This window comes from Mesorhizobium sp. BHbdii, from assembly GCF_053848045.1.
Window position 1 is genome coordinate 229,674 of the sequence record NZ_JBSPKX010000003.1, and the last position, 113,500, is coordinate 343,173.

Here is a 113,500-nt window from a genome sequence, read left to right on the forward strand (position 1 = left end):
TCGCCCCAGTTTAGGATAGAGGTAAGCGCGCTCTTGGCGATGACCATCCGGGTTGTAGAAGCACGGGTCAAGTGCCGTGCCAGCAAGTGAGAAAGGAACCTTTTCTGAAACAGGCCGTTTGCCAGCAGGTCGTTGCATTAGCGATCAGTAACAATGGAAGGATCTTGTCATGAGCTACAAGATGATCTGTCTAGGCGCGATGGCGCTTTCTATGGTAAGCGGCGTTTCTCTCGCGGCAGGCCCCGACACAGGCACGTCTGCCTTGGATGACCCCGCAAAGATGGAGCCGTTCTACACCGACTCTAGCATGACGACTATGCGGTCCGACGACGAGTTCACGGCAGCTTGGAAAGCGCTGACGGACGAGGATCGTACGGCAATGACAAAAGTCTGCGATGACGAGGCGGCAAACGCCAACGCCGCCAACACCCACCCTGAATTCTGCAGCAATGTCAAAAAGCTCGGCGGCGAGAGTGACTGAACCATGGAAGGCGGGCAACGGCCCGCCGTTTGATTACCGACTGTGAGGCCGGGGCGAGCCGCATGGCGTGGGCTACTTAACCGGTCGCTCCGCCACTCACGGCCATGCGAATGACCAGACCAATGATAAAACAGCCGGCGATCCGCTGCTGCCAGAGCCGTATCTTTGGTTGCTCCAAGATCCACCGCCAACCGCACTGGACGCCAGCGCGTTGTGCTCTAGCACTAATAGGCCGGTGATCTTTCGCGTGCCACCCAGTAACAGCAATTGCAGGGTCACCGATCCTCAAGCCGGGTCAACGAATTTTGGAAGGAACGTCCGGGCCGGGGGAGTCTGCACCAAGATAACTGTCCCTAGGAAAGCTATCCACAACACGGGATCCATCGTCCTGCTCTTTCCCATATATCTGCACAGCGCCTTGAAGCCATTAGCGCCCTTTATGGTCGAATTCCAGCCAATCAAGTCCCAGCGTTGCGCCTGAATTGTCAACGAACCTGGCAGTTGCAGGCGAATTCCTGCAACGCCTGTCAGTCAGGCGCGTCAAGAATCTCGGAGGGTAAGCACGGTACCTGCATCTTCGGAGCGGAGCCGCCGGCGATCCCTTGCCGGGGCTCCGCCAGCCGGTGCCCTAGAATTAGGCGGCCGCTTGAAGGGCACGTTCGTTGACCCCACCCTCGCCCAGACCCGTCAGCGCTTCGTCTGTCGCGACCTCTTCCTTGAGCGTCGCTTTGAGAAGAGCGACGACATCGGCCTTTCCCATCTGTTCTGCCCAGGCGATAAGAGTACCGTACCGGGCGATCTCGTAATGCTCGACGGCTTGCGCAGCTGCGACCAGTCCGGCATCGAGCGCAGGAGCACCTTCATATTCTTCGAGGATTTCCGAGCCTTCTTCAATGATGCCGTCGATCGCCGGACAGGTCTTGCCGCGTGCTGCCTTGCCAAATTTCTCGAACACCTCCTCGAGGCGATCGACGTGAGCTTCCGTTTCCATACGATGCTTTTCGAAGGCAGCAGTCACTTTGTCCGACTCCGCACCTTTCGCCATTTTCGGCAGGGCCCTCAGGATTTTCTTTTCGGCGTAGTAAAGATCTTTGAGCCCGTCGAGGAACAGGTCCTCAAGACCCTTGGTTGTCGCTTTCGTGGCTTTCTTCGCAGTTGGCATGGTCTTCTCCCGCTGGGGTTGGAGCTAGCCTCCCTAACTAGGAAGGCGTCCGATAACCCCGCCGACCGGCAACAAGTTCCCTGATGATTCGAGCCGCTGGAAATTTTCCGAGGCCCCGAGTTCGCATAGTCAGGCGCTGCAAAGGGTTACGCTGGCGAGCGGAGGCGCAGCGCCGGCCTTTCGGGCCCGCCCCCGATCGGCCCGCGCCGGGCAATCGGCTCAATCGATCCGTCTGATACGGCCCCTGTCGAGACGGAACACTCCATCCTGTCCGCCCTGCTTCTCAAAATCGGTAAGCAGATCATCCCATGAACCCAGGAATTCGCCACAGTCGTCGCAAACGATCCTGTCATCGGGACCGGCGTCGGCCGGAATCCTCAGCCTTATTGTCAGGCAATAAGGGCACTCCAACTGGTGGTTAAGATACTGGTTGGTCATTGACGACAGCGAGAATGCACTGGAAATGTCGCCCCTGCAACCTGGCTCGCGCTGATCCGACGGGGCTTGGTCCGAAATGTACAGTGATCGGGATCACGGATTGTCGCGATCCTCCAGGGATACGAGCGCGTCTTGGCTGGGGCCGAATGTTCAAAGCCGATGATCAGCAGGGTTTAGCGCAGTTACCGCTGCTGCCAGTGCGTTCTGAACACCGGATCTTGAAACTCTGAAACAGTCCGCTCTCGGTTCGAGTCAAGACAGCTTGAGCCATCATAGCCCGTCTTTGGTCGGAGGCCACCCAGACTGAGCCGTCGGCGGAATGTTGTCGGAGGTCACCTCGCCCCGCTTGAGTTTTCTAATGGCTTCGTCGGCTTCGATTTCATCCAGGCCGGAGAGCGGCAAACCGTCAACTACGACGGCTTCCTCGCTCTCGTCGTCATAGACTTCCCACAAGCCCTGCGAATCCTGTCGTTTGTTGTAGATGGTTGGCATGGCCGCTCCTTAGATACTCGCTATTGGACGCCGGCTACCCACTCCAACGCCTGGGTCTTTTCGTCCGCCGGGAACACCCGCGCCTCGATCTGCGGGAAAAGCGCGCCCGTCATCTCCGTAGCCGCCTTGACCCACTGTTTTTCGGACACCACCGCGGCACGCTGGAAGGGGGTGGAATTCGCCAAGTTTGCTCAAACCGGACTGCAGATCGCGGCGCAAGGCGTCGCCCGTCATGTCCTCCAAACCCGCAAGGTCGGCCAGGATGCCGATCTCTTGATGTTCGCTCAGTTTCTCTTCGATGACCGGGATGACTTTATCGCAGTCCTTCGCGGTCAGGGTTCCGGCAACGCGAAAAGCGGCGACGTTCTCAGGAGCAGAAATAACCTCGATCACTTTTTCGTCCTTCGAATTGGGTTTCAGGTTATGCCGAACAACTCAGGCCGCTCACGGATGTTCCCTGGTCCTTAAGCGTTTTGCGATCCTAGAATTGACGCTCATTGGCCGGCGCAAATGGCACAGAGTTGTGCAGCGACCATCGCCGGCGCAGGCAAGTCTACGATGCTAATCGGCCGCTTTCCTTGGCGGCTCCCGGGTCGCATGGGTGACCACGGTATAGCGCGTAATCGGCCCGTCATCGGGGTCTTCTCCTTGAAAGTGAATGTCCGCGTTCACCGGTAGCCGGCTGGGATTGCCAAACTCCTTAACTGCGTGTGCACGGACGAGTTGGATGTCCGGGTCCTGCTTCATAATTTTTATTGCCGCAAGCTCGGCAGTACTGCTGCCGCCAATGCGCCAGCTGGCTTCGAGCACACCGGATCGCCAGATGCCCGACGAATCGACACCCTGGCCGATATCGTAGTTGCGCCGCGAGGCGAAAAATCCAGGATACTCAGCCATAGCCGCGTCATAGGCCCTCGCCTGAACAATTGCCAAAGCTAGTGTGCGAGGAAGCTGAAGGTCATCGAGAGCTTCCCACCCACCGCGCACTGCAATGATTTCGGTTCCCCCATAAACGGATTGTCCCGCATTATCGGTCGTCGTCCTTTGAGTGCCGTAGTAGGCCACCATGATTTCATCGATCTCCGTTCTGCCAACGCTCAGCGTGACGATGTCACGAAGGTCCGCTTCGAGCACCAGGCCGCACTCGTCCAGGTCGAGGGAGCGGTATCGCGCGAGCAGTCTCTCGACGTCAGCGACCGTGCGAACAATGTGCTGGTCCTGGCCTCGCGAGGAAAGCGGTGGCTTAAGTCGCGCCGGCCCGAGCCTCAACAGGCGTTCCGCTGCTCGCAGCGCATCGTGCCGCGAAAATACCGTGTAGCCAGGCAATACTGCTGCGCTGACAGTTCTGCCGAAGTCGGTTGACCATTCTTTCGGTCGCTTGGCCAAGCCGTCGACCACTTCATGGGTTATCGCCTTGGTCATTGCGAAGCGCCAAGGCACCACGCCGCCGAAGAGATCCTGCGGCCCGTTGATACCTAGCCGTGCCGCAACGGGAGCAAGCAAGCTGTCGTCCGGCACGAAATACAAGCCGTTGCCGCCGCTGTTGCCTAGACCCTGCTGGAAGGCAAATCCCTTGAGACTCGCAATCGTGCGGGCAACGGCAGCCATAGCTTCCCGTTCGTGAGCGTAGAGGGGCTCGCAGCCCGGCGCGGAGAATGCGATTACGGTGCCTTTTGCCTCGCTCGGCTGAGTGCCTCTGTGCTCGGTCATCTCGTTCGTTCCGGTGCTAGCTCATTGTGGCCGCGGCTTGCCGATGTTTCGGCCCGCGATTCGCTCCGACCCAAGAGAACGCGCAAGATGGCAGAAACGTTCAGCCTGGTTCGGCCGGCTCGCCGCCTTCTGCGTCCTTTCGAACGATATAAGTCGGGAACCGCTACCCGGAGCGCGTGATTAGAGGGGTAGACGTGAGGTCCAGATCGTGTCTGAAGGTGAGCGCCTGGTGGCGAAATTCGAAAACAGGATCGGGTGAATTCGGTGACGTTGCTGGCTCAGCCGCGCCTGGTCAACGACCCCTTCTCGGATGCGGGGCTCCTTCTGGATTTCCGATTTGGCAACCGGGCGATGCTCTTCGACATTGGTGATCTGTCGCCACTTTCGCCGCGCGAAATCCTGCGCGTCAGCCATGTATTCGTATCACATATGCATATGGACCATTTCGCCGGCTTCGATCGGCTCCTGCGGTTATTTCTATACAGGAATAGAACAGTGCATTTCTTCGGCCCGCCTGGGTTGACCGCGGCCGTGCAAGCCAAGCTCAACGCATACACGTGGAATCTCCTCGACGAACAGTCCCACGATTTCATGATAGCGGCCTGCGACTGGACGCCGGGCGGATTTCATCATTGCCGCCTCTTTCGGGCGCGATCGGGCTTCGCTCGAGAGGATACTGCCTCGACCTCAGCCGAAGGAAATGTCCTGCTCGATGATCCCGATTTCCGTGTCGAAGCAGCAATGCTTGACCACGGCGTTCCATGCCTTGCATTCGCGTTTCAGGAAAAGATCCGGGTCAATGTGCAAAAACCGCAACTGGAAGCACTGGGTTTGCGCGTCGGACCTTGGTTGAGCGAAGCCAAGCGTGCGGTCCGGCGCGGGGCTGATCCGAAAACGGCGCTGGCGCCAACCGCGGATCGGCATATCTCGGTCGGCGAACTGCTCGGTGCCGGAGCCCTGAGAACCGGTCCCGGGCAGAGGATTGTCTATGCGACCGATCTCGCCTTCAATGAGGCAAATCTTGCGCGTGTCGTTGCGCTTGCGCACGGCGCGAACCAGTTGTTTATCGAGGCGGGCTTCCTGCAGGAAGATCGCGAGCTGGCCGCAGCGAAGCGGCATCTCACGGCAGCCGAAGCCGGCACTATCGCCAGGCTTGCAGGTGTTGAACATGCCGTGCCGATGCACTTTTCGCCCCGTTATCTCGGACACGAGGATGAACTGCGTGCAGAGTTCATGGCAAATCTGGTCGCCGTAAGCGCTTCTCAACCGCGCGACGAAGAATACCAGCCATTAGGCAACAGCGGGTATGATCTGCGTTTTGATCACTTGCGTTGAATATACCGGCCCACGGTTCGCCGCCGTCGGCTTGCAAGGATGCCGGAAAGGGTGACCGGGCGAAAATCCCAGCTGTCAACGCCCGCGTCGTACTGGCGTGTAACCGGGCTCAGTCTGCCGTGGGAATGGCCATGCAGATCGATCGATTTCTTGCCGATCTGATTCCAGGTGCGAAAAGGATAGTGGCAAAGGATCAGCAACCGGCCGTCTATCGTCAGCTCCTTATAATGTTGAGTGCTGGCCCAACCTGCGGCGCCGATGGTCGCTGCGCCATCGTTGTTGCCGATAATCAAATGTTTCTGGCCATGAAGAGAAGACAGTAGCGATGAAACGAATTCGGCCGATCCCCTCGCAAAATCGCCGAGATGCCAGATCTCGTCGTCCGGGCTGACGGTTTCGTTCCAGAGCGAAATCAGCGCTCGATCGTGTTCTGCCAGCGAGCCAAACGGGCGACGATCGATGCGCAGAATGCGCGGATCGCTGAAATGTGTGTCGGCCGTGAAATAGATCATGGTCGTTCACAGCCTTTGCGGACAATGTCCGAACCTCGCCATACATTCGTCGAGCCTGTCGAGCGCGATGAGATAGTGCGCCACCGCGCTCTGGCCACCTCTGCTTGTGTTGGCAGAAGCCGGAGGCTTCCATCAAGGACCTTCGTGGCATTACCTTGAGATCGCAAGAACCTAGGCCGTGAACTCATCGACTCGTGGGAGCTGTGGTGGCTAACGGAGTCCGCTTTGGTTGAACTCCGGAAGCCGGGTTTGAGCCATCTCCGGAACGCGCCAGAAGCAGAAACTCCGGAGAGGCGCCGCCCAAACGTCGATGACGAGTGCGCCGAGTAACGCCCCTCGCCATGGCTATCTCGCCGCCGATGGGATAGGGTCTCGCTACGAGATGATCAGCAGTCCAGAGGCAACTGACACGCAACCACGCCGGCCGGCAATCGGTTCGTCATCCCCTCGCCGATCTCAGCTCATAAGAGCCAGTCATCGGCGACATCATCCGTTGCTGTTATTGCCGGTCACAGACAGAGGCTAGGGTTTCCGAAGGGGTTCATCTCGTCGACCTGGCCAGTGAGTGAGACAATGATAGCGAGAACAGTGGGCGCTGTGGTTATTGCGGTGTGCGCAACGGGCAGCGCCATGGGCGCGTCTACACCGGCTCTCAAGCCGATCGACCCGGTCGCGCTTCAGGCAATGGTGGAAGGTGCGGCTAAGGAACTCCTGCTGCCCGGCGCCATGGTTCTTCTGCAGACTCCGCAAGGCAATTTTGGCTTCGGCTACGGAACAACCGAGCTAGGGGTCACGAACCCGCCGCGCGCCGACACCCATTTCCGGCCCGCATCGAACACCAAGACGATGACGGCCGCCGTGATCGTGCAACTGGTCCAGGAAGGGAAGCTGGGCTTCGACGATCTGATCTCGAAATACGTTCCGGGCGTCCCGAACGGTGACAAGATCACCATTCGCCAGCTCATCAAGATGCGGAGTGGCCTCAATAACTTCACCAACGCGCCGGAACTTGCCCAAAGCCTTGACCATGATCCGGACAAGGTGTGGACGACGAAGGAGGTACTCGCCCTGGCCTTCGATCGGCCGACACAGTTCGAACCGGGCGCCCAATTCGAATACAACAATACGAACTATTACTTGCTCGGCATCGTCGCCGAAAAGATCGAAGGGCAGCCTTTGGCCAGCATCTTCCAGGATCGCTTGTTCGGACCGCTCGGCATGAAGAATACGGCGCTGCCGGTGAGCACGTCGAACGCCATCCCCGAGCCTTATGCGCACGGCTACCTCTACGGCGGCACCTCATACGCTCTGGTTGATGCGCCCTATCCGGACGATCTCCAGGCGGCGGCCAAGGCAGGAACGCTCAAGCCGAACGATGACACGTGGCAAAACCCTTCGCCGTATTTTGCCGCAGGCGGCGTCGTCTCGACCGCGGACGACCTTGCGACCTGGATACGCGCGCTCGTCGGCGGCAAGGTTCTCAATGCCGACTATCAGCGCCAGTGGCTGGACAGTCCCGAGCCAGAGGACCCAAGCAAGCCTGAAGGCCAGAAGTACGGATACGGCATCTCCGCGATCACCTTCGGGCCGAACAAGGTCTATTTCCATGGCGGCGAGATGCCCGGCTACAACTCCTTCATGGGCCATGACCCGGTCAACGATGTCACGCTGATCATATGGACAAACCTGACGCTGTCGCCCGATGGCAAGGCAACCGCGAATACCCTGATGGTGAAGATACTGGATCAGATCTACACGGTGTCACCGCTTCAAAAGGCGAAATAACGAACCTGGCGGAAGTTTGTCAGGCCCCAGGCTTGTCTTGCCGGCGCGGATGGCGTCGACCACTTCGCGGATCGAGTCGCGATTGATCCTTGTGGATCTCGTGACCGCTGTCGGTGTTGAGCACGTGTTTCGAGCCGCGCACCAGTGCATTTGAGGTGGCGAAAACGATAGACACGGCTAGCATATCCTCGCTTTGGAGAGTGTCGTGCGTACGAGACGTTTCAGAAAGCCGATAGTCGTTCAACCCGGCCGGATCGATCGCGACAGGGTTGTTTTGTCTGTCTCCGACGCGGCTGAAGTGCTGCTGAGGGACTGGCCGACGCCAGCGTCCAAGACGCGGCTCGCTGCAATCGAAGCCTGCCTTGCTGTTATCCGCGGCGAAAAGCCGCCAAGGGTCGCGCGCCAAGCGTTCATCGTCGCGGCCAAGGATGCGAGGATCCTGCTCGGCGAACAAATCTAGCCGGCTGGTCAGGCCGAGCCTCGTTCAGGGAACTCGATCTCTTCCTTGACCTGCCCTTGCAGATCGTCACGCGCGCGCTCGCTATGAGTTACTCAGACAATCGCCCGATCCCAACCGCCATAATGTTGGTTGCTGCGCGTGCCGCGCGGCAGGGTGAGCACGATCAGCGCCAGACCGATCGCAACGTTCGCCACGATCGCGGTGGTCCCACCGCCGGAAAGCACGAAGGGTGACACCGCGATCCATGCACCAAAAACTACATTGAAGAAGCGCACCGGCCGGACAACTTCGGCCATGGCTGTGACTGCGACCATGACAATGAGACAGCCGACTACGTGATCGCTGAAGTAGAGCGGTGGTTCTGTGCCAAAGATCAATGGCGTCGTCATCAACAAGGCACCAAGTAGCGTGCTGGCTACCAGCGTCCATGGGAAATTAACGCCGCCGGTGACGAATTCCTTCAGCAACTCGGACACAGGGCGGTCGAGGTCGGTGTCAGGTATCTGGTTCTCCGACAGCGCCGGTCCGCCCATCCAGAAGGTACGCCAAAACGGCTCGCCCGCCCTCGTGGCGCCCCAGAGATATTGGATGGTCGCCAGCACCTCATCGACCGAGTAAGGGATCAGCACCACCGTGACCGCGGCCTGGTGGATGCAGAGTGTGCACAGCGCGCCAATCAGCGGTGGCTGGATGATGATGAAGGACACACTGACCACGCCGAGCGGAACGATCAGCAAACCGAAGAGGAGCACCATCCACGGCATGGTGCGCCAGCGCCGGCGATCGCCGATCGCGCCGGCGAGGATGTCGAGGCTATAGGCAAAAGCGCCGAGCCCGGCATCGGCGATTGGAAAACCCTTCGAGACCCATGACGTCACCACCGCCTCGCTGCCATTGCGCACCGGCGCGCCGCCGGGGCCGAAGAAGGGATCCCACAGCCCATCTATGTGGCCCATCTGGTAGGCGGCGAGATAGCGTGAAACGAATAGGCCGACAAAGGCCAGCGCCACGATGGGGATCCGCTGCGTGAAGGTGGATGGCGAATAGGTCCAGCCCAGCGGGCGGTCGTCGTCGGCCGCCAGCGCACGGCGGCTGACGCCGGGGGTCGGCGGGATCATTACAGCAAAGGCGACGATCAGCATGCCGACGAGCGTGTCGATGGCATAGGCCGCGGCGCTGGTCGTCCAGAACAGCAACGGCGCAAGCATCACCCAAAGACCGAGCGACGCCGCGACCCACTGCACCCAGCGCCAGCGCCGGAACATCCCCATCAACGCAAAGACCGTCACGAGCAGGCCGGAAACGATCTCGCTGACACCGAGACCGGCGTTGCGGAATTGTGGCTCCCCAATAGCGTGCCCCAGAGCGGGGGGTATTGCGGCTGCGACGGGGTCGAACAGGCCAACTGTCATCGGCGATGTGGCCAGCCACAGTCCGAGCGCAGCGTTGGTCATCGGCGCCCAGAGCGTCCTCGACCGATGCCGCTTTATCGCCGCTTCGACGTCTTCCTTGCTTCGTTCGAGCGTTCCCTTAAGTCGCCTTTCGGCCTGCTCGATCTCAGGATCCGAAGCCGCGACAACGGGCGGATCAAGTTTGTTGGCCGCGTACCAGTCTGTGGGGTCCTGGTTCAGCCGGCGGATCATCTCCGGCAATGTGTCCAACAGGCTGTGTCTAGGCGCCCAGCCCAGCAGAGTTTTGGCTCGCGAGATGTCGATCTCGTAATGATCGTCCGAATTCTCGATCATCCACGGTTTGATGTCGGTGTCCTGGTCGAGTACCTCCGTCTGCACCCACGCGCCGAGCTTCGTCAGCTGCTTCGGCAACACTAAGGTGCGCCAGTCCTCGCCATGAATGAGCCGGCCGATGCGCTTCTGCATCTCCTCGTATGACGGTGTGTCTTCTTCGCCGATCAGAAGCACGGTCTCGGCCGGAAGTTCGGCGCGCCGGTCGACGGTACGCACCACCGCATCGACGAGATCGTCCTTGTGCAGATAGGGCTGACCGGCGGTGATATCGCCGGCGAACAAATAGGCGGTCGGCAAGCGCTCGAAGATGCGAGCGATCTGCTGGGCAATAAAGGCCGCCCGGCAATCTTCGTCATAGACGCCGGCGAGCCGCAGGATCACCGTCTTGATTCCGCCGCGCTCCCTCGAAATCAGCGCCTCGGTTTCGGCTTTCGATTTTGGGTAGGCCCAGGCCGGGTCGAGCGGCGAGTCCTCATTGATTTTCGTGCCACTCCGCGGGCTTGGGGCATGGACGAGAAGCGTGCTGGAAAACACGAATTGCTCGGTCTCGATCGCCGTTAGCGCATTCAGGAGCCGGCGCGTGCCCTGCACGGTGACGGCGTCATATTTCGGATTGTCCTTGCCGGTCGTGTCGTAATAGGCGGCAAGGTGGATGACCGAGGCGATGCGACCGCCGCTGGGCTCGCGTGCCGCCTCCACAGCCCTACTCACGCTCTCATCGGAGGTGAGATCGATCCCGATCGTCTCCATGCCGGCGGGGGGATGCTTCGGTTTTGCAACATCGAGGCCGATAACCCGGTAGCGGTCAATCAAACCTCGCGCAATCGCCTGCCCCAGGAAGCCGCTGCTGCCGGTGATAAGAACCGTCGGAAGGGTCATGCCGTGATTTGCCATTAGTCAGGCCCGTTCGCGTTGGAAGAGAGGCCCGATGGCGCGATGCGCTTTGGCCTTCCTCGGCTCGCTAGGCACCTTAGAACTGGATTGATCCTGACCTCCTCAAGCTCTGTCGTGGCGGTACCGTTACACTTCAAAGGAGGATCGCCTGAACGACAAGGAACTGCGCCTCGCGCCCACTCAGTGCGTTAAACACTGGCATGCCGGAAATGTTTCCGAGTCAGGCCAGAAAAATATGGCTCCCTCCGCGCAACGCTCTCCGCGGCGGCCGAGGCTCAAGGCGTGACTGGCATCAATTGATTGTCGCCAAGCACGATGCAGCGTTCGATTGGCCGCTCAGCAGCGAAGCGAATTTGGTGCAGCGTCGCACTCGCCAGGCTCGCGATTTCAGCTAGCGCCTCTTATGGGTGGCTTGTCTGTGTCGTTCCATTCCGCCTTGCGTGCCCGCGCTTCCTCGACGATCAGCTTGAACTCCCGCATCATCGCACTCTCAATGGCGAACGCACTGCTTGGCAGGACGCCGGGGTCTTCCTGATTATTCTGAAATTGAAAACGGGCCTCCAGTTCGGCCCATATTCGCTCGGAAGTCGCGTCGAGGCCGGCAAGCAGCGCGACGATCAGCGCCAGAGTCTCTCGCTGGGCGTTCAGCCGCCCCTCGATCTCTTCATTCGTCAACTCGGACATGTGGGATCGCTTCCAATTTCCGGCGAAACGGCAAAATCGCGTCCTAGTTCCGGAATTCAGCTCGTGGGGTCGTCCAGAGACGCAGCTACTCTTCCCTGAATGCCCGTTGGATTTGGTCCGCCAAAGGTTTCACGAGATAGGAAAGCATGGTGCGGCTGCCGGTCGAAAAGAATACCTCGACAGGCATGCCTGGCGCCAAGGTCAGGCCCTTGAGGCTGGTAAGCTCTGTGCGCGGCAAAACAACATGCACGGTATAAAAGCCGGCGCCTGTTTTCTCATCGAAATTGAGGTCGGCGGAAATCTTGCTGACGGCACCACTCAGTTCCGGCGTTGTTTGCTGATTGAATGCCGACAGCCGCAGGGTCGCGCTTTGCCCTGGCGTCAATTGATCGATGTCTTGCGGAGCCACGCGCGCCTCGACGGTCAGGTCGTCTGTCACCGGGACAATCAGCATGATGAGCTCTCCCGGAGAAATAACGCCACCGACCGTGTGCACGCCGAGCTGATGAACGACGCCGTTCTGCGGACTGCGTATATCGATTCGCTTGAGCTGATCTTCGGCCGAAACCTTGCGCTCGACGAATTCAGAGATCTTTGCCTGGACGTCGCGCAGCTCGCTCGCCACCTCGCTGCGCAAATCCTGGTCGACCTGAATGATCTGCAACCGGGTTTCCGCGATACGACCCTTCGCCTGCGCAATCGATGCAGTCAGTTGCCCGTGCTCACCTTTAAGCCGCACGGCATCGCGTTCGAGCGCAGTTATGCGATCGATTGAAACCAGCTTGCGTTGCCAAAGTATGCGCATGCCTTCGAGCTCAAACCCGATCAACTTGATTTCCTGGCTCTTGGCATCTCTTTGCTCGGTCAAGCCGGCAACTTCTTCGGCAAGCTGCGCAATGCGCTCTTCCAACTGAGCCTTCTGACCGGCGCGTGCCTGTCGGCGAAATTCGAACAGAGATTGCTCTCCGGCCATCGCCCGACCAACCTCGGGGGCATCCTGCCGTGACACAAGCGAAGCTGGAAAGATGATGCTTCCTTTGCCGTCGCGCTCGGTCTCAAGGCGAGCCAGGCGCGCCTCGAATTCGTCCAAGCTCTTGGTGACGATCGCCAAATTGGCCCGGGTGATCGTCTCATCGAGGCGGATCAAAACGTTGCCCGATTGCACGGCATCGCCTTCCCGGACGAAGATTTGGCCGACCACTCCACCGGTTGGATGCTGTACTTTCTTGACACTGGAATCGACGACCAATTTTCCCGAAGCGATAACGGCTCCGGAAAGCTCGGTGACGGCGGCCAAACTCCCCGCCCCGCCAACCAGCAGGATGCAGGTTGCGACACCGCCAAGCAGATAGCGTCGAATGGTGCGATCCGCCGCGAATATCGTGCGTTGCACCATCAGGACGCCGTCTCTTCAAGTCCGGAAACGACCTTCAAGGGCACGCCTGCTGGGCGAGTTATCTTGTTCAAGATCTCATTCTTCGGACCAAAGGCCTGGATACGGCCGTTCGCCATCACAAGAACCTGATCCAGGCTCGCCAGCGCGCTCGGCCGGTGCGCGACCACGATGGCAACGCCGCCTCGCGCGCGGACCCTTTGAATTGCTTCTGTCAACGCGGCCTCGCCTTCCGCATCGAGGTTGGAGTTAGGCTCGTCGAGAATAACAAGAAACGGGTCGCCGTAGAGAGCCCGTGCAAGCGCCACCCGCTGTCTCTGGCCCGCCGAAAGCGCCGATCCGGCCTCGCCGATCCGCGTCTCGTAGCCTTCCGGCAGGTGGATGACGAGATCATGAACGCCGGCCGCGCGCGCAGCCGCCAGTATCTTGTCCGAGGGCGCTTGCGGTTCGAAGCGCGCGATATTCTCGGCAATGGTGCCATCGAACAGTTGCACATCCTGCGGCAGATAGCCGACATGGTTGCCCAGCTCTTCCGGCGACCACTGGTCGAGCGTTGCGCCATCCAGCCTGACGGTTCCGCGAACTGGGAGCCATATGCCGGCAATAGCGCGCACGAGTGATGACTTGCCAGAAGCGCTCGGCCCGACAATGCCGAGCCCGACGCCCTTTTCCAATGCAAAGGTGGCGTCTTGCACGACCATACGACGCTCCCCCGGCGGCGTCACACTGATGCTTTCGACCGAAAGAGCAGATACCGGCGCAGGCAGCGAGACACTTATCGCAGTTTCGGGAAGCAGGACCAAAAGCTGGGTCAACCGCGCCCAGGCCTGGCGGGCGGTGACGAAACCCCTCCAGTGGGCGATAGCCAGTTCGACCGGTGCGAGCGCCCGGCTCGTCATGATCGAACTGGCGATCATGATGCCGCCGGTCGCTTCCTGATGGATGACGAGATAAGCGCCGATCGCCAGGATGCCCGATTGCAGCATCATGCGCAGGATCTTCGAGATCGTTCCGAGCGTCCCAGCAAGGTCGCTGGCCGTTGCATTGGTGTCGAGATAGTCAGCATTGATCCCTGACCAGCGCTCGGCGATGCGTGATCCAAAGCCCATGGCCTGCAGAACCTCGACATTGCGACGTGTCGCTTCGGCAAGTGTATTGCGCGCCGCCGCTTGACTGTTTGCCTTTCTGGCGGGCTCTCTCGTGCGAATTTCGGCGAGCAATGTCAGGCTGAAGAGAATGACCACGCCGGCCAGTGCCGTCATGCCGATCCAGAAATGGAACATGAAGCAGATTGCGAGATAGAGCGGCATCCAGGGCAGGTCGAAAAGCGCGGTCGGACCGGCGCTCGACATAAACGAACGCACCTGATCAAGATCGCGCAACGATTGAAGGCCGTCGCCGGCGAGCTTGGTGCGCAACGGCAAACGCATGAGGGCGGCGTAGACCTGTCGGCTCAAGCGCGCGTCCAGCGCCATCCCGATGCGCACCAGCAAACGCGACCGGATGAGCTCAAGAGCGCCCTGAAAGACGAAAAGCGTGCCGGCAAACACGGCGAGCCCGACGAGCGTCGGCACGCTGCGGCCGGGTATGACGCGATCATAGACCTGCAGCATGAAGAACGAGCCGGTCAGCGCCAGAACATTGACGACGCCGCTCATCAACGCAATTCCGGCCATGGCTCGCCGGAAGGAAGCCAGAACCGCTGCGAGGGTCGTTCGCGGCTCGGATGGATGGGGATGCGACATCGCCTTCACATCAGTCACGGTTCAGTCTCAGGCGGCAATGACCACGCCCGAAATCAGGCCTGATGACGAACGTGTCCGTGCCGAGCCCCCCGTCAGGTGTTACGCCTAGATAACCCAATCGTTCAACGCATAGGCATGGATGTAGTCGATCTGCATTTCTGCAGGCGTGGCAAGCCCGTCGGCAGGCGTTCCCGCGATGCCGCCAACCGCCAGATCGACCAGCATATACATTGGCTCGTGCATGTCGGCAGGCGTTGCGGCACGGGCAACTTCGACGTCGTCGAAATACCAGACGAGTTCGTCTTCTGTCCACAGCACGCCGTATGTGTGGAACCCTGCGGTATCCGCGACATAGGCGGTAGAGGACACTTTTGTATGAGTCCCCGTCGCGTTCGAGTGGCCTGTCAAAATGAGCTTGTTCGGATCCTGCCCGACCATCTCGACGACGTCCAGTTCCGGCGGCCAGGAACCGTCCGCCGGGAGAAGCCAGAAGGCAGGCCATACCCCTTGTTTTTCGGGCATGTCGGCCCGAATTTCGAAATAGCCGTAGGTCTGCGCGAACGATTCGTAGGTCGTCAGCAAACCTGACGTGTATTGGTAATTGTTTATGTTGGGCCGGATCGCCTCAGGAGCCCGGGCGGCGGTAATCGTGAGAACACCGTCCTCAACGCTGAACGGATTGACGGAACTTGTCGGGGCGTAGTTGGTATCGATATACCATTGAAGCTCTTTGTTGCTCGTGAGCGAGCTGCCGTTTGCGGCCCCCCACCAGAAATTCGAGTCCCAGGTGCCGCTCGAACCATTTCTCAGGTCCAGCGTGTCGAACTCGTCCGAAAAGGTGAGTTCCAGAGCCGACCTGTCCACGGCCAGCTTGAACTGGCTTGCGGTGAACTCGCCGATGGTCTTGTTGGCGAAGACGAGAAGCTCGCTGTCGGACAGATTAAGTCGGACGTTCGCTCCCGACTGCACCATGTTGGCGCGCACCTCCTCGAAGGAGGTGAAGCCGTAGCTCCCGACGCGAACGGTATCCGTCGCGCCAAAGTCCAGGATCAGATCACTGCCGTTGCCGGGGTTTACGACGAAAATATCCGCCCCCGATCCGCCCTTCAAAACGTCATCGCCCCGTAAGCCGTCGAGCGTCTGTTGGCCGGAGCCGCCGGTAATGATGTTGTTCAGCTCGTTTCCGAAAGCATATCGTTTGTCGCCCGTGACCGTCAGGTTCTCGAAATTGGCTGGGAGCTTATAGCTCATCCAGGTCGAGATGGTGTCGACACCCTCGCCGGGCCGCTCGACCGCTTTGTTTTTCGAGTCATACAGATAATAGATGTCATCGCCCTTGCCGCCATACATTGTGACGGTGACGCTGCCGTCCCCATACATCGAGTCGTTGGACGTGCTGCCATAAAGTGTTGGGCCGGAATTCGTCGCCGAATACCACTTTACGGAGGATCCGCTGTAGGGAAGTGGAACGCCCTTGGCGTTCGGTACCGTGGCCATCCCGGTCTTTTCTCCTTTGTCTCGCCTCGATAGCAGCCCTAACATTTATCGTGGGCAAAAGGAGCCAGTACGTTTTGGCTTTCGACTCAGGAGAGTTACCAAAAGCTTAACACGTCGTGGGACCTGTGGGGAAAATCCGGACCGCAGTCCCAAAGCATCAGGTTGCAATTCTCCGTGTCGACACCAGGAGCAAAACTCGGAACCAGAATACCAGCAATGCCTTGAGGTCGGGGGGCAAGGACCGTACAGCCCCGGGCGGCAATCGCGCCAACGCGGAGGTCGCGAAGACGCTCGGCAACTACCCAAAACTCGGACGCGCCGCAGCCGCGGCCATTCCGAGCGCGACGCTCTTAGAATTCCCAGAGCTTGGCCATTCACCACAGATAGGAAGCGATAAAGTAGCGGCCTCCAGACTTTAGCTGGATATTTAGGAACTCCGATTGTGTAGGTGAGTGAGGAACCTCCCGAACCGCCCGTCCCACGGCAGTGAGCGGTGTCCCGTTACCTACGAAGGCGCACATGTCCGGTGCGGCGAGACGACGCCGACGTAAGGACTTTACCGAGCGATCCGAGCACGACCTGCACCACTTCCGGTTCATTACTTCCCGGAGAATGGCGTGGAGATGCCCGAGCACACAGGAAAGGCATCATTGAACGGTCAAACGCGAGTAGCCAAGAGCAACAGACTCTAATGCGGTGCGATTGAGAATTGTCAGCGAGCCGTGGTGGTATTGGGTCAGATACCGGCGTTCCCATTCTCTCAGGCAACGATTCACTTTCGCGCGAGACGCCGGGATCATTGCCGCGAGGTCGGTCTGCGAAATGTGGATGCTCAGAGCTCCATTCACGGTAGCCGTGCTGTGCGGGGTCTCAGTCAATCGCAAGAGCGTGCTCGCCAATCGAATGGATAGTGCACTGGACGCACTGTGGATCACTCGCTCTTGCGCGTCGTGCGTTGCTTGGCATAAGTACGGGATCACCTTCAGTGCGAGATCTGGGTGCTTGTCGAAGACACTAGCCATGAAAGCTGCTTCGATTTGGAGCAAGTCGCTGTCCACGACTGACGCAGCGTTCATGTTACTGTGTCGCGCGATGAACAATCTAGTCAAGTCGAAAGTGTCACCGGGACCAAGATCGGAAAAGATGAACTCTCGGCCGTCTGAGAGGGGAACACTAAGACGAACTTTTCCGTGAATTACGTAGTAAATATAACGCGGTATGTCCCCAAGGCGAGTTAAGACTTTATTCTTTGGAACCCTCCTTAGGATGGCTGCTTTCGCCATTTCACTAAGAGTATCTTGCCCAAATTGCCGAAATAAGCGTATTTTGTTCAGCTGTTTGACCCGAACCTCAGCGCCATTTTCTGCCATGGCTCTCTCTCCCTGATAGGGTAAGCGCCCCGGTCCCCCAAAAGCGTTGCCTTGACCACCTCTTTGAACGAGTCCGATTTCCGGTCCGTTCTCGCGCAGACGCGTTAAGGTAGAAAATATTAACACATTAGGATACGATAAAATAGCGACTCGTCTGTGCCCGGGGTAACAGCGGCATTTCTCTGAGACATTTAAATCAAATCTAACCGACTGGAAGCCGTTGGGATAACTCCCCTCCTTATGGGATGGCGTGTGCCATGAGCCAGGAAGGAGAAGGGATGCAACAGGATTCGGGGGGTTCGTCTCTATGCGGCATGCACCAACCGAGACGTCGCGTGCGCTCTGGAATCGAAGGGTAGAGCCGCTACGGCTTCCTGTGGGAGCAGTTTGCGTGTTTCTCGCAACTGCTGATTTCCTCCTTGGACAGACAATACTTCTTGCGTCAATTGAGCTCTACCATAGGGCCTTCGGCGTGAGGCCGCCAGATATCTGGGATTCGATCTGCCTAAGTGTTACCGCCGGTCTGTTGCTGGTCGCATTCATGACCGCCAGGGGCGCCTACACGGTTAGTGGCATCCTGGACGATCACTGCAGGATCAAAACACTCATAAGCGGCTGGCTGTTTGTTTTCTTTTCAATTCTCTGGCTCGCCTTTCTCACGAAGACGACGTCGACGTTCTCGCGCGGCTCTTTGACGCTGGCGTTTGCGGTCGGCTTCCCAACCCTGCTGCCTGGCCACGCGGTTCTAGCGCGTGGGCTGAAACGGCTTCTGGCGGCTGAGAAACTCGTGTTGCGCACAGTTTATCTGTTTTACTCTGGCGTTCCTGGAAAGGAACAGGGGATAATCAACAAGCTTGGGCAACAGGGCATCGCGGTTTGTGGTGTTTCGAACATCGAGAACGATGATGGCACGATCGCAGCACGATCGGTGCATGCCGCCGTCGCAGCTGCACAGGCTGCGTTCCGTAATGGCTCGTATGGGGCAGTTTATCTCTTTTGCTCTTGGGACCAGCGGAAGTTGATCGACCGCATCCTGGAGGAAATGTCGCGCCTCCCGCTGCCGATCTATCTTTTCGCCGACGCCTATATAGATAGAATTCTGGCTGGAAGCCCGCTGCACACCGGCTGGCAGCGGGCCTTCGAAGTCCAGCGTATCCCGTTGAGGCCTGCCGAACGCCTGCTCAAGCGTTTGTTCGACATTGCTGTTGCATCCCTGCTCCTGTTGTTCCTGTGTCCGTTGATGGCCTTGGTCGCATGTGCCATAGCGCTCGAGAACGGTCGCCCTGTGCTGTTCCGGCAGATGCGACGAGGTTTTGGTGGTAAGCCGTTCAATATTTACAAATTCCGATCGATGACGGTGCAGGAGAACGGTACACAAATTCGCCAGGCTCAGCGTAATGATGCGCGGGTTACCCGACTTGGCCGAATATTGCGCCGGTCAAGCATCGACGAGCTGCCGCAGTTATTCAACGTGCTTCGGGGGGAGATGTCCCTGGTGGGGCCACGGCCTCACGCCGTCGCTCACGACGATACCTATACTTTGGCCATTGCGAGCTATGCTTATCGTCATCATGTAAAGCCCGGTTTGACAGGCTGGGCTCAGATCAATGGCTTTCGAGGGGAAACGAAGGAACTCTGGAGGATGGAAAAACGCGTTGAGCACGACCTCTGGTATATAAAATCCTGGAGCATGCTTCTCGACATTAAGATAATTTGGAAAACTGCTCTACTGATCTTTTCGGATCGTAATGTCTATTGATGTATATAGCAGCTTCTCAGGAAGCTAGATGGATACATTAAGTCCATCCTCCGACCGATTGAACGGATAATTTTGATTCTGATGCTTCGGGCGATCCCACCGCCAGCGAGTACATCGAGCCTCACAATCGGGTTCGCGCCGGTTCAATCGCCGGACAGTGGTACATCTCGCAGGCTAAATTTAGCTCAATGCGAAAATCAACGCGACGCGGGGAGATGGTCGGAGCAAGGCATGACGGAACCTCAGCAAAAAGCCGGGGGCAGTCGGATCTTGCCATTCAACGGTTCAGGACGGACCACGGCTCATTGCGGCGAACGGAAAGCAGGCTTGCTGGCGGCGCTGCCGCCTCAACAAGAAAAATTGTGCAGTCCTATGAGCTTCCGCTCGACGGCATCCGGCTCTTGATTTCCTCTAGAATGTTGGTTGCGCGTGCGATGCGGCTGTACCTGGCCAGAAAGTCTGCCTTAGCCTGCTGACCAATCTGATCCCGAACCGCCTTGTTTTCGCGCAGGCGCTGAAGAGCTTTGACCCAGTCGGACGGGTTGTCTGGCGACACCAGAACGCTGTTGACGCTATCCCTCAAAACTTCTCGTATAACTGACAGGTCGGAGGACACTATGGGTTTGCCATGCGCCATATATTCGAAGAGCTTGAGCGGCGACATTCCCTCAGCGATATTTCGACCGCCGCCCTGGCCCTCTACATCTCTAAGATAGGGCGCGAGTACAACGTCCATCTCGGCCAAGTAGGCACATGTCGCGGCGTGAGGAACGTAGCCGTGAAACACTGTGTTCGGGCATTTGGCCAGCTTCGATGTCCAATACTCTATATCGCCTGGTGTTCCCCCGACGATGTGAAATGTCGCCCACCCGCATCGAGGCGCAATAGCGCTTATTATCTCCATGCCTTTTCCCTTATACAGATGTCCGACATAACCAACCTTGAACGTGCCGCTGAGGCTGCATGGCTCGACATTCGGCGGAACAGGATCCGCGCCATTGGGCGCGATGAGAAATTTTCCCGCATGTTGAGGAAAGAGGCGGATGCTGTCGTCCCGCAGACGTTGCGACGTGACGACCAGCATACGGAATGCCTCTAGGCCTATCACTTTGGCAAGGCGCTGACGCTGACGCCTGCTCAAACTGCCAATCGGGTCGTGAAGCTCAAAAACCGTCGTGAACCCGAAAAGTCCGGCAGAAACAAGCGCTACAGTAGCCGAGCGTGTAAAGACGACATGCGGCCGCAGCCAGACCGCAGCAAGCAGCGCCAACACAGCAAAAAAAAGCTCCCGGCCGGGCACGGGCCAAAAGGGTACAGGGAGAACGCGGAATGGGAACTCGGTACCGAATCCGTATTCGCGCGCGATCTTTTCATAGTGATCCCGTGTATTCATGGAGGCGCGTGGAAGCGCTACTAGGACCTCCGCTCCGGCAACCCGAAATGCATCGCACATCTTTGCGACTTGTACCGCATTGGCGGCCGGCGCCGGGACGTGCGCAGAATGTATGCAGAATGTATATAGAGAAGCCGCATCCACAAAGCCTATCTTTCACGCGTCGCGGCTGGTCTGGTTCTTCGCCTCTGAGCCGCAGTTCGGAGACGGGCTGGGCAGGCGCACCCAAGTCGAACGACAAAAGCGCCCTCCGCCCCGGTGGCTGCGTGGGTTGCGATAGTACCACTCTCCGGTTGCCTCACCAAAATCGAGCGTCGCCCTTTTTCGCGAACTGAGGGCAGGCCCAGCGACAGCACACGCCGCCCCTTCACCGACAGGTTCTGACCACAGCCGTCATCAAAGCCCCAGCCAGCCAGCAATAATGTTGCGCTGTATCTCAGAAGTTCCGGAATAGAGTTTGCTGCCGATGGCATCACGCACGGCACGTTCGACGTCGAATTCGCTCAAGAAACCGTAGCCGCCGAAGACCTGGACGACATCGAGCGTGGTGCGAACTAGCGATTCGCTCACAAAGAGCTTCGAAACGGCGGCGTCGAGGGATACGGACTGGGAGCGCTCAAGGCCCCACGCCGCCTTGTAGACGAGCAGTCGGGCCGCCTCCACCTGCATCTTCATGTCGGCAATCTTATGGGCGACCGCCTGGTGCTTGGAGATGGCCTGGCCGGACTGACGTCGGGTGCGCGTATAGGCCACTGCCTTTTCCAGAAGCCGCTCCATGGTGCCTATATGACTGGCGAATAGGCACGCCCGCTCCCAGTCCATGCTATGAGCGAACAGCCTGGAGCCGCCGCCCACTCCACCGAGAACAGCATCCTTCGAAACGAATACGTCCTCGAAGACAAGCTCCCCGATCGGAGACGTCCGCAGTCCCATTTTTTCGAACTTTTGCGCGACCCGATAGCCGGGCAGCGCGCGGTCCACGAGGAAGCTCGTGATGCCGCCGAAATACCCCTTGGCGCGGTCAGTGACAGCAAAGACGACGGCAACATCTGCCACCGGCCCGTTGCTCACGAAGGTCTTCGTGCCGTTGATTAGAAAGCCGTCGCCATGAGGCTCCGCACGGGTTTGCATCGCAAATGCATCGGAGCCCGACTCCGGTTCGCTCATCGCATTGGCTGCGATCAAAGTGCCATCACAGAGCCCCGGAAGATATCGATTCTTCTGCTCTTCAGTGCCGAACTTCCAAATCGGCACCACGCAGGCCAGAAGGTGGGCGCAGATCGAGAAGACCAAGCCGGAATCCTCGCAGCCGTAGCCAAGCGCATCGATTGCAACGGCCGTGGACAGGGAATCGAGACCGGGTCCCCCGTAGGCCTGGGGGACTGGCAGGCCGGTCAGGCCCATCTGCGCGCAAGCCCCCCACAACTCGCGCTGGAATACTTGGTCTCGGTCGCGCTGCCGGACGTCTTTGTTGAGCTTATCTTGCGCGAAGCGAAGGATCTGGCCACGCAGGATACGCTGCTCCTCGTTCAGCGCGAAATCCACTACTCCATCCTCATCAGATGCTGGTAGTCGATTTTATCTGTCGATGTCTTGGGAAGTAACTGCTGATGCGAGAACCAGTCCGGTGCCATGTAGGCCGGCAAGTTGTGGGCGCAGAACCGCTTCAGCTCGATGAGCGACAGCGCATGGCCGTCGCGCGAGGCATAGAACACCTTAATGGAGACGCCCGACTCCTCCGAGCGAGCGATCGCCGCCACCTCGGAGATCGCTGGATGGCGATAGAGCGCCGTCTCGATCTCGCCGAGTTCGATCCGATATCCCCGTCTCTTCACCATCCGGTCGCGTCGACCGCGGAAGGTGTAGACTCCGCCATCGCCTTCGATCACTACATCTCCGGTACGGTACCAGCGACCGCTTGAATCGACATGAAAAGCGGCGCTTGTTCGCTCAGGCATGTTCCAATAGCCCAGCATCACGGGAGCACCGCTGATTGCGAGCTCGCCTTCCTGGCCTCGCGGCACGTCGCGACCATTCGCATCGATCACGCGTGCCGTAACATGCGAGCAGGCGCGCCCGATCGGAAACGGCGCCGAGCGGTCTTCGGCGATCGTCTGCGGGATTTCGTAGTAGGTACAGACGTTGGTCTCGGTTGGGCCATAGAGATTCAGGTAGCGTGCGCGTGGGACCACAGCCTTTAGCCTGCGCAGATGCTTGACCGGAAAAACCTCGCCGGCAAATAGAATGAACCGAAGAGCGTGGTCGTCGCGAGCATCAAGGCTGCCGTGCTCGACCAGAAGCGTGAGTACGGAGGGCGTGGAATACCAGACGGTCAACCGCCGCTCGGCGATCACCGACGCCATCCGGGTTGGATTCTTGCCGAGCTCCTCACCGATGAGAAACACGGTCGCGCCGTGCTTCAGCGGTACGAAGATGTCGAGAATAGACAGGTCGAAGTGGAAAGGCGCATGGGAGGAGAAGCGGTCGTTCTCGTCAGGGGCGAGGATATCGGAACACCAGTCCACGTAGCTCGAGCCATTGCGATGCGTCAGCATCACGCCCTTCGGCTGGCCGGTCGAGCCCGAAGTGTAAAGCACGTAAGCGAGGTTGTCCGGCCCCGGCCGCGCCGATTCGTCCACCACCGCCAAGCCGTCGGCCTCCACGCGAGCCAGGTACGTCGCGAGCGGCGAGGGACCGTCGGACCAGTCGAGCGGTAAGAGACAAGGTTCCGCAGCCAAGCGCGCCAACTCACAGCGCAAAGTTTCGGCTCGGGACGCCTCCACGAAAATCGCGCGCACGCCGCAGTCGTTAAATATGAACGCGTTACGCGCAGGCGGTGCCAGAGAGTCGACGGGCACATAGGCTGCGCCCACCTTCAAGATGCCGAACAGGACAGCGAGCGAGGCGATCGATTTTGGAAGGCAAATGCCGACGCGGTCCGCCGGCCGGACGCCGATCCGACGCAGATGGCCGCGGACTTGGTCCGACAGCGCGTCGAGCTCGCCGTAGGTGATCTGCCGGCCAGAGCTCGCCTCGACAGCGGCGCACGTCTGGGGATACCGCTTCGCGCTCTGTTCCAGATACTCGTGTAAGGCAGCGACCGTCATGGCGAGCTCTATGTGGACGCCTGCTTCGACTGGACGAAATTGGCAATTTGGGTGATGGAGTTCAGGTTCTCCGGCACGAGTTCGTCAGGGGCGATTTCGATACCGCAGGATTTTTCCAGGTAGGCAACGAGCCTAAGCGTCGCCAGCGAGTCGAGAATGCCGTCAGTTATCAGCTCCGTTGAATCCGTCAGATTCTCCGGCCTTTCACCGGGCAGAAATTCCTTCAATATGAAATCCCTGGCCATCGTCCTGATCTGGATCGCGTTCATTGTTCCTCCTCTTGTGGAGCAACCGCAAGGTTCAGGGGAACCAAATCCTGGTGTTGCTGCAGCACTTCGTAAAGCTTGTCGGCGACGAGCCGATGGCCGGCGGCGTTGGGGTGATCGTCCCAAGGTGCTACAAGAAGCGTCCGCCAGTCATACCCGTCATACACACCGGAAAGATCGAGAACGTTGAAGCCAGCCTCGGCAGCGAGGCGCTTCTCCAGCTCGGTACTGGTCCTCTCGTCTGGTCTGGGTAGATAAATCCAAAAGACCCCGACACCTTCTCGCTTCGCAGCTTCCACGATTCTAGAATAGATCGCACGCAGAAGTCTGTCTCCGTAGGGCGTGAGCTTTCTTTGAAGTACCTCGGGGTCGGCACGGGGATCGATCCCGCTCTCGCGTACAATGTCGCGCACGAAGTCGTAGCGAAATGCGGAGCCATTCTGGATTGCTTTCACGAGACGCTTTAGCATTCGTGGAACAAGCGCGCTGTGCTCGAAGTAAAAAATGTACTGTGGTTTGAATGCGAGCACCCGATCCTCGGTGATGGCCAGAACGTCCAGGGGGACATAGCCCCCGACGGCGAAGTTCAGCACCTCGTAGCGTCGATACCCGCTGTCGGCTGCCTGCGCATTCAGCCGTCGCTCCAACAGGCCCTCGAAAGTCTCGTCATCCGCGACGCCCTCGCCGAAGACATGCGAAGAGCCGACCATTGCGATTCGTGAGGTGCCGGGAGCAGGAATCTTTTCGTAGTCCTGATCTCGCATGCCCCAGCGGTTGATGTGGACCCGCGTTCCCTTAAAGTCTGCTTGGGAGAGTGGTCGCAGATAGGTCGTGGGAAGCGCACCCGTGAACTCGCTCAGCGGCGTCTTGTCCAAATTGTCCCAACCGTCGTGTCGTCGTTGGCCATAGACAATCCAGAGTTCTGGGTTAAAAGCACCGACATTGACGAGGTTCTCGTAGTAGCCGCGCTCCAGGTTCGCGTTGTCGCGGCTATTGAGATTCGGCGCTCTAATGTCGGCCATTGCGGTACTGACCGTCTCCCCGAGGCGATCGTGAACCACCGGGAGCGAGATGCAAACCCCGATCAACCCGCAGATACCGACCGACGCAACCGACCGTCGGAAACTGTACTGGCGGTCGGCGCCGCCGCGCGCGAGCGCAAGCGCAGGAATGCCAATGATAGCTGCCACCGCGACCAGTACGAGGGCGGGCGTCATTTTGCCAGGGGCTTCCACGCCCACAGTATCGAAGACCGACAACCATTGCGGGACCGAACTCGCGCTCCAAAACGACCAAAGGAGGCAGATGACGACGAATACCCCAATGGTCCGGCTCGCAGTTTGCAGCGCACCGTTCCAGCTGAGTGCCCCGCCACGCAGGCGCCGCGTGCGACCGTGCCGCATTTCATAGTGGGCGTTGATCGTCACAAGCACGGCCAGGATCATCCAGAAGAGGAAGTCGTTCCAGGTGAACACCCAGTTGCCACGTAACCAGAACCACTGATAATTGTGCAGCAGCCAAGTCGCGAGGAACGCGAGGAGGGTCGCGCTGACCAGCGCTACGCTCTCTCCCCAGCGTCGAAAACGAAAATACAGGGGATAGTACACAATCTTCATTATGAAATCCTTCCAGTATATGTTTATTCGACGCCAGAAATCTGTGAAACTTGAGGAGAGAAAGTACAGATTGTGGGTTTCTGGAAGGTTGAATCCAAATAAATGCAAAATTCCGGTGATTATGTGAAAAGTACCTGAAACCTTCAGATAAAGTAAAAACGGCCATATGACAAATTGCAAAAGCTCAATCTGATTGTGTACGTCCGCAGCATCGATAACAAACCGCTGGTACACGATACGGTAGCAAATTAAATGGATAGCGCCGCGAAACATCCACTGAATGCCCGTTTGATAGATGTAGTGCCTGTCAGCATTGTAGTAGCTGCTACGGAAAGTTCTAAAATCTACGACCGGAAAGAGCGGGAAGCACACGTTCGGCAACATGAAAAAATACGCGAGACGTTCCGAAACCGTCGCTATCCTCTGGTCACGCCGCATTTCGTACGCATAGACAATGAGACGGAACATGAACATGGAAGCGAGCACGGGCCAGACGGCGCCCGTCCACGGGGTCGCAATCCAGTCCATTCGTGCGGCGGCGAGCCCGCAGCCGGCGCCAACCAGCGCCAGCACTCTCCATCCAAAAGCGATGGGTAGGTGGACAATTCCGATCAGTACGAGCCCAATGGCGGCGATCCAGGCGGCATCGATGAGGCCCTCAAATCTCCAGTGGTGCCAGTTGGGCCCAAGGTTCGCGAAGACTGCGGCGATAGCCGCGAACGAGAGCAGCACGAAAAACGGCAGCCGGTAACGCTGTGGCAGGAAGTAGTGCACGCACCAGCCGGCGAGGGCAACGAGCAGGACGCGGACAAACGCAGTAGTCTCGAGCCTGAGGAGATAGACCAGCGCGATGAAGAGGGCCAGCTCGCCGGCTATGGCGAACCAAGCCAGGATGCTTCTCGACTCAGTCCCCGTAGGATCCGCCGACCAGGGAAGAGACAATGTCTTGATCGAATGCACGCTCGCGCGCCTCAACCAACTGCCGGCGGACATCGACAAGAAGTAGCTTTGGGGCACGCGAAAGATCCGCAAGCTGCTGGTGAAGGGCCCTCTGCCATGGCTCCTGTCCCCTGATAGGTTAAACCGCCCGGTCCCCTTAAAGCGTTGCCTTGACTACTTCTTTCAACGGGTCCGATTTCGCGCAAACGCGTTAAGGCAGACATATTGCACATAAGTATACCGCAAAATAATCACTCCGCTGTGCCCGGGGTAACAGCGGCAGTTCTCCGAGACGTTTAAATCCAACAAGTTAGATCTGATCGACTGGAAGCCGTTGGAATAACCTCCTTACGGACTGCATGTGTCATGGCCCAAGAAGGAAGGGGCACACTTAGGATTCGGGGTTCATCTCCATACGGCATGCACCCACCGAGGCGTGGCATGTCACTCCAATGCAGTAGCACCGATATCGGGACGCATGGACCAAAAGCGCGGCTGGGCGTGGGAACGCACCCAACGGATAAATTCAGCGCGATCGGTGCGGCGATATGAAAGCACAGGATGCGGAAGGCAAGATTGTCTTGGGGCATCGACTGCGTATCGCCCATGTCATTACCCGACTCATCAATGGCGGTGCTGATGAGAATACCGTCTATTCCTGCAATTGGGCCGCGCAAGGAGGACATGATGTTGTCCTGCTACATGGCGAGACGGTCCAGCCGGAAATCATAGCTAAAGTGGACCCGCGGGTGAAACTCATCGGCGTCCCGGGCTTGACCCGGTCCATTTCGCCTGTCTCCGATGTGAGGGCATTGTTGGCGCTTACCCAGAGATTCCGCGCCTTGAATGCCGACATCGTGCATACGCACACCAGCAAGGCAGGCATTCTCGGGCGTCTCGCCGCATGGGCGGCGGGAGTTCCAGCGATCGTTCATGGCGTGCATATCGTGCCTTTTGTCAATGTCGGCGTCGCCGAGCGGTTTGCTTATCTCGCCTTGGAAAAGCTGGCAGCGCCAGTCACCAGTGCGTTCATCAGCGTGAGCGAGGGCATCCGTGACTTGTGCTTGAGCGCAGGAGTGGGACATCCAGACAAACATCATGTCGTCCGTTCCGGATTCGATCTCGATCGTTTTCGCAACGCCGGTCCGCCCGACGATTGGCGCGATTTGTTGCGCTTGACCCCGGGCGCGCCGCGCCCGCCTGTGCTCTTGATGATCGCGGCATTCGAGCCACGCAAGCGACACGCGGAATTTCTGGACGTTTTCAACAAAGTCGCCGTCCGCTTACCCGACGCGGTGCTTGTGCTCGCGGGCGACGGGCCGCTTCGCTCGACCGTGGAATCGCGGGCTAAGCGGCTTGGGCTCGAGCGACAAGTGGTCTTTACCGGTTATCGGGACGACCCCGAGCGGCTGATCGCACTCGCGGATCTCTGCCTGCTCTGTTCCATGCGGGAGGGATTGCCCCGCGTGGTCATGCAATATCTCGCCGGCGGCAAACCCTGCGTCGCTTGCGATCTGCCAGGTCTTCGCGAAGTGCTCCGCACTGGTATCAACGGTGTGATTACACCCGCGGACGATTTGGCAGCCATGGCCGACGCCATTGCCGCCGTCCTGGAGGATCGTGAAAGACTGGCTTGCCTTGCCCAAGGTGCCACGGCGACGGATCTTTCGAACTGGGACGTCAAGCTGATGGGCAAGCGCATCGATGCCATTTACCGCGAGGCTCTTGACCAGCATCGGGCAAGCAAGGGAGTGTCAACAAGGCCTCCTGTCCGAAATGTGGCGCTTCCGCGATGAACGGGTGTGACCTATGCGTTTGACAGTGATCGGGCAGCTTGTCGGATTGGCTAGCGATGCATGCTTTACCGATTTCGGGTGCGTCGATCTGGACGATAAGTGGATCGATGCGCTGAAAGGTGGTGAGATGCCAAAAAAGTCATCTTCTCTTGCTCCAGGAACGCTATCCGGCGGATTGATATGATTGTAACAGAAATTGTCTCTGCTCATCCGATGAAGCCGCCCCAAGCCGAAGCTCTTCCGAGCATACGTATTCTGCTCGTGCTCCCAACCTATTTTCCTGAGTCATATGGCGGCGGCGAACAACAGGCGCGGCGATTTGCTCGGGCGCTGGTTGAAAGCGGCGTTTCCGCAACCATTTTGGCACCCAGACTGTCGCACTCGACCCCGAAACGGTCAGCCATCGACGGGGTGCCCATCCGGCGCCTTCGTTTGCGCGCGGCGCCGTATTTGGGCGGGCGGCATATGCTGTCGTTCCTGTCGTGGTGTGTCCAGGTTTTGATCTGGATGCTGCGCCGTCGCGACGAATTCGATGTCGTACATATCATCCATGCCCGACTTCACGCTGTTCCGGCGGCATTGGCAGGAGCCCTCCTGCGCAAACCGGTTCTCGCAAAATTGGGCCGGGGCGGACGGTGTTTCGATCTCGACGTCGTGCGCGAAAAGAAAATCATCGGTCGCTGGGCGTCGTTCGTGATCAAACGTCACGTCACGGCCTTCATCGCCAATAGCCGCCAAATCGCTGGTGATCTGAAGAGACATGGCATCGGCGCGGATCGAATTCACATGATTCCGAATGGGATCGATCTGCCCCGCAAGCCGCGCCGCGAGCCGAACGCCGATGGCAGCCGACGCTTTATCTGCCTTGGCCGCCTCGATCCGGAAAAATGCCTCGAGCACATGATCGATGCGTTCGCGGCACTTCCCGCCGACGCAAAGGCGCAACTCACCATCCTGGGCGATGGCCAGTGCCGCGCCGCGCTCGAGGAACAGGCGGCCCGGTTGGGCCTTTCCGGCAGGGTCACATTCGCCGGCGCGGTCGAAGATGTCCTTCCCTTTCTGTGGGACGCAGATTTCTATCTTTCCACCTCGGTGTCGGAAGGCATGTCAAACGCCCTGCTCGAAGCCATGAGCTGCGGCGTGGTCCCGATCATCACCGATGTCAGCGGTGCGTCCGACATTGTGGAGCATGAGCGCAGCGGCTTTTTGGCTCGCTCGCATGCGGAGTATTGCGGACTCCTTCTTCGCGCGCTCGGCCTGTCGGAAGCCAAGCGCGATGAGATGGCGCGGCGTGCAGTACAAACGATCGCTGCGCGATTCAGCATGGAAAGCGTCGCAACACGGCAAATGAGTCTCTACGCCACGCTTATGCAGAAAGCCTTGCCATGCGCGCGCTGAAGCTTGCTTGCGGGACAATGTGGCGGAATCTCGGGGCTTATGCCGGCATTGCTCGCTTCGTTTTGCTCAAACCTTCGGGTAAAAAGATCACATGAGGCTCATCCTTCATATTGGCACGCATAAAACGGGAAGCACGGCGTTACAGCAATTCCTGTCGGCAAACGGAAAAGGGCTGAGCGAATATGGCATATGCTACGCCTCGCCAGTCCATAAGTTTAATTTCAACAGCATTGTCAGTGCATTCTTACTAGATGGACAAGAGAAATTCCGACAGTTCATTCTTGAGAATTTGAGAAAGGCAGAGCGAAACGGAGCTACCACAATCATCGCAAGCTCCGAGAATTTTTATGCTATGGTGCGGTACCTGACGCGCTTCAAAGCTGAGAAAACGAGCGCGGAGGCCCTTGCAAAAGAGCGCAGTCTCATCGAGCGCCTGCGCGCCGCTATTCCGACCGAAGTAGAATGCCACATACTATGCTACGTACGAAGGCCAGATCATTATCTTGAATCTCTGTACAATCAAAATGTAAAGAAGGTGGCTCTGCTCACCGGCGATATTGGCGACTTTCTCCACATGATTGATGACATGCTGGACTATCATCTTTACCTATCCATTTGGCGCGATGTCTTTGGGAGCAGCGCCTGCTCGGTACGCGCTTACGAAGCGGCCCTGCCCAATCTGATCGACGATTTTGTGAGACATGTTCTCAATATTGAGGATATCTCGTCTTTCACTCGGCCGAATCTTCGTGCCAATGAGAGGCTAAGCCGAGATGTCCTGGAATATATACGGCTTAGAAAGCAACATATTCGTTATTCCGAGCGCAAATTGGAGCGTGGGATATTTGCATTGGTAGACAAGAGAATAACAAGCCCCAACAACAATCACGAATATCTCTCGCCCGATGACAGAGCCGCGCTCCTTTCGAAGCTGGAACCCTCCATGGAGCGCCTACGAACGGAATTCAATCTGCCGCTCTTTCCGAGCTTCAACCTCGAAGCGGCTAGGGCGTCCTGGCATCCTTATCCGGGACTTTCGCTCGAAAAGAAGCGAGAGATCGAATTCCACTACGACGCCGTTCAACGCCAGGTCGGCTTCCGTCTGGAACGCCTTCTCATACGGGCGGCGTCGTTGGCGCGCAGGCGGCTGCCATTTCTCTCATGGCCTCTCGATTTTGCGCGCGCCAGCGGAATACGCCGATTGCTGCTGTAGGCGGCAAGCTGGTTTCAGTGAACCAGTGCTGCCTTTATGTCGCGATGCTTAGCTGGGGGGTGCCTGTCCGTCGGCATAAAGACTTAGGTTAATGAAGCGATGACAGCAGGACGGCAACGGTGATTTGGGGCCTAAGGAATGAGTAATTTGAAGCTTGTCTATGCGCATCCCGTGCCTATTCCGGGCCAGGCGGCAAATACCGTGCAGGTCGTGAAGGCATGCAGCGCGTTTCAAGCAATCGGCTGCAGAACCGTTCTTGCAATTCCCTTTGATCGACCCGGCACAAACAAGTGGGGCGAAATCAGGAAGGCCTACGATCCAGAGCGGCGTTTTGGTTTGTGGCGCATACCATTTGACCATATTCCAGCCCGAAAGCTCGCCTTTGGCGGTGCCGTGTCGTTGCTTGCATGGCTGACGGCGCGCGATGCCGTGATCACACGGTCGATCTCCGTTGCCAGGGCTACGACTGCGGCCGGCGTTCCGACAGTGCTGGAGTTGCACAGCCCGGTTGAAGCCGAGCGCCAAGCTGTCATCAAGCGCTTCAACATGCTGGCGAAGTCGAAAAACCTTCTTTCGCTCGTCGTCATCAGCGAAGCGTTGAGGAAACACCTTGAAAGCCGGTGGCCCGAGCTGTCAGGTCGTATCCTGTCCACGCCGCTCGGCGGCGATCTCGTTACAGCGCTGGAGCAAGACGCGATTCCGCTCTGCGGGGATTTCAATGTTGGATATGCGGGGCAACTCTATCCAGGAAAAGGAATGGAAGTCATACTTCCTCTTGCGCAAGCCAGCCCTTGGGCCACCTTTCATATCGTCGGTGGGGCGCAGCATGACATCGACCAATGGCGGGCTCGGGCAGAATCTGAGAGAAATATCATCTTTCACGGATATGTGCCGCATGCTCGGATCCCGTCCTTCCTCGCGGCTTTCGACGTGGTGCTCGCGCCCTATCAGCGAGTTGTACGAGGCGTCGGCAATAATACCGCGAACCTGTCCGATTGGATGTCGCCCCTGAAGGCATTCGAATACATGGCGCATGGAAAAGCCATCCTCTGCAGCGATCTTCCGGTTTTGCGAGAAATATTCACCGGTGGCGAAACCGCACTTCTTTGCTCCCCGGATGATGTTACGGACTGGACTCGGGGGCTGACCCGATTGCGCGACAATACCGAGTTGCGGACGCGGCTTGGCGAGAATGCGAGACGGCGAATGCAGCGCGAATTCACCCGCGAGGCGTGGGCGAGAAAAATAGCCCACGATATTGGATCGCGTTTGCATGCACGGAAACGCCGCAGGCCAACTGGACAGTCTGGAGCAAGTCGATTTGGATCAAATAGCTGAACATAGGAAGCTGACAAGAAGGGCAGCCAGCGGCCTCTCGTGGTCGGGTGCCGTGTTGCTGGCTCGGATCATATTAAACATCTTTGTCACGGCTGTCCTCGCTCGCCTGCTTTCTCCTCAGGAATATGGTGTCGTTGGCGCCGCGCTGATCGTGGGGGCCCTCGGCAAAACAATCGCCAATCTCGGCATGTCGCACGTCGTGATCCAGCGGAAGGATCTCGATAGGCGCCATATGGGAACAATCTCGTTCCTGTCTCTGCTGATCGCCACCTGCCTTGCTGTGCTTCAGTGGCTGCTTGCAGGTCAGATCGCCGATTTCCTTCATGTGCCGGAATTGGTCCTCGTTTCGCGCGTCCTAGCGGTCATGATGGTCGCGAACGCGTTCAATCTGACCGTCGAGGCCATTTTGTCGCGGCACCTGAAATTCAAAATATCCTCCATAGCGAGTCTGATCGCTTGGATTGCTTCCCACGTTGGCCTAGCCATTCCGCTTGCCTATTTTGGGCTCAGCTATTGGGCCTTGGTGGTCGCGTACATGGCCGAGGCGTTCATCCTGGCCAGCATCTACCTCTTCATTGCCAGGGACTATCTCGTGAGTCCCCGTTTCGACATGCAGTCCTACCGCGATATCCGCAGCCAGAGCCTGGGCTATTCGCTGGCCGGTATATCGAGCTTCACCGCCAAATATATCGACAATGTTATTGTCGCGCGCTTGATCGGCACCGCAGAGCTGGGCATTTATTCGCGAGCGTTTTATCTGATCGCGATGCCGGCAAATCTGTTCGGCAATCTGAACAAGAGCGTGGTTTTCCCGCTCCTGTCGAAGGTTCATCACGATAAGGCGAGGCTCCGCACCGCTCAGCTCAAGGGTTATGCGTTGACGGCGGCGCTTGCCCTACCGACTAGCGCGTTTTTATGCTGTTTTGCGAACGAGCTGGTCCTGACAGTCCTCGGTCAGAAATGGATCGACGCCGTCGCTCCTGTTGTCGCATTCTCTGCAGTAATTTATTTCCGTGTCGGTTACAAAGTGTGCGCAGCCGTGATGCTTGCGACAGGCCGCAGTTACCGAATGGCCTCCATGCAAATCATTTACATGGCCCTTGTCGCTTCATTCGCATTCTTCTCGGCGCCCTACGGCGTGAACGCGGTGGCGTTTGCAGTGTCCGGCGCCATTGTGACGAGTTTTATCCTTTATGCGGCGGTCAGTTGTCGGATGACAGGATTATCAGCTCTGGATTTCGTACTCGTCCATGTACCGCCTGTCGCATTCGCCGCTGTGGTCTTCGCCACTGGCTCCGCGGTCAAAATGCTGCTTGCCGGATCGCCCGACTATCTTGTGCTCGCGACCGGGCTTCTCGTTATAGGTACATTGTCCGTTGTCACTCTCTATCTGAGAGCCTCACTCCTCTTCGGGAAATATGGGCGGGAAGTCCTGCAAAGCATAACATCCAGGAAGCTGAAATAGACGCTGCGCTGCGCTCGAAGGAGGATCGACTATGAACGCGACACCAAGCTCCCAACGAATGGAATGGACCGAGGGGGCAATTGATCAGTTCTTGTGCACCGAAGAACTTGGTTACCAAGCGATTGACCTGCCCTTTGGACGGCGTACACCAGGGGCTCCGCGGCTGGACTTGTGTGATATTGCGTTTGGACAGGACTTGGCCGGTAAAAGCGTTCTTGATGTCGGGTGCTATCTTGGCTACTTCAGCTTGATCGCCTGCGAGCGGGGAGCTGGACATGTGCGCGGCCTGGATATCGATCCAGAGCGGATCCGACAGGCAAAAATAATCGCGGATATCAAGGGCTATGCACCCGAATATCTGCAGGCTGACATTGAGCGAATTTCGGATGCGGATCCCTTCGATATCGTTCTGTGCCTCAATGTACTGCATCATCTGGCCGATCCGATCGGCAGTCTCCGTAAGTTGGTGCAGATTACGCGCCACTCGTTAATCGTCGAAGTTGCTGGCTTTGGCGGGCACGATGCGCGCAAGCTTAACATCACGCCTGCAGTGGGATGGGCTCTTAAGCGCCGGCCAGTGATTTATGTGTCAGAAGGACATGCGGTCACAAACGAGATAACTGCGAAGCAAAAGTACTTTTTTTCGCCCAAGGCTGTCACACAGATCCTGACAAACCACTTTGGCGTATTCTGCGAAGTGCAAACGTACCGCTCGGCCTTCAAGGATCGCACAATAATAAAGGCGACGCGCCGTCGTATCCGGCACCTGCTCATTGTGGCTGGACCAACCTCGTCCGGAAAGAGTACCTTCCTGGATCATTTGTCAGCGGGCGGGCTCCCCGACAATGTCACCGCCCTCCTCCCGAAAGGCGTAGAGCGGTGGCCGCAGGTTACAGCAAATCGTCTGGTGCGCCGGGACGAACTGGCTCTGGAAGAACCGGTTCTCGATGGGTTGGTGCTGCACTACGACATTCTACGCCCGAAGACTACCGGACTTGGCGCCTACCAGGGGGACCAAGCTCTCGATCTGATCACCTGTGCGGAGTCGCTTACCGTGATCACGCTGCGGCCAAGTAAGGATCGGTTGATAAAGCAGCTTGTGCAGGCAGAGATCCTCGAGCGTGAAAAGCCGGCCAAAAACTCCCGGAGAAGCCTCGCTCATGCCATGGGTCGCAGGGTTTTGGAACGAGGTCCGGCTCTCGTCGGGGCCGCGCTCAGCATTCTGCCCGGCTTCCGCGGACGCCATGAAGCCGGGAAGGCGGCTTCTCGCTTGATGCAAGCGAGGCGATTGTCTCGAGATTACGGTGCGCCTCGTTGGCTCGACAGGTGGTATGATAGGTGGAGTGGATACGTCAATGCTGTCGCCCCGAGCGCCAACATAATCAACTACGATCCCTGGAACCGAGCACTGCTTGATTAAGGATTGAACACTCTGGGGCCGGACCCATCGTGTTTGCTTGCTCGCGATGGATCCCGCTTGATGGTTCTCCTCACCGAAAGAACGAAGATTGTAATCTAATCCAGAGCGGGCTGGTGGCTCGGCGGGATGCAGGCCCTGGTGAATGGGGTGAGGACGACCAGCCAATGGGCTTTCCTTACGGCCCGTTTTAACGTTGGTTCACAACGTTCGGGACTCTTATAGATGCGGATTGCTCGACCGATGGTTACGGCCGCGGAGTCGAATGAGGTACGGCTATAGCGGCGGGCGGATTCGGTCGATCTTCAGCATCTGGTACCGAACGCTGGGCCCGAGATCGGTCACCGAAAAATCGGAGCCGAGCACAATTTCGACGACCTCCAGGCTCGGATCGAGCATCCAGCCGTGCTTGTGCTCGCGCAATTCGAGCACGGCCTTGCGCCTCGATATGCCGTTGTAGCCACGAACAAAGTTCTTCGAATGCGAGAGGTACGCGAGCGGCTTGGCGAGACTCAGCTCGAGCAAGCCGACCCCGCCGATTGCCTTCTTCAGCGCGCTCAGCGCACCGAGGAGATCCGGAATCTCCGTTAGGACAGCGAAGCACATGACGACGTCGAACGGTCCGAGATCGCCGAGCTCGGCGATGCCGCGCGTCTGGAACGAGATGTCGGCCTTCTCGTGTTGCGCGAGAGTCCGCGCCTGCACGATACGCTTCTCGAGAATATCGACTCCCACCACCTCGCGCGCACCGCGCTTCTTCGCCCAGAAGCAGTACGCGCCTGAGTTGCAACCGATGTCGATGACGCGCTTGCCCCGCACGTCCAAGTGCTTCTCGAGCAATGCGATGCGTGCGCGCGAGTCCACGCTTCCGCGAGTGGTGAGCCCGTTGGAGAGCTCGATGGTCTGGTACCACTCTTCGGCTTGAACCCAAGCGCGCAATTCTTCGTCGGTCATTGGCGTCACCTCACAATCCTCAGGCGCGAGAACAGGGCGCGCGTGCGCGGAGTGAGGACCGTAACGCGCGAGAGCGTCTCGTGGCCGAGCGCAAGCACGGCGGCCGCGCGATGGTGTCCGCCCATGAGGTGGACCGTGTCGTCGTCGTCGTGCAACACACCGAAAACTGGATCCGACGCCTCGGGCTGATACCCGCGATCCTTTACGCTCGCGAAAAACGCGAAGCGTTCGTCGACTCGCTGATCGATGGCGCGCTCGACAAGGTCTTGCTGAAAGACCGGCTGCTTCGCCGCGAGCACCATGCCGGCGCGTTGGTGCTCGACCACGACCTGGCGATACAGCGAGCCGTTGTGAAGGCCGCCCTTCGCCTTGGAAACGCGTTGGTACTTGCGAAACTGCTCGACGTACCATGCGCGAAACGCCGCCTTCGCACCGTCAACATCCCCAACGGTGTAGCGGCGAAAGAACTCGTACGGAGGGAAGCGCTCGATCGGTTGCCCGCCGTAGCCCTCCTGCAGGTGGACCTGCCGGCTGTCGTGGCGAAGCCACACAATCGCCACATCACGCTGGAACGGACGCAGGGCTCCCACCTTGAAGAGGAGGCCGCGCAGCGTTGCTAGGGTGCCGCCCATTGCCATCCGTCGCATATTTTGCTCGCGCAGGTCAAACTCTCTGTCTGCGGCCGGCAACTAATAGAGCTGTAAGAGCGCCCGATGAACATCGCTATCGTCACTGCCCGTGCCGGCTCCAAGTCGATCATCGACAATAGCATCCTTCCGCTGCGCGGCAAGCCGATGGTGCATATATCCCATCCTCGCCGCCCGCGCCGCGATCTCGACTCCGTAACGGCGGTCTGGGAAGCGGCGAATGATCATCCGTATCGCGCTCTCCAGATCAATTCCGCCGGTTTGATCGAGGCGTTCGGCGGCGCTCGCAAGATTTAGACGGAGCGCCAGAGCTATCCCGAGGCCCACTACTGCGATCAGGGCGTGTGGCGTTTCGCAAGCACACCGTGCAGCGGGAGGCTCTGAAATCGTCATGTGTCGAAGCCCTCAAAGACTTCGAACATTGTCCCTCAGGCCCGCCCGCGAAGGTGTCTCCAGAAGACCGCTTACGTTTGAACGAACGGGTCAGAAGTTGTCGGCTCCATAGCCGAACAATTCCGCGGTTCTGCGTGTGCCTGTCCAAATCCGCTGTCGTGCTGAATGATCGAGGCGGGCAACCGCTCGGGTGTTGACGTCTGGTGCGATGTGATCGGGTGCTTCATCCAATTTTATCCGCAGCTTTTCGCCTTTTGCGGCGTTTGTGTTCGTCAACCGCTCCGTCCCAAATGATTTAACCTTAAACCAGATCTTTCCGTCCTCCGCTGCCGCTATGCCGAGCGCGTCGTAAAGGCTTTTAGCAAAGGTATCCGGTGATTGGATCAAGTCCTCGAATCGAAGCGATAGCGCATCACGCTTCCTCGAAGCTTTGAACATCAGGCTAGTCACATCATTGTACCATTTGATCGCGCGCGCCTCGCTGAGACCGCTGCGTATCAGCCCTTCGCACATCGGCAATGGATGCCGCGTAAGCACAAGGTTCCGCGCTTCCATAAAGCCGCGCGCGATCGCGTCGTCGAATGCGATGTAGTAATCCAATACCTTCAAAACGACGTAGCGTGCTTGGGACTTTTCGTTGCGCTCCCCGGCGGGGATCGTTTTGGCAGTCGCTGCGAGCATATGCCGCCAGAGGAAGGGGACAGACGCCCAGTTGACGGCCCCGCCAACATGGCACGCTGCTTTGCGCAGCTTGTAGAAGCGTCCGAATACGCCTTGATGCCACTCGCAGTTTGGCTTCAACACATCCGGCGAGCTGCCGATGATATTCCAGACAATGTTTGACCCACCTCGGCCAAAGCAATTCAATAGAAGCGCATTGGGCGGAAGAGCTTTGCCCGGCCTGGTGGGAGGCGAAGCACCGATCCTGTCAGCGGTCTGCATCTGCTTTCTCCGTTATCGCATCAGGCGCGACCCACTTCCCTGGCTGTCGTTGAAAGGCTAAACTGGAACCTATGATATGCTGCGGAGCTTGTGAGGAGAAGCGCGATAGTAAGTAACGGGTGTCCATGCGGAGTCTCATCCCGAAACCAGCAATTATTGGCACACGACAATGACCAGCCGCCTTTCTCGCCGGGACCTTGCGCGGGCCGCCTGCGCCGTCCTTGTGCTGGCGGCCGCCGGTCGCCCAGGACGGGATGCTCGCGCCGCCGGTCCGGCGCAAGGCTCGCAGCCGAAAGCTCACTCCTGGCATCCTGGTCTGTTCCCGGAAATGATTGTGAAATCCTGGTTTCAGGAGGATCTGGCCGAAGGCGAAGTCTCCTCATGGCAATCCGGCGGCGTGAAGCCGGTGGCTGCGGTGCAGGCCGAGCCCTCCCTGCGGCCGACAAAGCTTCCCAATAACGGCGGCGTTCTCTTCAAGAAGGGCACGAAACAGGCATTGACCTGGCCCGCCGATAACGATGCGCCGTACCTTCACCGTTGGTGGCTTGTGATCGCCCGGTGCAATTCGGCGATCAACGCCGACGCGGAAAACGTTTCCGTTCTTTGCGTCAATGGCGCGGAGGGTGGCCCGGTGCATCGCCAGCCCCAGGTCTGTTTCAAGCCCTCGGCCGGCACATTCGTTTCGCGGCTCCATGACGGCAAGCGCAAGAGCGAGGAAGGACAGTGCTCGACCGATTTTGACGACTGGAATGTCATGGTCGGGTACCGCCGCGGGTTCATGATGCAGGCTGTGGTGAATGGGGTCAAGACGGCCGGCCAGTCGGTTTATGCATTGACACCCAACCGGATGAAATCGCAGAGCTTCATGGGCGATGTGAACAATCCGATGAGGGCCGATGTCGCGATCGATTGCGTCATCATCGGGCAAAGCGAACTAAATGACTCCCAGATCGACAGGCTAATGGGATGGGGCATGTGGCGGATCGGCCGGCAATCCGCCCTGCCCGACGCTCATCCCTATCGCCAGAGCCCTCCTTCATCTGTGGATGCGAACGACAAACCGGCACGTTATGCGTTCGATTCAGCCTCGTGGGCGTCCTGGGCAGCCATCGGCAATGAGCGGCGATATGGTCATCGTGGTGAGGCGGCGCCGCCGATCCGCGGTTACACAACGGTTTTTTTTGACGACTTCGACTCCAACACGGTTGTCGATGATTCCAAAGGCGCGCAAAGCAGCATCTGGTATGCGCCGACCCATCTGACGACCGTTGGTGTTGACGCCGCTACCCCGCCGATCTCGGCGTCGCCCTCCTCCTATGTGCACGACGCCACCAGCCACGTGCTGGCGCTCCGGCTCCTGCACAAACGGCGTTGGAGAACAGGTGCATTCTCTTCCGTGAACAACAATGGCCAGGGGCGGTGTTGGGGAAAGGGAATCTTTGAGATCCGCGCCAGACTGCCGAAGATACTCGCGCCCCGCCCGGGATTTTTTCCTGCTTTCTGGGCGTATGGGAAGGAGCATCTATTCTGGCGGACGCGCAATCGTCTTGAGACAGACTTTTGGGAATATGACGGTCTCAATGGGGCCTATATCAACATCAGCCAGCACGTGCACAAACCCAGACTCGACTATGCAGATCCACATATCACGCCACGTGGCGTGCACCGGAAAATCGCCGGCTATCAAGTCGATCCATCAAGTGGTTTTCCCAGCACGATCGACGTATACGATGGCGAATTTCATACTTGGTATGCGCAGATCGAAGATGATTATACTTATTTCGTGATCGACGGCTATGAAGTGGCGCGCGTTCCGACGACACCGGAACTCGCAGCGAAAAAATACATCATGGTGGATTTCGCCTATGACGACAAAAAGGGTGGTGCTTCACCGGATCCATCCCAGACCTATGACATGGTCATCGACTATATAAAGGTCCGGCAGAAAGAAACGGATCTGGCCGAGGTCCCCCCGGGGTTCATGGCTTTGCCGGCTTTGTCGGGCCAGGCTTCATCAGGCCAAGCGCTGACCGTCGTACCGAACGTTATTGCGTCGCAAATAGAGTGTCTATGGTATCGTGACGGCGTTCCGATCGTGGGCGAAACCGGCACAAGCTATGAACTCAGCTCGCGGGATGTCGGGCATAAGATTCGCTGCCATGTTCGCGCGGTCTCTGTGCTCGACCAGCCAGAAGCCTGGACCCCGGAGAGCGAGACCGTCGGCTAGAACGCATCGACTGATGCGTCATCACTCTCGTCGGACTGCTGATGAGCTCTGCCACCAGTAAGCCTCCCCGCAGCCGAGGAGGGTGAGTTTTCCCAACAGGCGGAAACCTCTTCGATATGCGATGCCACCGCGGGCGGAACGATGAGGTCGTCGGCTGGGGCAGGGTGAAGTGCTTCTCCGCGGGCTGGCATTGATACATCCAATAAGTTCTGTTTCCGGGGAAGAGAACATGCTAAAGAAGATCGCCCCGCGAGAAAGCTGTGATGCGTTATCTTCTCACATTCGCGGTACTGAGCCTCTTCCTGCCAATCAGGCTCGAGACGGGTCTTGTATTGCTGCGTCCGTTCGAGCTGATCGCATTGCTCATGCTCTTGATTGGCCTGGCGACGGGGCGTTGGCGAAGGTTGGCTTTTTCAGCCGGTTTTCTACTGCTCCTGCCCTTCTTGGGCTGGCACATGGTCTCGGCCTTCAGCGTGGACGCAGAGAATGGCCTGCGCGAGCTGTTGCAGACGTCCGCTGTGGGCGCCTTTGCGTTCGCCTTGGCACAGGAGGCCAGCCGGGTCGACACGCACAAGGCCGTCAACATCTTGCTTTTCGGCATGGTGCTGATCCTCGCCTATACGATCACCTGGCATGTCGCCCATGGCTACTTGGTCGGTTGGAAGCATCTGTTCGATCCGAGGCTCGCGTTCACCTTCCTTCCAATTGCGCTCGCAGGGCTCCTCCTCTTCGTCAACCGGGGCAAGCGGCGCACCCTTTGGTTTGTATGGGCGGGGATACTTCCCCTGCTCGTGCTATCTGGGGAACGCAAGGCGTTTTTGATCTATCTCTTTCTGACCGCCGCGCTTCTGGTGCGCGGGCGGCTCGCTGCGATGGTTCCGGCGATCGCCGCCGGCTTCGCGGGTCTTTTCGTGCTGTCGGCCATAGTCGACAACGACTATGTCGAAAAGCAATTGCAGACCATCCTTGATGCGCCGAGCATGGGGCAATACGAATATCTGGCCGCGACGGGGAAATATGCCCCTGGAGATACCCCGAGCAATGTCCAGCGCGCGTTTGCTTTCACTCTGTCCAGACAACTCATCTCCGAACATCCACTGATGGGCGTGGGTACGAACCAATTCAAGAATATTATCGATACGGATTTCAGCGGACTTCCTGACGAGTTGCGGCTTGGGATACATGGCGAGTTTCAACGTATCCTCACCGAGAACGGCATCATTGGGCTCAGCCTCTATGTTCTCATATGGATTGCTGCATGGTTTCGCTTAAGCCGTACTCTAAGCTGGGCGCTTTCTCACGGATTGATCGGAGCGGCCCAGGCACGGCTTCTGCCCCTCGTGCTCCTTGTTCCTTGCGCCTTTTACGTTGGAACAGAAGCCTCCGGCACACGAGCTTTCGTTACGCTGAGTCTTGTCTCGCTCCTGCCTGAATTGACGCGGCATGGGCTTTGCCTATCATTGCACAGGATGCGGAGGACCCACCCCAGGAGCATGAGACATCCTCGATTTGTCGGGAGCCCCTTGCCAGGAATCACGAGATGAGTGTTTCGGTTATCATGACATGCCACAATGAAGAACGCTTCATCGGGCAGGCAGTAGAAAGCGTGATTAGTCAGACCGCATCGAGCCACATCAAAGAGATCATCATTGTCAATGATGGTTCGAAGGACGGCTCATCGGAAGTGCTTGCATCGCTGGGTCGCAGGGAGCCGCGCGTACATGTCCTGACGACGGCGGGTATCGGGCTTTCATCGGCGAGGAATCTTGCCATCAGACATGCTGCTGGCGATCTTATTGCAATTCTCGACGGCGATGACTTCTGGGCCGAGGACAAGCTTGAGCGTCAATTAGCCGTCTTTGGCAATGGCTGCAAGGCAGGTCTTGTCTATGGCGATTTTGTCGATTTTTCCGCTCCGGATCTGTCCGATGCTCTACACGTCGCCGTGCGCCGCTATCGCTCGGACCAATGCGATACGCTGCCGACGTATTTTCTGCTTGATGGGCCTATTGTCCCTTCCAGTATGGTTATGCGGCGGGAGATGGTCGAAGATATCGGGTTATTCAACGAGGCATTCAGGGCTGGAGAGGATACAGAGTTTTGTATGCGCGCAGCCGAGCGTTGGACATTTCAACATGTGGCCGAAGCACTCGTCTATAAACGGCGCCATGGCTCGAACATAACCCGAAGACTCGACGCGCTTCTGCCGATAGCCGAACGCCTCACGCGAGAATGGGCCATGCGACGGCCGGAACTTACGCACCTCGCGCGTCGGCGCAACGCGCGTTTGTACGCAAAGGCGGGCAATGATTGCGTGGCTCAAGGCGAAGTGAAACGCGGAGCGCGCTTGCTCATTCGCGCGATGTGGCACGATCCATTGTCATGGCGGGTGTACGTTTACTTTTTTCTTTGCGCCCTGCCGAGGGGCATGGATCCGCAGGTGCGCCGTGCAGCCAAGCTATTGTTCTACCGCGCCTTGCGCAAAGACTTTGCTGACGGCTCTTAAAGATGCTGGCGGAATGGCGAGAGTTCGAGCAACTCAGGCGGCAGCCCTGGAATCCTTCCGACGCGACTATTCTGTACCGCGACGACAGGACCATAACGGAAGCGAAATCAGAGCTCTCCGGGGTCGCCAAGTCTCTCTTAACGCGGGTAAGGACTTGAAAGGTGTCCAGACCCCACCACTGAGCCCTCACCACAAGCGCAGGAGAATTCCACACAAGATCGGGCAGTTACTTGCGACAGTAAATACGAAGGTGCAAGAGAATCGGAGTGCTTCAGTATCACATGCGAATTCTTTACTTCATCAACGGATTCGATCCCGGTGGCGCCGAGCATGGGCTACTCACCCTGCTGCAAGCAGGATTTTTCAGCGGCCACGAGCTGAAGATTCTCGCCTTTTGCCGTGGTCGCGGGGCTCTTGCCGATGAAATCGCCGCAAAGATCGGAGAGCACAATCTTATCCTGACGTCACAGAGTGAAGAGCCTTCCTTGCGCACCTTTGTGGGTACCTTCTTTGTAATGTTGCGCCTCATCCGGGAGTGGCGGCCGGATATGGTTGCGTTGTCGCTCAAGCAGGCCAATCTCATGGGACGGCTAGTTGCGATGTTTGCTCCTCGGCTGCACTGCGTTTCATTCGAACACACTACCCGCTACCGCTCCCGGCGCGCCGCAGGTATTTATGGCCCTGTGCTCAAGGCCCTGTCCTGGCGCGTTGACGAAATCTGGGCTGATTGCGAAAGTACGCTGCAAGAGACGCAAGCCTACTTCCTGCCGCGCAGGCGCCGCTCGCATATCGTGCCTTTGTTTTGCGCCTATGAGGCTTCCAGCCACAAGCGCGATTACGCGCTTCACACACCCTTGCGCCTTGCTGCTGCCGGACGGCTTATCGCGCTAAAGAACTTTGACCGCCTGATCGAGGCCATCCGAATGCTCCAAGACCGCGGCGTTTCTGCAAGCCTCGATCTTTACGGCGATGGGCCGGAACGGCAGGCGCTTTCACGGAAGGCGGATGAGCTGGGCGTTGCAGATCGCGTGCATTTCCATGGCTATGTCGCGCGCTGGTCCGAGCTAGCCTGTGATCGTGACGTGTTCATCAACCTGTCCGATACGGAAGGGTTTTGCATCGTCGTCGCCGAGGCGATGCTTGCCGGCCTTCCGATTATCGCGACCGACGTCGGCGGAATCCGGGATTACGGCAAGCATGGAGAGAATATGCTGAAGCTTACTGTTTCCTCAGCGGAGATGGCGGTGACGCAAGTATTGGTGTTGGCGGGCGATGAAACGCTCTGCAGGAGGATTGGAATGCAGGCGCGACAGGATACGCTGCAGGCCTATTCGCAGGATGCTTTGCGTGCCCGCGCTACGGCGGTGCTGGGTGGCGGGATGTAAGGACCGGCAAACGACTGGCGACCAGGATAGCCGGGCCGATCTCGGCATCCCACCTGTCCGACATGGTTCTCAACCTGGCCCTTCTCCAAGTCCGATGCCAGCGTGCAGCCCACCGGCTGGAGGAAGCGACGATGTATCTCATCGCCGGTCCTTGCCGACGAAGACCATCTCTTGCGCTCTCGCGCGGATAGGCCCCGACGGAGTTTTTTTCGTCAAACCCCTCCGTGGGCTATCTGCTCAAGACAAAACGATGCCTGCTCCACAACTAGGCCTGGTAATACTGACTATAACGTTCACTGTAAAATTCGGCGCTGCCGAATTTTTGGTACCGCTTGATTCTTTTGATATCGACCTTGTTGAGCAGAACGCCGATGCATTTATCCGCCAGGGTCGGGTTGTTGTCGAGGATTTCGCGCACGAATGTACGAGCGGTCACACCCCATTCAATAACCAGAACAAGGCCGTCGAGGTGCTGGATAAAGGACCTCACGTCCGCGACTGGAGCCAACGGGGGCAAATCAACGACAACGTAATTGAACATAGGGCCCACCTTGAGCAGAAAGTCGCCCATTTTCTCGATAGGCTCCACGGTGTTTGCGACCTTTTGTTGGCTCTGGTTCACGCCGGGCAGGAACCTCAATGGCAATGACTGATGGGCCAGCACGTCTCTCGGATTGAGTTCTCCAGCCAACAAGTTGGATAGGCCTCGTTCCCAGCCGTTGGCTAACATAGGGGACAATCCAGGATTGTGGATATCAGCATCGATCAACAATGTCTTGCAACGCTGCATAGCAAGAACCATCGCTAAATTAGCAGCGACCAGAGACTTCCCTTCTCCCGGGAGGCAAGAAACGATGCCGAGCGCCTTGGTGCTCTTCCTTGGTAACTCGACGTCAACAGCGACTTTCACAGTTCGCATCGCTTCAGCGAATTCCGAGCGCGGATGTTGCTCTACCCAGTTGAAAGCGCTGTTCCCCACCTCGATGAATGACGGCTCTCCGGCCGCACGATCGTGCTTGTTTCGGCGAATTGGCTTCCCGTCCAGCAAAGGGATCATTCCGAGCGTCTGAAGTCCGAGCTCATCGCGCACTTGAGCCGTCGTGCGGAAAAAGCGCTCCCGGTACTCCCGAATTCCGCCCACACCGGCGCCAACCATGCCGCCGAGCACGACGCAGAACGCCAACGTAAGACTGCTGTTCGGAGAACTCGGTCTGCTGGGGTTTGGTGCCTCCGAGATTGTCCGCGCCTCCGTCAACGCCATCGAAAGGTTCTGCAGGCTCGCTTGGTACTGCTGCAGAACCTGTTCATATTGCGACTTGAGAGAGGACGCCTCAAGTTCGAGCTGGCGCAAGGTAACCAGCGTTTCCTTGGTCAGCGTATTGTCTGTTCGGAACCTGTGGATTGCGAGCTCGGCATCGACCGATCGCTTCCGCACCGTCTCGAGCTCTTCCGCCAGTGCGCCGCGAGCTCGGATAATCGACTCGTCTTTGGCTCCGACTTGGTCAGAGATATAGATTTCTGCATATTTACTGGCTATTTTTTGCGCCATTTCGGGGCTAGGCGACCGGAATTGGACTTCCAGAATGTAAGATTCACCTACACGAGCTACCGTTAGATTCTCAGCCAGAATGCCAAATGCCTGCCATCTAGGATCGGATCCTCGCGCGGCACTCGATTTCACCGGCGCTCCGCTTGCTTCGGAACTGCCGATGAATGGCCACCGAGCGAGCGATGCTGTGAGACTGTTGAGCAATGAATATGGCGCTGACAAGAAAGAGCGATCGGTAGCAAGACCGAGGCTGTCAACGACCTTTAGCCCGATGCGGTCGGAACGCAACAATTCGACCTGACTCAGCATCATCGGGTCAAGCTGTGCGGAGCTTCCGGTCTCTGTTAACTTCGTCACGACGGATGGCTGGTTCTTGTCGATCAGGATTCTGGCAGTCGACTCGTACAAGGGCACCTCGGCCCAAAGATACGCCAGCCCCAGCACAAGTCCTGCGAGCGCGCATGTAAGGACGAACCTCAACTGCCGTTGCGCTGCCGCCACGAGTGTTTCGAGATCAATCGTTCCCCACTGAGGATCGCCGAATGTGAAGGCAGAATCCGGGTGCTTTTCAACTTCGCGAAGCATAAGCCTTCAAACCCGTGGGATGAGACTGGCAGCGCATTGGTAGTGCCAAATACCATACCACATTATCTGACTACATGTCTGCAAATTCAGTATCGGCGCCCGCGGAGCACAGGCGCACCGCTCGGGGCGGCCCGCTATTCGCCAAAGGCGCAACTCCTAACCTCGATGCAACAAACGAAACCTAACGCGGCCCATGCTCCGACTGCCGCAATTCCGCTGCATGTCGTAAGCTCCAACTGAAGGAAGAAATTGAGTCGTGTTGCCAAATGGCAAAACATCTGAGCAAGAGATTCCGGGCTCCGGTTGAGCCTGTCCTGCGGGAAACAGGAATGGCTCGTCGATCACAGACGCGCACTAACGATCACCGCAAGTGTCCTGCGCGCATCTGGCGCCTCGCGGAAAGCCTCTCCGGTGCCCGAATAAGACAGGCTGCAGTCACATTTTGTTTCGTGGTGTGGGGTGTCATCTTGCTGATCGTCCTGCTCTAGCAGCCAGAGCCCATAAAGGCAGAGCGTGGCCCGCCTCACTTACTAAGTGGCTCGGCAGTTGCTCCCTTTCGGACTCATCGCGCGATGTGTGACTTCGGAGTCACCGATTCTTTGGAGACCGAGCGCCACACTAGCAGCATGACAGCAACAAAGTACCCAATCTGTATCAAGATCCCACAAATTAACGTCTGGACAAACGTGCCCCAGAGGGAGCCGGTGAGCAAAGATATACTGATGGCGAATGCCAACAGTACTATGACAAGGCCTCGCAAAAAAAGCAAAAAGGACATCGCCGTCCCACTCGCAGCCGCTGACGTGACGCGCTCCTTGGCTATCCAGGCCTCAGCGCGTTAACCATCATAACATATCGGAACGGGTCAGAGCGACCAATATATTAGCATGTGCGAATAAAGACGCCCAACCTGTGCCAGGACGCTTGCTTCCAGGCGACCAACTCCCGTTCGGCCATCCACAGCTTTTCGGCCGTCGACCACCGCCGCCGTTGCTCGCGGCCGTTCAGGATCTCAATCTTCGGAATGCTACCAGTCATAGACACGACATTACTCCTACCCCTTATCAAGATGGAGATCGTGTCCGGTTCATTCGGGCTATTTCATACGGATGGCTTTCCCCTCCGGGCCATACCTTGTTAGCGTGCGCAATGCACATCAAACCAGTCATGCCAGACAGGGTCAGGATCACCGGTGTGGCCAAGATCAAAGGCAAGCCACGTAAATGCAATTTCCTTCATTTGCCGCCACGGGCCATCAGTCTCATCACCGAATGGACCCGAGGAGCCGTAGGCAGAATGTTTCTTTGCAACATTCTCCGGTGCACGGCGACCCAGCATACGTCGAACACGACTTCGCAATGGTCTTAGATTTCGTGACCATTTGTTGGCCTGATCGGGGCTATAACTTAGCTGCCGAAAATCCTCCTGCGCAATCAGTTTGAAACGCGAATAGCCGAGATTGTGCATAAAGAACAGATCCTCCAAACGGCTCTTCTCAAACGAGACGAATTGAGGGAGATCGTTAGGGTCAAGTGCCTCCAAGCAGAAATGATCTGCAGTCTCGATATCAACCTTGAGGTAAAAGGGTGTTCCAAACTCGGCCAAGATGTCGTTCATCGGTCGGCAAGTGACCTGGATCTCATGAGAAGTGTTGTTGCACATCTCCGCATTTTGCCTATCGAACGAGTTGAACTCGGGATTGCTACTGATCCAAAATGAGGATTGTCCGTGACTTGGCCCAATCGCAGCCTCAACGACGTGAACTTGGCCCTTCTCGATCTCAGCAGCAAAACGATTTCGCTGTGCTTCCGCTTGCGCAGGGTCTGCCTCAATCGCCACCACACGATAGCCTTGGCTCACATAGAACGCCGTATCATCGCCATTATGCATACCGACGTCATAAACCAAATCGCGATCCACGTTGCCCTCCTAAGGAGATGACGTGCAAAGCAAGATATTAAGATAATAAGTTGGCCGCGCTCTGCCTAAATCACCCTTCCGAGGGAGAGTAGCATTAGGGTCTTCACGAAACTATCATTAGCATGACCCGCCCGCCTGATATCCGCTCAACCTCCGACCGCGAATACGGGATAGGTTGTTCATGACGTCGCGCAAATGGCGCAACTTCGCCTCGGCGGATGAAATTTAGGTTTGTCATCTGCGTCCCCAATTAGCAGCACGACAATCATAACAAAGAAAAATCTCCCCACATGAGCGAATTAACTGCAAAGCGGGAAGCGTTCGCGCTGGCCTGTGTCGAGTGCGGCAACAGGGCAAACCCTACCGGAGCGCTTTCGATGTAAGGGAGAACACCAAGCCAGAAACCATCTGGTCCGACACCTCTCGCCTCCTGGCCGACGCTAAGGTGTCCGCAAGGGTGGCAGAGCTCCAGGCGATGGCTCGCGACATGGCGCTTATCTCGGTCGGAACGCTGACCAAAGAGCTAGAAGAAGCTCGGTCAATGGCGATGACGGAAAAGTGATCGTATCGCGACCGGCACCGCGCGGATCACCCGCGACAGATGCCTGTCGTCGGCATCTTGCCCGGCTCGGATCACGATATCACCCAGGATGATATCAATGCTGGCGCTGGCCTGCCTCGGCTGAGACGGCTCTTCGACCAGCAGCGCCGCAAAGGCGGAGCCGCGGCCATGCTTTCGGGCAGCGTCACAGACCCATGCCGCAGCCGCTTGCGCCAGTCATAGACCTGCCAGCGCGTCACCCCGTACTTGCGCGCCACCTCCGCCACCCCGAGGTCATCGGCATCTTCCCAAATGATGACGCCATCGTCCGCCTGGTTGGCGCGATCTTGCTCGAACAGAACGACAATGGGCCGTGCAGCGCGCCAGATACATGACGCTGGAAACCATCAGCCAAATGAGCGATGATCCTCTCATCAGCCTACCAGCCGTGGCACGCTGATCAGCCCGGCCCCATGCCGGAGAGCGCGGCGATCAAGCCGTCAGCTACACCACTCCCTGGGACACGATCCAACTGGACGCCCATTTTGCCGTCTCTTGCCATGCACAAGACCTCGTCCATATCGGAGGCATCTTCGCATGGTCGGGTCAGGCCGAGCAGGTCGGAAAATCGAGGCCTAACGAGCGCTTACTCCCGTTCGGCGGCCAAGAGAGGTTTGCCACACGGACTGGCCATGCCATGCGATCTGGATTAGGCAGAGGCTGAGTCGAGTTGTGTGCGTCAAGTTGAGCAAAATGGGACGGCTTAGACGTTGGTGTGTCCGCCGCGCAGCTTCCGTGTTTAGCGGAGCGGCGGACATGGCGGCCGCGCGTCAGGCGGGCCAACGCCGCTCAGGCCACCAGAACGCGACTGCCATCAGGTAGCGCGCGACCGGCTGTTCGCTGGCCGGCGGTGTCGCTTCCGGCCGACGACACGCCGGTGACGTCAGCCATAGCGTTTGGGCTCCACGACTGCACCAGATCGACGACCAGGAGCGTCGCGAACGATAGCAAAACCATGATCGACGCGATCGCGGTGGCCGCCGGATAGTTGTATTCTTCCAGCCGGATGACGATCAGAGTGGCGCGATCTCGGAATATTGTCTGCCTTGTTGCCGTTGTTCCGAGCGTAAATTCGCCTCAAAGGAATGGCGTTGTGAGAAAGGTCTGCGTCGACGTCATGCTCAAGCATTGCGGGGTGAAAGCGAATGTTGAATAGATCGGTGCGCTGGATGCGGGCAGGCTGCTGCGCTGCGCTCGCATGCATGTTTTTGTTGTTTGCATACGCGATTCCGTCGAATGGCCTTGCCCGAGCAGAGGAGCACAATGTCGGCGAGTACCGTCTGCAGACTGGCGACGTGATCGGCTTCGCTGTAATAGGCTATCCCGAGATGCAAAAGCGAGCTGTGATCGACCAAAGCGGTGTGGTCCTGTTGCCGGTCCTAGGCCCCCTAAACGTGCTCGGGAAGACAATAGAGGATGTTCGCAAGGAGGTAATTGAGGTTTTAAAACCAAAATCCCTTCCGCAACGATCCGCCGACGGCACTGAGACTTGGACTGGGTTTTACCCGGATCAGATTGTAGTTGATATTGAGGAATACCGACCCGTCTATATTGACGGGGACATTGCCTCTCCTGGGACTCAGGCCTTCAGACCAGGCATGACTGTCCGACAAGCTGTGGCGGCTGGCGGCGGCTACCAGCTCGGTCGCGGTGAGCTTGAAAACCCTGAAATGACAGCAGCGGACCTTGGCGGCCGCCTCCACATTCTGCGCATCAAGTACCAGGAAAGCGAAATCAAGGCTGCTCGCATAGAGGCGCAGCTGAGCGGCGCTAGAGCGATTGAGGTTCCGGACGCAGCACATGACCCGAGCCTCGAACCTCGTCGCGACGAAGCTTTGCAGCAGGAGGGGAAGCATCTTGAAGCTGTCTATGCGGATCAGGAGAAGGAGCGCGCTTCGATTAAGTTGGCCGCAACCAAGGCGGCGGAACGAATGGGCTACCTGAAGGAGCAGCAGAAGGCGGATCAAGCGGGCGCAGCCGCAGATGCGGCGGAACTTGATCGCCTCAAGAAGCTCTTCGAAAAAGGTCTGATCCAGATCACGAGGGTCAACGATGCTCAACGCGCAGTGCTCTTGTCAGCGACCCGCGCTTTGCAAACCAACGCTGAGATCGCTCGACTTGAACGCGACCAAGGGGACTTGCAGCGCAGTCTAGATAAGCTTATCGACCAGGGTCGAATTGACCTGTTGGCTGACTTGCAGACTGAACGCGCGGCGATGACACAAATGCGCGCTGAGATGGATTCATTGACCAAACAAATCGCCTACGTGATGCAGATGCGCAGCGACCTTGTAGGCGAAGGGGACCGAATTACGATCGGTGTAACCCGCTCCACTGACGGACAGGCAGCGACGACCGAGGTGACTGAAGATACTCTGCTTGCTCCGGGTGACACCATCACAATTACGCTGGAGGTCCCACCAGGAGCGGTCGCGAACTAAACAATTAAATCTTGTATAGAGGCGGCGCGTAGTTGCACGTGTCCTATGGAAATGTGGTCCGGGCCAAAGATCGTTTTGGTGGCCGCTCAGGGTCCGGGCAATGACGTGACTGCCGCGTGCGCCGCCAAAGCCTGGGATCAAGCATCTAGCTTCAACAGCTCTGGCTCGGTACGCCTGAACAGGGACGCGCTCACCTCTCCAGATAAATCTTTCCATAAAGAGGCCGAGACTCGGCGTTTCGTATCCGTTTCACTCGAACCTTGATCCAGCGAGGAACCAGCCCCCGGCAGCAGACATCGATTGTGTGAGGCAGACGTGAAATGGCCGTGCGCGGCTCCAGGACAAAGAGCTTCTTCGACAGGTACCAGGCTGCGGAAGGCCGCCCTTGAATCAAAGCTCTCACGGCAAGCCCATTGATCGTGTCAAGCAGATGGGCGTTGAGATCGCTCCCAAATTGCGGATATTTCTCGCGAAACTCGGCTAGGACAATTTCATACGAACGAAACATCTGCATGACATCGCTCGACATGTTGCCGATCGTCCTCCGGTAACCCACTAGATGTTGGGGCACGACACGAAACTCGTAATTCTCCGCTATTCTGAGGCACATTAGAAGATCTTCGCAGCCTTGTGCGTTCCTCGCCCTCAGGGAAGGATCAAACTGTCCCGCCCGCTCGAATGCGGAGCGACGTACAAGCATCGAACTTCCGTTACCGACAAAGTTGTTTCTGCACATGCGTTGCAGCACGCGACCATCGGCATCGGGCTGTTTGAGTGAAAATATCCGACCGTCCTCGTCGATCTCCGCAAACCAGCAATATGCCAGGCCAGCTGACGAGCCTCCTTCCTGCAGGACGCGCAGTTGCAGTGCGATTTTGGACGGAGCCCAAAGATCATCCGCGTCCACGAACGCTAGAAACTCCGCATCGGTGGCAGCGGCGCCGCTGTTGCGCGCGTGCGCAACACCCGCGTTCGGCTGCCTGAAAAGGCGTATACGCCGATCTTGCTCGGCATAGGCGGCCACGATTGACGCGGACCGGTCCGTCGACCCATCATCCACTACGATAATGTCCAGCGCCTGGTGGCTCTGCTGGCAGATGCTGGTCAGCGTCGGGAGAATGGTTCTCTCGGCATTGAACATGGGCACTACGACGCCTATCACAGTGGCATTGTGCTGGCTCATTTGCCTTCGTCTTCTCTCACGACGTGGTAAAATGGCACATCAGGCCGGTAGTTCCATCAAATTTCACTACTTTAGCTTATGGAGGATTCAACCACGACGACCGAGCGGCAAGGCAGAGGCCCCGGCGAGTTCCACTCAGCACTCCTGGAAGCGATAAAGTGGCGGCCTCCGGACTTTAGCCCGACATTGAGGAACTCCGATTGTGTAGGTGACTGAGGAACCTCCCGAACTGCCCGTCGCGGCATTCCCGCTGCCCGAAGCCATGCAGCAGTCGCAGCCTCGCTCGGTGAAACAGGCGTCCACTATTCAACGACAACGCCCCGGCCGAGATCGCCGGCTGCCCACGCATGCACGCAATGCAGCCGTTCATTGTTCGACACCGCGATCCAGGACATACCCGTTATGGCGACATGGCACGGGATCTCCGGGGCCGCCGCCGATGCCAAGACGCAACGCCAAAATTACCTCCGGTCGCCGCGGGCACCCGCAACCGGAAACGAAGGCGGGCGTTGCTGTGACGAACAGGATATAAGCCTATCTGGCAGCAAGCTGGTTGAGGAAAGCCCCACCGTCATGAAGCCAATGAATGAAGAACACCTCGCAGTTCTACGCAGACACATGGTCGAGATGATTGCAATCCATACCGACCTTGCAAGCGAAGAACTCGGCAAGGCGGCGCTCGATGAACGGGTGATGGCAGCGATGCAGCGGGTGCCGCGCCATCTCTTCGTGCCAAGCTCGGTTGCGCCTTATGCCTACCAGGACATGCCACTGCCGATCGGCTTCGACAAAACCGTCTCGCAGCCGTTCATCGTCGCTCTCATGACCGATCTCCTTGCTCTCCAGCCGGACGAGGCGGTGCTCGAGATCGGCACCGGCCTGGGCTACCAAACCGCAATCCTCGCGGAACTCGCCGGGCACGTTTGGAGCGTCGAAATCATCGAGGAATTCGCAAGCCATGCCGAGACTCTCCTGCAGGGCCTCGGTCTATCCAATATCAGCATTCGTGTCGGTGACGGGTCTCGCGGCTGGCCCGAGCACGCCCCATTCGATAAGATCCTAGTCACCGTCGCGGCTGGGCGGGCGCCGCCGGCTTTGCTTGAGCAGCTCAAGCCGGGGGGCCGCCTGGTTCTGCCTGTGGGCCCTGAACAAGGGCAGTTGCTGACGCTCATCGACAAGGATTCGATAGGGCAACTGAAGACTCGCAAACTCATCCCGGTTCGGTTCAGCCGGCTCGAAACGGTCTAATGAGGGTGCGGTCATCTGGCCCACAGGGTCAGCAACTTCGCTATGGCCAGAGATGACGCAGGCCGCGGGAGGATTGTTTTTAACCGACTGTGCCCGCGACAGCGCCTCGCGTTTTCCGCCGCCCAAAACCAGTATGGGATTTCGCGTCTCACGGCTGCTTCGCGTCCGCTCGTTTGAGCATGGCAAATGCGCGATTGATCCGTTGCAGAGCTGTGGCGTTTGCCATCAGTGCGTAAAGCGCGAAACCGCCCGTGAGAAACCAAGGCGAAGCGACGCCCATGGCGATCGCCAATCCATCGGCGACTAACAGCACGCAAATGAACACCAGGCGTTCCATCCGTTCGAAGAAATCCGGCCACGCCTGGTTTTCTATGGGGATTTCGATCGCCGTCCGCGCCTTGGCGTAGCTGGTGAGGATTCCGCCGGCGAATGCGATCATTGCGATCGCCCACAGATCGGCGACCCAGCCTATTGCCGCAAACACGGCAAGTTCCTGATAACGGTCGGCCATGGCGTCGAAATAGCCACCGGCCTTGGTGCTCATATGTCTCCGACGGGCGACCGCACCGTCCAGCGCGTCGAAGGTGAAGGCCAACGCGAGGCAAAGGCCAAAGGCAAGGCTTGACTGGTGGTACACATAGGCGGCGCACGACAGGGCGACGAGCACCAGACCGCCGGCTGTAACCTGGTTCGGGGTCATGCCGATCCCGATCAGCGGAGAAGCGGCGTGCTCCCATAGCGGGTCGATACGACGTTTCATGAGACCGGCGATCATGATGACTTTGCTCCTCTGATGATGTCGTTCCGCGAAGCTTAACCGGCAAATTGTGGGTTCGTTCCAGCCCGTCGGCGCCGACCGAGGTCGTCAGCGCGGCGGAGACCGGATCAGGCCCGGCTCAACCAGCAGCGTTTCTTTGGCGAATGCGGCCAATGGATTAAGGTAGCCAGAGAACTGTCAAGCTGTCGGCGAAACAGAAAAACTCCGGTCGCTGCTATAACCGTCCGATGTTGTTCCGAAGTTTCTGCAATGCCCGTCGTGTCTGCCGCCGCACATCGACTGGCAGTCTAGCGGCAGTAACCCGAAAGATGTGACTATAATGCCTATTTACAATTCACGGGGAAGCCGTCCGAAACTCCATGCGTAAATTTCTGCCTAAGTTTGCGTGCCTACTCGCGACCTCTGCCGGCGCAGGATTCTCTCCGTTATGGCCGGGCACGGCCGGCGCGGGCGTCGGAGTGGCTCTTGCCGCGGTCCTGATACCTGCATCGCCTTGGCTGATCGTGCTCGCCTATATGGCCTTATTCGCTGTGGGAGTATGGGCGTCGTCGCATGTCGTCTCCCATACCGGGACGGAGGATCCGCAGATCGTCGTCATTGACGAGACCTTCGGCACCGCCGCAACACTTTCCATGCTGCCGCTCGACCCGGTCTGGTGGGCAGCAGGTTTCCTTGCCTTCCGGTTTTTCGATGTCGTCAAGCCTTGGCCCATCGGCGTCGTGCATGAGAAGGTAAGGGGTGGACTCGGCATCATGCTGGACGACGCGGCTGCGGCTGTCTTTGCGGGCGCGTTGCTGCTTTTGCTGAACGATTTGGTTCAACGTTTGCCGTAAGGGGGACATCTTAGTCTTCACATGCCACTGTCGAGCTTGTTGCGGCCCACCGGGAAAAACAGACCTCTCTCCACCAAAATTTGCCGGAGCAGCGCTAGACCGCAGCGTCGCGCGGCCGTGCCAAATCGTTCGTTCCCTCCGGATCCGGCGCTTGGCCATAGCTCATCTTCTTCATCTGCTCGATCACCCGCGCCATCTCCTCGTCGGAAAGGACGGGCGGCTCACCAAGTGTAAGCGCCTGGACATACATGCGCGAAAGGGTTTCGACCTCGTTCGCCAGCCACAACGCCGCTTCCATGGTCTTGCCGAGCGAAATTTGGCCGTGCTGGCCAAGCAGGCAGGCGAGGCGATCCTTGAGTGCAACCAAGGCATTGTCGGACAAGGCCTGCGTGCCAAAGGTTGCGTATTCCGCGCAGCGGATCGTCGTACCGCCAGCCACTCCTGTCATATAGTGGAAGCTCGGGATCGTCTTGTGATGGCAGGCCAGCGTCGTGGCGTAGAGCGAGTGGCAATGCAGCACGACGTTGATCTCCTGCCGCTCCCTCAAAATGTCACGGTGGAAGCGCCACTCCGAGGAGGGCCGTCGGCCGACATAGGTTCCGTCAAAGCCCATCTCGACGATGTCTTCGGGCCTCATCGTGTCGTAGGGCAGCGACGAGGGCGTGATCAGGAAACCGTCGCTGCAGCGCACCGACAGGTTGCCGGCATTGCCCTGGTTGATACCGCTGGAGTTCATCCGGCGGCAAACATCCACCATCTCGCGGCGCAGAGCGCTGTCATCGGTCATCGATTGTCCCTTTTGCTGGTCTTGCCCTGTTGCAAGTTGTTTCGCCTCGCCAGTTCGCGCCACCGCTGTGCATAGGCTGCGAGCGCGTTACGGTCGCCGGCAAAGGCGGTCGGCCGGCTGAGTGCGATGGGAGCCGGCGTGTCGCGAGTTTCATGTTCGCCAAGTAACGCCGCACCCGAAGCGGTGCCATAGGAGTCGAGGTTGTAGACCGTTTCGGCGTTTGGCCGCAGCGCGGCAACGAACGTGGCGTAGAGCGGATCCCTCAGGAAGGTGCCATCCAATGCAACCAACCCGTCTTCGTTGAGCGCATCGATACATTCGGTCGTCAGCAGCGCGGCATAGAGCACTGCGAGCGCCTTGCGCTCAGCAGGGGTTTCTGCAGGCGGCCCTTCAAACCGGCCGCGCCCAGCGCTGCCGGGAAACAGGCCGTCATCGTCGCCGAACGACGGCAATGCGAAGGTGCCGCGCTCAATCAACAAGCTGACCAGCGCAGCGTCGGCCGCAGTTTCTTCTTGCCCCTGTCCTGCCACATGACTGAACTCTCGTCCGCCCATGGTCAAAACGCCGCCGACCGGGCCTCCCGTCACGTCGCTGTTCAGCACCATTCCGCGGTTTTCATCGAGTTGGTCGAGAGGTGTCGCTGCGCACATTCCGACAATCCAGGTTCCGGTAGAGATCACGCAGGCGTCGCGCATGCCTGCCGCCTGGTAGCGGTAGAGGTTCAGGCTGCTGTCGTGGCCGCCAGTCAGGACAGACAGCTTTTCCGGTATGCCGTGCCGGCGCGCCAGATCGTGCCGGATTGGCCCCAACGTCCCCCAGGCCGGATGGAATGGTGGCATGAGGCGCGGCCACCCCTGCCCCGCGACAATGGGCGACCACCGCTTGCGCACATTGTTCCATAGATGCGATTGCGCCGAGAGGATCGTCGTTTCGGCCGATGGCACGCCTGACAGCCGCCAGGCCCAATATTGCGGCAAGCCCAGATACCAGCGAGCCTGAGCGACGCGCTCCGGATCAACCTGCTGCATCCAGTACAGCTGGCGCGCCTGGTGAGCGGCCTTTAGCATGATCGCGCTGCCGCGATCGAAGAAATCGCCCGAAAGCGGCGCGTAGCCATCGCGAATTGCGGGCGGCAGATCCTGCTCGTAGTCAATCATCGGCAGGGCGGACGTCTCGTCGGGATCTGCGTTCACCAGAACGCCCGCGGAGCCATGTCCGGTGCCGACCACCTTTTCCAGCGGATGATGACGGCACAAGCTGGCGAGCGAGCCGAACAGCCAGTCGCTAATGCCCTTGAGATCGTGCTGCCGCCAAGGTGGACCGGGCCGCACTTCGTTGTGGACAGAGAGGCTCTCCACGAGCACGCCGTCGAGCGTCATCGCGGAGAGCTTAATATTGGTCTTCCCGACATCGAAGACGGCGATCCTCGCGCCGTCCGCCTTCTGCCCGTCACCCATCGTGTCAGATCAAACCGTATTGGCGAGCCTTGTTGCGCAGGAACGGCAAGCCATTGCCCATCACCTCGGCCTCATCCTTCGCGACCGGGCGCCAGACTGAGAGACCGTAGGAGACTTCCGGCGGCATGTTGATGAAGCTTTCCATGGCAAGTCCGCCCTTGAAACCGATCGCCGCCAGCGTTGCGTAAATCTCGTCCCAGGGGCAGTTGCCAGTGCCTGGTGTGCCGCGATCGCTCTCGGACAAGTGGATGTACTTCAGGTGATCGCGGGCGGCCAGAATGCCATTGCCTGCACCCTTCTCCTCGATGTTCATATGGTAGGTGTCGAGATGAACAAAGATGTTGTCGGCCCCGATTTTCTCGACCATCCAGACGGCCTGCGCGCCGGTGTTGATCAAATGGTTCTCGTAGCGGTTCACGGCCTCGATTCCGAGTTCGATGCCGCGCTTCTTGGCGTGCTTGGCGGCGACGGTCAGCACATGCGCGATGTTGTCGTATTCCTTTTCGGTCGGTGGCACGCCGGTGCGTTCGCCGATACCGCCGAAAATCACGCCGGAAAGCGCCAGCGCGCCCATTTCCGCCGTCTTGTCGATGGCCTCTTCGAGATGTTCGATGGCGGCATCCGGCCGCACCGAGGCCCAGGCGCGCTCCGGCAGGCCGAGCGAGCAAACGGCGGGAAGATTGTGCTTTTCGAGCAAGGCGCGTGTATGCGCGGCATCGACCGCCGGCGCGTTCAGAAGCGCGATCTCGATAAAGTCCATCCCGTATTTGACCGAAGCCGCGATCGCCTTCTCCGCGCCGGCCCGGTCCCAGTTCATCGTCCACATCGAGGTGTGGACCCCAAAACCATGCATCTAACTCATCCTCTCTTTGTGTTTAGGAATTTGAGGCGCCCGGCAAGCCAATGCAGGATCATCACCGTGATCATCAAAATGCCCCAGACCGCCGTCGCAAGATGCTGGCTTGCGCCCATCAGATTGAGTCCCGAGGACAGAAGCTGGAGCACGACCAGCGCAACGAAGACCGGGATCACTCGACCGAAGCCGCCGAACGGATTGACGCCGCCGAGAAAGCAGGCAAGCACGGTGATCAGCAGGTAAGACTCGCCGTGGCCGACACGCACCGAATTGAAGCGCGCCAGCATAATGATGCCGGCAACCGCGCACATCGCTCCGGACAACGTGTAGACGAGAACCTGCACCTTGCGCGTATTGATACCGGAATAGCGCGTGGCCTCGATATTGGAGCCGATCATGTATGTGTTGAAGCCTAGCTTCATGCGCGTCAGCAAGACATGCCAGATCAGCACGCAAGCGATGAAGATGAGCAACGGTACCGGGATACCAAAGATCGAACCGTAGCCTATCGCCGCGAAGAAGCCGGGAATGCCGGACACGTCGCCGCCGCGCGTCAGGAATTCGCCGAGACCGCGCAGGAAGATCATCATCGACAGCGAGACCAGGATCGGGTGAGCCTTGGTGTAGGCGATGACGAGCCCCATGATCAGCCCACTCAGTGCTCCGACCGCGATGGCAAGGACCGAGCCAAGGACAAAGGCGCCGATGCCTGCGTCGACGCCTCCCTGGCTTTGCAGTACCCAAGCCAGCGTCAGGCCGGCCATGTTGGCCGTGAAGGTGATGGCCAGGTTCAAGCCGCCGGTCAGGATCGGCAGCAGCATGGCAAGCGTGAGGAGGCCGAGTTCCGGCAGCTGGAAGGCGACCGATCCAAAGGTGGCACGGGAAAAGAAGTTCGGCGCGGCAAAGCCGAACACGACCATGACCGCTACGAACGCGGCGAGCGGACCTGCCAGTTCGGGGCCGAGCGCGTTGCGGGCGCGTTCAATCAAAACCGTCATGAAGGCACCCGCCGGCTTTTCAGGAACGGCAGCAGGCGTTCGATGCTGGTGTTCGACAGGGTGATGGCGGCAAGAATAATGGCGCCGACGATCATCTTGAACGCGAAAGGCGATACACCCATCAAATTGAGTCCGTTTTGGGTGATCGAGACCAACAGAACGCCCAGAATGCAGCCGAGCACGCTGCCTTTGCCGCCGCCGAGCCGCGCACCGCCAAGGACCACGGCTGCCAGGACGTCGAGTTCGCGACCATAAAGGGCGTTCGGCACCACTTCCTGCGCGTAATGCGCTTGCACGAGACCGGCGATGCCCGCCATCAGGCCCAGCCAGCCGAATGCAATAAACTGCATGGCACCAATATTGATGCCGAAGCGGCGCGCCCCCTCCGGATTGTCGCCAAATGCGTAGAGCTGGCGCCCAGTGGTGGTGCGCGTGATCAACGCCCAGGTAGCGAACACGCAGATAGCCATAATGAGCACAGGTAGGGTGATTTCCGCCCAGCTGCCGTCAGCCATCTCCCGCTCGAACAGCACGACACGGTTGGTGAGCCAGTCCGGAAGATTGTAGATCGACACGCCGCCTGTGAAGAACATCAGCAAGCCGAAGAAAATGTTGAAAGTAGAAATCGTGGCGACGATCGAAATGATTCTGAACCCGTGGATCAGGAAGGCGTTGATGCAGCCCAACGCGACGCCTAATGCGCCAGCGATGATGACGCCGATAATCCAATTGCCGCCGCCGACCCAGCCGAGGACGGTCGCCGTCAGATATTGCACAACGGAGGCAGCAACCGCGAAGGAAATGTCAATGCCGCCGGCGACCAGCACGACGAGCAGGCCGACGGCGAAAATGATGTTGACCGAGCTGGTGTTCAGAAGGTCAAACGCGTTGCCGAGGGTGAAGAACCGGTCTGTCGCGAACGAAAGGAAGACGCAGATGACTGCGATAACGGCGAGCAAAGCCAGTTCCGTTGCGTGGGAGCGGACAAACCTACGCATAGACCGCCTCCTCGATCGCCTGGAGGGTCGTAGCGCCCGGTGCATATTCGCCGACAATGCGCCCCTGAGCCATGTGCAGCACACGGTCCGCGTTGAAATAGACTTCAGGCACCTCGTCCGAGATCAGGATAATGGCCAGCCCGCTGTCTGCGAGCTTGGAAACGATGTCGAAAATGCCGGCGCGCGCGCCGACATCGACGCCGACCGTCGGTGCGTCGAGGATAAGCAGCTTCGGGTCGGTCGCCAGCCATTTGGCAATGGCGACACGTTGCTGATTTCCCCCTGACAGGGTCGAGATCGCGTCGTCCTGCTTTCCGATCCTGACGCCGAGATCCCTTATCCAGCGATTGACCAGAGATCGCTTGCGATCGCTCGAAATGAAACCGCCCGAAAGGATCTTGTCCAGCGAGGCGATGACCATGTTGGCGGCGATTGCCTGGGGCTGAATGAGGCCGAGCGACAGCCGGTCTTCCGAAAGATAGGCGACGCCGGCGGCGATCGCGTCACGGTTGGAACCGAAGCGAACGGGTTTGCCATCCAGGACGACAGAGCCCGATTTCGGCTTGCGCATGCCAAACAATGTCAGCGCCAGCTCGGTGCGCCCTGCCCCGAGCAACCCGGTGATGCCGAGCGTCTCGCCGCGCCGGACCGCCAAAGACACATCCTGGAATTCGCCGGGGCGCGAAAGCCCCTTAACCTCAAGCATGACCGGGCTCTTGCTCAAATCCCGATGCAGCACGGAATAGTCGAACGTCTTGCCCGTCATCAGCTCGGTGATGCGCGATTGGGTCAGGCCTTTGGTTGGATAGACACCTACCAGGGCGCCGTCGCGCAGCACGGTGACGCGGCTGGAGATTTCAAGAACCTCCGCCAAGCGATGACTGACGAACACGACGGCGACGCCCGACGCCGACAGATTGCGCACAATGTCCAGCAGATAGTCGGTTTCGGATTGGGTGAGCGACGCCGTCGGCTCGTCCATGAAGACGAGCTTCGCCTCGCCGACGAGGGCGCGCGCGATTGCTACGATCTGCCGCTGTGCGATGGGAAAATGGTGGAGTGCTAAATCGACATCGAGGCTAACACCAAGACGTTGCAGGGCGTTGGTCGCGACACGGCGCATTTCGGCATAGTTCACCAGCCGCGGCCAGCGGCCGATGACAGTCTGGAACGCGATGTTCTCGGCGACAGTCATCTCGGGAAACAGGGCGAGGTCCTGCCAGATGACCTGAATCCCGCCGGCCTGCGCCGTAACCGGCGACATATTGGAGTAGCTCTGGCCATCATAGTCGATCACGGCGCCCGCCTCGGGCTTGTACACGCCCGTAATGACCTTGATCAGCGTGCTCTTGCCGGAGCCGTTCTCGCCCGCGAGGCAATGCACCTCGCCCGGCAGCACCTCAAAGCTGACATTCTTGAGCGCCTTCACGCCGCCGAACGTCATGTTGATGCTGCGGAGCGACAGCAGCGGCCGTGACGCGGCGCCATCGAGTGCCTGATCAGCCATCGAGTTGAAATCCTGGACCCAATCGCGTTGACAAATCCTGCAGCCGGGCCGGCTCGAGGCCAGCCCGGCTGCCATAGCCTTGGGAGGCGTTACAGGCCCATCGCCGCGAGATCGTCGACAGTATCCTTGTTGATGGGGACCAGCTGATCGACGATGATGTTACGGTTTTCGAAGTCGGGCTTGACTGTCCCTAGCCCTTCGATCGTATCGCCGTCCTTGATCTCGTTGCCCTTCATGAGATGGTCGGCCAGCGTGACGAAAACCTCGCCCGCCTGCTTCGGATTCCACATGAAGCCGCCGGAGATCGCGTCGTTCTTGATGAGCTTCTGGCCCTGGCCTGGCGAGAATGGGCCGAGCACGAATATTTCCCCCACCTTCCGCCGCTCTTCGATTGCGCGGCCAGCGCCGATCGGGCCTTGGCTGCCGAAGGCGAGGAAGCCCTTCAAGCCGGGATTGGCGGAAATCAGGTCAAGCGCAGTGCTGCGGCTCTTGTCGACATCCTCGGCGACGCCATAACGTTCGCCGACAAGTTTCATGTCGGGATTGTTCTTCTTCAGATACTCGATTGCGGCATCGGCCCAGGCATTGTGCAGCGGCACCGTCAGCGAGCCGACGAAGACTGCATACTCACCCTTGCCGCCCATCTTCTCCGCCAGGAGCTTGGCATGAGCTTCGCCGAAGCCGGTCGCGGATGCGAGTTCGAAGTCCCAGTCGGCGCCCTTCTGGCCAGGCGATTCATGCGTGATGACGATGATGCCGGCGTCCTTGGCCTTCTGCAGCACCGGTTCAAGCACTTTCGCATCGTTCGGCACCACGCCGATGACCTTGACACCCTGCGCGATCAGATCCTCGATGGCGCGAACTTGCAGTGCCGGATCAGCGCTGGTTGGGCCAACCATGAAAGCGTCGACGCCGAGCTTCTGGCCGCGCTCCTTGATACCGGCCTCCATAGCGTTGAACCACGGAATGCCGCCGATCTTTACGACGACGCCGACCTTGCCGGCCTGCTGTGCCATCGCAGCGAATGATCCGCCAAGCATAAGGGTCGCGGCAAGCGCCGCGATCATGAGCTTTTTCATCTGTACTCCTCCCATAACGTTCCTAGTGGGAACACACTCGAGCCGTCGAACGACGGCGGCCGTTAGAAACCTCCCCGAAAAACACGGGCACCTCCCCATCGATTATCCACCGGTTTCCGCTTGCACAATCGATGGTGCAGAAACTATCATGCATCGAGAAGCTCTCGTCAAGCGGGATATTTGCTCTAAAAAGACGCGCGGGAGGGGCCAGATGGATCAGCGGGTCAAGAAAAAGGCGACGATCTATGACCTGTCCGTGCTATCGGGCAGTTCGCCGTCGACCGTGAGCGCCGTGCTGAACGGCACTTGGCGCAAGCGCCGCATCAAGGAAACTACGGCGCAAACAATTCTCGGCCTCGCCGAACTCCACCAGTACACCACCAATCTGCAGGCACGGGGTTTGCGACGCTCGCGATCGGGCCTGGTCGGCCTGATGCTGCCCGTCCACGACAACCGCTACTTCTCCTCCATGGCACAGACGTTTGAGGGGCATGTGCGCAGCCGCGGTCAATGCCCGGTCGTGGTTAGCGCCAGCCGCGACCCGGAAGAGGAACGGCGGACCGCGGAGACGCTGATCTCCTATTCAATCGACCAGCTCTTCATCGTCGGCGCCACCGATCCGGACGGCGTCCACGAAGTCTGCGAACCGGCGGGGCTGAGGCATATCAACATCGACCTGCCGGGAGCGAAGGCGCACTCGGTGATCAGCGACAATTATGAGGGCGCGCGGATGCTGACGGAGGCAATCATCCGCCGCTTCGGCAACGACGATCCTCTGCGGCCGGACGAGCTGTTTCTGTTTGGCGGCCGCAACGACCATGCGAGCCGCGAACGCATCGCCGCTTTCCATGCGACCAAGAAAGCACTGCTGGGCGCCGACCCTGATGACGGTGTGCAGTCCTCCGGGTATTCGCCCGATATAACTTTGCGCGCCTTCGAGGCGTTTTACCAACGCCATGGCAAGCTGCCGCGCGCGCTGTTCATCAATTCGTCGATCAATATGGAAGGTCTGCTGCGTTTCATGGCGGGCCGGCCGGCAGAAATGTTCAGCGAGCTCGTCGTCGGTTGCTACGACTATGATCCATTCGGCTCGTTCCTGCCCTTCCCGGTAATCATGGTGCGGCAGAACGTTGAGGCGATGATCACGAAGGCATTCGAGCTGATGGATGAACCGCCGACGGCACCGCAGACCTTCCTGATTGCGCCAGAGTTGATCCAGCCCAGGTCTGCACTGAAAGGGCCGCTGGACACTCTGAAGGACATAGCCTGAGGGTGAATCGGCGCTATAGGGCGACCCCACCTTGAGATTTCAATGGTTTCATCGTGCCGACCTCACGAGAGTGTCGCCGTCCTCACCGTGAGCCAACAAGGTGGGCGCGCAGTCGCCTGAAAAAGGCCTATAGCACCGACCGTTAGAAGCGATAACGGATTCCAAGAGTGTTCGCATTAGAACCCTCTTTCATATCGCCAATTGTGCCGTCGGCGCCGGATCTATGATGGAGTTGGTAGACGAGTTCGACATTGGGAGCTTGCCTGACTCTGAAGGAAAGCTCCGCACCAACGAAGCCGAGGAATGATGCATCGCCATCGTAGCGGATTTCGCGATTGCGCTCGATCTCGGTAGGGCCTGTAACGGCACTGAATCCAGCTGTCAGTGCAGGCGCAATCGCCAAATCACCAATGACAAGGCCCTGGTGGCGAAGTCGCGCTCCGGCCCAAAGTTCGCCAGACGTATCGTCGTCCTGGCCAAATCTTATGGCCGCGCCGGCGACGCCACCAAGAACGAAACCAGCGCCTATATCGACGAGATCGCGACCGTATGCAGCTCCGATTATATAGTTGTCCGTGTAGTCGGCACCAAAAACATTGATCGTGTCCCCGAAGGCCCCGCTCGCAAACACGCCACCAAAGACATAAACATCATTCTTGGTCGGCAGACCGTCTGTGAAAGGGTCTTGGGTCGCAAAATAAATAAAGGGAGAATTGTCATCGGCGAGTCCAGAACTGACTGAAGTGCTCAAGATCACCGCAGCCAGGGCCGCTTGCATTGCGTGCATAGACAAGCTCCGAATCAATCCATGCCATTGTTCGCAATTGCCCAGGGGAAAACAAGGTACGAATTGGTTTGTCGCCAGAATACTGGATGCGGATCATCCTATATCTCGAACTCTTCTTTGGGCTCTGCCAAGCGGCTTGCGACAACTGCCTCAGGTAACCCGATGGTGCGCGCCGTAAATCCGGGAACGTTTTCGCGTCGGCGCGGGTTGTGGAGATGCCTCGAACGCATGGGACGCCGGTGAAATGGCCATTCTTTCAGGAAAACCGGGAAGCTGTTGGGTGGCGGCAGCCCCCGCTACGAATTATCCCCCGCTCGAGGGCTCGATCCATGCGGAGGCCGTTGTCGTGGGCGCCGGGATTGTCGGGCTCACGACGGCGCTTCGCCTTTGCGAGGCCGGTCGGTCGGTGATCGTCATCGAAGGCCTGCGGACAGGCGGCCAGGTGACCGGCCGCTCGACGGCCAAGATCACGACGCAGCACGCGCTGATCTACCACCATCTCATCGACACCTTCGGCCGGGACCTGGCGCAAGCCTATGCCGATGCGAATTCCGCCGGCGCTGTACAGATCCGGGAATGGGTTCGCAACTTTGGCATTCCCTGCGATCTCGAGGCCAAAGACGCCTATGCCTACACCTGCGATGCAAGCCGGCGCGCGGAGATCGTGGCCGAGGCAGAGGCTGCGCGGCAAGTTGGGCTGAACGCCGATAGTCTCGAGCGCGCGCCGCTCCCTTTCGAAACGGCCGCCGCTCTGCGTTTTTCAGACCAGGCGCAGTTCAATCCGGCGATGTATCTGGTTGGCCTGGCTAAAGCGGTGACGGCCCGTGGCGGACGGATTTTCGAAAACAGCCGCGCGATCTCGATCGGCGAGGCAAGCCGCTGGCGCGTCGTCACCGACAGCGGCACCGTCCACGCCGAGCATGTGGTCGTCGCCACCAACATGACGGTGAAGAGCCCCGTCGGTATGGCGAACCGGACCCAGCCGCGCTGCCACACTGCCATGGCGTTCCGGATCGATGACCCTCTTGCTGTCGACGGCATGTTCATCGGCATCGACGATCCAACGCACTCCATCCGCACCGGCCGCGATGCCGAAGGCCCGCTGCTGGTCGCGCTCGGCCCCAAATTCGACACGGGCCAGGACGGCGACGTGGCGAAACGGTTCGTCGAGCTGGAACAATGGGCAAGAGTGAGCCTTCCGGTTGGGGACGTTGCGTGGCGCTGGTGTAACGAGGACTATGATACGGCCGATAGAGTTCCATATGCCGGCCAACCCGATCCGGACAAAGCCTCCGGTTTTCATATCGCCACGGGATTCAACGCCTGGGGCATCACCAATGGAACGGCCGCAGGCACGATGATCGCGGATTTGATCTGCGCTCGGCCGAGCCCATGGCGAAAGCTCTATGATCCGGCGCGGTCTTATCCCGAGGACTTTCATAGGAATGGCCGCAGCCAATCGATTGTCTCAAGCATCGACGACATTGCGCCCGGCATGGGCGGTGTGATCGTCAGGGGTGACGAAAAGATCGCGGCGTGGAGAGACACTGAAGGAGTACTCCACCCCGTTTCGGCGACCTGCACCCACAAGGGCTGCACCGTGACCTGGAACAACGCGGACAACACCTGGGATTGTCCTTGTCATGGCTCGATTTTCGGCGCCGACGGCACGGTTATCCACGGCCCGGCTCGAAAACCGCTTGCCCCGGCCGCGCTGTAAAAGGCGGCGACTGCCACGGCCGGCGTTACCGTGCGTAGGTTCCGACCAGCTCAGTCTGCTCCAGCGCATGCTTCTGGGCTTCTTTCCAGACAGACTGCACGCCCGCCTGTCCCGGCACACTGAGGCTCGGCACGTCGAGCACGGCCAGCCGGAAATGATAATGATGGACGCCATGTCCCACCGGCGGCTGTGGGCCGTCGTAATAGGCATTGCCGAAATCGTTGGTGCCTTGCCGAAGTGCCGACGGACCTGGCTTGCCATCTTGCGCCTCGGCTAGCTCGCTGGCATCGGGCGGGATATTGAACACCGCCCAGTGCCCGAAGGTGCCGCTCGGCGCGTCGGGATCCTGCACGACAAGAACAAGGCTCTTCGCACCATCCGGAACCCCGGACCACTTCAGCGGCGGCGAGACGTTCTGGCCGTCACGGGTATACCTTTCAGGGATTTTCCCGCCCGCCGGAAACGCAGGGCTGATAAGGGTGAGTGGCATTTCCATTTTCCCAAAGAAGCGTTACGGCCGAGACCATCGAGGTCTGGGCGCCATTTCACGCCGCTTGCTGAGCTTCCGCGGCGCGCCTGATTTCTGCCGGCAAGGATTCCCAAACCTTGGTCATCTGCCCCTCTTCCACGTGGTGAACGAGCACCTTGGATACGACCCTGAATGCATCGTTGGAATCGACCGGCCGGGTGAATTCCAGCTCCCCCTTGATTTTGGCGAGAAACTCATCGAGCGACCGCAACTTCTCGGGCGTCTTGGAAGGCTGATATTGGTCGTAATAGGCGCCGCGTACCAGAATCGGCAGCTGAGAGCCGAGGTGGGCTGCAAGATCCGGCTGCATGCGGTCTCGCAGCGCGTGCAGCACCGCTCCAAGAACATGCCATGCGTTCTGCCGATCCGGTCCCATCTCGGCCATGATCTCGTCGAGCCAGATGTTTGTGGTCTGCAGCGTCTTGTCGAATACGTCGAGTCCGGTGGCGCTCATCGAAGCCTCCTGTTCAACGGTTTGAATGACTCATCAGACGAAACGACCGTGGGTCGGCTGTTGTTCCCGTCCCCCAAGCTTAAAGGGCCGTCTCTCGCGAAGGCGTGTGATCCATCCGGCCAAGCTTTCGCTACGTGTGTTTCCGCCAAGATTGCCCCGTCAAGATTTGGCCATGGCGACGGCAACGAAAAGCGATTGTCCTTGCCTGTTGATGCGGAACAATATGGGCCTGTTCTGTTGGCGCGATTTCGCCCACTCCTCTTGGATGTCCGACGGCTGCGTCACATTCCGGTTGTTGGCCGAGACGATTACATCGCCAGGCTGAATGCCGTTTTCGGCGGCGAGGCCGTTGGGGGCCACTTCTTGCACGAATACGCCCGTAATGTCCGGCTGGAGTCCGAGCTGCTGGCGCGCCTCATCCGGGATTGGGCTGAGCGACAAACCAAGACGTGTGTCGGCCGTTTCCGACTTTGGAACGGCGCCGGTCTGTTGCTCCTCATCGTTGCGCTGTCCGATGGTCAGAGCTATTTCCTGTTGGCTGCCTCCACGATTTCTTGTCAGCGTCGTTTTTGTTCCCGGCGTTTGGCTCGCAGCCGCGAGCGTCAAATCGTGGACGTTCTGGATGTCCTTGCCATTAAAGCGTGTAATCACGTCTCCTGCCTGTATGCCTGCCTGCTCCGCCGGACTGCCGGGTTCGACCGAAGCGACCAGCGCTCCCTTGCTGTCGGGTATTCCAAGCGCCTCAGCAATCGACGGCGTGATCTCCTGGAGACGTACTCCGATGAAACCGCGCTCGATCCGGCCGGTACGGATCAACTGGTCGACGATGTTGCGGGCGGTGCGGGATGGTACCGCAAAGCCAATCCCTATGCTGCCACCTGTGGGAGATACGATGGCCGTGTTGACCCCGATCACTTCGCCGCGCGCATTGAACAGTGGGCCGCCGGAATTGCCGCGATTGATTGAGGCGTCGGTCTGGAGAAAGTCGTCGTATGGACCGGCATTGATGTCGCGCGAACGGGCCGAAAGCACGCCGACGGTGACGGTCCCACCGAGTCCGAACGGACTGCCGATCGCGATGGTCCATGCGCCGGGTTGTACTGCATCTGAGTCACCCCAGGCGGTGGTTGTCATGTTGGGCCGTGGGTCGATCTTCAGCACCGCGAGGTCGGTTGCCGCATCACGGCCGACGAGCCGCGCAGGCAGCGTCTCCTTGTCGGAGAATACGACATGAACTTCGCTTGCATCGGCAACGACATGGTTGTTGGTGACGATGTATCCATCGGGGCTGATCACAAAGCCGGAGCCAAGAGCCTCTCGCACCCGCGGTTGAGCCGGTCCCAGGCCGCGGCCATAGAAAGGACTAAGAAGGTCGTTCAACGTCGCCTGGTCTTGGATAATCTGTCGGGTGGTTATTGCGACCACGGCCGGAATTTTCTCGCGCACGATTGCCGTGAAGTCGTTCGGGATTTCCTGGGCTGCGAGCGGAGCAAAGCCGCCGGCTGAGAGCATCAGAGTTCCGGCGATCAGGCCGGCGCACAGTCTTTTGTTCAATGCCGGAAACATGGTCTGCGACTCCTCCAGCGTTCAGTGATCAAGCATGCGACGGCTCCAGCGTGAGCCAGCGGCTTACCAGCGGATTACGACAACCTTGTCGTCCCCGTTGGCGAGTTCGACAGCTTCGGTGCCGTCCGGTTTGCGGCTTTCGATCCGGGCGTTTTCTACTGTTTCTATGCCAGCGATATTGGCTGCAAAGGCCTCGTCAATCTCGGCGGCACAGACCAGGGTATCCGGTGGCAGATCCTTCACTTGGTCCATCAACTCGCGAAGCTTCATGGCGAACCTCCTTGGCACAGGCCGGATTCTTCCGACCGCACATTCCAACCATGTCTCTCCAGAAAAGTTCCCGTCTCTCGTAGAGCCCGAGAGAACGGTCTTTGAATAACCACGTCCGGCCCCGGAATTCATCGGAACTTCCAGCTCGCAATCCGGCGGGCGGGGATCTACCCGTTACGCTCGGCCGCGATGTATCGGGCGTGGTGGAGCCGTGCGGCACGCGGGCGCATACTTTGAAGAAGGGCGGTCCGATGTTTGCCATGCTTGGCAACGACCGCGGCGGTAACACCGAATACGTCGTGGTCAAGGCGACGGAAGCGGTAGCAAAACCGGAACGTCTAAGCCATGTGGAAGCCGCCGCCATGCCGCTTGCCGGCATTACAGCATGCCAGGGCCTTTTCGACCATGGCGACCCTCAAATCCGGGCAGCGGGTTCTCATCCATGGCGGCGCCGGCGGTGTCGGGGATCAGGCGATTCAGTTTGCAAGGCTGTGGGCGTATTTGTCGTGACGACTGTTGCTGCCGAGGATTTCGATTTTCTCCGCGATGCAAATGCGGTGGCATGGATCGTATGAGCGCGGGCTGTGTTCACTTAAGAGGGCGCTCGAATTGCTCCTCTATACGGTCGCCAACAATGAGCCCGACCGGGCGAGCATGAAATCTTCACCCGGCCGCTCTGAAAGCACGGCATTCGCTCCACGATCCACAGCGTTGCCGGCGACGCCACCAGCATTTGGCGGCCAGTCGCTAACGAGAACGATCAAGACTTGTCGTCACCGTTCTGCGCTAGCCTCAATGCACAAACCTTGCCCTCAGCCAAGCCAGAAGTCTGTTGCCGGTAATTGTCCGGCGAACTCTGGCGGCAGCCCATCGCGCTTGCATCGTAGCACCGACGTGGCAGTGACAGACGATGTTGTGCAACTGCCAATCACTCAGCTCGAAGAAGCGCTTTGCCTCACCGTAGGTGTCATCTTTCAGACCCATGGCGCGCAGCACCGGATCCTCATAGGCAACGGTGATCGGCGACCCCGCGCCACGCGCTACGGCACGGGCTTCAGGACTGAGATATTCGGTGCCTGAAAGCGCTCCGAGGCAACGCCGTGGATTTTGCTCGAGAAGCTTGGCCCAACGCTCGATCCGTTGCGTCCGAGACATGGTCGGGTATGTCGCCGAGGGCTCAACTGTTGCGATTGTCTGCAGTTGCTCGAGTGTTTGGTGTTTCATGGTCGGCTCCTTTCAATAGGTCGAAGCGCCCACGCCCTCACAGAAGATTATTGCGCTGCGACGCGCCGACAAGGCCGGAATTGGCGATGTTAGGAGTTTGCCCCTCGCAGGGGTTCTTATCAGGAACCTTCTCGGGGGCCTGCTTGTTTTGGCTAGTGAAAGGAGAGCGTCATGAGCACAAAACCACCACCCGTTCCGGCAGAGAACAAGAGCCCAAAGGGTCCGGGCGATAAGAAGTCGATTCCCGTCGACCAAACGCAGCACAGCCATTCCGCCCCAGATCCCGACAAACAGGGCCAGCAGGGCAACACTAGGGTCAATACGACCCATCAAGGCTACCAGCAGGACCGTTAGGTGATTTCATGTCTACGTCGAAGAAGACCCGCGCCAGCATCCGCCATGGCGGTCCTGGCGCATCGCACGAGAATGCCAAGAAGCCGCTGGTGATAGAAAAGCCGCCAGCCGATTCCGATCAGCGCAGCCGCAGCAAGATCTCAGGCGGTGGAGGCGAACGCGACAGCCACCATACTCATGACTCGGAAAAGAAGGGCGGCGGCACCCGACCGGCACACCAAGCAAGGTGAATGGTTGTTCACGTCCCGCGAACCCTGCGGCCTAGCACCTCGCATTTCTACTGAAAAGGCGAGGTGCCAAACATTATCGACCGGCTGACTGTGAGCGCCGCCTCGGCAGGCCCGCGTCAGGCAGCCTTGCTGTTATGGCCCCCCTCCAGGCGGTCCGAGGCAGAAAAAGCCTGTCGCCCGCTGGCTCCCGGCCGGCGGGCTTTCTCGTCAGCCTACCGGCTTTTTCCCGCTAGACGAGCGACACGATGCTACTTCCGGTGGAACAGGAAGCCCCTTCTGGGAGTTCATACCGTCATCAACAGGCGCATGGACGTGCCCTTGTATGGCGCGGCAGCGCAAGAATGGGAGAACCACCATGACCCTCGGCACCATACTCATCATCATTTTGATCCTTGTCTTGCTTGGCGGGTTCAGCGGTCTGGGTGGCGGGCCGTTCTACGGCACCGGCTATTATGGTGGCGGCGGCCTCGGTCTCGTGCTACTCATCGTCATTATCCTGGTCCTTCTCGGACGCATCTAGTGCCCGCTCGATTAGGCCGATAACTTCAGGGTGATCCTGTGTCGCGCTAGTACCTTGTCCAGGAATGTGGCGGCTGCAGGCAAAGGGGGCGCACGTGACTGCCCGGACGGAACCGAAATCGCTCAAGTGCATTATAGCCGCTCGGAAATCCACGAGAATGGCGCCATAAGTGAACTTCGTTGAACAAGCCGATGTCGGCCTCGGAGTTCCGGGCATTCCCGCTGCCGATCTGATGCAGGCACTGCCGGTCGCCATCTACACCGTCGACGGGCAGGGACGCATCACCTTCTTCAACGAAGCCGCAGCTGAGCTCTGGGGCCATCGTCCCGTTATCGGTCGGGACCTATGGTGCGGTTCGTGGAAACTTCGTCATCTCGACGGTCGGGATATGGCACATGGCGAGTGTCCGATGGCCGTGGCGCTGCGCGAAGGACGGGATGTCTCATGGGACCAGGCGATTGCGGAGCGGCCGGACGGCGAACTCGTCCCGTTCAAGGCTCACCCACGCCTGCTTCGCGACGAAGCGGGCAATGTTGTCGGTGCCATCAACACGCTGCTCGACCTGCGCACCCAGAAGCTGGGCGATGAAGCCCGCATGCGTCTTGCCGCCATAGTCGAGTCGTCGATGGACGCCATCGTGTCGAAGGACATGAATGGCATCATCACCAGTTGGAACGATGCTGCAGAGCGCTTGTTCGGCTACACGCCTGCCGAGGCGGTCGGCCGGCCGGTGACGATGCTCATTCCGCCCGACCGTCTCGACGAGGAAGTCTCGATCATCAGCCGCATCCGCGCCGGCGAACGCGTCCCCTCCTATGAGACGATGCGCCTGCGCAAGGACGGCACGCTCGTTTCGGTCTCGCTCACCGTCTCGCCGATCCGCGACGGGATCGGGCGGGTCGTCGGCGCCTCCAAGATCGCGCGCGACATCAGTTCTCACAAGGAGAACGAGCGGCGCATCCGTCTGCTCATGCGCGAGGTCAATCATCGGGTGAAGAACCAGTTTTCGGTCATCATCTCGATGATCCGCGAGACCAGCAGGCTGACGAGCACACCTGAGGCTTTCCTCGGGCAGGTTCGGGAGCGCATCATGGCGCTTTCGGAATCCCATGATCTCCTAGTCAATGCCGAGTGGCGCGGTGCGACCGTCGGCGAGCTCATCCAGGCACAGCTCAAGGCCTTTGCAGCGCAGTCCCGCGTGTCGATGGCCGGGCCAATGGTAATACTGCAGCCGAACGCCGTGCAGTATCTCGGTATCGCCTTCCACGAACTCGCCACCAATTCGGCAAAACATGGAGCGCTGTCCTGTAGCGGTGGACGCGTCGAAATCGATTGGAATGTGATTCCTGCCGGCGGCGGTGCCGAAACCTTTCGACTGGTCTGGCGTGAGTTGGGCGGGCCGATCCTGGACGCTGTCAGGCGGCGCGGTTTCGGAGTGGTCGTCCTCGAGCGGGTGGCGCCGCAGGCTCTCAGCGGCAGCGGGCGGCTGGAATTCCATGAGCAAGGCGTCACCTGGACGCTTGAGGCGCCGCTACCCTTCGTCCAGACGTCTGTCGCGGATAACGCGGCCGTTTGAAAGCGCCCGTGAAGCTGAACCTTCCCCTCCGACCGACTGTGCTGACGCCGGACCTATTGCGTTCGGTCCGGCTGGCGATGATAGAGCGAAACAGTCCTGTCCTCCAGAACATCGAAGCCGCCGCTGCCAGGCAGAGCATCGCAATTCACTGAGTGACGATGGACGTTATGTGATTCAAGAACTGTGAGGCTGTCGAATTCCATGGCCGCCCCGCAGAACTGGGCCGCTTGCAGTACCAGGTATTCGATGTCTTCAAGCGCGACGTTTTCTGCGAGGTTTCGCAGCCGCACGGCCTCGGCCACCGCGGTCACATTGACCATTCCCTTATAGCGGGCGGCTGCCCTAACTTGCAGGTCAACGTCTTGACACAAATGAGCCGAGTAACCGTATCTCATGGAAAACCCTCTTTTTTAGGAGCGGTTTGTCCCTCGTTGGTAAGCATGCGCCATAACGATCCGAATGGCAACGGGATAAATAAAATTACACCGTTAAATCAATAAGTTAGCATATGGCGCGGACTGTGCAGTCGACGCCTCACAGTCACTGTCAACCTTGCACGCCGACAGCGTATGAACCGGCCTTGACGGGCGATGAGACTGTTCCTAATTCTTAGACAATTACTAACTTTGAGCGGCTGGAGGCAAAATGGCCGACCTGGAAAGACCCGAACGACTGCAGATCATGCTAACTGCTGACGAATTGGCTGCATTGGAAAACTGGCGCTTCGAAAGGCGCATGCCAAGCCGGTCGGCGGCGGTGAGAGAGTTGCTGCGGCGCGGTCTCCATGCAGACGGATTTTTGACGGCAGCACAAGGTGCCAAGTCACAGGATTTTGGGATTCTGCCCAGTTCCGGGATTGTCGATGGACCGTCCGACGGCGGCTAGCCGTCTCGAACTGTCGCTCAAGGCTAGCAACCTATACCGGTGTTTCCTTTCGACGTGCCGGAGCCTTGCCCGCGCTCTGGAACCTCAGGCAATCGTCGCGCGTTCGGTGACACGGGGCTACGGTGCCACACCCTTTTGAGGCACGTTGTGTACCGGAGCAAAGGCCGGTTGCATCATCACACAGGCCAGCAAGGATCGAAGCAGTGAGCGTGCTCTACCGCGCGGCAAAAATCGCCGAACAAGCTCATGCCGGGCAGATGGACAAGACCGGACGGCCCTATATCGAACATTGCCGCCGGGTCGTTGACGCCGTCGAAACGCTCGATCAGAAGGCCGTTGCCTATCTTCACGACGTTCTAGAGAAAAGCGACGGTTGGGACCGCGATCGGCTCGAGGCGGTTGGCTTTGGAACATCCATCGTGTCGGCAGTCGATGCCATGACACGCAGGCCGGACGAGGACGACCTCACTTTCGTGCGCAGAGCAGCATCCAACCCATTGGCGCTGCCGGTCAAGCGCGCAGATCTCGCCGACAATCTGTGGCAGGCACGGCAGATTGGCGCGCCGACGTCGAAGTACGAAGACGGACTGCGGGTCCTCGACGAAAAATTCTCCCAATGAGGAAAGATTGCCGCCTTTGACGTGCCGCCGATGTGGAAAATTCAAGCGCTTCTACTCGGGGATGTGAGGCGTATGTCGCTTGTCCTCGGCAGGATCGGCATCGATCCGCGCCTTGTCGGAATCGAAGGCACCATGGCGGGCGATGGCCAATGCCGGGGTATCGGGCGTCTCGTAGGCCCACATGAAGTCGTCAGCCGCTCCGCCGACCGCGTGAACCCGCCAGTAACTTGCTGTGCCCTTCAGCGGGGAGCGCGTTGTGGTGTTCGTCTTCTCCAGAAGCTCGAAATAGATATCCTCGAAAGGGATATAGAAAACGGGATCATGTCCTTCTTCGTGAAGCACTTTTGCCCGCTCGGTTGAGGCAACGATCGCGTCGGAGAACCTGACCGTCACGGTTCCATTGAAAGGGGTAACTGTAAGCGCGCCGGGGTGGCGGGCGGAATTTGCGGCTGAGGGCTGCATTCGACTTCTCCGTTGGCTGCGCTGTCTCACTGAAACGTAGCACCGCCCATCAGGGTTCCAGGTCGGCCAGGCATCGGCTCTCAACAAAATGCAATCGGTGCTTATCCCGAGTTCCGTCGCTCGGGCAGCGATGGCCGCCTTGATGCCTTTGCCGCGACGGAAAACGCGCTGCCGCTGCAGTACGGCAATAGGCGCGACCGTGGGTGCGGCTTCGCGTCAAAGAGCTACCGCAAGCTTCCCGCAACGCAGGCTTTCTCAGCCCTGCCAGCTGAAACCCTGTGCGGGCAATCCACTTTCAAGGGAACGCTACCGCCGAAACTTCGTTCATCGGTCACCAATACCGTATCGGCGGCGGGGCTTCGCAAATGAAGGGAGATTGCCATGAAAGTCGGCAACTGCATGACGAGGAATGTCCAGGTCGCGAACCCCGAACAGTCCATTCGGGAAGTAGCGCAGATCATGGGCAAGCTTGACGCCGGAGTGATGCCCGTGGGCGACCACGACCGGCTGGTCGGGATGATCACTGATCGTGATATCGCGATCCGCGGCGTAGCATTGGGTATGGGACCTGACACCAAGGTGCGTGATGTCATGACCCCGGAGGTCAAATACTGCTTCGATGACGAAGACGTCGAGCATGTGCTTGAGAACATGGGCGACCTGCAGGTGCGTCGGCTTCCGGTTCTGAACCGCGAAAAGAGGCTCGTCGGGATCATCTCTCTTGGCGATCTCGCGACGAACGGCGAAGCGGCAGAAGCGGGAGATGCTTTAAGCGACATCTCGAAGCCGGGCGGCGAGCACTCGCAAACTGCTCACTGACTGACGCTGCGACACGGTTAGCGCGAGGTCGACATATATCTTGTTCCGCGGAGCGTCGGCTAACGCTGGCGCCCCGCCCTAGCGCCGAAAACCCGCAAGCGTCCGGCGTCCTGCGCAGCGTGAGCGTTACGAGGACGCATTCGAGCTCCGAGGAAAGTTGCCAGACTACTTCATTGACTTGACCTTCTACGGAGCCGCGATGCTCGCGGAACTCGGTCGCCTTGACGAGGCGCGACAATGGGCCGAGCGGGCTGGTGCAAGGCTTCCCCAGCACCCTGGAGGCGCATTGCACCCTACCGCAGCCCGGCAGGCCAGCAGCATTTCGCAGATTCGTTGAGCACGGCCGGTGTGCTAGGATAGGCGGGAATATGCATCCGATCATTGCCTGTATCTTGGAGGTGCAAAGTGTCCGGCCAATCCATTACCGTTCTGATGGTCAATGAGTATCCTGACTACATCGACGCCAAAGTGTGGGCTGCTGAGCTGAAGAAGCGTGTGCCGCAGCTGGAGTTCAGGCTTTGGCCAGACGTCGGGAACAAAGGTGACATAGATATAGCGCTGATCGACAAGGGCGCCAGTCCTGGCTCTTTCGACGCGATGACAGGACTGCGCGCGGTCGTCTATTTGGGGGCAGGTGTCGACGGTATTGATCTCCAAAGCTTTCCCAAGAGTGTTCCGCTCATTAGGCTCGCAACGCGTGAGCAGGCTTCGGAAGTGGTGCAGTACATCGTCCTTCGCGTTCTCTGCCAGCAACGGCATGTTGCGGAGTACCTGAGTCAGCAAGCCCGCAAGATTTGGAAACCGATCGCGCCGCGGAAGGTCTCCGAGACAAGAATTGTTGTGCTGGGTGCGGGCCGGATCGGTGGATGGGCCGCAAAGCTGTTTGCGGACCTGGGCTACGACACTGCTGTCTGGTCTCGTCACCAGAAGACGCTTCCTGGCATACAGAGTTACTTTGGCCGTGCCAAGCTTGCGGACGCACTCACACTCCGGGACTACGTTATCTGTTCGCTTCCCCTGACTGGTGACACTCGTGGGATACTGAACTCCAGTGCCTTTGGAAAAATGAAGCGAGGTGCCTACCTCGTGAATGTCGCCAGGGGCGCGCATGTCAAGGAAGCCGACCTGATCCGCGCTCTCGACGAAGATCAGCTTTCTGGTGCTTGCCTTGACGTGTTTCAGCGTGAACCGCTGGAGGCCTCATCGCCACTGTGGAATCATCCCAAGGTGACCATCACACCTCATGTGGCGAGCTTCTGGGTGGATTCTGGAATCGACCAGGCCGCCGATCTCTGCGGTCAAGTCGCAAGAGGAGAGCCTCTGTCCAACAAGATCGACCTCGAACTGGGTTACTGACTCGAGGTAAGGGCCTCACCCCGAGACGCGCAGAGCGGAGTGACCAGCCCCCACCGAGTGGTCCCGGTAGAATGTTAGTGTGGCCTTGGCTGCTGCGCCAAAGGCAGCATGGCCGGCGGAGTCGGATGGGCCCGCAAGCGGGCTTCCTAGCAGGTCGAAGTTCAAACGTCGAAGTTCAAACCATGACGGCGTTCAAACCATGACGGCGCAAGAAGTTCACCGGGATGTCGTGTCGTGATAAACTCTCCTTGCGACGGGACCGCGACACTAAGGCGGAGCATCTCGCGGCCGGGTGGGTCTTAGTCGCAGACGATGAGCTTGAGCGCCAGATGTTCTCGGATGATTGCAAGCGTCCTGCCAAAGCTCATGGTTGAAGGTGGGGCCTCTCGGAGTTGATAGATTGAGCTGGTCGCTGAACCTCGGGACGATCGCCGGCACCACCGTGCGCGTTCACTTTACCTTCCTGCTTCTGCTCGTCTGGATTTGGCTGACGCACTATCGGATTGGCGGCACGCCAGCGGCCTGGGAAGGCGTTGCCTTCATCATTGCCGTCTTTGCGTGCGTGGTCCTGCATGAGTTCGGCCATATCGCCGCAGCGCGGTATTTCGGCATCGGCACGCCGGACATCACACTTTTCCCGATCGGCGGCGTGGCCAGGCTGGAACGCATGCCCGAAGAGCCGGGACAGGAGTTCGTGATCGCGGTCGCGGGGCCGCTGGTCAATGTCGCGATCGCCGCGCTGATCTTCGCCTTGCTAGGTGGGTCGGCGGGTGTCGAACAGATGGCCGGGATCGAGGATCCGCGCATGAATTTTCTCGCCAGGCTTGCCGGGGTCAATGTCTTCTTGGTCCTTTTCAACATGATCCCGGCCTTCCCGATGGATGGCGGCCGTATCCTGCGCGCAGCCCTCGCCGCCCGCCTTTCCTGGTCGCGCGCGACCCAGATCGCCGCCACGATCGGGCAAGGATTGGCCTTCGTCTTCGGTTTCATTGGGCTGTTCTACAACCCGCTGCTGATCTTCATCGGCATCTTCGTCTATCTCGCCGCGGCAGCAGAAGCCCAGAACGCACAGATCCGCGAGGTTGCCACAAGCGTCCTGGTCGGTGACGTGATGATTACCGAGTTCGCCCGGCTGGAACGGTCGGCGACGCTCGACGAGGCAATCGAGATGCTGCTCGCGACCACGCAGCACGACTTCCCTGTCACCGACACCGCCGGCCATCTTAAGGGATTGGTGACACGCGACGACATGATCCGGACATTGAAAGAAAAGGGGCCTGCTGAACCGGTCGCGAGCGCAATGCGGAGCGATATCCCGAAAATACATTACCGCAAAAGCCTCGAGGAAAGCCTGCGGCTCATGCAGCAGGCAGATGTGCCTGCTGTCGCCGTCGTGGACAGTTCCGATCGGCTGGTCGGGCTCATGACACACGAAACCATAGGCGAGATGCTTATGGTCCGCTCGGCGGTTTCAGATGCCTTCCGATTTGGTCGTTTGCGTGGGAGCAAGCCGCGACTCACACGGATCTGAGCAGGAGGATATTCTTTCTACGCCGGATCGGGTGAGTGCGCTCTATATCGTAGGGGAGCGATGAGCAGAAATCGGCCGGAACGACGTCGTTCCGGCCCATTTTCTGTGTCTCAAGCGCCCGCGACGTGAGGCAGAAGTTCAAGCGCACCGCGATAGATCATGTCGCCAGCTACGTAGAGGATGACCACCAGGCCGACATAGGCAATCCAACGGTGCTTCTGAAGCAGATTGGCGATGAGGTTTGCAGCAATGCCCATCAGCGCGACGGAGAGGACAAGGCCGAAGATCAATACGTTCGGATGATCGCGCGCGGCTCCCGCTACCGCCAGAACATTGTCGAGCGACATCGAGACGTCGGCGATGATGATCTGCCAGGTTGCCTGCGCCAGGGTCTTGCGTGGAGCTTTGCCAGCTACGATGCCGTCGTAGTCGACGTCACTTTCCGAAAGCGCTTCGATCGCCTGTGTTTCCTGCGCATGGTTTTGCCGGAGTTCGCGCCACATCTTCCAGCACACCCACAACAGCAATATACCGCCAGCCAACAGCAAGCCAACGATCTGCAGGAGTTGAGTTGTCGCGGCCGCAAAGCCGATGCGCAGAACGGCGGCTGCGATTATACCAACGACGATTGCGTTTCTGCGCTGCTCTTTGGGTAGTCCGGCCGCGGCAAGGCCGATAACGATGGCGTTGTCACCGGCCAGCACCAGGTCGATCATGATGACCTGCAACAGAGCGGTCATTGCTTCAGGACTAAAAAATTCTGTCATACGGCACCCTTGCGTTCAGCTAGGGGTGACGCGGCTTGCGAGCATAACCGTAGAGCAACGCGAACACCGCGTATGACAAGAGAAATGCCGCTACAGCTGAAGAAATCTCAAAGCCAGGCCACCCGGATTGAATTCCAGTCCGACATCACAGTCCTGATGGACTGCCAGAGGGGCCCGGCCTGGTAGCACCTAGCTATTGCCGGAAACGCGAAAACTCAAGGCTTAATTGTAATTCGGGATGTGTGGCATCGACCCTCGGCGAGTTTCGTACGCCAAGTCGATCGGGCACGCGGCCATTGTACGGGCCGGCAGCCGCAAGTACACTGAGACCGTGGGCTTCGGTCAGTCTCTGTAATACTCGATCTGCGACCGTCGATGGCGATGAAGGAAATCCGTCTTGGCTGTTCATCGACGACCGATCGGCCAATATCTGTTCCCAATCGGCTCCTTGGGTCTGGCCGCACTGATTCATTTCGGCGCCGCGTCGATCGAGCATTCGCTGCTTTCGATCAAGATCCTGGCGACGATCGTGGTCGCTATCTTCATCTTCGCGACCGTGTTTGTGGTTTTGCATCATGCCGAAGCCGTCGCACGGCGGCTCGGTGAACCTTACGGCACGCTGCTGTTGACATTTTCGGTCACGGCCATCGAAGCATCGGTCATCGTTTCGATGATGCTCCATGGCGAGAACAACCCGACGCTGGCACGCGAGTCCGTGTTTTCAACGGTCATGATCGTGTGCGCTGGTGTTGTCGGGGTCTGCCTCACACTGGGTGGGCTGAAGCATCGATATCAGGACATCAAACGACAGGGCACCAACGCTTCCCTTGCCGTCATTATGGCGCTGACGGTTCTTACGCTGATCCTTCCAAACTACACGCTTGCAACAAGCCCCGGTACGTTCTCCGCATCGCAACTCGCTTTCGTGAGCGTTCTTTCAATGCTCCTCTATGGTGCCTTCGTCTTTGCCCAGACGGTGCGCCATCGGGGTGATTTTATCGAGGATCTGACGTCCAGCGCGGAACATGAGGCGCATGTATCTGAGGGTGGGAACGTGGCCACAAACGTGCTCCTCTTATTTGTTGGACTGGCAGGGATCGTTCTTCTGACCGAGCAGGTGGCCGGCAGCATCGAGAATGGGCTCGAGTTTCTTCAAGTTACCCAGGCGGACGCAATCGTGGGCTTCTTCGTCGCTGCGCTGGTGCTTATGCCGGAGGCGGTGTCGGCGGTTCGGGCAGCGCTCAATAACGAACTTCAGCGAGGACTGAATGTCGCTCTCGGCTCTGCCTGCGCCACAATCGGCCTGACAATCCCGGCAATCGGTGCGGCGAGCCTGCTCACCGGACGGAGCCTGACTCTTGGTCTGGGCCCGGGGGATACCGTGCTCCTCATCCTCGCGCTTGCCATCAGCATCGTGAGCTTTGGGACGGGCCGAACAACGATGCTGACGGGGCTTGTTCATCTCGTCGTGTTTGTCGCCTATCTGTTCCTTATCTTCGTGCCCTAGGGTCTGTTGAGTATCAACACCGGGAATGAGCTGCATTGCGTTCTGCAACCGCTCGCTGGATAGTCCTGGGGATGTTGCAGACCTTAATGACTCATTGGCCCCAGATCCTCGCGATCATTCCGGTGGTGATGGCGGCCATCGGCATCGTCCACGCCATAATGACGAAGGAAGACGTCCGCGCCGCCACAGGTTGGGTCGGCGTGATGTTCCTGTCGCCATTCCTTGGCGCGATCATCTACGCCGTTGCCGGCATAAACCGCATCCGTCGTGCAACGATCAGCGCCATGCGGCCCCTTTCCAGCGACGCGGCTTCCGCAAAACATGAGCGCAACATTGCCGCCGAGGAATTGATTGCCGAGCGGTACGGCCAACGCTTCACCGGCCTGAAGACATTGGGCGACAGGGTGGCACGGCGTGCCCTGACCTCGGGAAACGCGATTGCGATGATGGAGACAGGTGAAGAGGCCTATGCCGCAATGTGCCGAGCGATTGATGGCGCTCAACGCACTATCCTTCTCGAGACCTACATCTTCGACAATGACGATGTTGGGCGGATTTTCGTGGAATCTCTCGCCGGAGCCGTCCAGCGGGGTGTTAGCGTTCGCGTGCTGATCGATGCCGTCGGGGCGCGTTACTCCGTCCCCAGCATTCTTGGGCGTCTGCGAGAGGCAGGAATCACAGCAGACCTCTTCAACGGCAACATTGTCATGGGCCTGCGTCTTCCCTACGCCAACCTCAGAACGCACCGGAAGATCCTGGTCGTCGATGGCACGATTGCGTTCACCGGAGGGATGAACATCCGAAAGGGATTCTCAGCCGAGTTCGCCGGCTCCTCCAGCGCGAGGGACACGCATTTTCAGGTCACCGGGCCGGTCGTGGCCGACCTTTTTTCGGTTGCCGCCGAAGATTGGCGCTTCGTGAGCGGCGAGCTCCTGGAAGGCGACACCTGGCAAGTGGCCACGCTTCCCGCGGCTCCCGGTCAACCGATGCTGGCGCGGGCGGTTGCCTCCGGGCCGGATGCCAGCATCGAAACGAACCACAACTTGCTGATCGGGGCATTTTCCGTCGCCCGCAAATCGATCCGCATCATGTCGCCCTATTTCCTGCCGGATCGGGAACTGATCAGCGCGCTGACGACTGCCGCCAGGCGAGGCGTCGAGATCGACATCGTGGTACCGGCGGAGAATAATCTCTTCCTTGTCGACCGGGCGATGACGGCGCAATTCGATCAGGTCCTAAAGCACTATTGCCGCGTATGGCGCACGGAGGGCTCGTTCGATCATTCGAAGCTGCTGTCGGTCGATGGAGTTTGGGCTTATATAGGATCCTCCAATCTTGATGCCCGGTCCCTGCGGCTGAATTTTGAGATTGATGTAGAGGTTCTTGATGCAGGCTTTGCCGCGGAGATTGAAGCGCGGATCGGATCGGCAATCGCCTCCGCCGCGTCTGTAACGATCGAAACCTTGAGAGCCCGGCCCTTCATCGTCCGCCTGTTCGACCGAGTGTTGTGGCTGGGATCGCCCTACCTTTAGAGGCTTTCTCGTTCTGCCGGGGGGAATTCGGGTGACGCAGCCACCGCTCCTTTTGAGCGCCGCATCTCGTCAGGGCAGGGAAGCAGCGATTGCGGATGCTATTTGAGTGAGACAAAGCAAAGTCTTGAAGGTAGTGAGGACGAGCAGCAGACTCATGCAAAGAACCGGACATAGCTTTCCTGCAAGTGTGCTCAAATCCATTCGCGACAGAAAAAAGCAGAAGGCGAAGGCTGCGCCGTCAGAAGGGACACGCCCCGCGGGGACTCTGGTCGCATCTTACAACGTTCACAAATGCGTGGGCGTCGACAGAAAGTTCGATCCCGAACGAATCGGTCGCGTCATCCGGGAAATCGGCCCGGATGTCATTGCGTTGCAGGAGGCGGACAATCGCTTTGGAGATCGTGCCGGCCTTCTGGATCTGCGGCGTCTCGAATTGGAAACAGGCCTGGTGCCGGTGCCGGTGTCCGGAAACGGCAAAGGGCACGGCTGGCACGGCAACGTTCTGCTCTTCAAACGGGGCATCGTTCGCAATGTCCATCAGATAAAGCTCCCGGGGCTGGAGCCGCGCGGAGCACTGGTTGCCGAAATCGATCTGGACGAGAAACGAACTCTGCGCATTATCGCAGCCCATCTCGGCTTGCTGCGCCGATCGCGCTCCGAACAGGCCCGTGTCGTGCTCGAAATCATGAACAGACCGGACGAAAAACCAACACTGCTGCTCGGCGATTTGAACGAATGGCGACTCGGAAACCGTTCCGCGCTGAATACGCTGCACACGACTTTCGGTCCCGCGCCGCCGGCGGTCCCCACCTTTCCATCGAGTCTGCCGCTGCTGTCGCTCGACCGGATCATGGCAAATCGACACGGAATGATCTCAACCGTCGAAGCCCATGACACGCCGCTTTCGCGGGTCGCCTCCGATCATCTACCGCTTACAGGATTCGTTCGCCTATAATGTATCTGCCCAGCCCCATGGATGGAGATCGGTTCAAAGGGAAGCTCTTGTCTAGGATACGGGGCGGTGTCGTGCCGATTTGGGCGCATGGCTAGCCTGCAGCTACTGGACCTTCGAGCGCAAGCGATCCGTCACGAACTCCATCAACACCACGATGGTGAAGATCACGAGAATGATGGTCGAGGCATTCTTGTATTGGAAAAGATCGAACGCGACCTTCAGCTCCTGGCCGATGCCACCGGCTCCAACGAGGCCGAGAACAACAGACGAGCGCACTGCCTTTTCAAGCGCAAAGAGCGTGGTGTTTATCAGGGACGGCAAAGCGTCGGGCAGAACTGCCCCGCAGAGGACAGAGAACCGACTGGCCCCGATCGCAAACAGCGCTTCCTGAGGTCTTTCGTCGGCATCCTCCATCGCCTCGGCGAAGAAGCGCCCGCAAAAACCGATCGTATCGACGACGATGGTCATGGTTCCAGCAACCGCCCCGAGACCAACGGCTGACACGAAAAGAAGTGCCCAGACCAAATCTGGAACGGTCCTAAACAATGAGACCAGGATCCTGGAAATATGCCGGAACGGGCCGAGCGGGGTTATGTCCTTGGCCGAGAGCCAGGCAAATGGCAAGCTGAGGACGACACCTATTGCTGTCCCCACGACCGCTATCTGAAACGTTTCGATCATGCGCCAGAAAACCCGCAGGAGGAACCCTGGCTCGACATTTGGGGGTATCATGCGGCCGACGAGCTGGGCCATGCGGGGCACTCCCCCTGCCAGTTGTTCCGGCGAAGGTGCGACCTGCCCGGCGGAAACGATCACGAGAGCGGCCAAAGCGACGGCAAAGCTGAAAGTGAGGGGCGAGATCGATGGAATCCGGCTCGGCGAAAGGCGGTCATGCATCGAAGACGTCTTTCAAATCAGCGCGGGTGACATGCGCCGTCGGCCGGTCGAAGAAGACCTTGCCCGCCTTGAGCGCTATCAAGCGATCGGAGTAGCCGAGAGCATGTTCCATGTCGTGCGTGGTGTAGACCAAGGTGATCGCTTGTTCCTGGGTGAGCTCGGAGAAAACTCGCATCACATCATGTCCAGCCGCCGGATCGAGACTTGCCGCCGGTTCGTCTGCTATCAAAAGCTTCGGACGCCGGATCAACGCACGGGCAATCGCCACCCGCTGCGCCTGCCCTCCAGAAAGCGCGTCGGCGCGGGCGCCTGCCTTGCCGAGAAGCCGCACGTCGGCGAGCGCCTGCATTGCTTCCTCGCGCCAGTGTTGCTTTGCGATGGAATGGTGCCAGCCGCGCCAGCCGCCGGGCAGCCCGAGCTTGCCCTGCAAAACGTTTGTAAGAACGGATTGGCGGCTAACCAGTCCGTGATGCTGGAAGACAAATCCGATCTGCCTGCGTATGCGCCGCAGCTGGGCGACGGACGGCGCCGAGCGGAAGCTCTCGCCGAGGGTGGCGACCTCGCCACCGCTCGACGGTAAAAGACCGATGAGGCATTTGAGCAGGGTGGATTTTCCAGCACCGTTCGAGCCAATCAGGGCAACCCGTTCGCGCGATGCTATGTTGAGGCCGATACTGGAGAAAACGACCTTTCCGTTCGCATAGCTCTTCGCAAGATCGTGCGCGCGAATGATTGCTGTCATAGTGACCTCTTGGCCCAGACGGGACTACGAAATAGACCGGCGGTTAACCGCCGCCTTTGCGATGAAAAGGAGCAAGCCTCAGTTTACAAAGTCGGTGAGGGTCTCGATTCCGATCGTGCGGTACATCGAGCGGACATAGTCGTAGTCCGAGTCCCTGACATCAGTCAGAAAGAAACCGCCCTTGAATTTCTGGTTGTCCTCGCCTGTCAGGATCGCTTTCATCAGCTCGTTGCCATTCTTCGCAAAGGCATCGCGGACCTTGACGAACACGTCGTCTGAAATGTCCTTACGGGCGACAAGAATGTCGTTCGGCAGATCGCGGCCCCGTGCGATTACCGAGAAGGCAGTGTCGGGGAACGCTTCCCGGACCGAGTTCAGATAACCGAAATTCAAGCCGGTAGCGGCGATGTCGCCGCGGATGAGAGCCTCAGCCGCGATATTGCGCGATATGATCACTGGCTCGTAGTCGGTGGCATATTTCAGGTTGAAATCGGCCAGCGCCTGCGCGGGGCCGAGGTGCTGGGAGGTGGAGCCTACCGAGCCGAATGCAATCTTCTTGCCCTTCAAGTCTTCAATCGAGCGGATCGGTCCATTCGCCAGTACGGCGATCTGAGCGAAATAATCGGGGCGCTGCCAGGCAACAACAATCTTCGGCTGGCTTAATTCCTTCATGACCACGTATTCAGCAGGACCGGTCAGGACGAGATCGACCTGCCCGGAATTCATGGCCTCGACGGCGGTGGTCCGCGAGCTGACCGGAAACAGCTCGATATCCAGGCCGGTCGCCTCTTCAAGAGCGGTCTGGAAAGCGCCGAATTCCTGCTGAAGAGCCTCCAGTCCCTCCATGTCGGTTACCGCGAATTTCACCGGCTCCGCAAAAGCTGGAAGAGCGGAGGCAAGCGTCAGCGCGAGTGCGGTTGCGATGGTGCGGATCATCATTTTCCCTTTGCTGTATAGACAGGAAACTGTTACCCGCTAATCCGTATACGCAGCAGATGACGTGCTCGTGACATTTCGTGGGCGCCACCGGCAGGCTTTGCTTTTAGAGGGATACAGTGAACTGGCACATTCAGGGTGGTCGCATCCTTACCGACCGGGGACTTGAAACCGCGGACCTGAGCATTGCCGGCGGGATACTGTCAGAGATCCAAGCGGCCCATGCGTCCATAATCGATGCCGATGGTCTGCTCGTGCTTCCGGGGATCGTCGATATCCACGGCGACGGCTTCGAGCGGCAAATCATGCCGCGGCCGGGTGTCCGCTTCGACACGGCGCTGGCGTTGAAAGATACGGACCGCCAGCTTGTCGCCAATGGAGTAACCACAGCCTTTCACGGCGTCACGGTGTCATGGGAGCCCGGACTTCGCTCGCTCGAAGCCGCCAAGCAACTGATCGGCGCGCTCTGCGGTCTCCGCGATACTCTTAGCTGCGATACGCGTGTGCATCTGCGCTGGGAGACCTTCGCGCTTGATCAGATGGCGCAGGTCATACAATGGCTCTCTCTTTGGCCGCGACCGATCATTGCTCTCAACGACCATACGACCGGGTCGGTATTGAACGGCACGATCGCAAGCAAGATCGGCCAGATGGCGGAACGGTCCGGCTTGAGCCGTGAGCAATATATGGCGTTGCTCGATCAGATTTGGTCCCGCCGGGCCGACGTAGCGATCGCGATTGGGAAGCTGGCCGCGACTGCACGGGCCAATGGCAATGTGCTTCTTGCCCATGACGAAGCGTCTCCCGAAGAACGTATGTATTTCCGCGGTCTCGGTGCAAAGGCTTCGGAGTTTCCACTGACGCTCGAAACGGCGAAAGCCGCGCGGCAAATGGGCGAGGATGTGATCCTCGGCGCGCCCAATGTCGTGCGCGGCGGCAGCCATAATGGAGCGCTGAATGCCACCGAGGCCATCAGAGCCGGGCTCTGCACGGTGCTGACCAGTGACTACCATTATCCCTCGCCTCTGCATGCGGCCTTCAGGCTGTCTTCTCCGGGGGCCAGCGATTTCCCCATGATCTGGAATCTGGTCTCGGCAAATCCGGCCCGGGTAGCCGGCCTTGACGATCGCGGATTGCTTGTTGCCGGCCGCCGAGCGGATCTGATCCTCGTCGATGCCGGCGATCCAGAGCATCCGCGTGTGGTGGCCACCATGGTTCACGGACAAATTGTCTATTCCTCTGGACTCTCGCGCGTAAACCGATGGTCGGCACACCGATCGCCGGTGAATAAGGCTTCATGAACCAGAATACGAAAATCCCAACACCACACGAGCGCAGCGTCAATCGTCTTCTGGCCTTTGACGGGCTGGTCTTTCGGCCACGCAGCGATTCGCCGATCTGGCAGCAGATCTACGATCACATCTTCAATCTGATCGAGAGCGGCTGTCTTCCGCCGGGCAGCCAACTTCCCGGAGAAACGCATCTGGCGGAGAAACTCGCGGTCACCCGCATTACACTTCGCCGGGCGCTGCAGCAGTTACAGCATGAGGGCCACCTCACCGCTCGCAAGGGCGTCGGTATCTTCGTGCGAAACCTACCCTCGACATTCACGGTTCGCGACGGCCAGCGCTTTCTCGATAATTTCGAAGCTCATGGCCAGGAAATCGGCACCAAGACGCTGCTTATCGTCCGGGAACCAGCAGAACCGGCCGTGGCGGAGCGGTTGCGTCTCGCACCTGATGCCACCATTATCCGGCTGTGCCGGATCAGAACGTCCGATAAGCAGCCGGTCTACGTCAATACCAAGGTCTTTCCAGCCCATCTCTTTCCTGATTTCGAGCAGACGTACGACGTGCGTCAGTCGGTGACCGATGTTTTCCGCGCGCATGACATCGAGAATTACCGGCGGGCCGAGACGCGCATCAGTGGCGGCTTTGCATCCCCTGATGAAGCCGAAATCCTGCGGCTGACACCCGGAACACCAGTATTCCGCATCAATGCCGTCAATGAGGACCGCAACGGCGTTCCAATCGAATGGACCCGCGGCTGCTGGCCGCTGACGTCTGTCGAGTTCGTGTTCTGATCCTGGCGCGATGGCGTGGTCACATGCTCTTCGCCTCAGCCCATGGTTCCTGGGGCGTAGCGATCAGCACGACCAGTTTAAGATGTCGGTCGGCCATTGGGTCGGCTTTAGACCGACCCCACAAGCCGGTCGAGAAAAGGCCGCTGGCCAATAAGCATCTTTTCCCGGGCCATATCGAGGCCGAACCACCCTGCGCGATCGATCTCCGGAAAGAATTGTATGCGGCCGCTGCGCGGTGGCCATTCCATCTCGAACATGTTGCTCCGCAAAGTGCCGGCGTCGAAATCGCCTTCGACGCCGAAGGCTGTAATAAGCTTGCCGCCGCGCTGGCGCAGCTCCCCCAACGCAAGCAGTGCTCCCTCGAGCTCCCAGCCGGTTTCCTCCACGAATTCACGACGTGCCGCAGCTTCGGGCTGTTCGTCATCACCATACTCGCCCTTTGCAATCGACCATGCGCCAAGATCGCGGCTTTGCCAGAACGGCCCGCCCGGATGAACAAGCAACACCTGCAGTTCGTTGCTCGATCTGCGGTAAGGCAGGATCCCCGCACTTCTTTTCGCCATGGCCTCAAGCCTCTGCCATGCAGCATGCCGCAACAACGACAAAGCAGTTGCCGGCTTGGCGCAGCAGACGCTGTGCCAACGCTGCGCGCTGGAAAGCACGTCGCCAAAAATGGCTGTTCGACAACCCGCTCGGTTCGATTTCGACCAGGCACGCCTAGTCTGTTCACCGATCTGCACGAACCGCGCGCTGTCGGCAATCTCGACGAAACGTCCGATATGGTCGGGCCGATCGGTTGGATTAGCTACCGGCTCGCCGAGCGCGAAAGAGAAGCTTCCGTTTGTTCGGCACTACTCAAGAATTCGTCGCGTTCGGCTATCCACAGATCCGCATAGTCGACATTCTGCCACTCGGCAAACCACGGACCACCGCTTGTATAGTGGACCGCCTTAGGTGTGCCATGCGCCGGCTTTTCGTTCCAACCTTCAAGCCAGTTCCACTCTACTGGCAGCGAGCCCAGGTCCTCATCGGCGACCCACTGCATTCGATGGAGGTAGGCACCACTTTCGCGGTTCACGACCTCTGGCGTAAGCGATTTAACCGAAGGGTGCGCGCAATTGAACAGCATCAGCGAGGACCAGTTTTTTCGTGGGTAGGACGTCTGGACCACGCCGTCCATCTTGGTAGTGGCCTTCGGCGTATAATCATGCTGGACGCAATAGACCGCCTTGTTCGATTTCGTGTATTCTAGCAAACCTGCGACGTCATCGAGCCACAGGAAGTCGCAATCGCAGAACAAAGCCCAACCCGTGTAGTCGGCGAGAAAAGGCGTGAGAAACCGCGTATAGGTGAACTCTGTTGACGCGAGTGGATCTTTCTCCCTCCAATACAGTTCACGGGCACGCAGTTCGTCCTGTTTGATTGGAATGACGGAGACAGGCACCGAAGCGTTTTTAAGCAAAGAGTGCCGTGCTACGTCGTAGGCGATCGGCTCGCGGCTGTCCCATCCAACGAATACCCTAAACGCATTAGTCATATTCAGTACCTTGGCTCCAATTTCAAAACGGTCATACACTATCTGTCTGGCAACAGCTCGGCAACAATGGTGCAGAAGCTAGCCAGGACGATTTCTGAATCGCACGGATTTGCCTTTCACGCCGGTCCTGCTTTTTTCGGCGGATTTCGTCTCGCTGCCCAATGCGACAAGCGCCCATTTCTGATAGGTGTAGCTAGCTGAATAAGCGGCGACCATCGCGCCGGTCGAACCGTCCAGAAATCCCAGCTTGAAAACATAGCTGTTCATATAGGCCCAGACCGAGCGCAAAACCGCCTTGCTTATCGAGCTTCTTTTGCCCTCGGTAAGCAGCCGCGCCGCGGACGCTTCTGCGTATCGGCCGATCTTGTCATGCGCGTCTGCCAGGTCGGCGATGGAGTCATGCTCCATAGGATGGGACAATCGCGTAACCTTCCCATTCACCACAACTTTCTCGTGCACCGTGTCGTTGCTGAAGCGCCCGGACTGTCGACGGAAAAGCCGGAGCACCAAGTCGGGCGACCAGCCGCCATGGCGGACGATGTGCCCACAAAAGCGGGATCTTCTTGGTATTTCGAAGCCATCATAGCCTTGTGGGTTGGCGATAGCGGCTCTGATTTCTGCAGCGAGGGGTGGCTCGACCCACTCGTCGGCATCAAGCGAAAGGACCCAATCCCCTGTCGCCGCGGCCAGGGCACGGTTTTTTTGCGCGCCGAAACCGGGCCAATCGAGGGTAATCAGGACCTTGGCCCCGAGTCCACTGGCGATTTCCCTGGTTTGATCGGTGCTGTTGTTGTCGAGGACGACGATTTCGTCGGCAAAATGTACCGAGCGAAGGCAACGTGCAATGCACGCTTCCTCATTGCGGCTGATTATGATGACTGAGAGCGCCGGCACGGTCAGACGGTTCCGGCGTCAAAACTGCTACAGTTGTTCAAAGAAACTGGTCCCCCGGCCTGTTAGCACTCCGAGCGATACTAACGGATTCAAAAAAAATGTCGAAAATTATCTCAGGTCGAGACTTTCGTAGAGCGCTATCATTCTCCTGATCATGACGTTGAAATCGTAATGTTCGGCCGCCGCTCTGACCTTTGCCGCAGTCTCAGGCCGTGACGACAGCTGCAACGCACGGGCAAGCCCGGCGGCGAGGTCGTTTACGCTGGCTGCGTCGCAAACAAGCGTCGGCTCGAACCGATCGACCAGCTCGCGCGCGCCACACCCGGTGCTTACCACGGCGGGCAAGCCGCTGGCCATGGCTTCGATCACCACTGTGCCGAATGGGTCATAAATGGAAGGCAGCACGGCAATGTCGGCCGCGCCGTACCATGGCAACATATCTTTCTGCGGCCCCAACATCCTGAGCCTTGCGCCAAGACCAAGTCTGTCGCCGGCCTGTTTGAAGGCATTGGCGCGCGAATCATGGCCAATGACCCACACCTCCGGCTCACCGTCCAACGTGGCGACAGCCTTCATCAATGGAAGAAGTCCTTTTCGCGCGAAACCCGAGCCGACAAACAGGACGACCGGCCTGTTAACGTCGACATCGAGCTGCGCACGGACCGCCGCCCGATGCTGTTGGCGCAGCTCCAGGTTGAAGCGGTCCAGGTCGACCCCGTTGGGAACATGGTGGACACGTTCCGCCGGATAGTCGTAGTGACGGATAATATCCTCAGCCACCATTTTCGAAATGGCAATCACAGCTTTAAGCCGTGGGCTGGCATAGGTTGTGCGTTCAAGACGCAGCGTCTGGCGATGAAAGGGACTCAGCGCCGTCACTGCCCTGCCAAGCCGCGTCTCGAAACGCCGCCGCTCGGCAAGATAGGCGGCATGAACGCCTTCCCCGGCCCGGAAGACATCGCAGCACGGAAGACGATCGTTGCTCTGCACGAGGGCCAGTGGCATTTCGGCGATCTTGCGGCATGCGGCTCGGGCAAAGGACGTCGCCCGCAGGGAGCGGGGAAACCGGCGGCCGGCACAATGGATGAATTCTATGCCTTCGTATCGCGGCCAGTCGCCGGACAGCACGGCCACCGGCCGTTGACGCGCGGCGAACGCCGCCATGATGTTTTCCAGCATGATCTCGCCTCCGCCATATGGCGCATAGCGCTGGCGTACGAACAGGATAGGCGTCTTCGGTTCCGCTTGAACCCGTTGATTATGCTGTGACAAATCCATGCGATCTCGCTACGCCTTTTGCACCACGAATAAGCTTTCGAACTTGGCGGGACTTTCTTCGCAGTCTATTAAGCGCAGCAAGCCGGTCCTGGATAGGGGCAATTCGCTATAGTTCTGCGTGGTTGCGGCTATGCCACGACTGGTAGACTGCTTTCAAGGCGAGGGTTTTGCCGATGACCACCAGCCATGTTTCGCCCGCCGACTCGGTCATTCCGGGAAAACGCAAGATCGGCGTGATCCGCCGCCTCGAGCGCTCGTTGCGACCAGGACTGCGAAATCTTCGCGGTCTGGTCAAGGAGCCGTTTCTTGCCTGGGCGAATCCGGAAGCGCTCGCTTTTTACCGCAGAGCCATGGAAACCGCATACCTGCCGGACGACCTGATCGACGTAGTCCCGCAACTCAAGATCCTGTACCTCGCCACGCCAAAGGCGGCGAGCAGCCGCATTCGCAGCAACCTTGCAGCCATGATCGGCAACGACACCGTGTCGGGGTGGCGCAGCGACCAGAACTGGAAGGTGCATAACCGAAAGGCGTCGAACTTGCAGGCACCTCGCCATGGCGTCCTGCAGTTCTATCGCATGGCCACAAGTCCTGAAGCCTTGCGATTTACCTTCGTTCGCAATCCCTACGTCAGGCTGTTGTCGTGCTGGGCCGACCAATATCGCGACCGTCCCCTTGTGCCTGGTTATGGCAGGGTGGAGGTCTATCTCGCCCACCGCGAACGGGCTGATCCGGCGCTGCCTGTAGGTGCTGACAAGACCCTGTCCTTTGCAGATTTCGTCGCCTTTGCCTGCACGACTTCCACATGGCGCATCGACAAGCATTGGCAGAGGCAAAGCGACATCGTCGACCTTCCAGGAGTTGCGTTCGACCTCATCGGCAAGACCGAGACTTTCGCCCAGGATTTCGAACGGGTTCTCGATCATGTCGGTGCAAGCGACGAGATGCGACGCGCGGCGATGCCACCTCTGCACACGTCCTCGCGCCGCAGGCTTGCCGACTACTTCACGCCAGAACTGGCGGATACCATCTATCGTGCGTATGAGCGCGACTTCGATCAGTTTGGCTATCCGCGCGCGCTTCCCGAGTAAAGCGGTCGCGCGGTTTCAAAGGTATCCGAACGCCTGCATCAGGGGCTTCCCACGCCCCTCGGTAAGCTCCATCAATTCCTGCTGACCCAGTTCGGTTTTCCAGCGGCCGCGGCCATCATAAATTGGCTGGTTCACTTGCTGGTTGCGCAATGCGGCATGTTGGGGTTGCGCATCAAGTGTGAACCATCGTTGCGGGTTCCGATGATAGTCGAGCAGACTCTGATCGAACGACAATCCCAGGAAGGTGCAGATCTTTTCGACGGTCGCTTCCGGGTCATCGACAAGATCTTCGTAGCGGTAAATCAGGACGTCCGTGCTGCCGCGCTCGGCAAGGACCATTGTGTTGTCCGAAATCCAGCGATCCAGGCTCGCGGTCGCATCGCCAAGCCGCCTTGTCAGCGAAGCAACGGTATCGCGCCCATCGCGTACCGGCATCACGAACTTCGCGCCCGGCACCAGGCGTCGTATCCGGTCGACACGTCTGATATGACGCGGTGTCTTTTCAAGCAGCACCGACTTGCCCGCCCCAATGGCCGCCCGTTTCAGCTTGGAGTAGCGATACAGCGCAAGTGGAGCCCATTTGAAAAACACGTTTGTTTCTTCGAATGGCAAAAAGACATCGGCATGCGAGGCAAGAATCGTAGCTATCAGCGTGGTGCCGCTATGTCCGCATCCGCAGACAAAGCCGGTGCATCGGATCAATTCACACCTGCCCTGTCGTCGGCATAAGATATGCCATGCCGCTGAAAGGCTTCATCGAGCCGCTTCCAGTAATCAAGCCGCGCAAGCACATTATCACAAAAGGCAATATCATCCGCGCCGAGGTAGTCCAAATAACCACCGACCTTACCTTTTCGAACCTTGAAGCTTTCCGGGTCGTCAGGATTGCGCGGTTGCAATCTCCCGCCATAGCGCGCACCCAGCTCTCCTGAGATTTCAGATTGCTGCATTCGTTTGAACGATCTGCTGACGGCAACATCGGCAAGCTGGGACTCCTCAAAGGATTTTCCCAAGAATTTTCCGATGCTGCGCAATGCTTCGTTTGTATCCCGCTGCACATCTTCATAGCGCAGAAGCGCAATCTTTCGCATGTGACTTGCGGCTGCAAACCACTGCAGGTTGAAAAGGGCAATCTTCTCGACACCGTGTTTGGGGCTTCTTATACAATCGCCGATCGGACCTGCTTCCAGGCCATGGCGTTTGTTGACCTGAAAATATCCAGATACCGCAGTGTCGCGGGGGTCTCGCGTCAGCAATAGAATCCGTTGGCGTTTGTAGCGAGATTTGTCGGTGCTTATCTGCGCAATGTCACGCAGATCCTTGTGGTCGGAACCGTCATGCGTGTAAGCCGCATCGACGCCCAGATCGTCAAGCATTACGCGCAGCCAGGTCCGCCCGGATTTGGGAAACGAGACGACAAGGAGGGGCGGCTTTCTTGCAAAAAAGTTGGAAAACAAACTCAACTTGCGGACTCCGATTGCGGGCACTTTGATCGAGCAGGTCAGCGATTGTAAATATCGATTAAGGCATTGGCGATCCGTTGCGAAGCCGGCACCTTTGGATCAATCGACAGATTGGCATTCAGGAAGTCCCGGCTTTGCTCAAAATAAGTCGGCCTTGACCTGACCGCAGCGCGGATATCCTCGACGAGGTCATGCTCCGACAATGTTGGTTTGAAAGCGCCCATAGGGCTGTCGAACTCGACCATGGGAGAAACCAGCGGAAACAGCACCACCGGAATGCCGCAGGCGATTGCTTCGTAAACAGTGGTACTTGGGCGCGTTACGAGCGCCAGAGCCTCCGGGAGCAGCTGTGCGAAATCCAGGGTCGATTTGTTCGGCAAATCGACTTTTGCGACCATCGTGGGGTGGACGCTGACAACATAGGCAAGGCCGAGTTTCGCACATGCGCCTGCCACGGCTTCAATCGCTTGGCGATCTGCGGGCTTTTCGATATCCCCCTTGAAGTTCACCAGCACAAAAAGCCCTTCATCGTGCCTGGCGCCAGCACCTTCGACGGCACGCTCAATTACCGGGGAGCCGACAACGTATGTCGGCTGGCGTCTTTGCTGCAGCGCCGCTGGTCCCATCGACAGGATGTAGTCAGCTCTCACAAATCGATGCGGCTGCAGCAGTCGCGCACCGCCGATCAGCCCGACCACACGGACCATGCCGAAGTTGATGGAGTCTATGAATCGCCTAAAGAATTGCGGCGCATAGTCATTTCCAGTCACCAGCATGTCGCCGGGTCTGATCATCCGCTCGAGCTCGGCAAAGCCGATATGCGATATTCCCCGGGCGTTGAGTTCAGGTCGCGCTACGCCGCCGCGTTTCAATCCATCGAGATGCGCGAACACGCAGCGGATGCCGCGGTCAACCAGAATTTCTGCCGCGTCAGCCAGCAGCCGAACATTGTTGCGGTTGTGTGGGACGAAGTAGACAGTCCTCGTCGCTGCCCTGCCGCGGGCGTAGATACGCCCGCGCTTGAACAGATTTCCTGGATGAACAAGCCGGTACGCGGCGAGGAGCCGCTGCACATAGCCTTCGCTGACAGGAGAAGCCGTCTTGGTTCTCGACCTACCCAAAGATATGCATCGCCTCTTATTCCGTGAAATTCTGAACGGCCGCCCCGCCGGGTAGTTGACAATGCTCTTGCCGTCAAGAAAGGCGCTTGGCTACTTCGCCGGTTTGGACCTGCCTGGCACACTCGCGATGCCTTGCGTGGTGGACTCAAACAGCGCTGATGAGTGATCCCATGTGGTTTTGTGCGTCTTCCATCACCACGGCCCAAGGCCTTTCCCGTTTCGAGACCAGCACGGCGGAAGGATAGTAGGGTGTGCGATCGCCCGCGACCGGCCAGGAACGTTTGAACCCATCGCCAAGGATAAAGACCGACGGGATGCCGAGCGCGCCCGCCAGATGCGCCCCGGTATTGCTGATGGTTACCACGGCGTCCATCGCGGCAACCTGCGCCGCGAAAAGGTCCATGTCGACAAGTTGGTCGATTGATCCGTCATGGAGAATAAGCGCGGGCTTGCCATCGGTCAGGATCTTCAGGTCGGACGCGACCGGGCCATATTGCAGCGAAACGAACCGGAGGTCGGCACGGCTGATAAGCCCGCGCCATGCCGTAAGTGGCGGCAGGTCCTTGCCAGGATTGGAGCTGCCCCATGCAACGCCAACCAGCGGCCGGCCATCCTTCCGATAGCGGGCGCGAAGTTCAGCGACCCGCGCCGGATCCGGCTTCAGGGGGACGAAATGCTCCCGGATCGTGGTCTCATCTGTCTCGAACACGGCCGTCAGATGCTGAACGCCCGCAAAGGCCTGCGCCTCGCCATAGGCGGCCTTGTTCCCTGGACCGACAGCTCGCACATCGGCGGCGGGAAATGTCCGCTGAAAGAGCGGAACCAACCGGTGCTCGACCAGGACGATCAAACGAGCAGCCCGGGCGAGCGCACGGCCGACGGAACTCGCATGATGGATCGCGGTGGCCAGACCCTGCTTTTCGGTCTCCATCAGATCGACGAGCAAGACCAGGTTCGAGATGTCCTGGCCGAGCCATTCGCCGTTGACGCGGCCCTCAACGATGTGGCGCCTGGCGATCTTGAGCTCGGCCGCCGGGCCGTAGGCGCCCATACGCATCAGCGCCTTGCTAAGCTCGTCGAGCAGGCGAACCTCGCCCCGCGACTTCGCAATCGACCCCAGGGCCAGGGCTTTCGGCAGTGCGGCAGACCAATCGCGCGCCTCGATGCTTCGCCGATAATCCGCCATCTGATCGGCAATGTCGCCATCACGCCAGCGAAGGAAAAGCTGCCGCCGATGGCGACGGAACCAGACCTTGTACTTATAGCCTGCAAGCGCGACACCGCGGCGGAACCGGCGAAGGAGTTGGCTACCGGCCATCAACAACTCCACTGATGATTTGCGTAACCTGTCCACCTGCTTCCTGCATTGCGGACGCCCATGCCTGACCGCCCTTCCGAACCAGTCGAATGCTTGGATATATGGCTACGGTCTCGCCGAAGGCAGGCCACGACAGCCGAAACCCATCGTCGAGCATGACGACAGTCGGAACGCCAAGCGCTCCCGCCAGATTGGCGCCGGTGTTGCTGATCGTCACCACCGCATCGAGCGCCGCGATTTGCGCGGCAAAGCGGTCCATATCCGACAACTGGTCGACGGAAGCGTCATGGATGATGCGTCCCGGCGCCCAGCGTTCGAATTCGGCGAGCGCTGGCCCGACATCGCCATACTGCATACTGATGAAACGTCCCGGCAGATTGCCGAGCAGCGCCCGCCAATCGTCCAGAGCCGGCAGGTCCTTGCTCTTGTTCAGGCTTCCCCAGGCGAAGCCGATCAGAGGCCCCGGGCCGCGAGCGAGATAGGTGCTGCGTAGCTCGGCGACCAGTCGGCGGTCGGGCTCCAACGGGAGGAAGGGCGCGCGTGCTGTCGGCTCATCCGGCCAGAAGTGCTTCGCCAGTGTCTCGAAGCAGGCGAAAACGTCGGCGTCCGTCGCCGCCACCTCCCCTTCTCCTTCTAGCCTGACATCGAGCCCAGGATATGTTCTGCGATAAAGTGGCGCAAGTCGCGGCTCGACCAAAACGGTGCATCGTTCGGCAGCTGCGACCACCGGCCCAAGCAGCGACGCGAACTGGAAGAAGATTGCAAGATCGCCTTCGCGCCGCTCGACGGCAAGCCTGCGACCCGCAAGGTCACTGCCATCCCATTCGGGCCGGCCGGGCACTTGCTTGCTCGACGCGATCAACTGCCACGCACGATTCCCGCCGCCGAGACGTCTCAGTCCACGCCCGGCTTTTTTGACAAGCCCGGGATCGCCAAGCTGCTCACCGAGCAGGCCGAGTGCCAGCGCATGATCCCGGGCCGCCTGCCAGTCACGCCGCTCGACACTCTGCGCCATCAGGCTCATATGTCGTTCGACGCTTTCGTCAGCGTGGCGCGAGGGACGCTTAAAAAACTTCTTTGCTCGATCAAGAACCTTCTGCAGCCGCTTGCCGTCAACACCTTGCGGGCGCAGGTCGGCGGCTTTTGCCTTCTCAAGGATGGATCGTCTGCTCGGCACAGCGACCTCAACTATTGCTAGACGGCGACGAACGCACCATCAGGATTGACGAGAGCCGCCGGCGGACGTCGTCGAGCACCACCGGCCACGGGCGTCCTTCCTTGCGAATGACGAGCCCCTTCGGATACCAGGGCGTTCGATCGCCAATCACTGGCCACGCTGTCTGAAACTTGTCGTCGATCAGGAAAATGGTCGGAACACCGAGTGCTCCGGACAGATGGGCCGCCGTATTGCTGATCGTTACGACCGCATCGAGTGCGGCGACCTGCGCGGCGAAACGGTCCATATCAATCATCTGGTCGACACTGTCATCATAGATAAGCCGCGCATCATTGCCGTTGCGCAGGCGCCGCAGCGCCGGCTTGATCTGTCCGTACTGGAGAGAAACGAACGTCGCTTGTGTCTGGGCGATGAACCGTGCCCATTCTGGGAAATCAGGGACGTCCTTGGTGTGTGATTTGCTGCCCCAGGACAGACCCACCAGTGGTAGATCCGTCATCGAGCGATAGCGCTTGCGGAATGTCTGGACGAGTTCAGGATCTACCCGCAGCGGCACGAAATCGGCGGCAAGTCTTTCGGCATCGCGGCCGAAAACCCAGGCGAGATTTTCGAAGGTCGCAAATTTGTCACCAACGACATTCTGCTGCGCTGGAACCACGGTCGCATTCGGGAACGTCCGCTGCAGAAGCGATAGGAGGCGCGGCTCGACCCGAATTGTCGCGCTTTGCGCACATCCAGCGGCGGCGCCGGCCAATCGCGCATGGCGGATAACCCGGCCAAGACTGCGAGGATCATCCTCTACAAGATCGATCAGCAGTGTATCCGAACCGAGGTGTTCTCCGGTCCACTCATTGGCACCTTCCCCTTTTCGTTGCCGGCGAGCGGAAAGCCGAAGCTCGGCCGCCCGCGCGAAGTTGCCCAGCCGTTCGAACGCCTGGCCTGCCTTCTGCATCAACTCCGGGTCGCGGACACGCTCGGCCATGATGGCCATTTGATTGGTGCTTGCTTCAAGGCCTGTCCAGTCCCTGCGCGCGATCAGCGCGTCGACCTTGGCCTGCTGCTCAAGAACGGAACGAGGCTTGGAGCCGGTATACAGCGCCCGCACGGCCTTTGTGTATCGGCGCAACTGCAGGCCCAATCGACCTATCACATACCGGATGTAGGAACCGTGGTAAAAACTGGTCATCGGCCTTCAGCGCAATACGCTCTGCCGCAGCGTTTCGCCGCCTTCGACGATTGGAGCGGACGCTTCCAAATGGAAGATCGAGCGATAGATTTCGCTGCGCATGGCGAGTTCGTCATGGGTCCCGGAGTCCGCAAGCATACCAGCGTCAAATACCAGGATGCGATCGGCCGCCTTGATGGTTGAAAGCCTGTGCGCAATGCAGATCACAGTGCGCTGAAATGCATCGTCGAACGCAGCCTCCATGACCGCCCGTTCGTTTTCGCCGTCGAGCGCGGATGTTGCTTCATCGTAGACAATCACCGGAGCATTTTTGAGTAGGGCGCGCGCGATGGCAACGCGTTGTTTCTGCCCGCCCGACAGATTGGTGCCGCTCGGACCCACCAGCGTGTCGAGCCCGTTTTCCAGGCTCGAAGCAAAGCTTGTGACCCGGGCGAGGTCCGCCGCGGACTCGATTTCCTGATCGCTGGCGTTCGGGCGTCCGTCGCGAATGTTGTCACGGATCGAGCCTTCGAACAGGAAAACATCCTGTGAAACCAGGGCGATATTGTCGCGAACGTCGGCCAGGCTGATCTTCGTAATGTCCTTTCCGTCGAGGAGAATCCTGCCCCTGTCCGGCTCCATCAGGCGCAGGATCAGATTGACGATGGTCGTTTTGCCGGCGCCCGAGCGGCCGACGATCGCCAGCTTCTCACGAGGTCGGACCTCGAAGGAAACGCCGTGCAGCGCAGGGCTATTCCCTTCATAGGAGAAGGCCACATCTTCAAAACGGAGGCCGCCCTCGACATCGGTGAGGTGCTCGCCCGCGGTTGCGAGTTGTCGCTGTTCGGGCGTGTCGATCAAATCAAACATCTGCCCGACGGCCACCATTTGCTTCTGGATGTCGACATTGACCCGGGCCAGCCGCTTGGCGGGTTCATAGGCAAGCATAAAGGCGGTTATGAAGGCCATAAATTCGCCCGGCGTCTTGCCGTTGCCGAGGGTCTGCCAACTGGCGTAAATAATGAAAAGGCCAATGATGAAGCCGCCGCCTGTCTCCATCAATGGACTCATCAACGCCGATGTGCGGTTGATCTGGATGCCGCGCCTTTCCATCTTGCGGACGGCCTTCGCGAAGCTGGCGGCCGCCTTGTCTTCAAGTTGGAAGGACTTGATGGTGCGGATACCTTCGACGGCTTCCGTGCCGATCGACTGGACCAGTGCTGCCAACTCCGTCTCGCCCCTTGCCAGCGCCTTGAGCTTCCTGGTTATCGCGCCCACCGATAGGAATAGCAGGGGTAGAACCGCCACCGATATCAGCGACATCATTGGATCCTGCTTGACCATGACGCTTGCCAGGGCAATCAGCTTCAGCACATCGGAGACGGTGCTGCTCGTGAGGGTGAGAATAACGGCGGCCCCGGCGCGCGCGTTGAACATGATCTTGGAGACGAATTTCGCCGGATGCTGGTTAGCGAAGCGGTTGATGTCGAAACGCACCATTCGGGAAAACTGGCGATTTTGGAGGTCCGAAACGATAGCCCGGCGAACCTTCCCCGTTGTGATGGTCTGGCAGTAGTCGGCGATCCCCTTGACCAGGAAAATGCCCACAATCACGGCGCTAATACCCCATGCGGCGGCAGCGTTCCGTTCTACATAAATGCTATTGATCATGACACTCATGATCCAAGCCGTTGCGCCGGTCGCCGCCGCAGCGACGATTGAACACAGCAAACCGGTGAGATACAGCTTTATGTGCGGCGGCAGGTTCTCCACGATCAGGCGCTTGACCAGCGGGTATGCCAGGGCCGCTGAAATTCGTTTCTTTGCGCTCATTCTGTTTCCCGATGCGATGTATCGTTCTCTGACGACCCTCGCTCCTGCCGATCCATGAAAATTTTTCTCGGCGCCGTCACACATGCGCCAAACTGGTATCTGACGTCTGACTTCGTTCGAAGTTATAGTCAATCTTGAATCCTCCTGATTGCGGCTAGCGGCGAAGCGGACTAAGTGTCGGGCATTGCTGTCGGCGGCCGGCTTTGGAGATCATGGAGCCATTGTGACATTGCTAGAGCGAATTCGACGAAAGTATCTTCGGCTCCGCCACCAACTCGGATACATTAAAACTATTCGTTTGATGGCATCGAACAAATCAAACACGAAGTATGAAGACTTTGTCAGTTCTGGCACCATTACAATCCGCAAAACTTCAATATTCACTTCTGACGATATATTCTTTACGATGGGGAGTTGCTTCGCGCAGGAAATTCGACGTGCATTGACAAGCAGGCAGATCGCATGCGTTCCATCTTACAAAAATATCAGCTTCGACCCGACACAGGCCATTGTAGATGAGCTGCCTCGGCAGGAGCATATGAACTTCTACAACACCTTCACTGTTCGCCTTCAGGTCGAGCAAATGCTTGGGTTGTGGGATCAGGCCCATGACGACTGGTGGCAAGTCAAGAAACGTGCTCCTTGGGGCCCAATCTGCTTTCAGGACCCGTACCGCCGCGGCATCTTCGCCAAATCTCCGCAAGTTCTCAGAGAGGTGATCGAGAGCATAAATGGAGAGATGCGGGTTGGCTTCGATGCAGCCACGGCATTCATATTCACCTTCGGAATGACTGAGGTCTTCATCAACAAATCCAGTGGCAAAGCAGCAGCACAGAAACCGCTTTATCGTGGCGGGGGCGGAATGCAGGAAACGACGCTTCACGTCAGCGGCTTTCAGGAAAACTATGCCAACGTGATGGCTACCGTGGACATGGTCCGTCAACACAAACCCGATGCACCGATAATTCTCACAGTCTCACCGGTTGCATTGGCTCGGACGTTTCAAGACATGGATGTCGTCACTGCGAGCACTGAAGGCAAGTCCGTTCTTCGGGCTGTGCTTGGTCAAGTCTGCCGGGAACGGGACAATGTCCATTACCTTCCCTCATTCGAGCTTGTCACCTATGGAGGCCTTGCTCGTAGCTATAGAGAGGATTTACGGCACGTAAAGAAATCGGTCGTCGACGAGATCGTTGAACAGTTCTTCGATGCATACTTTTCTCCGTCGCAGGCGTCATCGAGCGGGAATTGACACCTTGCCGCCGTGACATTCCTCACTTGATGACCCTGGAGAGTAGCCGCAGCCATTCAGCGCTAGCTTGCCTTTACGACAATCGCCTGCCCCGTTGGAAGCTCGATGATGCCTTCCGGGCGGTTTTCAAAGAATTGATCAAAGGCCTTTCGGGCTCCAGGACAGAGCGCAGAGCCGTAGTCGTCACATATGATCATGCCATTCGCGGACACCCGATCGTAGAAGAAGGCAAGCGCGTCACGTGTCGGCTCGTATAGATCGACGTCAATGTGGACCAGGGCGAAACGCCGGTCGGATACGCTGGAAAAGGTTTCTGGTATCCATCCCACATGAAAAGTGGTGTTGCGGAAGCCGGAAATATTCTCTCTGGCTATCTTCTCGTCGGTGCTGAGATCGCCGGACTTCCATGGCGTTCGGCCGTTTGGCTTGCGATCCTCTGCGGTTGGTTCGGAGAGGCCGGCAAACGAGTCGAAAAGATGGTAGTGCCGTGGCCGAAGATCGCTCATCAGCATGAATATTGTCGACCGGCCTTGCCTTACGCCGCATTCGGCCACATCGCCATCGATACGCTCGATCGATCGCAAGCAGCTTTGCAGGACGAAAGCCCGGGGATCTGGAATCCCGCGGATGTTTTTGACCCGCTGCAGCGCCTTTCGGAAAAATGGCTGGTCCTTCCAGATCATATGACTGGAATAAACATAGAAGCCGTATTTGTCGGCCTGCTTCTGAGAGACCTTATACCAAGCCACGCCTCTGCGTTTCTTCGAAACAACAGCGAGTGCCATATCTCTTAATTTCATCGGTACCACATTTTCGGTATGTTCATAAAACGGGCGGAATCGAAAGCTCTGCCGGTATCAGACGCGGAATGAAGTCGAGTTCCGGCTGCAGGACATGGGCTTCTCGAGCGCGCAAGAAAGCACTTTCCGGTGCCCGTAATAAGGCAACGTCGAGGTTGGAACTTGCATGGGGTGCGACTCAAGATCACGGGCCACGTGCCTGGCTCGGTCCGGAAACAGCCAAACCCCGGGCTGTCGGAGTCATCCCACTGCCCGGCTTGCGCTGCCCGCGCCGCGAGTGATGGCGCCTGCGGCAGATACCCATCGAGAAGCTCAGGCATCGCGCTTGGCGGCGGCAGGCAGCCCCACAACATCGATCGTGGCGGAGGAAGACCCAGGTCTCAACGAAGCGGGAATCGAAAGGCTGGCTGGCGCATTCCTGCCATTCTCGGGCATGGCACGGGTGCGCCAGGTATTGTTCAGTCGCAAATCGAGAGGTTCAGTCGACTGCCCCGACCAGAACATCGGCGTGTTCAAGTATCGCGACCCAGCGTCCGGTATGTGTGGACGATTGCCTTTTTAGAAATCTATATCCAGTTTCCGACCAAAGCTTCACATCGTCGTTGAGGTTGTCGAGCACATAATCGCCTTTGTCGGTCTTGACCGTCAGCACTGCGTGCCCCTCGCCGTCTTTTTTTCTGACGACAGTGATCAGAAGGTTTGAGAGCGATATGCCCTCCAAATTGAGCATCTGACGCTTAAGCAGAACGTAGTCCTCGCAGTCGCCGATCGCGCTAACAGGATAGGACCAAAATTCCATCGTGCCGTGAACGGCAAAATCGCTCACGGGCTTGATCGATCTGTTCACGAGTTTGGTGACGGACGCGAGCTTATCTTCCATTCCACTGGTCATAAGAACCGGCGGGATCTTGCCTGATCGTATCCTGCATTCTGCGGCCTGCCTTCGGCAGAATTCCATGTAGCCAACTGGGATGGAGGTCCGCTGCCCTGTGGCCATGGCACCAGGCACCGCGTCGGCCGAAGCTTTCTCCATCGGCGTCGCGGACATCATCAAGCCTATCAGTAGGCCGGCACACAGCCATGCCCGCGGTATCACCAATCCCATTCGCCCCGCCCCGAGGTAACGATCCGAAACAATCTTTAATATCGCGTTACCATCTTTTCATGGGGACATCAACGCAGCCGACACACAATTTAAAGCTACGGTCACGAACAATCATCAATGACCTGCTGGTGGGCGCTGCGGTTAATGCTGGAGAACTTCCATAACCACTGGAAGATCATGACCTTCGCGTGTTGTCGCATGACCACATCGGCGCATTTCTGCCATCGACGGCTCAAACGCGGACAGGGCGGCCGAGAAAAAAATTGTAGCCAAATTTGTCGAAGCAAAAAACTCCAAGAGCTACGGGGCTCTCGCGTAGATTCGCATACATTCGAATACATTTCGATGGCACTCGGGCAAATCTCTGCGACAGGCTTGGCGTAAGTTTCGATCGTGAGCAGGAAGCCTCGTCATAGTGACGGGACAGAAAGCCGACAGCGATTTCGCAAGCAGGAGTCGACACCGCGCGAGGCCGATTGGCAGGTCTGCTCATTCTAAGAAAGGAAAATACGATGAACAAACTTGCAACGGCTTTCGCCCTCGCCTTGTCGACGGGAGTCTCTCTCGCTGCCGCTCAAAATCCGGACCGCGATCCGACCCGCGGATTTGCTCCTGATGTCGACAACGGCGAAATGACCTTAGACACCAATCATACGGCTTCCTTGCCGCTACCCGTGGTAGCCCCGAAAGAACAACAACCACAGCCCGGCACGGTCCTCAGGGGTCGTGCACCATGGGCGGGCCGTTAATATACTGGCCTTGTCCTCCAATGCAAAAAGTCCAACCACCCGCCATGCAACAAAGGGTGGTTGGACAGGGCGCAAGAAAATCCTGCAGCCATGGATGAATTGACCGTCTCTGGCGAGAGTATTGAATGCGTCAGGTCGCGAACTCAGGAAAAATGGTGGCGAGGCTTCGAGGGCCGCGTGTGGGATGCTCGGGACGGGATCTAGTCGTCGCCAGCGGGCGTGCATACGAGCTCGATCAGCCGCTCTGGCGCTCGCCATCACCGAGGCGACGGCAGCAGTAAGCGGCAAAAATGGCTATTCAACTTTATTTCATAGTCAGTGGCACTTCCGCGTCTCTCATGCGTTGACGAGAGTTCAACAGGCGCCGCGCATTTCTCATGAACCTCCACCGGAGCTCTTTCGTAGCATTTGGGTTTTTCGTGCTGGCGATCGGCACCGCTGGCCAAAGGGCATGGGCTCAGCCGCCCTGCCCGGCCGATCATGACGTGCTGCTGAATGCGCTAAAGGCCAACGTCAAGGCCAGCGGCGGCCCCGGCAATGGCGGCTTCGACACCAATGAATGGGCAGTTTTAGTGGCTCGCGACGGGACGGTTTGCGCCGTGGGCTTCAGCGGCCCGACCGCCGACGCTCAATGGCCGGGCAGCCGACTGATCGCGGCCGAAAAGGCCAGTACTGCCAACGGGCTCAGCCTCGCCCAGATGGCGCTGTCGACCGCTAATCTTTACGCGCCGGTTCAACCAGGCGGACCCATGTTCGGTCTGCAGGCTACCAATCCCGTCAACCAGGCGGCCGCCTACGCCGGCGACCCTTCGGCATTCGGCAGTGCCAATGATCCGTTGGTCGGCAAACCGATAGGTGGTGTCGTGGTGTTTGGCGGCGGCCTCGCGCTCTATGACGGAAAGGGGGTAGTCGGCGGGCTGGGGATCAGTGGCGATTCCTCCTGCGCTGACCACAATGTCGCTTGGCGGGTGCGCAAGGCACTTGGGCTCGACAAAGTGCCGGCTGGCGTCAATCCCGATCGCAAGGATGCCATCGTCTATGACCTCGATCCGGGCGGAAAGAGCGCGTCCGGCTGGGGGCATCCGCTGTGCGCCGGAACCGAAGCGGACGTCGCGGCCGAACTCGGCGCCGGCGTCGGCGGCTCCATGCGCCAATGAGGAGTACGGCAGGTGGCGGAGAACTCAGGAACCGCATGCCAAAGGGGGGAAACAGTCGAATGAACGCGAGAGCGCGCTCTTATAAATTGAAGACACTGGGCTGGATGCTACTGGCCGGCTGCGCGCTCTTGGCCGGCACTGCGGCTCAGTCTGCAGATCCTGCGATATCCCCGCCTGCTGCGGCTGCTCCGCCCGACGACGGCCAATGGACAATGCCGGCCAAGAATTATGCATCGACCCGTTATAGCGACCTCGCCGAGATCAACGAAGCCAATGCCAAGACACTGCAGGTGGCCTTCACCTTCTCGACGGGCGTGAACAAGGGCCAGGAGGCCGCTCCGCTCGTCGTCGACAAGACGATGTACATAGTGACGCCATTTCCAAACATCGTCTACGCGCTCGATCTCTCCAAGCCCGGCGCGCCGATGAAATGGAAATTCGAGCCCAATCCCGAACCTGCGGCGCAAGGGGTAGCCTGTTGCGATGTGGTCAACCGGGGAGCTGTCTTCTCGGCCGGGCGCATCTATTTCAATACGCTCGACGGACACACGATTGCCCTCGACGCGGCCACCGGCAAGCCGGTCTGGAACACACACATCGGCAACATCAATATGGGCGAGACCATCACCATGGCGCCGCTGGTGGTGAAGGGAAAGGTGCTGGTCGGCAATTCCGGCGGCGAGATGGGGGTGCGCGGCTGGATCAAGGCGCTCGATGCCGGTGACGGGCACGTCATCTGGACGGCTTACAGCACCGGTCCGGACAAGGATGTGCTGATCGGCACGGACTTCAAGCCGCACTACGACACCGACAAAGGCAAGGACCTAGGCGTGACGTCATGGCCGCCGGAGGCCTGGAAGATCGGCGGCGGCAATGTGTGGGGTTGGATTTCCTATGACCCGGATCTGAACCTGGTCTTCCATGGCACCGGCAATCCCGGTCCGTGGAATCCGGATCTGCGGCCTGGCGACAACAAATGGACCGCCGGCATCTTTGCCCGCGACCCCGACACCGGCGCGGCGAAATGGTTCTATCAGTGGACACCGCACGACCTGCACGACTATGACGGCATCAACGAGCAGATCCTGCTGGACATGAAATGGCAGGGCAAGCCGCGCAAGGTGCTCGTCCGGCCGGAGCGCAACGGTTACCTCTACATTCTGGATCGGACCACAGGCGAGGTCCTGTCGGCGACGCCCTACGGTCACGTAAATTCCAGCAAGGGTGTCGACCTAAAGACCGGCCGCCTGATCGCAAATCCCGACAAGAAAACCGGCACCGGCAAAGTGGTCCGCGACATCTGCCCGACAGCATCAGGGCTCAAGGACTGGCAGCCCTCGGCGTTCTCCCCCAAGACCGGGCTGCTCTACATCCCGCACAACAATCTGTGCATGGATGAACAAGGCGTCGAGGTGAACTACATCGCCGGCACCCCCTATGTCGGCATGAATGTCCGCATGATCCCGGGGCCCGGCGGGAACCGCGGAGCCTTCACCGCCTGGGATATCGCCGCGGCCAAGCCTGCCTGGAGCTTAAAGGAGAACTTCCCCGTGTGGAGCGGCGCGGTCGTCACTGCCGGCAATGTTGTGTTCTACGGCACCATGGAAGGCTGGTTCAAGGCAGTGAGCGCCAGGACGGGCGATCTGCTTTGGCAGTTCAAGACATCGTCCGGCATCATCGGCCAACCGGTCACTTATCGCGGACCGGACGGCCACCAGTATGTCGCGATCCTGTCGGGTGTCGGAGGCTGGGCCGGCGCCATCGTGTCGGGCGACCTCGACCCGCGCGACGCCACGGCAGCACTCGGCTTCGCGAACGCGATGAAGGACCTGAAGGACGTGACCACGCCGGGAGGTACGCTCTATGTTTTCCGGCTGCCTTGATGCGATCGACCTAAACGCGGGCGGAGGACGAAAGGCGTTCGGGCGCCTTGTGGTCTGGATCGGCGCGTTCTCCTTACTTCTTGTCGCGGCCTCCGCGGATGCGCGTGAACTGAAGGTCTGCGCCGATCCCAACAACATGCCCTTTTCCAACGTCGCTGGTCAGGGCTTCGAGAACAAGATCGCCGAAATCATCGCGGGCGAACTCCGCGCCGAGCTTTCCTATACCTGGTGGGCGCAGCGCCGCGGTTTCCTCCGCAACACGCTCAAGGCGGGCCTGTGCGACCTCGTGCTCGGCACCCCCGCCAATCTCGAAATGCTGCGCACCACCGCGCCCTACTACCGGTCATCCTATGTCTTCGTGACGCGAGCAGATGGGCCGGACATCACATCCTTCGACGATCCACGCCTGCGCGACTTGGGCATCGGCGTGCAGCTGATCGGCGACGACGGCGCCAATTCGCCGCCGGTCCAGGCGCTCGGCCGCCGCGGCATCGTCGGCCACCTCATCGGCTATCCTGTCTATGGCGATTATTCGGCGCCTAACCCGCCCGCGCGCATCGTCGAGGCAGTAGCTAAAGGCGAGATCGATCTCGCCGTCGTCTGGGGACCGCTCGCCGGCTACTTCGCCGCAAGGCAGAAGGTGCCGCTGCGGATCACGCCGGTCGCGCCCCGCATAGACGGACCGCTGCTGCCGATGGTCTACGACATCTCCATGGGCGTCCGGCAGAAGGACGATGAGCTGCGCGGCGAAGTGGATGCCGCGCTGGCCAAGCACAAGTCCGAGATCGATTCGGTTCTGGCGCAATATGGGGTGCCGCGCCTTGCTGCCGGTGGGAGTCCGGTACGATGAGGCGGGGCCTCTCAGTACTCTTCTCCGCGACCCTGGCGCTTGCAGCATGCCAGCGCGAGGAACGCGACACACGTCCACAATCCGCGCTCGGTTCCGGCCAACAGCCGGTGCCCGTTACCACGCTGGAACCAGGCGGCGAGCGGCCCTCCCCGAGCGACAACAAGGCCGCCGCCTTTGAGGCCAATGCCTTTCATCTCAGCGAGGGCAAGCGCTTGTTTAGCTGGTTTAACTGCTCCGGGTGCCATGCCAATGGCGGCGGCGGCATGGGGCCGGCGCTTATGGACCAGAAATGGATTTATGGCAGCTCGATCGAAAGCATCCACGCCACGATCCGCGACGGACGGCCGAACGGTATGCCGAGCTTCCGTGAGAAGATCCCTGATGACCAGATCTGGGAGCTTGCCGCTTTCGTGCGCTCGTTGGCCGGCAACGCGCCGTCCGCGGCCGCGCCCTCGCGCAATGACGACATGATGGCGCATCCATCGGAAAACCGCCTGCCGGACGCCGCGACGCTGGGGAAATCGCCGTGAAACGCCTCGGCCCGGTGGTGTGCGGCATGGCCTGGCTGCTGGTTCTTCAGGGATGCGCCGGCTGGCAATCGGCGCTCGACCCGAAGGGTCCCGCCGCTGGCGAGCTGGCGTGGCTGATCTGGTTTTTCACCGGGCTTTGCGCGGTGGTCTGGGTGCTGGTAATGGTCGCTCTGGTGGCGCCCCTGCTGATGCGGTCGCCGGCGCGCTCCGAGCCGCTTGCGCTCGACGCCGGCGCCGAGCACCGCAAAGTGCGATTGGTCGTGACCGCGGTTGGGATGACCGCTCTGATCCTGGTCGGGCTTACCCTGTTGAGCTTCTTTGCCAACAGGACGCTTGCCGCAATCGGATCTGACGCGGCGCTGACAATCCGGGTCACCGGCCACCAATGGTGGTGGGAAGTGCGCTACGAGGCGGCTCAGCCGAGCCGCATCCTGACGACGGCGAACGAAATCCACATTCCCGCGGGCGAGCCAGTGCGGCTTGTTCTGACCTCGACCGATGTGATCCACTCATTCTGGGTGCCGAGCATCGCCGGTAAGCTCGACCTCATCCCCGGCTATGTAAACGTCCTGGACATCAAGGCTGACAAGCCGGGCGTCTATCGCGGCCAATGCGCGGAATTCTGCGGCGCCCAGCACGCCAATATGGGAGCCTTCATCATCGCCGAGCCCCGGCAGCAGTTCGATGCCTGGCTGAACGACCAGTTGCGGGCGGCCGCCGCTCCAACGAGTGCCGACGCAAGGGCCGGCGCCGATCTCTTCCTCAAACGTGCCTGCGTGATGTGCCACAGAATCGGCGGCACCGTCGCTGGCGGGACAGTCGCGCCGGATCTTACCCACATTGCCAGTCGGCAAACGCTTGCCGCCGGAACGCTGACGATGAGCCGAGGCAATCTCGCCGCGTGGATAGCCGACCCGCAAGGCATCAAGCCCGGTTCACACATGCCGGTGGTCGATCTCGACGGCGACGAGCTCAACGCCATCGTCGCCTATCTCGAGGGGCTGAAATGAGCAGCGCCGACCTGACGAGCGAACGCAATGCAGCCTCCAAAGGCGACCTTGCTCCCGAACACGACGGGCCGCGCGACACAGGCATGGACGACGCCAGCCTGCATCGCTGGCTGGAACGCACCTGGCGGACACCGCCCGGCATCATCGGTGCGCTGTCGAGCGTCGACCACAAGGTGATCGCAAGGCGCTACCTGGTCACCGCTTTCGTCTTCCTGTGCCTGGGCGGCCTCAGCGCGGTGGCCATGCGAGTTCAGCTCTCGGGACCGCAGCGCGGACTGATCGGACCCGACCTTTACAACCAGCTGTTCACAATGCACGGCGTCACTATGATGTTCCTGTTCGCCGTGCCGATCGTGCAGGCCACCGGCGTCTATCTCGTGCCGCTGATGGTGGGCACTCGCAACATTGCTTTCCCGCGCCTCAATGCGTTCGGTTACTGGGTCTACGTCTCAGGCGGCGCGTTCGCCTGGGTGTGTTTCGCTCTCAACATGGCGCCTGACGTCGGCTGGTTCGCCTATGTGCCGCTGTCCGGGCCCGAATTCGGGCCCGGCAAGCGCGCCGACGTCTGGGCGCAGATGATCACCTACACCGAAGTGTCGTCGCTGGCGGTCGCGGTAGCGACTATCGTCACCGTGCTGAAGCAGCGGGCGCCGGGCATGTCGCTCGACAAGATCCCACTCTACGTCTGGGCGATGCTGGTCACCTCCTTTGTCGTCGTCTTTGCCATGCCGGCGGTGATGATCACCTCGACATTCCTGATCCTTGACAGGCTGGTCGGCACGCAGATCTTCAACCCGGCGGAGGGCGGCGACGCATTGCTGTTCCAGCATCTGTTCTGGTTCTTCGGCCATCCCGAGGTCTACATCATCTTTCTGCCCGCGACGGGCATGATCTCCTCGATCATCCCGGCTTTTGCCCGGCGACCGACGTTCGGCCAGCTCGGGCTGGTTCTGTCGCTGATCGCCGTCGGCTTCCTGTCGTTCGGCCTCTGGGTCCACCACATGTTCGCGACGGGACTGCCGAAGCTCGGCGCCAGCTTCTTCACTGCGTCGAGCATGATGATCGCCATTCCCAACGGTCTTCAGATCTTCTGCTGGCTGGCGACCTTATGGGACGGCAAACCGGTGATCCGGACCCCCCTGCTCTTCGTGTTCGGCTTCTTCTTCATCTTCGTCATCGGCGGCCTCACCGGCGTGATGCTGGCCTCGGTGCCTTTGGACCTTCAGGTGCACGACACCTATTTTGTGGTCGCGCATTTCCACTATGTGCTGATCGGCGGATCGGTGTTCCCACTGCTCGGCGCGGCCTATTTCTGGTTTCCGAAGTTCACCGGCCGCATGATGAGCGAGCGCCTCGGGCGCTGGCATTTCTGGCTGGCCTTCATCGGCTTCAACGCAGCCTTCTTCCCAATGCATATCGTCGGCCTGTGGGGCATGCCACGGAGGGTCTACACCTATCCGGCCGAGCTTGGCTGGGGAAACATCAACCTGTTCATAACAGCCGGCGCGGTCCTCTTCTTCCTGAGCTTCGTCGTGTTCACCTTCACCCTTGTGCATGGCGCGTTGAAAGGCGCACCGGCAGGCAACAATCCCTGGGACGCTGGCACGCTGGAATGGGCAACGCCATCGCCGCCGCCGAGTTATAATTTCTCGCGCATTCCCGTCGTTGCCCATGTCGAGCCGCTCTGGGCCGAACGCGCAACCCTTCCCGTGGCGACCGGGCTTCGCGTCGACACGCGCGAACTCCTCGTCTCGACGGTCGCGGAAGCTCATCCGGACATTCGCGAGAAATCGGCGACACCCTCGATTTGGCCGCTGTTTGCGGCCCTCGCTGTCGGCGGCACGTTTCTTTATTCGATCTTCACGCCTTGGGCGGTGGTCTGGGGCGCACTGCCGATCGCCATCACATTGATAGGATGGTTCTGGCCCAAGGGCGACCCGGAGGACGAGGAATGAAACAGCGTCCTGCGGCAGATATTTCCGGTCTCCCCACCTTTGGGCATGGTCCGCGCAGCCCGACTTGGTGGGGCACGCTCGGCTTCATGGCGCTGGAAGGCACCGGCTTTGCACTGGCGGCCGGCGCCTATCTCTACCTGGCGATGTTATGGCCTGAATGGCCGCTGAGCGCACCGCGGCCGAACCACTGGCCCGGGACGATCGTGATGCTGCTGTTGATTATCAGCCTGGTGCCGAACCACATCCTGCACGGCTACGCCAAGGAATGCGCCATCGTGCCGGTGCGGATCTGGCTCGTGGCCATGTCGCTGCTCGGCATAGCGCCGCTGGTTGTGCGCTGGTTCGAGTTTCCGGCACTGAACATCTACTGGGACACGAACGCCTATGGCTCGATGCTCTGGGTGCTGCTTGGGCTGCATACCGCGCATCTGATCACCGATGTCGGCGACACGATTG

Annotated in this window: 102 protein-coding genes and 2 pseudogenes (1 of these 104 running past the window's edge); 47 read left to right on the forward strand and 57 right to left on the reverse strand. The window is 59.0% G+C overall.

Annotation, left to right across the window (positions count from 1 at the left end; translation table 11 throughout):
- Positions 1-169 precede the first annotated feature (169 nt).
- The gene (locus ACWTU8_RS18045; protein ID WP_455849237.1) at positions 170-481 is read left to right on the forward strand and encodes a hypothetical protein; all 312 of its coding nucleotides are present in this window, start codon (positions 170-172) and stop codon (positions 479-481) included.
- Positions 482-1,115: 634 nt separating this feature from the next.
- On the opposite strand, the gene ACWTU8_RS18050 is transcribed toward ACWTU8_RS18045, so the two are convergent.
- From ACWTU8_RS18050 to ACWTU8_RS18065, 4 genes are all read right to left on the reverse strand, one after another.
- Entirely contained in the window at positions 1,116-1,643 is a 528-nt protein-coding gene (locus ACWTU8_RS18050; RefSeq protein ID WP_455849238.1) for a YciE/YciF ferroxidase family protein, read from the reverse strand.
- A 708-nt stretch (positions 1,644-2,351) separates the two neighbouring features.
- Positions 2,352-2,573, reverse strand: coding sequence for a hypothetical protein (locus ACWTU8_RS18055; RefSeq protein WP_455849239.1), 222 nt, complete (start codon positions 2,571-2,573; stop codon positions 2,352-2,354).
- Between the two features lie 9 nt (positions 2,574-2,582).
- Positions 2,583-2,966 (reverse strand): STAS/SEC14 domain-containing protein, encoded by a 384-nt coding sequence (locus tag ACWTU8_RS18060; protein WP_455849240.1) that lies wholly within the window; start codon positions 2,964-2,966, stop codon positions 2,583-2,585.
- A 168-nt stretch (positions 2,967-3,134) separates the two neighbouring features.
- Positions 3,135-4,283, reverse strand: coding sequence for a DUF3182 family protein (locus ACWTU8_RS18065; RefSeq protein WP_455849241.1), 1,149 nt, complete (start codon positions 4,281-4,283; stop codon positions 3,135-3,137).
- A 264-nt stretch (positions 4,284-4,547) separates the two neighbouring features.
- On the opposite strand from ACWTU8_RS18065, the gene ACWTU8_RS18070 reads away from it, so the two are divergent.
- Complete coding sequence (locus tag ACWTU8_RS18070; RefSeq protein ID WP_455849242.1) at positions 4,548-5,618, forward strand: ribonuclease Z; 1,071 nt, start codon at positions 4,548-4,550, stop codon at positions 5,616-5,618.
- Here ACWTU8_RS18070 and ACWTU8_RS18075 read toward each other — a convergent pair.
- A complete protein-coding gene (locus ACWTU8_RS18075) occupies positions 5,606-6,130 on the reverse strand; it encodes a metallophosphoesterase family protein (RefSeq protein ID WP_455849243.1) in 525 nt (174 codons plus the stop codon). The genes ACWTU8_RS18070 and ACWTU8_RS18075 overlap by 13 nt on opposite strands.
- Before the next feature lie 630 nt (positions 6,131-6,760).
- Here ACWTU8_RS18075 and ACWTU8_RS18080 point away from each other — a divergent pair.
- Both ACWTU8_RS18080 and ACWTU8_RS18085 read left to right on the forward strand, forming a co-directional pair.
- Positions 6,761-7,915, forward strand: coding sequence for a serine hydrolase domain-containing protein (locus ACWTU8_RS18080; protein WP_455849244.1), 1,155 nt, complete (start codon positions 6,761-6,763; stop codon positions 7,913-7,915).
- A 205-nt stretch (positions 7,916-8,120) separates the two neighbouring features.
- Positions 8,121-8,375, forward strand: a complete 255-nt coding sequence (locus tag ACWTU8_RS18085) for a DUF982 domain-containing protein (RefSeq protein WP_029356128.1) — start codon at positions 8,121-8,123, stop codon at positions 8,373-8,375.
- A gap of 92 nt (positions 8,376-8,467) precedes the next feature.
- Here ACWTU8_RS18085 and ACWTU8_RS18090 read toward each other — a convergent pair whose 3' ends face one another.
- From ACWTU8_RS18090 to ACWTU8_RS18115, 6 genes are all read right to left on the reverse strand, one after another.
- Positions 8,468-10,999, reverse strand: coding sequence for an NAD-dependent epimerase/dehydratase family protein (locus ACWTU8_RS18090; RefSeq protein WP_455849245.1), 2,532 nt, complete (start codon positions 10,997-10,999; stop codon positions 8,468-8,470).
- 402 nt (positions 11,000-11,401) lie between these two features.
- Complete coding sequence (locus tag ACWTU8_RS18095) at positions 11,402-11,698, reverse strand: hypothetical protein (protein ID WP_455849246.1); 297 nt, start codon at positions 11,696-11,698, stop codon at positions 11,402-11,404.
- Between the two features lie 85 nt (positions 11,699-11,783).
- Positions 11,784-13,094, reverse strand: a complete 1,311-nt coding sequence (locus ACWTU8_RS18100) for an HlyD family type I secretion periplasmic adaptor subunit (RefSeq protein ID WP_455849247.1) — start codon at positions 13,092-13,094, stop codon at positions 11,784-11,786.
- Positions 13,094-14,836 (reverse strand): type I secretion system permease/ATPase, encoded by a 1,743-nt coding sequence (locus tag ACWTU8_RS18105; RefSeq protein WP_455849612.1) that lies wholly within the window; start codon positions 14,834-14,836, stop codon positions 13,094-13,096. Before ACWTU8_RS18105 ends, ACWTU8_RS18100 begins: the two co-directional genes overlap by 1 nt.
- A gap of 105 nt (positions 14,837-14,941) precedes the next feature.
- Complete coding sequence (gene eglC, locus ACWTU8_RS18110) at positions 14,942-16,333, reverse strand: endo-1,3-1,4-beta-glycanase EglC (RefSeq protein ID WP_455849248.1); 1,392 nt, start codon at positions 16,331-16,333, stop codon at positions 14,942-14,944.
- Positions 16,334-16,980: 647 nt separating this feature from the next.
- Entirely contained in the window at positions 16,981-17,703 is a 723-nt protein-coding gene (locus ACWTU8_RS18115) for a Crp/Fnr family transcriptional regulator (protein ID WP_455849249.1), read from the reverse strand.
- Positions 17,704-18,094: 391 nt separating this feature from the next.
- Here ACWTU8_RS18115 and ACWTU8_RS18120 point away from each other — a divergent pair, with 391 nt between their 5' ends.
- The gene (locus tag ACWTU8_RS18120) at positions 18,095-19,462 is read left to right on the forward strand and encodes an exopolysaccharide biosynthesis polyprenyl glycosylphosphotransferase (protein WP_455849250.1); all 1,368 of its coding nucleotides are present in this window, start codon (positions 18,095-18,097) and stop codon (positions 19,460-19,462) included.
- A gap of 370 nt (positions 19,463-19,832) precedes the next feature.
- Here the strand turns inward: ACWTU8_RS18120 and ACWTU8_RS18125 are convergent, their stop codons facing one another.
- From ACWTU8_RS18125 to ACWTU8_RS18145, 5 genes are all read right to left on the reverse strand, one after another.
- Entirely contained in the window at positions 19,833-20,999 is a 1,167-nt protein-coding gene (locus ACWTU8_RS18125; protein WP_455849251.1) for a glycosyltransferase, read from the reverse strand.
- A gap of 252 nt (positions 21,000-21,251) precedes the next feature.
- Positions 21,252-22,400: an acyl-CoA dehydrogenase family protein gene (locus ACWTU8_RS18130; RefSeq protein WP_455849252.1), complete on the reverse strand. Its 1,149-nt coding sequence runs from the start codon at positions 22,398-22,400 to the stop codon at positions 21,252-21,254.
- Positions 22,400-23,962 (reverse strand): amino acid adenylation domain-containing protein, encoded by a 1,563-nt coding sequence (locus ACWTU8_RS18135; RefSeq protein WP_455849253.1) that lies wholly within the window; start codon positions 23,960-23,962, stop codon positions 22,400-22,402. Before ACWTU8_RS18135 ends, ACWTU8_RS18130 begins: the two co-directional genes overlap by 1 nt.
- 8 nt (positions 23,963-23,970) lie before the next feature.
- Positions 23,971-24,231 carry an acyl carrier protein gene (locus tag ACWTU8_RS18140; RefSeq protein ID WP_455849254.1) on the reverse strand — a complete coding sequence of 87 codons (261 nt, stop codon included), beginning with the start codon at positions 24,229-24,231 and terminating at the stop codon, positions 23,971-23,973.
- Complete coding sequence (locus tag ACWTU8_RS18145) at positions 24,228-26,804, reverse strand: hypothetical protein (protein WP_455849255.1); 2,577 nt, start codon at positions 26,802-26,804, stop codon at positions 24,228-24,230. The genes ACWTU8_RS18140 and ACWTU8_RS18145 overlap by 4 nt, the downstream gene beginning before the upstream one ends.
- Before the next feature lie 527 nt (positions 26,805-27,331).
- On the opposite strand from ACWTU8_RS18145, the gene ACWTU8_RS18150 reads away from it, so the two are divergent.
- From ACWTU8_RS18150 to ACWTU8_RS18175, 6 genes are all read left to right on the forward strand, one after another.
- Positions 27,332-28,579, forward strand: coding sequence for a glycosyltransferase (locus ACWTU8_RS18150; RefSeq protein ID WP_455849256.1), 1,248 nt, complete (start codon positions 27,332-27,334; stop codon positions 28,577-28,579).
- A 180-nt stretch (positions 28,580-28,759) separates the two neighbouring features.
- A complete protein-coding gene (locus ACWTU8_RS18155; RefSeq protein ID WP_455849257.1) occupies positions 28,760-29,977 on the forward strand; it encodes a glycosyltransferase in 1,218 nt (405 codons plus the stop codon).
- A 91-nt stretch (positions 29,978-30,068) separates the two neighbouring features.
- A complete protein-coding gene (locus ACWTU8_RS18160; protein ID WP_455849258.1) occupies positions 30,069-31,190 on the forward strand; it encodes a hypothetical protein in 1,122 nt (373 codons plus the stop codon).
- A 147-nt stretch (positions 31,191-31,337) separates the two neighbouring features.
- Positions 31,338-32,528 (forward strand): glycosyltransferase, encoded by a 1,191-nt coding sequence (locus ACWTU8_RS18165; protein WP_455849259.1) that lies wholly within the window; start codon positions 31,338-31,340, stop codon positions 32,526-32,528.
- The gene (locus ACWTU8_RS18170; protein WP_455849260.1) at positions 32,464-33,993 is read left to right on the forward strand and encodes a lipopolysaccharide biosynthesis protein; all 1,530 of its coding nucleotides are present in this window, start codon (positions 32,464-32,466) and stop codon (positions 33,991-33,993) included. Before ACWTU8_RS18165 ends, ACWTU8_RS18170 begins: the two co-directional genes overlap by 65 nt.
- A gap of 31 nt (positions 33,994-34,024) precedes the next feature.
- Positions 34,025-35,413: a class I SAM-dependent methyltransferase gene (locus ACWTU8_RS18175; RefSeq protein WP_455849261.1), complete on the forward strand. Its 1,389-nt coding sequence runs from the start codon at positions 34,025-34,027 to the stop codon at positions 35,411-35,413.
- A gap of 273 nt (positions 35,414-35,686) precedes the next feature.
- On the opposite strand, the gene ACWTU8_RS18180 is transcribed toward ACWTU8_RS18175, so the two are convergent.
- Entirely contained in the window at positions 35,687-36,364 is a 678-nt protein-coding gene (locus ACWTU8_RS18180; protein ID WP_455849262.1) for a class I SAM-dependent methyltransferase, read from the reverse strand.
- Positions 36,365-36,369: 5 nt separating this feature from the next.
- Positions 36,370-36,996: a hypothetical protein gene (locus ACWTU8_RS18185; RefSeq protein ID WP_455849263.1), complete on the reverse strand. Its 627-nt coding sequence runs from the start codon at positions 36,994-36,996 to the stop codon at positions 36,370-36,372.
- 81 nt (positions 36,997-37,077) lie between these two features.
- Between ACWTU8_RS18185 and ACWTU8_RS18190 the strand changes: the two genes are divergently transcribed.
- Positions 37,078-37,308 (forward strand): hypothetical protein, encoded by a 231-nt coding sequence (locus tag ACWTU8_RS18190; RefSeq protein WP_352507960.1) that lies wholly within the window; start codon positions 37,078-37,080, stop codon positions 37,306-37,308.
- 186 nt (positions 37,309-37,494) lie between these two features.
- Here the strand turns inward: ACWTU8_RS18190 and ACWTU8_RS18195 are convergent, their stop codons facing one another.
- On the reverse strand, positions 37,495-38,346 hold the full coding sequence (locus ACWTU8_RS18195) for a hypothetical protein (RefSeq protein WP_455849264.1): 852 nt from the start codon (positions 38,344-38,346) through the stop codon (positions 37,495-37,497).
- 169 nt (positions 38,347-38,515) lie between these two features.
- On the opposite strand from ACWTU8_RS18195, the gene ACWTU8_RS18200 reads away from it, so the two are divergent.
- The 4 genes from ACWTU8_RS18200 (at position 38,516) to ACWTU8_RS18215 (ending at position 44,464) form a co-directional block, all read left to right on the forward strand.
- A complete protein-coding gene (locus tag ACWTU8_RS18200) occupies positions 38,516-40,573 on the forward strand; it encodes a hypothetical protein (RefSeq protein ID WP_455849265.1) in 2,058 nt (685 codons plus the stop codon).
- A 263-nt stretch (positions 40,574-40,836) separates the two neighbouring features.
- Positions 40,837-42,117, forward strand: coding sequence for an O-antigen ligase family protein (locus ACWTU8_RS18205; protein ID WP_455849266.1), 1,281 nt, complete (start codon positions 40,837-40,839; stop codon positions 42,115-42,117).
- Complete coding sequence (locus ACWTU8_RS18210) at positions 42,114-43,079, forward strand: glycosyltransferase family 2 protein (protein ID WP_455849267.1); 966 nt, start codon at positions 42,114-42,116, stop codon at positions 43,077-43,079. Before ACWTU8_RS18205 ends, ACWTU8_RS18210 begins: the two co-directional genes overlap by 4 nt.
- Positions 43,080-43,345: 266 nt before the next feature.
- Positions 43,346-44,464 (forward strand): glycosyltransferase, encoded by a 1,119-nt coding sequence (locus ACWTU8_RS18215; protein ID WP_455849268.1) that lies wholly within the window; start codon positions 43,346-43,348, stop codon positions 44,462-44,464.
- A gap of 265 nt (positions 44,465-44,729) precedes the next feature.
- On the opposite strand, the gene ACWTU8_RS18220 is transcribed toward ACWTU8_RS18215, so the two are convergent.
- From ACWTU8_RS18220 to ACWTU8_RS18230, 3 genes are all read right to left on the reverse strand, one after another.
- Positions 44,730-46,598 carry a Wzz/FepE/Etk N-terminal domain-containing protein gene (locus ACWTU8_RS18220; RefSeq protein ID WP_455849269.1) on the reverse strand — a complete coding sequence of 623 codons (1,869 nt, stop codon included), beginning with the start codon at positions 46,596-46,598 and terminating at the stop codon, positions 44,730-44,732.
- A gap of 562 nt (positions 46,599-47,160) precedes the next feature.
- Positions 47,161-47,376 carry an exopolysaccharide production repressor protein gene (locus tag ACWTU8_RS18225; RefSeq protein WP_455849270.1) on the reverse strand — a complete coding sequence of 72 codons (216 nt, stop codon included), beginning with the start codon at positions 47,374-47,376 and terminating at the stop codon, positions 47,161-47,163.
- Positions 47,377-47,735: 359 nt separating this feature from the next.
- Positions 47,736-48,518, reverse strand: coding sequence for an FkbM family methyltransferase (locus ACWTU8_RS18230; RefSeq protein WP_455849271.1), 783 nt, complete (start codon positions 48,516-48,518; stop codon positions 47,736-47,738).
- 822 nt (positions 48,519-49,340) lie between these two features.
- Between ACWTU8_RS18230 and ACWTU8_RS18235 the strand changes: the two are divergent.
- A pseudogene (locus tag ACWTU8_RS18235) lies at positions 49,341-49,519 on the forward strand (transposase); the annotation flags it as partial.
- Between the two features lie 483 nt (positions 49,520-50,002).
- Here the strand turns inward: ACWTU8_RS18235 and ACWTU8_RS18240 are convergent.
- Positions 50,003-50,153: pseudogene (locus ACWTU8_RS18240) on the reverse strand (molybdate ABC transporter permease subunit); the annotation flags it as partial.
- Positions 50,154-50,264: 111 nt separating this feature from the next.
- Here ACWTU8_RS18240 and ACWTU8_RS18245 point away from each other — a divergent pair.
- Positions 50,265-51,560: a polysaccharide biosynthesis/export family protein gene (locus ACWTU8_RS18245; RefSeq protein WP_455849272.1), complete on the forward strand. Its 1,296-nt coding sequence runs from the start codon at positions 50,265-50,267 to the stop codon at positions 51,558-51,560.
- Between the two features lie 190 nt (positions 51,561-51,750).
- On the opposite strand, the gene ACWTU8_RS18250 is transcribed toward ACWTU8_RS18245, so the two are convergent.
- Positions 51,751-52,743, reverse strand: a complete 993-nt coding sequence (locus ACWTU8_RS18250; RefSeq protein WP_455849273.1) for a glycosyltransferase family 2 protein — start codon at positions 52,741-52,743, stop codon at positions 51,751-51,753.
- 573 nt (positions 52,744-53,316) lie between these two features.
- Here ACWTU8_RS18250 and ACWTU8_RS18255 point away from each other — a divergent pair.
- Positions 53,317-53,991 carry a protein-L-isoaspartate(D-aspartate) O-methyltransferase gene (locus ACWTU8_RS18255; protein ID WP_455849613.1) on the forward strand — a complete coding sequence of 225 codons (675 nt, stop codon included), beginning with the start codon at positions 53,317-53,319 and terminating at the stop codon, positions 53,989-53,991.
- Positions 53,992-54,139: 148 nt separating this feature from the next.
- Here the strand turns inward: ACWTU8_RS18255 and ACWTU8_RS18260 are convergent, their stop codons facing one another.
- Positions 54,140-54,766, reverse strand: coding sequence for a CDP-alcohol phosphatidyltransferase family protein (locus tag ACWTU8_RS18260; protein ID WP_455849274.1), 627 nt, complete (start codon positions 54,764-54,766; stop codon positions 54,140-54,142).
- 362 nt (positions 54,767-55,128) lie between these two features.
- Here ACWTU8_RS18260 and ACWTU8_RS18265 point away from each other — a divergent pair, with 362 nt between their 5' ends.
- Complete coding sequence (locus ACWTU8_RS18265; protein ID WP_455849275.1) at positions 55,129-55,602, forward strand: phosphatidylglycerophosphatase A family protein; 474 nt, start codon at positions 55,129-55,131, stop codon at positions 55,600-55,602.
- 94 nt (positions 55,603-55,696) lie between these two features.
- On the opposite strand, the gene ACWTU8_RS18270 is transcribed toward ACWTU8_RS18265, so the two are convergent.
- The 7 genes from ACWTU8_RS18270 to ACWTU8_RS18300 all read right to left on the reverse strand — a co-directional run bounded on the left by ACWTU8_RS18270 (position 55,697) and on the right by ACWTU8_RS18300 (position 63,284).
- The gene (locus tag ACWTU8_RS18270) at positions 55,697-56,389 is read right to left on the reverse strand and encodes a class II aldolase/adducin family protein (protein ID WP_455849276.1); all 693 of its coding nucleotides are present in this window, start codon (positions 56,387-56,389) and stop codon (positions 55,697-55,699) included.
- Complete coding sequence (locus tag ACWTU8_RS18275) at positions 56,386-57,846, reverse strand: FGGY family carbohydrate kinase (RefSeq protein ID WP_455849277.1); 1,461 nt, start codon at positions 57,844-57,846, stop codon at positions 56,386-56,388. Before ACWTU8_RS18275 ends, ACWTU8_RS18270 begins: the two co-directional genes overlap by 4 nt.
- A 4-nt stretch (positions 57,847-57,850) precedes the next feature.
- Positions 57,851-58,699 carry a sugar phosphate isomerase/epimerase family protein gene (locus ACWTU8_RS18280; protein ID WP_455849278.1) on the reverse strand — a complete coding sequence of 283 codons (849 nt, stop codon included), beginning with the start codon at positions 58,697-58,699 and terminating at the stop codon, positions 57,851-57,853.
- Positions 58,700-58,704: 5 nt separating this feature from the next.
- Complete coding sequence (locus tag ACWTU8_RS18285; RefSeq protein ID WP_455849279.1) at positions 58,705-59,700, reverse strand: ABC transporter permease; 996 nt, start codon at positions 59,698-59,700, stop codon at positions 58,705-58,707.
- Entirely contained in the window at positions 59,697-60,698 is a 1,002-nt protein-coding gene (locus tag ACWTU8_RS18290; protein ID WP_065007852.1) for an ABC transporter permease, read from the reverse strand. Before ACWTU8_RS18290 ends, ACWTU8_RS18285 begins: the two co-directional genes overlap by 4 nt.
- The gene (locus tag ACWTU8_RS18295; protein ID WP_455849280.1) at positions 60,691-62,205 is read right to left on the reverse strand and encodes a sugar ABC transporter ATP-binding protein; all 1,515 of its coding nucleotides are present in this window, start codon (positions 62,203-62,205) and stop codon (positions 60,691-60,693) included. Before ACWTU8_RS18295 ends, ACWTU8_RS18290 begins: the two co-directional genes overlap by 8 nt.
- An 89-nt stretch (positions 62,206-62,294) precedes the next feature.
- A complete protein-coding gene (locus ACWTU8_RS18300; protein WP_127313702.1) occupies positions 62,295-63,284 on the reverse strand; it encodes an autoinducer 2 ABC transporter substrate-binding protein in 990 nt (329 codons plus the stop codon).
- A gap of 211 nt (positions 63,285-63,495) precedes the next feature.
- Here ACWTU8_RS18300 and ACWTU8_RS18305 point away from each other — a divergent pair, with 211 nt between their 5' ends.
- Complete coding sequence (locus tag ACWTU8_RS18305; protein ID WP_455849614.1) at positions 63,496-64,554, forward strand: LacI family DNA-binding transcriptional regulator; 1,059 nt, start codon at positions 63,496-63,498, stop codon at positions 64,552-64,554.
- Positions 64,555-64,696: 142 nt separating this feature from the next.
- On the opposite strand, the gene ACWTU8_RS18310 is transcribed toward ACWTU8_RS18305, so the two are convergent.
- Positions 64,697-65,341 carry a hypothetical protein gene (locus tag ACWTU8_RS18310; protein ID WP_455849281.1) on the reverse strand — a complete coding sequence of 215 codons (645 nt, stop codon included), beginning with the start codon at positions 65,339-65,341 and terminating at the stop codon, positions 64,697-64,699.
- A 244-nt stretch (positions 65,342-65,585) separates the two neighbouring features.
- On the opposite strand from ACWTU8_RS18310, the gene ACWTU8_RS18315 reads away from it, so the two are divergent.
- The gene (locus ACWTU8_RS18315) at positions 65,586-67,061 is read left to right on the forward strand and encodes an FAD-dependent oxidoreductase (protein WP_455849282.1); all 1,476 of its coding nucleotides are present in this window, start codon (positions 65,586-65,588) and stop codon (positions 67,059-67,061) included.
- A gap of 25 nt (positions 67,062-67,086) precedes the next feature.
- Here the strand turns inward: ACWTU8_RS18315 and ACWTU8_RS18320 are convergent, their stop codons facing one another.
- From ACWTU8_RS18320 to ACWTU8_RS18335, 4 genes are all read right to left on the reverse strand, one after another.
- A complete protein-coding gene (locus ACWTU8_RS18320) occupies positions 67,087-67,551 on the reverse strand; it encodes a YbhB/YbcL family Raf kinase inhibitor-like protein (RefSeq protein ID WP_065007941.1) in 465 nt (154 codons plus the stop codon).
- A gap of 55 nt (positions 67,552-67,606) precedes the next feature.
- On the reverse strand, positions 67,607-68,044 hold the full coding sequence (locus ACWTU8_RS18325; protein WP_455849283.1) for a DUF2267 domain-containing protein: 438 nt from the start codon (positions 68,042-68,044) through the stop codon (positions 67,607-67,609).
- A gap of 159 nt (positions 68,045-68,203) precedes the next feature.
- Positions 68,204-69,610, reverse strand: a complete 1,407-nt coding sequence (locus tag ACWTU8_RS18330) for a Do family serine endopeptidase (protein WP_455849284.1) — start codon at positions 69,608-69,610, stop codon at positions 68,204-68,206.
- A 63-nt stretch (positions 69,611-69,673) separates the two neighbouring features.
- Positions 69,674-69,880, reverse strand: a complete 207-nt coding sequence (locus ACWTU8_RS18335) for a sugar phosphorylase (RefSeq protein ID WP_455849285.1) — start codon at positions 69,878-69,880, stop codon at positions 69,674-69,676.
- Positions 69,881-69,981: 101 nt separating this feature from the next.
- Here ACWTU8_RS18335 and ACWTU8_RS18340 point away from each other — a divergent pair, with 101 nt between their 5' ends.
- A complete protein-coding gene (locus ACWTU8_RS18340; RefSeq protein WP_455849286.1) occupies positions 69,982-70,455 on the forward strand; it encodes a hypothetical protein in 474 nt (157 codons plus the stop codon).
- 217 nt (positions 70,456-70,672) lie between these two features.
- Here ACWTU8_RS18340 and ACWTU8_RS18345 read toward each other — a convergent pair whose 3' ends face one another.
- Entirely contained in the window at positions 70,673-71,104 is a 432-nt protein-coding gene (locus ACWTU8_RS18345; protein ID WP_095519845.1) for a hypothetical protein, read from the reverse strand.
- A 171-nt stretch (positions 71,105-71,275) separates the two neighbouring features.
- Here ACWTU8_RS18345 and ACWTU8_RS18350 point away from each other — a divergent pair, with 171 nt between their 5' ends.
- From ACWTU8_RS18350 to ACWTU8_RS18365, 4 genes are all read left to right on the forward strand, one after another.
- Positions 71,276-71,458: a hypothetical protein gene (locus ACWTU8_RS18350; protein WP_287335318.1), complete on the forward strand. Its 183-nt coding sequence runs from the start codon at positions 71,276-71,278 to the stop codon at positions 71,456-71,458.
- Positions 71,459-71,466: 8 nt separating this feature from the next.
- The gene (locus tag ACWTU8_RS18355) at positions 71,467-71,688 is read left to right on the forward strand and encodes a hypothetical protein (RefSeq protein ID WP_029356010.1); all 222 of its coding nucleotides are present in this window, start codon (positions 71,467-71,469) and stop codon (positions 71,686-71,688) included.
- A gap of 355 nt (positions 71,689-72,043) precedes the next feature.
- Positions 72,044-72,208, forward strand: a complete 165-nt coding sequence (locus tag ACWTU8_RS18360) for a DUF3309 family protein (RefSeq protein WP_065007862.1) — start codon at positions 72,044-72,046, stop codon at positions 72,206-72,208.
- A gap of 169 nt (positions 72,209-72,377) precedes the next feature.
- Positions 72,378-73,784 carry a PAS domain S-box protein gene (locus tag ACWTU8_RS18365; RefSeq protein WP_455849287.1) on the forward strand — a complete coding sequence of 469 codons (1,407 nt, stop codon included), beginning with the start codon at positions 72,378-72,380 and terminating at the stop codon, positions 73,782-73,784.
- A 53-nt stretch (positions 73,785-73,837) separates the two neighbouring features.
- On the opposite strand, the gene ACWTU8_RS18370 is transcribed toward ACWTU8_RS18365, so the two are convergent.
- Entirely contained in the window at positions 73,838-74,179 is a 342-nt protein-coding gene (locus ACWTU8_RS18370) for a hypothetical protein (protein ID WP_455849288.1), read from the reverse strand.
- A 250-nt stretch (positions 74,180-74,429) separates the two neighbouring features.
- On the opposite strand from ACWTU8_RS18370, the gene ACWTU8_RS18375 reads away from it, so the two are divergent.
- Together ACWTU8_RS18375 and ACWTU8_RS18380 are read left to right on the forward strand one after the other, a co-directional pair.
- Positions 74,430-74,669 carry a hypothetical protein gene (locus tag ACWTU8_RS18375; protein WP_029356005.1) on the forward strand — a complete coding sequence of 80 codons (240 nt, stop codon included), beginning with the start codon at positions 74,430-74,432 and terminating at the stop codon, positions 74,667-74,669.
- 203 nt (positions 74,670-74,872) lie between these two features.
- Positions 74,873-75,289, forward strand: a complete 417-nt coding sequence (locus ACWTU8_RS18380; protein WP_287335321.1) for an HD domain-containing protein — start codon at positions 74,873-74,875, stop codon at positions 75,287-75,289.
- A gap of 51 nt (positions 75,290-75,340) precedes the next feature.
- On the opposite strand, the gene ACWTU8_RS18385 is transcribed toward ACWTU8_RS18380, so the two are convergent.
- The gene (locus tag ACWTU8_RS18385) at positions 75,341-75,751 is read right to left on the reverse strand and encodes a DUF427 domain-containing protein (RefSeq protein WP_287335322.1); all 411 of its coding nucleotides are present in this window, start codon (positions 75,749-75,751) and stop codon (positions 75,341-75,343) included.
- 381 nt (positions 75,752-76,132) lie between these two features.
- Here ACWTU8_RS18385 and ACWTU8_RS18390 point away from each other — a divergent pair, with 381 nt between their 5' ends.
- The 3 genes from ACWTU8_RS18390 (at position 76,133) to ACWTU8_RS18400 (ending at position 79,457) form a co-directional block, all read left to right on the forward strand.
- Complete coding sequence (locus tag ACWTU8_RS18390) at positions 76,133-76,570, forward strand: CBS domain-containing protein (protein WP_065007865.1); 438 nt, start codon at positions 76,133-76,135, stop codon at positions 76,568-76,570.
- 405 nt (positions 76,571-76,975) lie between these two features.
- Complete coding sequence (locus ACWTU8_RS18395; protein WP_455849289.1) at positions 76,976-77,926, forward strand: 2-hydroxyacid dehydrogenase; 951 nt, start codon at positions 76,976-76,978, stop codon at positions 77,924-77,926.
- 400 nt (positions 77,927-78,326) lie between these two features.
- Positions 78,327-79,457, forward strand: a complete 1,131-nt coding sequence (locus tag ACWTU8_RS18400; protein ID WP_455849290.1) for a site-2 protease family protein — start codon at positions 78,327-78,329, stop codon at positions 79,455-79,457.
- 110 nt (positions 79,458-79,567) lie between these two features.
- Here ACWTU8_RS18400 and ACWTU8_RS18405 read toward each other — a convergent pair whose 3' ends face one another.
- Positions 79,568-80,224: a TerC family protein gene (locus tag ACWTU8_RS18405; RefSeq protein ID WP_455849291.1), complete on the reverse strand. Its 657-nt coding sequence runs from the start codon at positions 80,222-80,224 to the stop codon at positions 79,568-79,570.
- 397 nt (positions 80,225-80,621) lie between these two features.
- On the opposite strand from ACWTU8_RS18405, the gene ACWTU8_RS18410 reads away from it, so the two are divergent.
- From ACWTU8_RS18410 to ACWTU8_RS18420, 3 genes are all read left to right on the forward strand, one after another.
- Positions 80,622-81,731: a calcium:proton antiporter gene (locus ACWTU8_RS18410; RefSeq protein ID WP_455849292.1), complete on the forward strand. Its 1,110-nt coding sequence runs from the start codon at positions 80,622-80,624 to the stop codon at positions 81,729-81,731.
- Positions 81,732-81,802: 71 nt separating this feature from the next.
- The gene (locus tag ACWTU8_RS18415; RefSeq protein ID WP_455849293.1) at positions 81,803-83,263 is read left to right on the forward strand and encodes a phospholipase D-like domain-containing protein; all 1,461 of its coding nucleotides are present in this window, start codon (positions 81,803-81,805) and stop codon (positions 83,261-83,263) included.
- A gap of 154 nt (positions 83,264-83,417) precedes the next feature.
- Entirely contained in the window at positions 83,418-84,218 is an 801-nt protein-coding gene (locus ACWTU8_RS18420) for an endonuclease/exonuclease/phosphatase family protein (protein ID WP_455837556.1), read from the forward strand.
- Positions 84,219-84,320: 102 nt separating this feature from the next.
- On the opposite strand, the gene phnE is transcribed toward ACWTU8_RS18420, so the two are convergent.
- From phnE to ACWTU8_RS18435, 3 genes are all read right to left on the reverse strand, one after another.
- On the reverse strand, positions 84,321-85,115 hold the full coding sequence (gene phnE, locus ACWTU8_RS18425; protein ID WP_455837557.1) for a phosphonate ABC transporter, permease protein PhnE: 795 nt from the start codon (positions 85,113-85,115) through the stop codon (positions 84,321-84,323).
- Entirely contained in the window at positions 85,108-85,857 is a 750-nt protein-coding gene (locus ACWTU8_RS18430; protein ID WP_455849294.1) for a phosphonate ABC transporter ATP-binding protein, read from the reverse strand. Before ACWTU8_RS18430 ends, phnE begins: the two co-directional genes overlap by 8 nt.
- Positions 85,858-85,935: 78 nt before the next feature.
- Positions 85,936-86,796: a phosphate/phosphite/phosphonate ABC transporter substrate-binding protein gene (locus ACWTU8_RS18435; RefSeq protein ID WP_455849295.1), complete on the reverse strand. Its 861-nt coding sequence runs from the start codon at positions 86,794-86,796 to the stop codon at positions 85,936-85,938.
- A gap of 116 nt (positions 86,797-86,912) precedes the next feature.
- Between ACWTU8_RS18435 and ACWTU8_RS18440 the strand changes: the two genes are divergently transcribed.
- Together ACWTU8_RS18440 and phnF are read left to right on the forward strand one after the other, a co-directional pair.
- The gene (locus tag ACWTU8_RS18440; RefSeq protein ID WP_455849296.1) at positions 86,913-88,094 is read left to right on the forward strand and encodes an alpha-D-ribose 1-methylphosphonate 5-triphosphate diphosphatase; all 1,182 of its coding nucleotides are present in this window, start codon (positions 86,913-86,915) and stop codon (positions 88,092-88,094) included.
- Entirely contained in the window at positions 88,091-88,876 is a 786-nt protein-coding gene (gene phnF / locus ACWTU8_RS18445) for a phosphonate metabolism transcriptional regulator PhnF (RefSeq protein ID WP_455849297.1), read from the forward strand. Before ACWTU8_RS18440 ends, phnF begins: the two co-directional genes overlap by 4 nt.
- A 107-nt stretch (positions 88,877-88,983) precedes the next feature.
- Here the strand turns inward: phnF and ACWTU8_RS18450 are convergent, their stop codons facing one another.
- The 4 genes from ACWTU8_RS18450 to ACWTU8_RS18465 all read right to left on the reverse strand — a co-directional run bounded on the left by ACWTU8_RS18450 (position 88,984) and on the right by ACWTU8_RS18465 (position 92,585).
- Complete coding sequence (locus ACWTU8_RS18450; RefSeq protein ID WP_287335328.1) at positions 88,984-89,439, reverse strand: NUDIX domain-containing protein; 456 nt, start codon at positions 89,437-89,439, stop codon at positions 88,984-88,986.
- Positions 89,440-89,681: 242 nt separating this feature from the next.
- Entirely contained in the window at positions 89,682-90,413 is a 732-nt protein-coding gene (locus ACWTU8_RS18455) for a glycosyltransferase (protein WP_455849615.1), read from the reverse strand.
- Between the two features lie 78 nt (positions 90,414-90,491).
- Entirely contained in the window at positions 90,492-91,307 is an 816-nt protein-coding gene (locus ACWTU8_RS18460) for a glycosyltransferase family 2 protein (protein WP_455849298.1), read from the reverse strand.
- Between the two features lie 108 nt (positions 91,308-91,415).
- Positions 91,416-92,585 (reverse strand): glycosyltransferase family 4 protein, encoded by a 1,170-nt coding sequence (locus ACWTU8_RS18465; protein WP_455849299.1) that lies wholly within the window; start codon positions 92,583-92,585, stop codon positions 91,416-91,418.
- Between the two features lie 173 nt (positions 92,586-92,758).
- Here ACWTU8_RS18465 and ACWTU8_RS18470 point away from each other — a divergent pair, with 173 nt between their 5' ends.
- Positions 92,759-93,676 (forward strand): sulfotransferase family 2 domain-containing protein, encoded by a 918-nt coding sequence (locus tag ACWTU8_RS18470; protein WP_455849300.1) that lies wholly within the window; start codon positions 92,759-92,761, stop codon positions 93,674-93,676.
- A 15-nt stretch (positions 93,677-93,691) separates the two neighbouring features.
- Here ACWTU8_RS18470 and ACWTU8_RS18475 read toward each other — a convergent pair whose 3' ends face one another.
- The 7 genes from ACWTU8_RS18475 to ACWTU8_RS18505 form a co-directional block, all read right to left on the reverse strand.
- Entirely contained in the window at positions 93,692-94,378 is a 687-nt protein-coding gene (locus ACWTU8_RS18475; RefSeq protein ID WP_455849301.1) for a sulfotransferase family protein, read from the reverse strand.
- Positions 94,375-95,139 carry a sulfotransferase domain-containing protein gene (locus tag ACWTU8_RS18480; RefSeq protein ID WP_455849302.1) on the reverse strand — a complete coding sequence of 255 codons (765 nt, stop codon included), beginning with the start codon at positions 95,137-95,139 and terminating at the stop codon, positions 94,375-94,377. The genes ACWTU8_RS18475 and ACWTU8_RS18480 overlap by 4 nt, the downstream gene beginning before the upstream one ends.
- A 38-nt stretch (positions 95,140-95,177) precedes the next feature.
- The gene (locus tag ACWTU8_RS18485) at positions 95,178-96,212 is read right to left on the reverse strand and encodes a hypothetical protein (protein WP_455849303.1); all 1,035 of its coding nucleotides are present in this window, start codon (positions 96,210-96,212) and stop codon (positions 95,178-95,180) included.
- Positions 96,213-96,405: 193 nt separating this feature from the next.
- Positions 96,406-97,578 carry a hypothetical protein gene (locus tag ACWTU8_RS18490; RefSeq protein WP_455849304.1) on the reverse strand — a complete coding sequence of 391 codons (1,173 nt, stop codon included), beginning with the start codon at positions 97,576-97,578 and terminating at the stop codon, positions 96,406-96,408.
- Positions 97,568-98,755: a hypothetical protein gene (locus ACWTU8_RS18495; protein WP_455849305.1), complete on the reverse strand. Its 1,188-nt coding sequence runs from the start codon at positions 98,753-98,755 to the stop codon at positions 97,568-97,570. Before ACWTU8_RS18495 ends, ACWTU8_RS18490 begins: the two co-directional genes overlap by 11 nt.
- Before the next feature lie 7 nt (positions 98,756-98,762).
- Positions 98,763-99,941, reverse strand: a complete 1,179-nt coding sequence (locus tag ACWTU8_RS18500) for a hypothetical protein (RefSeq protein ID WP_455849306.1) — start codon at positions 99,939-99,941, stop codon at positions 98,763-98,765.
- Between the two features lie 6 nt (positions 99,942-99,947).
- A complete protein-coding gene (locus tag ACWTU8_RS18505) occupies positions 99,948-101,753 on the reverse strand; it encodes an ABC transporter ATP-binding protein (protein WP_287335338.1) in 1,806 nt (601 codons plus the stop codon).
- A 223-nt stretch (positions 101,754-101,976) separates the two neighbouring features.
- Between ACWTU8_RS18505 and ACWTU8_RS18510 the strand changes: the two genes are divergently transcribed.
- Positions 101,977-103,005 carry a GSCFA domain-containing protein gene (locus ACWTU8_RS18510; RefSeq protein WP_455849307.1) on the forward strand — a complete coding sequence of 343 codons (1,029 nt, stop codon included), beginning with the start codon at positions 101,977-101,979 and terminating at the stop codon, positions 103,003-103,005.
- 62 nt (positions 103,006-103,067) lie between these two features.
- On the opposite strand, the gene ACWTU8_RS18515 is transcribed toward ACWTU8_RS18510, so the two are convergent.
- Complete coding sequence (locus ACWTU8_RS18515) at positions 103,068-103,805, reverse strand: TylF/MycF/NovP-related O-methyltransferase (protein ID WP_455849308.1); 738 nt, start codon at positions 103,803-103,805, stop codon at positions 103,068-103,070.
- A 478-nt stretch (positions 103,806-104,283) separates the two neighbouring features.
- Positions 104,284-104,856, reverse strand: a complete 573-nt coding sequence (locus ACWTU8_RS18520) for a transglutaminase-like cysteine peptidase (RefSeq protein WP_455849309.1) — start codon at positions 104,854-104,856, stop codon at positions 104,284-104,286.
- Positions 104,857-105,422: 566 nt separating this feature from the next.
- Between ACWTU8_RS18520 and ACWTU8_RS18525 the strand changes: the two genes are divergently transcribed.
- The 8 genes from ACWTU8_RS18525 to ACWTU8_RS18560 all read left to right on the forward strand — a co-directional run.
- Positions 105,423-105,659: a hypothetical protein gene (locus ACWTU8_RS18525; protein WP_455849310.1), complete on the forward strand. Its 237-nt coding sequence runs from the start codon at positions 105,423-105,425 to the stop codon at positions 105,657-105,659.
- A 377-nt stretch (positions 105,660-106,036) separates the two neighbouring features.
- On the forward strand, positions 106,037-106,816 hold the full coding sequence (locus ACWTU8_RS18530) for a heme-binding protein (protein WP_084831530.1): 780 nt from the start codon (positions 106,037-106,039) through the stop codon (positions 106,814-106,816).
- A 59-nt stretch (positions 106,817-106,875) separates the two neighbouring features.
- The gene (locus ACWTU8_RS18535) at positions 106,876-108,699 is read left to right on the forward strand and encodes a methanol/ethanol family PQQ-dependent dehydrogenase (RefSeq protein ID WP_455849311.1); all 1,824 of its coding nucleotides are present in this window, start codon (positions 106,876-106,878) and stop codon (positions 108,697-108,699) included.
- A complete protein-coding gene (locus tag ACWTU8_RS18540) occupies positions 108,680-109,549 on the forward strand; it encodes a substrate-binding domain-containing protein (RefSeq protein WP_455849312.1) in 870 nt (289 codons plus the stop codon). Before ACWTU8_RS18535 ends, ACWTU8_RS18540 begins: the two co-directional genes overlap by 20 nt.
- The gene (locus tag ACWTU8_RS18545) at positions 109,546-110,079 is read left to right on the forward strand and encodes a c-type cytochrome (protein ID WP_455849313.1); all 534 of its coding nucleotides are present in this window, start codon (positions 109,546-109,548) and stop codon (positions 110,077-110,079) included. The genes ACWTU8_RS18540 and ACWTU8_RS18545 overlap by 4 nt, the downstream gene beginning before the upstream one ends.
- Positions 110,080-110,105: 26 nt before the next feature.
- Positions 110,106-111,089, forward strand: coding sequence for a cytochrome c oxidase subunit II (gene coxB / locus ACWTU8_RS18550; RefSeq protein WP_455849616.1), 984 nt, complete (start codon positions 110,106-110,108; stop codon positions 111,087-111,089).
- Positions 111,086-113,044 (forward strand): cytochrome c oxidase subunit I, encoded by a 1,959-nt coding sequence (ctaD, locus tag ACWTU8_RS18555; protein ID WP_455849314.1) that lies wholly within the window; start codon positions 111,086-111,088, stop codon positions 113,042-113,044. Before coxB ends, ctaD begins: the two co-directional genes overlap by 4 nt.
- Positions 113,041-113,500: the 5' portion of a cytochrome c oxidase subunit 3 gene (locus tag ACWTU8_RS18560; protein WP_455849315.1), read on the forward strand. Its footprint extends 146 nt past the window's final position; the window shows 460 of its 606 coding nt (coding positions 1-460); the start codon lies at positions 113,041-113,043; the stop codon falls past the right edge of the window. The genes ctaD and ACWTU8_RS18560 overlap by 4 nt, the downstream gene beginning before the upstream one ends.

What these genes read in the sequence shown, in the direction of transcription:
- ACWTU8_RS18045 (WP_455849237.1), top strand. Translation starts at nt 170, where the DNA reads ATGAGCTACAAGATGATCTGTCTAGGCGCGATGGCGCTTTCTATGGTA.
- ACWTU8_RS18050 (WP_455849238.1), bottom strand. Translation starts at nt 1,643, where the DNA reads ATGCCAACTGCGAAGAAAGCCACGAAAGCGACAACCAAGGGTCTTGAG.
- ACWTU8_RS18055 (WP_455849239.1), bottom strand. Translation starts at nt 2,573, where the DNA reads ATGCCAACCATCTACAACAAACGACAGGATTCGCAGGGCTTGTGGGAA.
- ACWTU8_RS18065 (WP_455849241.1), bottom strand. Translation starts at nt 4,283, where the DNA reads ATGACCGAGCACAGAGGCACTCAGCCGAGCGAGGCAAAAGGCACCGTA.
- ACWTU8_RS18075 (WP_455849243.1), bottom strand. Translation starts at nt 6,130, where the DNA reads ATGATCTATTTCACGGCCGACACACATTTCAGCGATCCGCGCATTCTG.
- ACWTU8_RS18080 (WP_455849244.1), top strand. Translation starts at nt 6,761, where the DNA reads ATGGGCGCGTCTACACCGGCTCTCAAGCCGATCGACCCGGTCGCGCTT.
- ACWTU8_RS18090 (WP_455849245.1), bottom strand. Translation starts at nt 10,999, where the DNA reads ATGACCCTTCCGACGGTTCTTATCACCGGCAGCAGCGGCTTCCTGGGG.
- ACWTU8_RS18095 (WP_455849246.1), bottom strand. Translation starts at nt 11,698, where the DNA reads ATGTCCGAGTTGACGAATGAAGAGATCGAGGGGCGGCTGAACGCCCAG.
- ACWTU8_RS18100 (WP_455849247.1), bottom strand. Translation starts at nt 13,094, where the DNA reads ATGGTGCAACGCACGATATTCGCGGCGGATCGCACCATTCGACGCTAT.
- ACWTU8_RS18105 (WP_455849612.1), bottom strand. Translation starts at nt 14,836, where the DNA reads ATGTCGCATCCCCATCCATCCGAGCCGCGAACGACCCTCGCAGCGGTT.
- eglC (WP_455849248.1), bottom strand. Translation starts at nt 16,333, where the DNA reads ATGGCCACGGTACCGAACGCCAAGGGCGTTCCACTTCCCTACAGCGGA.
- ACWTU8_RS18115 (WP_455849249.1), bottom strand. Translation starts at nt 17,703, where the DNA reads ATGGCAGAAAATGGCGCTGAGGTTCGGGTCAAACAGCTGAACAAAATA.
- ACWTU8_RS18135 (WP_455849253.1), bottom strand. Translation starts at nt 23,962, where the DNA reads ATGACGGTCGCTGCCTTACACGAGTATCTGGAACAGAGCGCGAAGCGG.
- ACWTU8_RS18140 (WP_455849254.1), bottom strand. Translation starts at nt 24,231, where the DNA reads ATGAACGCGATCCAGATCAGGACGATGGCCAGGGATTTCATATTGAAG.
- ACWTU8_RS18150 (WP_455849256.1), top strand. Translation starts at nt 27,332, where the DNA reads ATGAAAGCACAGGATGCGGAAGGCAAGATTGTCTTGGGGCATCGACTG.
- ACWTU8_RS18155 (WP_455849257.1), top strand. Translation starts at nt 28,760, where the DNA reads ATGATTGTAACAGAAATTGTCTCTGCTCATCCGATGAAGCCGCCCCAA.
- ACWTU8_RS18160 (WP_455849258.1), top strand. Translation starts at nt 30,069, where the DNA reads ATGAGGCTCATCCTTCATATTGGCACGCATAAAACGGGAAGCACGGCG.
- ACWTU8_RS18170 (WP_455849260.1), top strand. Translation starts at nt 32,464, where the DNA reads ATGCACGGAAACGCCGCAGGCCAACTGGACAGTCTGGAGCAAGTCGAT.
- ACWTU8_RS18175 (WP_455849261.1), top strand. Translation starts at nt 34,025, where the DNA reads ATGAACGCGACACCAAGCTCCCAACGAATGGAATGGACCGAGGGGGCA.
- ACWTU8_RS18180 (WP_455849262.1), bottom strand. Translation starts at nt 36,364, where the DNA reads ATGACCGACGAAGAATTGCGCGCTTGGGTTCAAGCCGAAGAGTGGTAC.
- ACWTU8_RS18185 (WP_455849263.1), bottom strand. Translation starts at nt 36,996, where the DNA reads ATGGGCGGCACCCTAGCAACGCTGCGCGGCCTCCTCTTCAAGGTGGGA.
- ACWTU8_RS18190 (WP_352507960.1), top strand. Translation starts at nt 37,078, where the DNA reads ATGAACATCGCTATCGTCACTGCCCGTGCCGGCTCCAAGTCGATCATC.
- ACWTU8_RS18195 (WP_455849264.1), bottom strand. Translation starts at nt 38,346, where the DNA reads ATGCAGACCGCTGACAGGATCGGTGCTTCGCCTCCCACCAGGCCGGGC.
- ACWTU8_RS18200 (WP_455849265.1), top strand. Translation starts at nt 38,516, where the DNA reads ATGACCAGCCGCCTTTCTCGCCGGGACCTTGCGCGGGCCGCCTGCGCC.
- ACWTU8_RS18205 (WP_455849266.1), top strand. Translation starts at nt 40,837, where the DNA reads ATGCGTTATCTTCTCACATTCGCGGTACTGAGCCTCTTCCTGCCAATC.
- ACWTU8_RS18210 (WP_455849267.1), top strand. Translation starts at nt 42,114, where the DNA reads ATGAGTGTTTCGGTTATCATGACATGCCACAATGAAGAACGCTTCATC.
- ACWTU8_RS18220 (WP_455849269.1), bottom strand. Translation starts at nt 46,598, where the DNA reads ATGCTTCGCGAAGTTGAAAAGCACCCGGATTCTGCCTTCACATTCGGC.
- ACWTU8_RS18225 (WP_455849270.1), bottom strand. Translation starts at nt 47,376, where the DNA reads ATGTCCTTTTTGCTTTTTTTGCGAGGCCTTGTCATAGTACTGTTGGCA.
- ACWTU8_RS18245 (WP_455849272.1), top strand. Translation starts at nt 50,265, where the DNA reads ATGTTGAATAGATCGGTGCGCTGGATGCGGGCAGGCTGCTGCGCTGCG.
- ACWTU8_RS18250 (WP_455849273.1), bottom strand. Translation starts at nt 52,743, where the DNA reads ATGAGCCAGCACAATGCCACTGTGATAGGCGTCGTAGTGCCCATGTTC.
- ACWTU8_RS18255 (WP_455849613.1), top strand. Translation starts at nt 53,317, where the DNA reads ATGAAGCCAATGAATGAAGAACACCTCGCAGTTCTACGCAGACACATG.
- ACWTU8_RS18260 (WP_455849274.1), bottom strand. Translation starts at nt 54,766, where the DNA reads ATGATCGCCGGTCTCATGAAACGTCGTATCGACCCGCTATGGGAGCAC.
- ACWTU8_RS18265 (WP_455849275.1), top strand. Translation starts at nt 55,129, where the DNA reads ATGCGTAAATTTCTGCCTAAGTTTGCGTGCCTACTCGCGACCTCTGCC.
- ACWTU8_RS18270 (WP_455849276.1), bottom strand. Translation starts at nt 56,389, where the DNA reads ATGACCGATGACAGCGCTCTGCGCCGCGAGATGGTGGATGTTTGCCGC.
- ACWTU8_RS18275 (WP_455849277.1), bottom strand. Translation starts at nt 57,846, where the DNA reads ATGGGTGACGGGCAGAAGGCGGACGGCGCGAGGATCGCCGTCTTCGAT.
- ACWTU8_RS18280 (WP_455849278.1), bottom strand. Translation starts at nt 58,699, where the DNA reads ATGCATGGTTTTGGGGTCCACACCTCGATGTGGACGATGAACTGGGAC.
- ACWTU8_RS18285 (WP_455849279.1), bottom strand. Translation starts at nt 59,700, where the DNA reads ATGACGGTTTTGATTGAACGCGCCCGCAACGCGCTCGGCCCCGAACTG.
- ACWTU8_RS18290 (WP_065007852.1), bottom strand. Translation starts at nt 60,698, where the DNA reads ATGCGTAGGTTTGTCCGCTCCCACGCAACGGAACTGGCTTTGCTCGCC.
- ACWTU8_RS18295 (WP_455849280.1), bottom strand. Translation starts at nt 62,205, where the DNA reads ATGGCTGATCAGGCACTCGATGGCGCCGCGTCACGGCCGCTGCTGTCG.
- ACWTU8_RS18300 (WP_127313702.1), bottom strand. Translation starts at nt 63,284, where the DNA reads ATGAAAAAGCTCATGATCGCGGCGCTTGCCGCGACCCTTATGCTTGGC.
- ACWTU8_RS18305 (WP_455849614.1), top strand. Translation starts at nt 63,496, where the DNA reads ATGGATCAGCGGGTCAAGAAAAAGGCGACGATCTATGACCTGTCCGTG.
- ACWTU8_RS18310 (WP_455849281.1), bottom strand. Translation starts at nt 65,341, where the DNA reads ATGCACGCAATGCAAGCGGCCCTGGCTGCGGTGATCTTGAGCACTTCA.
- ACWTU8_RS18315 (WP_455849282.1), top strand. Translation starts at nt 65,586, where the DNA reads ATGGCCATTCTTTCAGGAAAACCGGGAAGCTGTTGGGTGGCGGCAGCC.
- ACWTU8_RS18320 (WP_065007941.1), bottom strand. Translation starts at nt 67,551, where the DNA reads ATGCCACTCACCCTTATCAGCCCTGCGTTTCCGGCGGGCGGGAAAATC.
- ACWTU8_RS18325 (WP_455849283.1), bottom strand. Translation starts at nt 68,044, where the DNA reads ATGAGCGCCACCGGACTCGACGTATTCGACAAGACGCTGCAGACCACA.
- ACWTU8_RS18330 (WP_455849284.1), bottom strand. Translation starts at nt 69,610, where the DNA reads ATGTTTCCGGCATTGAACAAAAGACTGTGCGCCGGCCTGATCGCCGGA.
- ACWTU8_RS18335 (WP_455849285.1), bottom strand. Translation starts at nt 69,880, where the DNA reads ATGAAGCTTCGCGAGTTGATGGACCAAGTGAAGGATCTGCCACCGGAT.
- ACWTU8_RS18345 (WP_095519845.1), bottom strand. Translation starts at nt 71,104, where the DNA reads ATGAAACACCAAACACTCGAGCAACTGCAGACAATCGCAACAGTTGAG.
- ACWTU8_RS18350 (WP_287335318.1), top strand. Translation starts at nt 71,276, where the DNA reads ATGAGCACAAAACCACCACCCGTTCCGGCAGAGAACAAGAGCCCAAAG.
- ACWTU8_RS18355 (WP_029356010.1), top strand. Translation starts at nt 71,467, where the DNA reads ATGTCTACGTCGAAGAAGACCCGCGCCAGCATCCGCCATGGCGGTCCT.
- ACWTU8_RS18360 (WP_065007862.1), top strand. Translation starts at nt 72,044, where the DNA reads ATGACCCTCGGCACCATACTCATCATCATTTTGATCCTTGTCTTGCTT.
- ACWTU8_RS18370 (WP_455849288.1), bottom strand. Translation starts at nt 74,179, where the DNA reads ATGAGATACGGTTACTCGGCTCATTTGTGTCAAGACGTTGACCTGCAA.
- ACWTU8_RS18375 (WP_029356005.1), top strand. Translation starts at nt 74,430, where the DNA reads ATGGCCGACCTGGAAAGACCCGAACGACTGCAGATCATGCTAACTGCT.
- ACWTU8_RS18385 (WP_287335322.1), bottom strand. Translation starts at nt 75,751, where the DNA reads ATGCAGCCCTCAGCCGCAAATTCCGCCCGCCACCCCGGCGCGCTTACA.
- ACWTU8_RS18390 (WP_065007865.1), top strand. Translation starts at nt 76,133, where the DNA reads ATGAAAGTCGGCAACTGCATGACGAGGAATGTCCAGGTCGCGAACCCC.
- ACWTU8_RS18405 (WP_455849291.1), bottom strand. Translation starts at nt 80,224, where the DNA reads ATGACAGAATTTTTTAGTCCTGAAGCAATGACCGCTCTGTTGCAGGTC.
- ACWTU8_RS18415 (WP_455849293.1), top strand. Translation starts at nt 81,803, where the DNA reads ATGTTGCAGACCTTAATGACTCATTGGCCCCAGATCCTCGCGATCATT.
- ACWTU8_RS18420 (WP_455837556.1), top strand. Translation starts at nt 83,418, where the DNA reads ATGCAAAGAACCGGACATAGCTTTCCTGCAAGTGTGCTCAAATCCATT.
- phnE (WP_455837557.1), bottom strand. Translation starts at nt 85,115, where the DNA reads ATGCATGACCGCCTTTCGCCGAGCCGGATTCCATCGATCTCGCCCCTC.
- ACWTU8_RS18430 (WP_455849294.1), bottom strand. Translation starts at nt 85,857, where the DNA reads ATGACAGCAATCATTCGCGCGCACGATCTTGCGAAGAGCTATGCGAAC.
- ACWTU8_RS18435 (WP_455849295.1), bottom strand. Translation starts at nt 86,796, where the DNA reads ATGATGATCCGCACCATCGCAACCGCACTCGCGCTGACGCTTGCCTCC.
- phnF (WP_455849297.1), top strand. Translation starts at nt 88,091, where the DNA reads ATGAACCAGAATACGAAAATCCCAACACCACACGAGCGCAGCGTCAAT.
- ACWTU8_RS18450 (WP_287335328.1), bottom strand. Translation starts at nt 89,439, where the DNA reads ATGGCGAAAAGAAGTGCGGGGATCCTGCCTTACCGCAGATCGAGCAAC.
- ACWTU8_RS18455 (WP_455849615.1), bottom strand. Translation starts at nt 90,413, where the DNA reads ATGACTAATGCGTTTAGGGTATTCGTTGGATGGGACAGCCGCGAGCCG.
- ACWTU8_RS18465 (WP_455849299.1), bottom strand. Translation starts at nt 92,585, where the DNA reads ATGGATTTGTCACAGCATAATCAACGGGTTCAAGCGGAACCGAAGACG.
- ACWTU8_RS18470 (WP_455849300.1), top strand. Translation starts at nt 92,759, where the DNA reads ATGACCACCAGCCATGTTTCGCCCGCCGACTCGGTCATTCCGGGAAAA.
- ACWTU8_RS18490 (WP_455849304.1), bottom strand. Translation starts at nt 97,578, where the DNA reads ATGGCCGGTAGCCAACTCCTTCGCCGGTTCCGCCGCGGTGTCGCGCTT.
- ACWTU8_RS18500 (WP_455849306.1), bottom strand. Translation starts at nt 99,941, where the DNA reads ATGACCAGTTTTTACCACGGTTCCTACATCCGGTATGTGATAGGTCGA.
- ACWTU8_RS18505 (WP_287335338.1), bottom strand. Translation starts at nt 101,753, where the DNA reads ATGAGCGCAAAGAAACGAATTTCAGCGGCCCTGGCATACCCGCTGGTC.
- ACWTU8_RS18515 (WP_455849308.1), bottom strand. Translation starts at nt 103,805, where the DNA reads ATGAAATTAAGAGATATGGCACTCGCTGTTGTTTCGAAGAAACGCAGA.
- ACWTU8_RS18520 (WP_455849309.1), bottom strand. Translation starts at nt 104,856, where the DNA reads ATGATGTCCGCGACGCCGATGGAGAAAGCTTCGGCCGACGCGGTGCCT.
- ACWTU8_RS18525 (WP_455849310.1), top strand. Translation starts at nt 105,423, where the DNA reads ATGAACAAACTTGCAACGGCTTTCGCCCTCGCCTTGTCGACGGGAGTC.
- ACWTU8_RS18530 (WP_084831530.1), top strand. Translation starts at nt 106,037, where the DNA reads ATGAACCTCCACCGGAGCTCTTTCGTAGCATTTGGGTTTTTCGTGCTG.
- ACWTU8_RS18535 (WP_455849311.1), top strand. Translation starts at nt 106,876, where the DNA reads ATGAACGCGAGAGCGCGCTCTTATAAATTGAAGACACTGGGCTGGATG.
- ACWTU8_RS18540 (WP_455849312.1), top strand. Translation starts at nt 108,680, where the DNA reads ATGTTTTCCGGCTGCCTTGATGCGATCGACCTAAACGCGGGCGGAGGA.
- ACWTU8_RS18545 (WP_455849313.1), top strand. Translation starts at nt 109,546, where the DNA reads ATGAGGCGGGGCCTCTCAGTACTCTTCTCCGCGACCCTGGCGCTTGCA.
- coxB (WP_455849616.1), top strand. Translation starts at nt 110,106, where the DNA reads ATGGCCTGGCTGCTGGTTCTTCAGGGATGCGCCGGCTGGCAATCGGCG.
- ctaD (WP_455849314.1), top strand. Translation starts at nt 111,086, where the DNA reads ATGAGCAGCGCCGACCTGACGAGCGAACGCAATGCAGCCTCCAAAGGC.